The organism is Ekhidna lutea (assembly GCF_900188325.1).
GTDB classification, from domain to species: Bacteria; Bacteroidota; Bacteroidia; order Cytophagales; family Cyclobacteriaceae; genus Ekhidna; species Ekhidna lutea.
In genome coordinates this window covers 57672-173014 of the sequence record NZ_FZPD01000006.1, presented here as the reverse complement: position 1 = coordinate 173014, position 115343 = coordinate 57672, and the positions used below count along the sequence as shown (strand labels likewise).

The window sequence follows — 115343 nt, the reverse complement described above, 5'->3', positions numbered from 1 at the left end:
ATGCTTGCTGATCATTTTTTAATTCGGACTTCCCTCTGATGGTGTATTTGCTGTATTCCAGTGTAGTGGCAAGCCTTCCATAATTTGCCCCTACAGCAAGTATTGCCGCAAGGATCATCAAACCGGCATTGATGCCAAAAGGCTTAAAGTCTTTTTTTCTTATTGTATTGACAAGTACGTTGATGCCATAGGCGAGCACTATAATTGCCAGGTAATAAGTGATCTGAGGGTGATTCGTTCGGATTTGCAAACCCAGAGCAATAGCCGTGAGACCGAAACCGAGCCATCTTTTTCCGGTAAATGTGAGGTGAATTCCGGCAAGAACCAGAGGCATTAAAGCCACAGCAGCAATCTTTGCGTTGTGTCCCGCCATAATTCCAATGATGTTGAAGCCGTTTAATCCGAAGGCGATAGCACCAGCGGCAGCTATAATCGGTCGAACCTTAAAGCAAAGGAGTAGAATGTAAAAGCTCACGAATGAGGCAAACAGAATGCCTTCAGGATGGCCTAGTCCCAGTAAATAAACTTTATAAACATGTTTTAATATCTCTCCTGAGTATTGCACTCCGGTTAGATAGGCCGGCATTCCACTAAACATGTAAGGATTCCAAAGGGCTTCTTCGCCGGTTTCAGCTCTAAATTCTTTTAGCTGTTGATTACCCCCTTGTCCTTGCAAAATATCGTGTTGATTGATTTGCTTATCTCCTAATAGGGACGGGTAATGAACCAACATGGTGATAATAAGGAACCCAAGGATTATAAGTCCGTGAGTGAGAAGATTTCTTTTTAGATCAGCGTTCATTTCGGAAGGTTAATTTTTAAGAACCGCTCAAAGGTAGAATGAATGAGCGTATTGATGTCTGTAGATATTTTAAATCGATACACAAGCATGATTAAAATGCAGGATACAACCAATGATCGTATGATAATATTTATCAATGGGTGAAATCCGGGTTGAAAAAGTTCGCCAATGATAATTGTAATTGCTCCAATTACAAGCAGCACTAAATGAGCCGGTACCAACGGATGAATTTGGAATCTATAGTATACAAATAGCACTTTCATTGAAATATGAAGGGTTATGGCAATGAAGTAGCTAAAGACAGCCCCATTAAGTCCCCATATTGGAATTAGTGTAACGTTGAGAAGAATTAAGACAGCAGCTGCAACGATTTGGAAAAGAACATTGTATTTATAATGCACTGAAAAGTTGATTATTTCGCCGGGAAATCCGGAAACCATCAAAACGAGTTTGGCCAGGCATACACCTACCACTACCCAATATCCCTCAGCAAAAGCATTTCCTTTTGGAATGAAATTAAATAGGTCATTTGTGTTTGTGACAATCCCTATAAACAACAGCATACCTATTACAGACATGGTAATTGAGCTTCTCTTATAAAGTGCTCCAACTTCCTTTAGATTGTTTCTTTCAAATTCTGTAGACAAAATAGGCCCCATCACCTTTGCCATATTCCTTTTTGGCATTTCTACAATGAGGGCGATAAAAACACAGGTGGTAAATATACCATTCATCTCAGGGCCCAGCAATGCGGTGACCTGATCATAAGTCACGTTGTTGAGCACTGCGAAGCTCCCGGCAAGAAGCATACTGTAGCCTCCAAATCGAATGAACGGCTTTTTCCAAGCTTTGGCAACCTCCCGAAATTTCAAATCCAACTTGAATGAGGGATCTAAAGAACAGTGAATGAATAGAAGCAGGAATGTAGAAAAATATATTATCCCTAACCCGAAAACCGCCGACTCAAAGGACCACCACTGAAAGGCGAATCCGATCACCATAGTAAGCGAGCCGATCCTGATATAGATGTCACGAAGAAAAGAAGGGAAAATCACCTTCATAATCGATCGGCTGTAGCTGTAAAGTAGGTCGAATAGACTGTTGGCTACTATGATCATTCCTGTGACTGGAAGAAAATAAATGTAATTAGGAGCGGTTTCATTATACCTTTCAGCAATTACATCACTTAGCAGATAACCTGCACCAACAATCAATGCATTGCCAATTAGCGTTATAATAAGTAGGAGAGTGAAGAATTGATTTTTTTGATTGCCTGAGAGATGAGGGAAAAACTTGATGTATGCACTTCCTGTTCCAAATGAGGAAATGGGAGAGATAATCATTGCATTGGCAGTGATTAAGGTAAATAAACCAATTTGAGAAAGGTCAAAGTATTCTGCTCTGAAGTAGAGCGTATTAACATAACCAATAAGCACGCCTAGATAGGCAATCACCGTTCCCCAAAAACTTTGCTTAATGACTACTCCCACAAATGTGTTGTTAGAAAAACCACAATTTAATGGAAAGTGCTACTACCAAAACAAGTAAAATCATGCGGATCAGTTTATCACTTTTCTCCACAGACCAGCGGCTGGCGATCCACCCTCCGGTTGCATTTCCAACCGCCAGAACAAGCCCATACTCCCATCTAATCTTATCACTAATGTAAAAAACGATTAGAGCCGCTACCGTGTAGGTCAACGCAACAAATACTTTGATTGCGTTTGTTTTAGCCATTTTGAATCCATGGATGGCAGTGAGTGATGCGATAATCAGAAAGCCAACACCCGCCTGAATAAACCCACCATAAACTCCAAGGAAGAAAAATATTACTACGCTTGTCCAGACCTTTTTTCTTGACAACATTTCAGCTGCCTCTTTTTTTACGCTGGGCTTAAATACTGTGATACCCATAACCATCAGCATGATCACAGCTAATATTTTATTGAAGACATCCTCATTGATATCTACTGCGATTTTAGAACCTACGATTGCACCCAGAGTTGCAGGGATGGCAACCCAGGCTGCAAATGGAAAGATGTGAACGCCCTTGCTTTGAAAGCCTGCAACGGAGAAGATATTTTGAACAAAAATGGCAACTCGATTAGAGGCATTAGCTTCTGCGGATGGAAGTCCAAGAAAAATTAATAATGGCAGTGTGATCAAAGAACCACCACCGGCGATGGTGTTGATGAATCCGGCAAAAATCCCTGTAGCAATAAGAAATGCTCCTTCCAGTATGCTCATATCACAACTTGTAGTCGGTTAGTTTGCAATCTAATTCATCAGGGCATTCAGCTAGTAATTCCATCTGTGTACGACCCAAAGTCGGGTGTTTTTCAATTGGGCACATCTCTACAAGCGGAATTAGCGTGAACTTCCTTTCGGGTATGCCCGGATGAGGGATAGTCAGGTCTTTCGTTTCTACCACCTCTTCATGGAAATAGAGAATGTCAATGTCTATACACCGCTCACCCCATTTTTCTTTTCTAATGCGTCCAAGAGATTTCTCCACTTTTAGCAGGGTATTGAGTAACTCATTAGGTTCAAGCATTGTCCCTATTTGAAGTACCACGTTCAGAAACCAATCCTGATTTTTCTTACCCCAGGGCTCTGTTTCATAGATAGATGACTCATCTATGATCTGAATACCTTCTTGTATCAGAAGCTTTTCAGCTTCCCGAAGGTATTCCAGTCGATTGCCCATATTGCTTCCCAGCAGGATGTAAATTCCGTTCATCTAGTTTCTTGATCTATTGTTTGCAAACCTCGTCTTACTTTTGCTGGTTTCAAAGAGAAACTAAACGACCAAAAAAACATTACATGGCTTTTTTAAGAAATCTTCTTGCAACCCTCGTTGGACTATTTATTTTCTCACTTCTGGGATTTTTTATCCTCGTAGGGATTGTAGCTTCAGCCTCCTCTGACGAAGCACCCACGGTCAAAAGTAATTCCGTGCTCTATTTTCCCATGACAGGAATATTAGAGGAGAAAGCCGTTGACGATCCTTTTCTTACAGTATTTGGTGATGGACCACAAATTCAGAGTCTGTTGGATATTATCACTGCAATCAATAAAGCCAAAAATGACGATCGTATCAAAGGTATTTATATAGAACCCATGTACCTGGCTGGTAGCTATGCAGGCCTGCAAGAGATCAGAGATGCCATATTGGATTTTAAAGAGTCAGGAAAATTTGTGTACGCCTACGGAGAATATATAAGTGAGTCAGATTATTATGTTGTTTCTGTGGCCGACAGCTTGTTTTTGAATCCGACTGGAGCTATTGAGTTTAATGGATTAGACATCAACGTCACCTTCTTTAAGGGGATGTTTGACAAGCTTGATATCAAACCGGAAGTTTTCAGGGTTGGAGACTTTAAAAGTTATGTAGAGCCTTATATCCGCAAAGACCTGAGCGATGAGAACAGACTGCAGTATTCTGAGCTACTGTCCTCAATGTATAACATTTACTTGTCTAATGTTTCCAATTCCATTCAAATACCTACAGATAAGCTTGCGGAAATTTCTGATCAAATGAAGGTAAGTCTTCCACAGGATGCAGTCGATGTTGGCTTGATCCATAAAATAGGCTATGAAGATGAACTAAAAAGTGTCATGAAGCAAAAACTCGGAATGGAGGAAGACAAGGAGCTTCGCACCATGAAGATGAACAAGTATATCCAGGCCATTGCAGCAGAAGGAAAATATTCTACCAATCGGGTGGCTGTGATTGTTGCTGAAGGTGACATTGTGATGGGTGGCGATGAGGGAATTGTAGGGGCTACTTATGCTGAGGAGATACGTAAAGCACGAAACAATGATCGGGTTAAGGCAATTGTGATGCGAGTAAACTCCGGTGGAGGTAGCATGACAGCCTCAGATATGATCTGGAGGGAGCTGATGCTAACTAAAGGGAAGAAACCAATCATAGCTTCGATGGGAGGAGCGGCAGCTTCTGGAGGTTATTATATAGCTATGCCTGCGGATACCATTATCGCCCAGCCTAACACCATTACAGGTTCCATTGGCATCTTCGGGATGTGGTTCAATTTTGGTGAGTTTTTAGAAAATAAGATTGGCATCACACATGATGTGGTTAAGACGGGTGAATATTCAGATATCTACACTGTCACTCGTCAGCTCACAGATGCTGAGCGTGCAATTATCCAGCGTGGTGTAAATGAAGGCTATGAAGTCTTTACTCAAAAAGTTGCTGATGCGAGAGGCATGACACAGGATGATGTGAAAAAAATTGCCAGTGGACGTGTTTGGAGTGGCGAACAAGCAGTAGGTAATGGTCTGGTAGATCAGCTGGGTAGCTTCAATGACGCGATTAATCTAGCTGTTGAGGCAGCCGGAATAGGAGATGATTACAGTGTATCCTACTATCCGAAAGAAAAACCATTCATAGAAGAATTTCTGGAAAAGATGAATGCTAAAGTGCAGTTTACACTGTTTGGAATGGATGCCGATCCTGCCGTCAAAGCAGTAAAGGAACTCAACCAGCATAAAGGACTACAGGCAAGAGTACCTGGAAATATTGAGGTGAGGTAGGGTTGAGCGTAGAACAGGAATTTTGAAATTCAACTGGATTGGATTTTACTAAATTAGTGATTGTTGTTTTTTATAGCTTCAAATATTTTCTTCTCTCGATTGACCTCTGCGTATCTCACACCCCGTAATAGCTCCTTCAGTTTAGTGGGTGCGAGGGTGAATGACGTTATAATTAATCTTTTTTTGTTCTTAAAAATTAACTCTGAGTACGATAGGTGAGTAGTAGAAGATCTCCAGTTATTATAACCTTTTGAGTAAATAACTTTGTATAAATCCTTCGTCTCCAGAATTTCTTCAGTGTCATCTGTTTTTATTTTGATGATGGCATTGTCAATAGAAATTCTCCTCTTGCTATCAGCGTTTCTAAACTTCATCAAAATCCATATTTCGTAAGCGGTCCAAGCAATACCAATAAGTGAAACCAACATGATGAAATATCCTGTTGTGTCAATTAAAAGTTCACTTTCATAGTTGATGCCAACTGAAAGAAGCCAACTCAGAAAAATCATTGTGAGAACTTCTCTTAAAAATAACCCTAACCAATTAGTTGAATTGAATTCAATCATTTGGGTGCAATAAGGATGACCAATATTAATGGTAAAAAATGTAGGGCAGTATCCACCTCTCAAATATACCGGTATACAACAAAAATGACACCTAAATGCACGAATGGGATTAAGCATGCTGGCTTCAGTTAGATCATACTTCACGTTTTAACATCTAATTTTTGGGGGTCTGCTAAAATTATTTGCCTTTATAATGAATCTTAGTCACCATGAAACACCTCACTATCACTCTCGCCATCGTCTCACTGGTTTTATTGTCTTCGTGTTATCAGGACGACTTTACTCCCTGTGTGAATCGTAATGAAGTGTATTACAACGACACCCTAATCCTGGAAGCCAGTGAGTATGGGAAATACGAAGAAGTTTCGAACGAAATATCTCGTTATGATTTCCTCATCAATTACTGCATTTCCAATAAAGAAGTTTTGGAAAGGTGCGGGTATCCGGACTACACCCGGCTTGACCCGGTGGTGGATTTGAATATTTATACGATCGATAGTGAAACACAGGAGTCAATAAACGCTAATAGATTTTTTACCTATACATGGTTTTCCGTTTACGCTCGGGTAAGCGTTGACGCATTATTAGATTCCAATAATTATGTATTTGATTATTGTGATCAATTCCTCCTTTTTAGACCTGACTCAGTACCTCAGAGCTTTTACTTAAAAGGAGAAGTCGTCCTGGCCTCTGGAGATACATTGATCAGTCAATTACCACTTATAACGCTAGTAGAATAATCATGAAATCAGTATTGTTAACTTTTTTGATTTTCCTTTTAGGTGCCCTGATGTCATGCTTCCAAGGCTGGGACAAACAGGATGAAGAATGTGTTCAATTCGATTTGATCCACCGTTCATTCGATTATTCAGAACTGGATACCTACATGTACGATTCGGTGGGGATGAGGAATGAATTAAGCGGTGACAGTGCCCGAATGATAGACTTTGGGTTGTACCTGGATATTTCATTTCATGACGTCTATATTCGGGAGGTTGACAATTTGGGTTATTGTGAGGAAGTTAAACTTTTGGATTCCATTGTTGATGTAAACATCTATGTCAAATCGAAGAGCGTTCCTATGGATATTACAGATTCATTCAGAAATTTTGGTTCAGGGTCTCGATACCTGGACGATTTGGTTTGGAATAATGAATTCCTGTTTTATGATCACTTCTTGATCCTCGATCTGGTGGATTACGCCGACATCCCGGATACGGCTGTTTTTGTATCGGAGCTGGTATTTTCAACCGGTAAACTGGAAATTCAGGAGACCGACAGTATTTATTTTTATTAGGGTCATACCGACATAAAAAAAACCCATCCGAATCCTCGAATGGGGTTGATAATAACTTATTTATACCGTTAGAGCAGCTGTTGTATTAACTAGCTGCTTCCTATTAAGCTGTCGCCTTACGACCTAGCAGAACTCATCGTACACCTGCTCCAGGTGATCAGCGATCATCTCAGCAGATCGTCCTTCGATGTGGTGTCGCTCTACCATGTGTGCAAGCTCTCCATCTTTGAAAAGGGCAATTGCCGGTGAAGATGGAGGGAAGGGAAGCGTAAACTCACGCGCCTTCTGTGTTGCTTCGGTATCGAAACCGGCAAATACAGTTGTCAGGTGGTCTGGTTTCTTGCTAGACTTTTCAAGCGAAAGCAACACACCTGGTCGGCACGTGCCTGCAGCACATCCGCACACAGAGTTGATCACCAAAAGTGACGTTCCCTTATGGTCTTTTAAATGTTTTTCTACAGCCTCAGCAGAAGTCAATTCCTCGAATCCATTCTGTGTAAGCTGTGCTTTCATCGGAGCTACTAATTCCGGTGGGTACATATTCGTATTGTTTTAACTTGTTATTAATTCTATTCTTAAAACTTTAAAAAACTTGTCATTTCGACGATAGGAGAAATCTATACCCTCAAGAAGGTTTATGTTATCCCTATTCCTTTCGTTTTTAACAAGTGAGATATTTCACTGCGTTCAATATGAAAAGTTTTCTTACATAAAACCAAGTTCCAACTTCGCCGCTTCAGACATCATGTCCGTAGCAAAAGGTGGATCAAAGGTCAATTCTATACTCACGTCGTTAACACCCTTTACAGCTTTCACGTTCATCTCAACCTCAGTTGGAAGACTGTCTGCAACAGGGCAGTTAGGTGATGTCAGTGTCATTACAATCTCCACATTATTTACGGGGAGAATATTAATTTCATAGATCAGCCCCAGCTCATACACATCCACGGGAATCTCAGGATCATATACGTTTTTGATCGCCCGAATAATGTCCTCTTTCAGTGCCAGGGTGTCGTTTGTTGATTTTGTTTCGCTCATGACTCTTGTTTTGCAGTTAATGCCAGCGCATACATTTTCATTTGCTTGATCATCGCCGCAAATCCATTGGATCGCTGCGTTCCAATGAATCGATCCATCCCAATTTGTTTTGGAAAATAGATCTCTGCATTCATAACATCTTGTGGAGCTGATTGATTCAATACACGTACCAATAAACTTACCAGCCCTTTCGTGATAGCAGTATTAGAGTCTGCTTTGAATTGCACACGGTCATTGTCAAGTCCGGCCAGCATCCAAACTTTGGATTGGCACCCCTTCACAATGTTATCCTCGATGCGGGATTCATCCGGAAAGGGGCCAAGCTCCGCACCGAGCTCCATGATGTAATCCAGCGTCATCTCCATGTCGCCATCCAGCATGGAAAACTCCTCTATGATCTCTTCCTGACGTTGTTTGATTTGATCCATCAGCTAAATTTTTTCACGATGTTCTCCAGCGCATCGCAGAAAACATCAATTTCTTCTTTGGTGTTGTAAACCGCAAAAGAAGCTCGCACAGTTCCATCAATTTTCAGGAAGTCCATCAGGGGTTGAGTACAGTGATGTCCTGTGCGAACAGCAATTCCTTTTACATCCAAGAACTGCCCCAAGTCATATTGGTGCACGTTTTCTATCAAAAATGAAATAACACTCGCTTTCTTATCAGACGTGCCAATAGGCCTGAATCCGGGAATAGTTGCAAGTTTGCTGTTTGCATACTCCAGCAGTTCATGCTCATATGCCTGTATATTCTCATGCCCGAGTTCGTCTATGAAATCCATCGCGTATTTGAATGCGATCACTTCTCCAATATTAGGCGTGCCTGCTTCAAACTTGTAGGGAATGTCGTTATAAGTAGTCCCGCTAAATGAAACATCTTTAATCATTTCACCTCCACCCTGATAGGGGGGCATTGATTCAAGTACATCTCTTCGGCCATACAATACACCCACACCTGTTGGACCATACATTTTATGACTGGAAAGCGCCAGGAAATCGCAATTAAGCTCCTGCACGTCGATTTTGATGTGTGGAGCTGCCTGAGCAGCGTCTATGAGCGTAGTTGCATTCACCTCCTGGGCCGCTGCAATCATTTCTTTCACCGGGTTGATCGTGCCAAGCGAATTAGAAATATAATTGATAGCCACCAGCTTGGTTTTACTGTTCAGCAGTTTCTTATACTCATCCATAAGGATTTCGCCCTTATCATTGATAGGAATAACCCTAATGACAGCTCCTGTTCGTTCGGCTGCCATCTGCCAGGGGACAATGTTGGAGTGGTGTTCCAACTGTGAAATCAGAATTTCATCTCCTGCATTGAGGAATTTGGATCCCCAGGATTGTGCGACCAGATTAATGCTCTCTGTGGTGCCTTTTGTAAAGACTATCTCATCAGCCTCGGCGGAATTAATGAATTGGTGTACACGCTCTCTTGTTGCTTCAAATCCTTTTGTAGATCGCTCTGCCAGGGTATGGATGCCTCTGTGGATATTTGCATGATCTTTTTCGTAGAACTGGATCAGCGAATCAACCACTCGTTTGGCAGTCTGTGACGATGCAGCATTATCAAAGTAGACGAGCGGCTTGCCATTAACCTCCTGATTGAGGACGGGAAATTGCTCCCTGATCTTTTGAATATCGAGTGAAGAAACCGCTGTGCCCATTATCCCAGTTTTAAATCAACCAATTGCTGAACCTCTTCTTTCACAGATTCAACTTTGATGTGCTGCATGGTTTCAATAGCAAATGCTTTTAAAATCATGGCCTTTGCATTTTTCTCTTTGATGCCCCTGGCTCGCAGGTAGAAGATCGCATCTTCATCCAGTTGTCCGGAAGTACATCCGTGAGAACATTTTACATCATCCGCCCAAATCTCCAATTGAGGCTTGGTGTGAAGTGTTGCGTCTTCTGATAGCAGAATGTTGTTGTTAGACTGGAACGCATTGGTCTTCTGTGCATCCTGTCTCACATAGATCTTACCATTGAAAACACCTGTGGATTTTTCATCCAAAATGCCTTTGTAAAGCTCGTTGCTAAATGAGTTAGGTTTGGTATGATCAACTGATGTATTGTTGTCTACGTGTGACTTTTTGTCCAAAAGGAACAATCCATACATGTGACCTTCTGTGTTTTCGTCTTCCAGGTTGATGGTCAGATTGTTCCGAACCATTGCCCCCTCAAATGAGAAGGTGTTGTTGTAAAACTGACCGTCACGAGATACATGCGCTACTACCGTTTCATGGCTGAAGGTTTCAGCGTTGTAGTTCTGAACTTTCGTGTGGTATCCAAACGCATTTTTACCAACATTAAAATCAATATATGAATTGGTAAAGGTCTTTTGCTCTTCTGGGGTAATCAGCTTCTCAATGATTCTGAAGGTATGCCCATCCTTCACATTCACTTTGATTCGTGGATTTGTGAATCCATTGGAATTGAAGTGATAAACGAAAACGGGCTCTTCATATCCTGACTCGATTCGTATTTCCTCTTTCGCATAAGCTGCATTCAGCAAACTGAAAGGATCATGCTTGCCTTCTGAAACTTCTGCTACTTCAAACTTAAGCGCATCGGCAATCGTTGATTTCTCTATGTCTAATTCACCATTGATAAACACCAGGTGGCTTCCGGCTTCATCATAAAGCTTGTCAGCATCAAAAACGTCAGCCACAATAGATTGGAAATCAATGTTTTTTTCCAGCAACGAAGTGATGGGTGTAAACTTATATGCCTCAGACTTCCGATGGGGGAGCCCCACTTCATTGAGCATATCCAGCGCACTTTTCTGGGCTTTATTGCCTTTGAAAGTGCTTGCTATATTTTCTAATATGGCAGGTGCATCCTTGATCATATCGCAGCTACTTCTTCTTTGATCCAATCGTACCCTTTTTCCTCAAGTTCAAATGCCAGGCTCTTGTCGCCAGACTTTACAATTCGTCCCTGATACAATACGTGTACATAATCAGGCACAATGTACTCGAGTAAACGCTGGTAGTGAGTTACCACGATGGTAGCCGTGTCTTTTGTTTTGAGGGTGTTTACACCATCAGCTACAATCTTCAATGCATCGATATCCAAACCAGAGTCTGTCTCATCAAGCACAGCAAGCTTTGGCTCAAGCATAGCCATCTGGAAGATTTCATTTCTTTTCTTTTCACCACCGGAAAAACCTTCATTTAATGATCGGCTCAATAGCGCCTGATCAATATCTACCAGTTTCATTTTCTCCTTCATCAGCTTAAGGAAATGAACTGCATCCAGTGCTTTCTGTCCTCTTGCCTCACGTACCTGGTTGATGGCAGTTTTAAGGAAGTTGGTAGTAGAAACTCCAGGAATCTCAACTGGATATTGGAAGGCAAGAAAAATACCTTTTTGCGCTCGCTCTTCCGGGCTCAATTCCAATAAATCTTCGTTTTCGAACGTTACGGAACCTTCTGTGATTTCGTAATCCTCGCGACCTGCCAGAACAGATGCCAAAGTGCTTTTTCCGGAACCATTTGGTCCCATGATGGCGTGTACTTCACCAGCTTTCACTTCCAGGTCAATTCCCTTCAATATCTCCTTGTCCTCTATAGAGGCATGTAAATTTTTGATGCTTATCATACGTATGTTGAATTGTCTTTTTATCCTACGCTACCTTCAAGCGTAAGCGCTAATAGTTTTCGAGCTTCTACTGCAAATTCCATAGGAAGCTTATTCATCACTTCTTTTGCAAATCCACCAACAATGAGTGCCACGGCAGTTTCTTCATCAATTCCCCGTTGCTGACAGTAGAAGATTTGATCTTCACCAATCTTAGAGGTAGTAGCCTCATGCTCCACCTGGGCAGATTTGTTTTTGATGTCTATGTAAGGGAAGGTATGAGCACCACACTTGTCACCCATCAATAATGAATCACATTGTGAGAAGTTTCTGGCATTTTCAGCTCGCTTCATAATCTCAACTTGCCCTCTGTAGCTATTCTGAGACTTACCGGCAGAGATACCTTTGGAAACGATTCTTGATCGGGTGTTTTTCCCAAGGTGAATCATTTTTGTCCCAGTATCTGCTTGCTGGTGATTATTGGTAACTGCAACCGAGTAGAACTCTCCAATGGAATTGTCACCTTTTAGGATACACGAAGGATATTTCCAGGTCACTGCAGATCCGGTCTCTACTTGCGTCCATGAAATCTTGGAATGATCTCCAGCACAAATACCTCGTTTGGTTACGAAGTTGTAAATACCACCTTTTCCGTTCTTATCACCAGGATACCAGTTTTGAACAGTCGAATATTTTACTTCAGCATTTTTTGCCGCATAGATTTCTACGACTGCAGCATGCAATTGATTTTCATCTCGCTGAGGAGCGGTACACCCTTCCAGGTAGCTCACATAACTGTCGTCTTCTGCTACAATCAAGGTTCGCTCAAACTGACCCGTGTTAGCAGCATTGATTCTGAAATAGGTAGAAAGCTCCATTGGGCATCTCACCCCTTTTGGGATGTAGCAGAATGACCCATCAGAGAATACTGCAGAGTTAAGTGCTGCGAAGTAGTTGTCATTGGCAGGTACAACAGAGCCTAAATATTTCTTAATAAGCTCCGGATGTTCATGAACTGCTTCACTGAATGAACAGAAAATCACTCCAAGCTCAGATAATTTTTCTTTAAAAGTGGTAGCTACTGATACTGAGTCAATCACTGCGTCAACAGCCACCCCGGTAAGTCTTTTTTGCTCCTGGAGCGAAATGCCCAGGCGTTCGAAGGTTTTAAGTAACTCAGGATCTACCTCATCAAGGCTTTTAGGCTTCTTGTCCTGTTTAGGTGCAGAATAATATCGAATAGACTGATAGTCTACTTTTGGATACTTGACATTGGCCCAGTTTGGCTCAGTCATTTTCTGCCATTGCTTGAAGGCTTTCAAACGCCATTCCAATAGCCATTCCGGCTCTTCTTTCTTAGCCGAAATGAAACGAATGATATCGTCATTTATACCTAAAGGAGCCTCATCAGCCTCGAAATCAACCGACCAGCCATGCTCATATTCTTTGGAGGTAAATTCTTCTAATATTTGTTCGTCAGTACTCATTTAGTTCGCCTTCGTTTCAACATGCAAAGTTACATCTTATTTATAGTAATTCTAAATAAGAACACGGAAGATGTCAGAAGGTTCAGGAATATCTCTGACTTTTAAAAGACAAGGTGTTTATTGACGCTTTCCTCCAGGGAAATAAAGGTTTCTGTACTTTCAATGCCATCTACCTTTTGGATTTTATCATGAAGGACATCCTTTAGGTGCTGCGTGTCTTTGCAATAGATTTTGCAGAAAATATTGTAATTACCTGTTGTATACCGAATGGTAGCTATCTCGTGTATCTCTTTTAACTCTGCAACCACTCGATCATATAGGGAGCTTTTTTCAAGATAAATCCCCAAAAAGCAGGTAATGTCATAACCCAACTTACTGTAATCTATTCTGAGAGTTGTCCCTTTTACGATACCCATTTCTTCCATCTTCTTCATTCTCACATGAACAGTACCCCCCGAGACAAATACTTTTTTAGCTACTTCAGTATATGGCATCTTGGCATCCTCTGACAACATGTTCAGAATTTTAAGATCCACATTATCAATCTCATAATTTTTACTCATTTCGACTGTCTGTTTTTTAAAAATTTTAATTTAAAACGTTTTAAATTGAATGAACTGTATTTATTTATCTAAATTATTGAAAAAATTTCAATAAAACTATTGTTCTTTTAAATTTGAGTCATCAAGCACACTGTAGAGTGGTGAAACTGGCAGACATGCCCTCCTCTCTCGGGGGTGGAGGTAAGGGATAAATCCCGGTATGTTCTCTCACGATAATGATCCGTGAGAGAACGCTCGGGACTAACTGCTCCGTGGAGGTTCGAATCCTCCCTCTACAGCTTTGGGTTAATGTTGTTTATTTATAAGCGGTTGGTAGGGGTGCCAACCGCTTTTTTTGTGATCTTTTCTTTCTCAGTAAACCTCATCGCTTATCTTTAACCGCTTTAAAAAGAACTGAGCCCAACAATGAAGAAACAACCCTGGCATGACAGCTATCCTGAAGGAGTACGTGTAGAGATTAACCCCGATAATTATCGCTCATTACCAGATATGGTTGATGAGCGAATCGGCATATATAAGGATTTGGTGGCGTTTGAAAACATGGGAAAAGAAATGACCTTTTCCGAGTTGGGGGCAGCTATCGATCAGTTCGCTTCTTACCTCCAAAACCATACGAATCTAAAACAAGGAGATCGGGTTGCTATTCAGATGCCCAACTTACTTCAGTACCCGGTTGCACTTTACGGGGTATTAAAAGCAGGCATGGTGGTGGTAAATACCAATCCACTTTACACGCCTAGCGAAATGCTACATCAATTCAATGATTCCGGAGCGAAGGCTATCGTAATCGTAGAAAACTTTGCATGTAATCTGGAGGAAATTTTAAAAGAAACTCAAATTGAAACCGTCATCGTTACCAAGATTGGAGATATGATCGGAGGTCTCAAAGGGAGCATTATCAACTTCGTTGTTAAGAATATCAAAAAGATGGTGCCCTCTTACAGCTTACCAGACGCTGTTGGGTTTAAAGAGGTACTGAAGCTTGGTGCAGAAAAGCCACCTATGCCAGTAGCTATTGATAGCTCGGAGATTGCATTTCTCCAGTATACTGGTGGAACTACTGGTGTATCCAAGGGAGGAATGCTGACACACCGAAATGTAATTGCTAATATAGAGCAGGTATGTGAGTGGATGCTTCATGGAGGTCTTGTAGAACGAAAAGAAATTTTCATTACAGCTCTACCGATGTATCACATTTTTGCATTGACATGCAATGCACTAATGACTGTCAGGATTGGCGCTAGAAATGTATTGGTAACAAACCCAAGAGACATGAAGGCTTTCCTTAAAGATCTGGGTAGACATCAATGGACCATCCTTACGGGGGTTAATACCTTATTTAATGGCCTTCTCAATCAACCGAACTTTAAAAACCTTGATTTCTCTAATGTGAAGTTTTCATTCGCAGGAGGCATGGCACTTCAAAAATTTGTTGCTGATAAATGGTTTGAAGTAACAGGCACGCCCGTTTCTGAAGGTTATGGCCTTACAGAGACCTCACCAGTGCTGACGGCAAACCCATTGAGAAAGGATGCAGAAACAGGTTTTATTGGAATGCCAATCCCTAGTACTGATGTGGTAATATTGGATGATGATGGTAAAGAAGTGAAAACAGGGGAGCGTGGGGAATTATGTGCTCGGGGACCTCAGGTTTTTCAGGGTTACTGGAACAGACCGGAGGAAACAAAGAACTGTTTTCACGAAGATTGGTTTAAAACCGGAGATATTGCGGTGATGAACGAACAAGGTTTCTTCAAAATTGTTGATAGGAAGAAGGAAATGATTTTGGTTTCCGGATTTAATGTGTATCCTAATGAAATCGAGGATTGTATCGCATTGCATGACAAGGTGTTGGAGGTAGGTGCTATTGGTGTGCCAGACCCTAAATCAACCGAGGCAGTGAAGGTGTATATCGTAAAAGCGGATGAATCATTGACGGAAGAAGAAATCAAAGAGCATTGTGCAGAGCACCTTACTGGGTATAAGCGCCCAAAATATGTCGCTTTTATTGATGAGTTGCCAAAGTCCAATGTGGGAAAAATCCTTCGAAGGATATTGAAAGAAAACGATTTAAAAACGAATACATACGAATAGGAATGAAGATAAAATTTGCTGCTGTATTTACCTGTATTTCATTTTTCACCCTGGCACAAACTCAAACCCCCTCAGATACCACATACTGGCGGATTGGCGGATCAAGCTCGCTTACATTCTCTCAGGTTTCCTTGACTAATTGGGCAGCCGGAGGACAAAACTCTGTCGCTATAAATGGAAACATTAGTGCATTTGCCAATCGAGTAAAGGATAGAGGTAAGTGGGAGAACTCAATAGATTTGGCTTATGGTTTGATTAAACAAGGTGAATTTGATTTTAGCAAATCGGATGACTTAATAAACCTGGCAACAAAGTATAGTTATAAGGTTAATAAAGATAATGGTAAGTGGTTTTATACAGCCATACTGGATTTTAGAACACAATTTGCCAATGGGTATGAAACACCTCTTCAAATCAATCGAATATCGGATTTTATGGCTCCAGGTTATTTAACTATTGGTACAGGTATTGCCTTTGATCCTAATGAAAGGCTAAGCTTTTCAATGCAACCGATTACTGGAAAATTTACTTTTGTGCTGGATCAAGACCTTGCAGACGAAGGTCGTTATGGTGTGGACCCGATTGTTTACAATGCCGATAGTTCTCGTGTGATTTCAAAAGGGCAGAATATACGGTCTGAGTTTGGTACATTCTTCAGAGCAAAATATAAAAATGATTTCTTCGAAAGTAAACTTGAATTATTTACCGGGTATACTGAAAGCCAGGGAGAAATTGATGTGAACTGGCAAAATGCATTGGTGTTAAATGTGACAAAAGCACTCACAATGAATGCGTTTACTCACCTTATTTATGACAAAGATATTTTGATTGGGGTTGATGATGATGGGGATGGCGAAATTGACGAAGGTTCAGAAAAACCAAGAGTGCAGTTTAAGAACGTGATAGGTATTGGCCTTACCTATAAATTCGGAAAACAAAGAGCACAGTAGGGATTTAATCGAACAATTGTTCAAATCAATTGATTTTTAATGTATCCTTGTCACCCTAATTTATTTTTCCATTAAAAGTTTAGAAAATGCCTGAATTCAGTGCCGTAGAAGGTATGAAATTCATTTACCCGATCCTGATCGGATTTATGGTGGTAGAGTACCTTGTAGCTAGAGAAAATTACGAACTAAAAGACTCATTAGCAGGGTTTGGTATTGCGCTGGGAGCTTCAATAGTAGCTTCGTTTACTAAAGTTTTCACGGTAGTTGTGGTCTTTCAATGGTTTTTTGATGTGTTTGCTCCTATCAGAGAACAGTACCTTGGATATACATCTATTGGATTTGCATGGTGGGCATGGATCTTGGCAGTACTTGCTGATGATTTTAATTTCTACTGGCATCACAGGCTGAGTCATACGGTTCGTGTGTTATGGGCTGCCCATGTGCCTCATCATTCTTCTAAAAATTTCAACTTTGCAGTAAGTATCCGAAACGGGTGGTTCATCACTCTTTATAAGCCTGTATTCTGGCTTTGGATGGCTTGCATTGGTTTTGAGCCCGTGATGATTGGTACCGCACTTATTATAAATGCTACCTATCAATACTTTTTGCACACTAAGCTTCTCGGTTCGCTGGGGTTCTTTGGAAAGATTTTCAACAACCCTTATGTGCATGCGGTACATCACTCCAGTAATGTGGAGTACCTGGATAAAAATCATGGAGGTATTTTCCTTTTCTGGGATCATGTGTTTGGCACCTGGCAAAATATTATCCCAGGAGTGGAGCCTAAGTACGGAATATTAAAGGATCCTGAGACCTATAATCCCATTAAGCTAAACACCCATGAATTTGAAGCCATCTTCAAGGACGTGAAGAAAGCAAAAAATTTGAAGCAAGCATTGATGTACATATTTGGCCCTCCAGGCTGGAGTCCCGATAACAGCACCTTAACCGTAAAGCAGATACAAGCAGGTGCGATCCCGCAGGGAGCGCCTTCCAATTCTGCTTCTGAAGCGGCCTAGATTGCCGATAAATCTTCATTAATAGAATCTCTTTTTGAATTATCAAACAATCAGATGAAATTTGCAGTTTTATTCGAAAAAGCAATCCACCTCTATCACTGTCACTCTAGTTCAAAAAAATAAAACAATAAGAAAAGTAATATGCCTGAATTTAGTGCAGTAGAAGGAATGAAATACATCTATCCAATTTTGGTTGGGTTTATGGTATTGGAGTATTTGGTAGCGCGAAAGAATTACGAATTAAAGGACTCTCTAGCTGGTTTTGGCATTGCATTGGGTGCTTCTGTTGTGGCAGCCTTCACCAAAGTATTTACGGTATTAGTCGTATTTCAGTGGTTTTTTGATGTCTTGGCGCCATTGCGGGAACAATACCTTGGGTATACATCTATTGGCTTTGCCTGGTGGGCCTGGATTCTGGCAGTACTAGCTGATGATTTTAACTTTTATTGGCATCATCGTTTCAGTCATACTGTTCGATTACTTTGGGCAGCACACGTCCCCCATCATTCCTCTAAGAATTTCAACTTTGCAGTCAGCATTAGAAATGGGTGGTTTATAACACTCTATAAGCCAGTATTTTGGTTATGGATGGCCTGTATTGGATTTGATCCAATTATGATCGGAACAGCACTGATCATCAACTCAACCTATCAGTACTTTTTGCACACCAAGCTTTTAGGATCTCTAGGCTTCTTTGGAAAGATTTTCAACAACCCTTATGTGCATGCGGTACATCACTCCAGTAATGTGGAGTACCTGGATAAAAATCATGGAGGTATTTTTATGTTTTGGGATCATTTATTTGGCACCTGGCAAAACATTATCCCCGGAGTAGATCCAAAATATGGAATCCTGAAAGATCCCGGGACATACAATCCGATTAAACTAAACACCCATGAATTTGTAGACATCTATAAGGATGTGAAGAAGGCAAAAAACTTTAAACAAGGGTTTATGTACATTTTTGGCCCTCCGGGATGGAGTCCGGATAACTCTACCCTTACAGCAAAACAGATACAAGCTGGTGTTACACCAAAAGAAGAATCTACTACTTCTGCAGCGGCATAGGCTCAACGTTTGACTTGATATATACATCGCGTTGAGGGAAAGGAATTTCAATTCCCTTTTCTTTGAATTTATTGAAGATTTCGAAATAAAGCTCGGTCTTCAATCTTCGTGGTTTATCCGTGTGAGTTGAAGTCCAGATGGCCAGCGTAAAATTGAGCGAGCTGTCTGCAAATTCATCAAAAAACACATGAGGCGCAGGGTGCTTTAATACATGCTCATTTTCTTGTGCCACTTTGATTAATACCTCTCTTACTTCCTCTGGATCTTCCTTATAACTAACACCCACAGGAATATCAAATCGTATATTTCGGTCATTATGACTCCAGTTAATGACCCTGGAAGAAATGAATTCAGAGTTTGGAACAATGATGGAAACGTTCTCATTTGTCAAAATGGTTGTTGCTCTCACTGAAATGTTAATTACATCACCCTCTGTATCTCCTACGACAATACGATCTCCAACCTTAATGGGCTTTTCAAATAAGATGATGATGCCCGAGATGAAATTGTCGGTGATGTTTTGCAAGCCAAAACCAATACCTACACCCAATGCCCCGGCAAGCAGACTCAAAGAACTCATGTCTATGCCTGCGCTCTGAATAATGAAAATAGAGCCCACAAACATGATCATCACACGTGTGATCAGGCCAATGGAATTTCGAGCACCTCTCTCCATATTGGCTTTAACCAATATTTTGTTCACTAAGAGGTTTCTGAATCGCTTTGCAACGAAAGTCAGTATGACGAAGCTTAGTACAAAATAGATAATCGTACCAAGTGTGATATTACTCTCACCCAGTTCAAAAAGGTTGGTAGTGAATATCTCACCCACTTTGGTTAGAAACTCAATTATGCTAGTCCAGACTTCTCGTAGTGACTCCATTTAAAATTTGTTTAGTAGTAAACCTACTTCAGAACTACGAGAATTGAAATATGGTTAGATTTTGCTTAAAATTTTATGCGCAGCATTATCTTCATCTCAGACGAGGTGTTGCCAATAGACTCGTTTAAACCAGAACCAACCACTTCTCTATCTCTAAAAGAAAACTGCGCGTACCTGAGCCAAACAGAGACATTCCGAATAGGGTCGTATCGTACCATAGCATACGATCTAACTCCGGTTCCATTGTATGCTGGAATTGAAAATGCATACAACACATCATTTTCATAAACATACTGGGCGTTATCAAAATCATCCGTATCGAAGAGTGCCATCCGGGTATTGAATTTTAGTTTCCACACTTCAAAATTTACATCCTGGATGATAGCAAATCCTTTTGTGTGCTCATTGCCCTCCTGTTGAGTGCTGCTTTGTACTTTCGTTTTTAGCTTCAGCCAGGGTTTCAGTTCATAGTCTATGTTGAAAATATAATTGTACTTGATCTGATCTGTCAGGATGTTCAGGTTTTCGCTTGGCATGGTTACCTGTCTCTTCTGCTGTCTGGCTTGTGCATAGAGTGTGATTTGGCGGGATGGAAAATGTGAGTATCGGATCAACCACTCATTCCCTACGGATGGCGCTTCCGTTCGGAATTTCAGCCATGGAAATTTAAATCGGTCGTAGTAAAGATTGAGTTTGTGCCTTCTGTTTGGTTTGATTGACAAGCCCCAGTAGGTGCCTCGCTCGTTGATGTTTCTGGAGTTTTCTGAAAAAGCATTTCCATAAAATGAATGAAAGTCACGATCATAGTTTCTGAAGACCATCGCCATATCAACAGTTCGTGAAAGACTTGCGACTAATCCGGCAACAGCACCTATTCCACCACTTTTGGATCTGGCTCCTTCGCCAAAGAAGGTGAAGTTTTGCCAGGTATAGTTAGCATAGGCGGATGTGATGAAGTTGTGATCTCCCTTAAACTCAAACTGGTTGTAGTTATTCGGCTTTCGCTGCAAAGGCCGGCTGTAATTACTATTAAGGCCTGATACTCCAATGATTAATCGTCGGTGCGGTTGATACTGAATCACAGCACCAACTGATTGTTCATTGATGCGGTCTTTTGAATTAAGCTCATTAGGTGTACGATGGAAGCCACTGCTTTGAATGGAATTGATGAATTCATCAAAATCTGAAAAAGTGGTATCGGTTTGCACGTTTCCATCCTGCTTTAAATCCGAATAGAAAAGCGTCATTTCAAAATCACCACGTTTTTTTGTTAACCCAACCCCACGAAAAAAACCTGATTCCAGTACGGAAGTATAAGGCCGGATTCCCAGGCTGTTTCGCTTGGTGGTGTTTACAGTTTCCGCTCCTTTACCTGCATTAAATCCAGCTCCAAAAACGATCCCCTGACCCACCTGTAGCTGAAAGTCACCGAGCATGATTTTCTCAAAGCCAAACTTATTTTCCAACATCAAATGGTAGGAATAGAAATCAAACCCTTTTTGATTCTTATTAAATGCAAACTCCTCGCCATTATCTTTTTCAAATGTGAAACCGAGACTAAAGTCGTTACGGTGGCTTGTTCTGAACCGTCCATATATTTTGTTTGGAGAGCCGGCATATCTTGAAGGAGGTGTTGTCAGTGTATCAATGACCTCATTATTTTCGTTTCTCACAAAAAAGGTATCGAGAGGTAGGGGAGCTGTGTATCCTTTTTGTTCTTCTAGTCTTCTTGAATAGCGGAGCAGGAAGTAATTGTTTTCTTCTGTCAATATTCGTTTTATCAGTGGTCGACTATCAACTCGAGACTCCTCAACAGTAACAAAAGGGAGCATCATTCGAATGGTTTCAAGATCCAATTCAGGGACGGCTTGCAATTCATTGATGGAGAGAAAATTGCCAAATTGATCCCGATATGTAAAGAAGTTGGATAGCTGAGCTGGATTTAAAATATACAGGGAAGCAAGCTCTTCAGGCTCGACCAAGTTGAGATTTAGTTTATTGCTATAATAAAGTAGTAATGATTCGTATATGTCCTCATATGCAACATCTTCATCTTGCACCTGAAACAGCCGTTCGGCAAAAATCTCCAGATCTATTTCGTCATTTTGTGAGTACAGTGGCAGACTGATAGCTATCAGTAGTATGGTAATCCACTTTTTCATTTTTTTATCGCGTATGCAATAGAGAGTTCGTGAATATTTCCCAATCGCGAATCGTTGGAAAATGCGTAATCAAACTTTAAATCTTTTGGGTGAAAGCCCACACCAAAAGCTCCAATAAATGGTTGTGTGCTTATACCTGTCCTTACAAATACATGATCAATGATTTGGTATTCAAGGCCGACCTTAAAAACCTCATCGAACTCAAGGTCTTTTTCTACTTCAACACTAATAATCAATTCATCTGACGGCAAATAGCTAAAGCCACCCTTCATGACAGTGGGAACTCTTTCTCCAGTTTCCGAAGACAACTCAGCCTGATTTAAGTTGAATATGTGCGCACCAAAGCGCATTTGAGGGCTTATTTCAGCAATACCTCCAAACTGAATAGCTAAAACCTGATGTGATCCAACAGTAGAAACGTGGTATTGGAGCAAATCCACTCCAAGCGCCAGGCTTACCATTTGAATTTTATTACCTATGGCCAGATGTAGTCGTTGTTGACTAAAAATGTCGTCTCCAAATTTGTAGAATCCCACCCCGGCATTTCCAAATGCATGATTGTAAATGGCACCAGCGCCAATTACCTGAAACTCCTTAACTCCATATCTGTTTTGGTAGGCAGCAAAAGCTGCGTGATTTTCCACCCGACCAAGCCCACCAATATTATTAAAAAGGCTGTATTCGTCTCCAATAGTGAGGGAAGCACCGGCCATTCCACTGCTTCTTCCTCCAAGGTTAAATGATCCATCCTGGGAACTAGCAACCAAAGCTGATATGAGCATTAAATAGGTTAGGAGGGACTTCATATATGCAAAGTATGCATTTGGTTGCTTTATTTCAATAAGAGTAAATTAAGGTGCAATGAAACTACCGGGTTCGATAATTATTATGCTAATCATCTTTAAGTTGCAAGCTCAGCAAGCAGATACCTTGCGATATGCGGATAATAGCCTGAAAGCGATAGGGAAAACTGAAGATGCTGAAAAAGTAGGCATATGGAAATACTATTTCCCAAATGGAAATCTGAATGCCATTTTGACTTATGAAAATGGACATCTTGATGGAATCCAAAAATACTATTCGTTTGAAGGTAAACTTATTAGTAAGGAGTTTTATCAAAATGGGCTACCTCAGGATTCTGCGAAGTACTTCTATCCCTCCGGCAAACTAGAGAAAGAAGGCAAATACGAAAACGGATTTTATGAAGGAAAGTGGGTTTTCTATTATGAGAATGGAAACCTTAAGCGCATTGGAAACTATATCCTAGGGCTTCCAAATGGAGAATGGGAGTTTTTCTTTGAAAATGGAAAACTTAACCAAAAAGGCGAGTTGAAAGATGGTTTAGAGGAGGGTAGTTGGATCTATTATGATGACGCTGGCAGCCAGCTATACGAAGGAAGTTGGGACAATGGAGAAAAAATAGGGGAGTGGTATTATTTCAAAAATGGAAAAAAGAAAAGGTGGAAGGTATTCAAAAAGACATAAACAAATAGCAGTGGGCAAGTTTGCCCATTGCCAACTGTGCTCTACCTCTCAAGAGCTTTTACTCTTTCCTTCAAGGGAGGGTGTGAATAATGCACAAACACAAAAGCAGGATGCGGCGTAAGGTTTGATAAATGATCCGCACTCATTCTTTTCAACCCGGTAATTAAAGGTGTTCCGTCATAGGTTTCTTTGGCATAAGCGTCTGCTTCATATTCATTCTTTCGGGAGATCACATTGCCGATTATTCCCAAAAGCGTAGAAATAGGGGAGTATAGAATACCGAAGGCCAGCAGGTTTAAATGCAATGCGGATGTTTGACCTCCCATTGCCCAACTTACCTCAGCACTGTAGGCCATGCGAGAAAATAGAAATAGCATAAACCCCATCATTCCAATGCTGAAAATGGTGGTAAAAAGGATGTGCTTCTTTTTATAATGTCCCACCTCGTGAGCAAAAACGGCAGTGAGCTCTTGTACTGAGTGCTTTTCTACCAACGTATCAAAAAGCACTACTTTTTTCTTCTTGCCAAGTCCACTAAAAAAGGCATTTCCCTTGCTTGATCGCTTAGACCCATCCATGATAAAGATGTTTTTCAACGGGAAGTTTACTTTATCACAGTACGATTGAATGGATGATTTTAGCTCACCTTCATCCATCGGTGTGAGTTTATTGAAAAGAGGAAGGATGAGTGAGGTATAGAAGAGATTGGCAAACAGCACAAAAGCCGCCATAATCGCCCAGAAATAGTACCAAAAATCACTTCCAATTGCATTCACTAAATAGATAAGTACACCTAAGAGTAAACCACCTATAATGATGGTTAGAATATACCCCTTGATTTTATCTAGTATAAAGGTCTTTACGGTCATCTTGTTAAATCCGTACTTCGCTTCGATTACAAAATTTCGGTAGATGGAAAAGGGCGTATTAATTACGTCTGAAACAATGAACAGAATGCCAAAGAAGAAAAGTGGTGAAGTCAGGTTGTAAGGTGAAAAGGTTCTGATCCACTGATCAAGCATTCCAAACCAACCATTGTAAATGGCTAACACTAAAAGCACAAAACTGAAGGTTGCCGAGAACATGCTAAACTGAGAAACCTCAGCCTGATACGCCTGCGATTTGGCATATTTCTCTTTATCATATATGCCTTCCAGTTCTTTGGGGATTGGCTTTTTAGCACTTTTCCGATTAAGGAAGTTAAGCACTCGTTCCAGTGCAAAATCGAAAGTAATAATTGCCAGAAGGATGGTAAAGATGGTTTGTTCGGTCATGCTGGCAAATTTAGTGTGACTGTGTCACCTAAAAAATAAACGGAATTGGGCACTTCAGTCTTCGTACATCAGCGGCAGGTTTTAGCGGGTCACCAAGGCTAAAGGAATATGCGATGCTAATTTCGTGCGCTCCTCCTGTTCCTATTCCTAAATCTGAAAGCGTGTAATCAAAGCTGTATCCGAAAGTAGTGCGGTTAGTTTGCATGCCAAGCATGAAAATCAATGCTTCATTATTCACTACGCCATCGGTGTTTTTAATAGGTATGCCTCTATACCACAACCCAACTAAAATTGGGTCCAAAGTGAAGTAAGCGCCTATATCCAATTGATCAAAATCTCCCTGTGTCCGATAGTTGAAACTTGGAGTGATGGTTCTTTCTCCAAAGTCTGTCCTTGTTGTGCGAGGACTCAGCGGAATCCTATATCCGCCATGAATAGAGAATCTTCGTGGTAAAGGTGCATTCCCGCCTGCAATACTTTGATTGGGCTCTAATACATGATGGAGTGCTCCTCCTAGCCAAATCGAAGGGTTATAAAGAACGCCTCCAAAAGAAAGATCAAAAAACCGCGCATTTAATCCGGTATTGAAGTTTTCGCCAGTGGTTGGTCGTACCTGACCGGTATTATCAAATTGATCACCAAACGTGAGTTTATCAAAATTTAGGTCACGCAAATAGTAAGCAGCCTGCACTCCCGGACGAAACGTCCAATCATAATTCAGCTGAACCTGATAGGCATATTGCAAACCAATTGAGGTGGAGCTCAGGCCGGCGATTCCCTCTCGGTCCCTCGTGAAGATAATTCCTGCACTGCTGTAATAGTCCTCGAAGTGATAATCAAAATATGCTGAGAATGTCTCAAAATTTGCATCCAGGTTTGGCCACTGCGAGCGGTAATTTATCCCCATACGTCCTTTTTGGTTGATGCCAACCAATCCGGGATTTAGATATAGCGGAGCAGCATAGTACTGGGAAAACTGAGGGTCTTGCGCCTGCAAAGTGTTTTCCTGAGAGAGGATGCCGTAGATTGCTGTGAAGAGAATTACCTTCCTTATCATGGAAAATGTTGGATTAGAAATCGTTGAGCAAATTATAAAATAAATACAAATCGGCTTAAGTTTTGTTGACTAACATACGTAATGTAACGACAGCAGGAACGTTAGTATTTTGATGTAATTGATACTGTTTTACTTTTAAATCTTCATATCATGTCCAAGTGTCCTTACATTGTTATTGAATAAATCCCGATTTACTTGGGTTAACCGTATTTTTACAAAGTGTTGTGTATGAATAAGGACATTTCTATGATTCAATTCCCCTACAAATCTGCATTCAGCAGATTCTTATTTTTCGTCCTGCTATTTATTGGTTCTTCCACATTGTCTGCTCAAAATGTAACCGAGACACGGTGGTATTTTGGAAATTCGGTCGAAAACTTGGTCTTTGACCGAAATGGAAGAGATGTTTATCTTCAGACAGATCAGGCAATTCCGTTCGGAGCGGCAGGAGCTGCAACGATCACAGATCAATTCACTGGAAACTTACTTTTCTATACCGATGGGATTAATGTATATGATGCGTCTTATTCCATCGTTCCAAATGGGGCAGGGCTTTCTGGTGTATCTTCTGTGAACGTTCCTGTGGTTACCTGTCCAGTAACGGATAATCCCGGACAGTATTATTTGTTTACCAACTCTGGACCCGGAGGAGTCAATGAAATTCAATATACCATTGTGGATGCCACTATCCAGGGAAATGGCTCAGCTCAATTTCCATATGGTGATGTAATAGCAGGAATGAGCGATGTTTCAATCGGGTTATCAGATCCTTCCGAAGGAATGCTCATCATACCCGCTGGAGATGGAGAGTTATTTTGGTTGATTTCTCAAAATCGTAACACCTTTGAGATACAAGTGACTCAGGTTGATGCCGGAGGAGTTGGCGCAACAACCAATTATAATTTTACAAATGCAACCACACCGGGTTTTGAAGCGTCTCATTTTGCTTTCAATGCGGACTCTTCTAAATTGGCCATGGTTCCGAGACGTTCCAATCGCAATATTTGGATGATGAATTTTGACCCTGCTTCAGGTGTCTTAACATTTGATCAGACCTTAATAGGAACTGGTTTCAATGACGACCAGGGAGAGTCCATCTACGATGCTGAATGGTCGGGAGATGGATCAAAACTTTACTTTTCACGATTCGGAAGTAGTGGTACAACAGGGCAGCTCTACCAAATAGATTTTAACGACACCACTCAAACAGTTAATTCAATTCTACCAACTCCAATTTTTCGAAGCTATGGATTGAAACGAGCCCCGGATAATCGAATCTATCATTTGTATCAGGAAACGAATGCTTCAGCATTCAACCTTGGAAGAATTAATCAACCAGATAGCATCGCCGACTCAGTTCAATATCAACGACTGGTATTCCCTGATGATTTCAACGCAAGACAATTTTCAGAACACACCCCTGCATATAATTTCACATTTGATACACTTGGATTTTATTGGATAGATAGCTGTGAAACCAACATTACCAAATTCTTTCCGATAGTAGAACCTGTTCCGAACAATCTGTTTTGGAGTTTTGGTGATGGAGGAGGTAGTAATGCATGGATTCCAAACTATCAGTATCAGGCTGCCGGTGGTTACATGGTAAGTCTAACAGCAGAAGTCAATGGGATTACTCAAACAATCACTCAGCCGGTTGAAATTCTTACGAATGACCTGATGGTAGACCTTGGAAACGACACTACGATATGCGTCGACGAAATTTTAACGCTTGATGCCGGTACCGGAACTTCTTTTGTCTGGAGCACCGGAGAGACTACCCAAACTATCGAGGTGGATACTGCGGGCACCTATTGGGTAGAAGTAACTAATGCAGCTGGATGTACGGGCTTTGATGACAAAGAGGTAACTGAATATGGTATAGCAAATCAAACTTCCAATCAGTGGTACTTTGGTGAGCAGGCCGGGATTGAATTCACGAATGGCCCTATAGCGATACTGGATGGTAATCAGCAGGATGCATTGGAAGGATGTGCTACTATTTCTGATGTAAATGGTGATTTGCTGTTTTATACCAATGGATTTACAGTCTGGAACAAAGAACATGACGTCATGGTAAATGGAGACACCATAGGTGGTGAGCAACGTTCTGCCCAAAATTCATTGATAATGCCCTTCGCCGATGACCAGACAATGTTTTACATATTTACAACTGAGCGGGTTTACGGAGATGACGAATATGCTTTGCGTTATTCCATTGTGGACATGAAAGAAGATGCAGCCAGGGGTAAAGTCATTGTGAAGAATGTAAAACTTATGGAAAATAGCACCGAGCGAATCACAGGTTCCGGGTTTACAGGTAATGATCTTATCGTGGCGCATGAGTTTGGTAACAATACGTTTCGAGCTTACCAAACAGGAGCTCCGGGTTTAAGTGGGGCTATTTTTTCTCCCGCTGGTGAAATTCACGACTTTATGCAAGAGCTGAGTGCTACCGGGTATATGAAAATTTCTCCAACGCTCAATCAAATTGCAGTCAATATACCAGGTACCAATCAGGTAGAAATTCTTGACTTTGATCAGGGTGAAGTATCAAACCCTCGATTGATTGATACGGGTGAAAGCAATTTATATGGCATGGAGTTTTCACCGGGAGGATTGAAACTCTACCTCACCACATCTTCGGGTGCTTCCAAACTAATTCAATATGATCTTGACAGTTTAAATTCAATGGATCCGGTTGCTGATATTTCAGCCACCAAGTTTGATGGCTACACACAAGGCGCAGATTATGGGGCGCTGCAGCTTGGGCCAAATGGAACCATTTATATGGCTATTGATAATTCCGGGACGATTGGTACCATTGATGCTCCCGATGGCGATGATGCTGGAGCAGCATTTAATCAAAGTGGCTTTGATCTTGCAGGTAGGACCAGCCGACTGGGTCTTCCAAATTTTGCTCAAAATCAAACTCCTCCTTTACAACAGCCAAGTATGACTGTGACGGAAGGGTGCGCTGGTCAACCATCTACATTCTCAGCGGTAGGAAGAGATCCAAATAATCAAATAGAAAATTATCTATGGATCTTCGGTGACGGAACATCCGCTGCAGTTCAGGATACAACGCATATTTATGATAGTCCCGGTACTTATACTGTCCAGCTGATGCTCAGCAATAGGTGTGATACAGATACTACCATGACCCAAACAATCACGATCAATAACCTGCCGGAAAGCCCAACTGTGCCAACCGATACGGCTCTTTGTGATCAACCAATTGTACTTACAGCCTGGCCGATGAATAATCCGGATTTTTCTTACTACTGGAGTACCGGTGATACAAGCAGACAAATTACCGTCAACAGTGCCGCAATAATTGACGTGGCGATTATTAATAATGTGACAGGATGTACTTCTGATACCTTGCAGGTATTTCTGGCAGACGCCAGACCAGCGGTGGATTTGGGCCCTGATCGTTCGCTTTGCCAAAATGACCCAACGATCACATTTGATGCTCAGGTGACCAGAGCAACTTATGAGTGGGCCATCGATGGAGTGGTTATGGGGAATAACAGAACCTTCGATGTAGACACTACCACTGTAGGAGTTTTCGAGTATACGGTGGCGGTGACCAATTCTTTTGGTTGTATTGGAAGGGACACAGTTCAGGTGACTATCCAGCCTCAACCTGACGTTACAGTCAATCCTAATGCCACTACAGGCTGTGGCAATGACGATGGTACAGTTGATTTGACTTTTAATACAGCAGGAAGCTATTCCTATCAATTGAGTGGGCCGAGCAATTTTGGACCCGCCAATTTTGATGGGCCGGGCACAGCTCCTACTATCACAGGGTTATCACCTGGCAACTATAGCCTTGTAGCAACTAATCTGGTCACAAATTGCGACTATCTGGAAATCGTGCAAATAGAAGATCCCGGAAGTTTTAATATGTCGGTTTTTAGCACAGGTAATTGTGATAATCAGGTAGAACTGACTATTTCAGGTACAACACCGACTCTACCTGCTAGTTATGATTATGAAGTGCAGGATTCAAATGGAATTATAGTGTCCAGTGGGACAGGTTCAGTAGATCCGCTTGTTATCGCAGGATTAGATCCTGGCACTTTATCAATACAGGTGACTGATAACAATCCACCAAATTGTGTTGAAACCGAACAGATAACAATCATGCCAGGAAATGAACCAGCTTTCACTTTTGATGCCATTCAGGAAATATGCGGCACCTCAGGAAGAGTAGGTATTTCAGATGGTGGTACAGCCGGAGTATCGTATGCATGGACTACCGTAGATGGAAACATAACCAGTACAGCAACAGGTGACTCCATTGATGTTGATATGCCGGGAACCTATACAGTAACAGCCACTGCCCCTGGATTTTGTGACCGGTCAGAAGATATTAGAGTAGATTTCAATGCAACCCCAACTTTAGCCGTGAATGTGGAAGGAGATCCGTGTGAAGGGCAGGTTACCTTGGTGGCAGAGATCACAGGGGGTAGCGGGTCGTACATCTACAATTGGAATGATGGAAGTCAGGCTATGAGAAATACCGTGACAGCATCTGGAACTTACAATGTAACCGTATTGGATCAGTTTACCGGATGTGAGATCACTTCAGGAAATACGGATGTGGAAATTCAAACAGAGTTTACGGTGACGCTAAGTCTCAACCCGGACTGTGACAATAATCAGAATGTCCATGTGATTGCTACGACTAACTATTACAATCCATCAGTAACATATGAATGGCAAGATGGAAACGGCAATGTATTGGCTGATACAGATTCTATACTCACCGTTACACAATCGGATAGGTATACCATTACAGCAACAAATGAAAACGGTACTTGTATGGCTACAGATGCATTAGATGTAGCTGTTATACCAATCAATCCGGAAGATTTATTATTACCGGAAAGGGCTACTTTTTGCACTGGCAATGCGAATAACCCGACAGTGGATCTTGATCCCGGAATTTTTAATACCTATGAATGGAGACTCCTTCCGGATGATGCAATCATATCTACTGACCCTGTGCTTACAGTTTCAACAGCTGGAACCTATGAAGTTACCATCTATAATGGCTTTACCTGTGTCACAGATAGAGTAGAGGTAGTGGAAGATTGTCGTCCGGTAATTTTTGCTCCGAATGCATTTTCACCAAATGGAAATGGAGTGAATGAAGAGTTTTTTGTATTCCCGAATGACTACATTGACACGTTCGAAATTCTGATATATACAAGATGGGGTGAGCTCGTTTACACTTCGAATAATCAGGACTTTCGGTGGAATGGTATTTATAGAGGGGCGCTACTTCCGCCAGGTACGTATGCCTACATTTTGAAATTTTCAAGTTCTTTAGCGCCTGATTTAGGAACTATCGAACAATATGGTTCTGTTACGCTTATAAGATAGAAGATGAGCTATTTCGATGATATTTATACACGTTTGTTTGGGAAGGGTAAATCCCCAACCCAAATCCTTGTAAACGAGATGATCAAAAGAAGTCAGTCGTTTGTGAGACGGTTTCAGGCCTGGAAAACTTCTGACTATTGTGCAGAGTTTCTAAATGATCTCTGGCAATCTTATTTCTGGAGAAAGCAAGGGGTAGATAAAGACCCGCAAATACTTTTGCTGGAATCTACTTATAGCAATGGTTTTGCAATTAATTATGAAGCGAAATACGGTAAGAATAATTTTCATTATCTGTTTGATTATTTGGCGGATCAGGTGAAGAAGCTCGATTATAGGCTGGTGCTGAGCAGACACACCATGCGGGAGAAGGGCGATGTGGTGGAATCGAAAGAAATGCACTACTTAAAGCCAAGAAGAGGTCAAGTAGAGCCGATTGATCAGAAATATGGAAATGTTCAAATTGAGTACATTGAAGAAAATGATCAGCCAACACGTATCAAATTGATAGCAAATTCGTATCCTGACAGGAAATACAAACAAGCTGATAACTTTGAGGATCTAGCTCAGTATATTTTTTCAATAAAAAGTAAACAATAACAATAGCATGAGAGTAGTCACTTTAATCATGGTCCTGATCTTAGGAGCAGTATCAATTGAGTCAGCGGAAGCACAACTGCTTCCAACTAAATTAAGAGTTACCGTGATAGACGGACTGGGAAATTTCATTGAAGGAGCCACGGTAACCATATATGCAAATGAAGAAGATTATCTGGCCAGTGAAAATGCACTAGCTGTTCAAAAAACGGATAAAAAGGGCCGGGTAACATTTAAAGATGTAGAACCTAAGTCTTACTTCGTTGATGCACGGTTAGGCGATAAAAATAATGATGGTGAAGGGGTGAAGACAGGAGAATTGTCAGAGGGGCGCATAAACAAAGTAAATACTGTAATCGAATAGATTGAAGAAGCTTTTCTGGTCAGTCTGTATATGCCTGCTAGCAGGTACTCACGAATACTTCTCACCTGAATATACCATTGAAATTTCGGATGAACCCTCTGAAATTGGAGGTAGAGAAGATTTGATGGGTCGTAGTGAATATTTAAAAATGCTCACTGCTGATCCGATTACAGGTGAGGTACCTCCAAACATCAGAAATGCAGAGCTCCTTTTCGAGAAAAAGCTACAGTACAAAACTGCTCATTTACGCACGCAACAGCTGTCCATTGAATCCGTTGGTCCAAATAATGTTGGTGGGAGAACCCGTGCGGTTGCTTTTGATGTCCGAAATGAGGATATCATCCTGGCTGGTGGTGTTTCAGGAGGAGTATGGAAAAGTACAGATGGGGGGATTTCCTGGGTGAAAAAATCAAATCCGGAAAATAGAAATAGTGTAACATGTATTGTTCAGGATATTAGACCAGGTCATGAAGATACCTGGTATCATGGGACAGGAGAGATTGTTGGTAACTCGACCCGCGGAGGTGATGCGCCGTTCCGTGGGGATGGTATTTATAAATCTACAGACAATGGAGAAAGCTGGAATCCTATTGTTTCTACACAAGATTCTGATCCTAATGTTTTTAATAGTCAATTTCAGTACATCTGGAACATAGAAATAAATCCGGAAAACCAGCTGGAAGATGAGCTTATTGTTGCCGCATTCGGTGGAATATTGCGATCGGTTGATGGTGGTGATTCATGGGAGGTGGTACTTGGTCAACAGCTTTTCAATTTGGATGAATCTGTTGATCTGAATGAAGTAAATGCTTCTTTTTATACCTCACTTGAAAGATCAGAAAATAATGTGTTTTATGCTGGGTTGTCAACAGAAACTTCAACAGACGTTCGTTCCCCTGATGCCGGACTATATTATTCACTGGATGGACAGGAGTGGATAGATATTACACCATTGACTAAAGAATCGAGGTACCGAAGAGTGGCCATTGGATCAAGCCCATCCAATCCGGACATCACTTACTTCATGCTCGACTCAAATCCAATCTTTATTATCGAGCATAACCTTGCGCAGATGAACAGCTCAAGCAAAGTCAAGGGGTTTGATCCTAATCCAAGGGTTGTTCCTAATTTTGAAGCTGAACTTGGTGATTTAAATACACAGGGATCATATAATATGATGATTAAAGTGCATCCTGAAGATCAGAACACTGTATTTATTGGAGGCACTAACCTGTACAGATCCACGGATGGGTTTCGAACGAAAGGGAACATTAAATGGATCGGGGGATATGACCCTGGAGGCGGTAGTGGAATTTATCCAAATCATCATCCTGACCAGCATGATCTTCTTTTTCTACCATCCAATCCAAATACTGCTCTTTCGGCTAGTGACGGAGGGCTTATCCAATCGAATGATATTACTGCGGACTCTGTTTTCTGGCAAAGCAGGAATAATGGATTTATCACCTCACAGTTTTTCACAATTACACAATCCAGGCAGGCTAATGATCCTACCATAATTGGAGGCATGCAGGATAATGGTACAGACATCACCGGAGGAGGTAAAATTTGGCAAGGTGTGCTTGGTGGTGATGGAGCCTATGCTGCCACTACTAAAGACGATTTACTTTGGTTTACTTCATTTCAACGTGGACAAACACTACGATTAACTTTAAACGAAGATTTCAAAATCAGCTCTTTCGGTCGAGTAGACCCGGGGGGACTTGTTGCATCATCTGGGTCAATCTATTTATTCGTAAACCCTTTTGTTTTAGATCCAATTAATCAAAACAGGATGTTTTGCGCTGGAGGGAATCATTTATACTATCATCCAAACGTATCGCAAATTCCCGGTGGATCACAGATTCCAAATAGTACCGGGTGGATTAAAGTAAATGAAGACCCTTTAGAAGACGGATTGGTGAGTGCTATTGAAGTATCACTCGATGGAGAGAAGGTCTACTTTGGCACAAGCGCTGGTGAGCTTTTCAGATTAGATAATGCTGGTTCTGAAGTTGATTTTCAGGTCAGCGCCATCTCGGGACCTTCTTTGCCAGACAGTGCATACGTCTCAAGTATTGCTGTAAACCCTGAAGATCCCCAGCACATTCTTGTAATTTTTTCAAGCTATAATGTGCCGTCTATTTTTGAAAGCCTGGACGGAGGACAAACGTTTGCAGATGTGAGTGGAAATCTAGAAGAAAATTCGGATGGGTCAGGTAGTGGCCCAAGTATTCGATGGGCAGAGATCATTCCCAAAAACTCAGGAAACTTGTTTTTGGTTGGTACAAGCGTTGGGCTTTACAGCACAGAAAATCTGAATGGAGCATCGACTACCTGGATCAAAGAGTCAGCAAACTTTATCGGGAGTTCAATAATCCCTATGATGGATTATCGGGCAAGCGATGGACGTTTGGTGATTGCCACCCATGGAAATGGTGTTTTTACTGCTGAAATTACAGATTTCAAACCGATCACAGTGCCAACGACTGAACCCGAATCTTTTCAGATCCTGACAACCTATCCAAATCCATTTTTGGATGAGACGAGTATACAATTCACCATTCCCCAGGATGGAGAAGTACGTATCGATATACTGTCTGCCAATGGAGAACTAGTCAACACCATATTATGGGCACAACAGTATGCAGGTACTAATTCCGTAAGGTGGGACGGAACAACTCCTTCGGGTACTTCATTAGCTAATGGGATTTACTTCTACCGAATCCAGTATCAGGGGCAGTCCAAGAGCGGAAGGCTCCTTTTGAGACGTTAACGGATACTCAGCACAAGAAGGAAATACGCTATTACCATTACCCAGAAGTGATAATTAACCACATTTGGAATAATTCCTAAGTCCATTAAAATGACAAGAACGGCAAGAATAATGGATATGATTCTAAGTGTATTTTTTGATTTACTGGTCATAGTCTAGGTTTTAGACTAAAATAACTTGAAAATTAGAGAAGGTAAAAGAAAAACAGCCATTAATCCCCTCCTTGGAGGGGAAGGGGTGGGTTAACTATAAAATGGTTTTCTAAAAAGGATAGCCTTTTTAACAACCCGTCAAACTCCTCCAGCAGAGAAGATTATTTATATCCTTTTGAATCATTTCAAAAATCCTATTCAACATCAATCAATATTTCAATGCCACATGGCAAATTGAAATGTAAGGTTCATCTTTGCAGTCAATTTTATTTTCGGTGGCAGAAATAGGAAAAAATATTGAACGGGCTAAATCGCTTCTCCAAATGGGTGAAGTTATAGGCATTCCAACGGAGACTGTATATGGTTTGGCAGGGAATGCGCTCAGTGAAGATGCCATCTTAAAAATCTATCAGGTCAAGAATCGTCCCAAATTCGATCCACTTATCGCGCATGTCGATTCACTTGAAAAAGTGGAAGGCATGGTGAAGAAAATCCCGGACGAAGCGCGAATACTGGCGAATCAGTTTTGGCCAGGACCCCTCACTATTTTGCTTGATAAGAAGCCTGGTGTACCCGATATTCTTACATCCGGCCTTGACCGGGTAGCAGTGAGAATCCCTAATCACGCTACTACGCTTAAATTGCTGAGGGAGTTGGAGTTTCCCCTTGCAGCTCCAAGTGCAAATCCATTTGGGTATGTGTCACCCACAAGTGCAAAACATGTCCATGATCAGTTGCAGGAAAAAATACCTTATATATTGGATGGCGGCCCTTGTCACATTGGTTTAGAGTCTACCATTGTTGGATTTGAGGATGGAGAAACGGTGGTTTACAGACTCGGAGGAACAAAAGTAGAGGCTATCGAATCTGTGGTTGGTGAAGTAAAAATCAGCGTAAATATGAGCTCTAATCCTGCAGCACCTGGCATGCTGAAATCACACTATTCACCAGGGAGAAAATTGATACTGGGTGATATTTTAGAGAACTTAAAAGGGTTAAATCCTGACACAACTGGTATTATCTCTTTTAGTAAATGTTATGATATCCCGAAAGATAATCAGGTTGTTCTTACTTCGTCTGCAGATATAGAAGAGGCAGCACGAAACATCTTTGCTGCATTAAGGAAAATGGATCAACCACACATTGAGGTGATACTGGCAGAGTATGTTCCGAAAGAAGGATTAGGTATTGCAATCAACGATCGTTTGAGACGAGCGTCTGTTTAACGATTATTCTCCGTATTCTCGTTTATAAATTTTATCAAATGGTGTGAGTTCACCATTATCATTGATAAAAAGTGTGTAATCAAATCCTTTACTTGATTTCAGTGCAGCATTCTCATCCGTATGCTTAATTAAAGTAGCCGGGCTTGACCGGAGCAGTTTTGGATAGTTGTAATTGATTCGCTTGAGGTCACTGGAAATGATCATTTTGTTAAAAAGCGCAGAGACTTTAATCATAGCCACTTTTTTATACAATGGTGAAAATTCAAGGTTATCCAATTTATAGATGGACGACCCTTTTGTTGCATGCCGCATCCCAATGACGCACAGAATACCTTTGTCAGGATGCTCCTCAGTTAGCGAGATGAATTTCTTATAGATAAGCCGGTCTCTGAATTTGTAATTGTTATTGGGGTTGGTGTAGTCAAACGTTAATCCATCATCCATTTCCAGGATCATGGTGGCAAACTGAACAAAATCTTCTCCAAAGAAGCTTGTATAATCATCACTCTTACGTTCCATCTCATCGATGGTCATAAGGATCAAACTTTCCACAAGTTCACGGTCATAATAATACATGACGGATAGTCCCTCATAGTTTTCCCGATGTTCTCGGGTATTATTGAAAAGCTGTTTAAACATACCAACAGTCCCTTGCAACGATTCTGGAATCTCCTTTTCTCCAATTAACTCATTGATAACGAAAATTGCTGCAGCCATTTTGTATTCAATATCAATGCTTTTGACAATGATCCTGTCTTCATCCGGTATTGATTGATTAAATGCGTATAAATCCTCAAAAAACTTCCAGTTTTCTCTTCCCCAAAAGAGTGTGTTCCGAATGATTTGTCGCAGGTGTGTGGTATCACCAGAGCTTAGATAGGTATTAATCATATGAGCAGCACTCGCTCCTTGCTCTATTGCAAGTATTCGAACATTGGCGTTACTGTGAAGGTGTTGGAGCACCTTCATTGTTGCTCTGGGCACTTTCCTTATATTGTGCCAATGCTCTGCCAGCACAAATACCTGGTTGCTGTCTACATCAATCAATTCATACCCATCAAAATTGTCATCGTCTTCAATGCTTACAGGTTGAATATACGAAGGTATTTGAGCGCCAGAATGGATGCTGACAAAAAGCCAAACAATAAAAATGATGGATCTGGTAATCATTCAAGTGAGCAACGCCTTTATTAACTCGAAATTACACGGATCAATACTTTGCAGGTTTATTTCCAGGTAATGTTTTCTGAATAAACTCTCTTAAATGATCATTGCTGCTGATTAAATCCTCGTTTCTCAAGTACATCATATGACCACTTCGGTATCCTTTGAAGGAAAGCCGATCTTTCATTTTACCACTGGGGTCTATTTGCCACATGGTGTATTTTGCATCAAAATATTTAGTGGCTCCATCGTAATAGCCACTTTGGATCATGGTATGAAGGTATGGGTTTTGTGCCATTGCCTGCCTGAGGTTTTCACCGGTATTATTACCATCTCTATTCCATGGATGTACGGGCCCAAACATGTTGTATTTCATATCTGTCTCGTACTTCAAAACGTTTTTGTAGTAGTAGTTAATAGCAGGAGTAAAGGCATGAAGCCAGCTGGTAAGCTCTGAGTTAAAGTCCGGTCGGTCACCGCCTTCCGTGCGATCTATTCCTTTGTATCGTGAGTCTAGTCGACCGACGGTAAATCCTTCCTCTCGAAGTAGCTCTTTCCAGAAAAAGGAGGCAGGCACGTCCAGATTGTACTGTAAAATGGCCTTTTCAGAAATGCCAGAATACCTTGCCATCATACGAGCAGCTTCTTTCTTTTCCATTTCACTTACAAATCCACCCTTAACCAGTATGGGCATTAGCTCTTGTATGGAATAAGTCTCAACCTCTTCAAGGACTTCCAGTAAATCTTTGCTCTGCAAATCTTGAGGCAGCTTTTTATGATACCATGCTGCCGCTGTAAAATAAGGTACCCGCAAAGCTGCGCCAAGCGGGCCATCTCTTCGGCCTCTGCCACTGTGGATCCCCAGCTCAGTTGGGGAAACCAGAATCACCCCATTTAAATACATCCATTGTCTGTTTTGCAGTTCCAATGCAAGCCCGGAAACACGAGTGGTCCCATAACTTTCGCCTATCAGATACTTTGGAGATTCCCAACGATTCATTCGGGTAACGAATGTGTTGATCCATTCAGCCAGATAGGATATGTCTTCCTGAACCCCAAAGAAAAAATCCCGCTCTGTATTTTCAGTATCAAGGATTCTGGAATAACCTGTATTTACCGGATTCACAAATACAATATCTGCCATGTCAAGTATTGAGTTAGGATTGTCTTTTACACCATAGGGCTGAACTGGAAATCCTTCATCATCCACTTTCAAAATTTTTGGTCCAGTGTAGGCCAGATGCATCCAAACTGAAGCCGAGCCGGGTCCCCCATTGAAGGAAATGAGGAGTGGGCGAGAAGCTTTATTTTTTATATCAGTACGTTCATAGTAGGTAAAATGTACCGCAGCAATGGCTTTTTCCTCATCATTCCATACAGGTTGAGTACCTGTTGTTGCTTTGAAAGGGACAGACTTGCCTTTGACGGTAATTTCATGATTCGTACTTATAACTTCATCTGCAGGAATGGATCGATCCTGAGCATGGATGAAAAAGAAACAAGTCAGAAGGAATAAGGTGAGGGTGTTTCGCATGGTATCAATTATTAAGATTTGATTAGAAAATTACGCAATAGCATCCGATGCTGAAAATCAAAAGACATGCTCGGTCGATCTGCATGTTTTTCGGTAAAATAATGGCTAAAGAAGCGAAAGAAGATTGATAAAGAAATGTGTTTGATTCTCTGCGTTTTTTGAGAGCTCAAACCGGAAGGTGATATCATTGATAATAACCAGATCCAATCCTGTGCCTATGCTGTACAAGTATTTATCTGTTAGTAAGGCACTTCCTTCATAGTTAGGAAACCCAATTGCATATCCTTGATCAAAGAATATTTTGGCGTAAATAGTGATGGGTAACGTCTGGAACTGACGCAGAGGCATTGCTTTGCTAATATCATATTTTCTACCGAATAGCTGATGCTTAAATTCATTGCGCTGCATTACATAAGAGCTCGCTTCAATGATGTTAAGGTCGTAACCTCGTAATACTTCTCTGCCAAATCCCATTGAGGTGTAATTGAAATAGTTTCGATCTTTTGCTGGAAATGTACTTACACCACGGAGGTTACTCGCCAGGAAGAAGTTGTCCTTAAAAGACCAGTATTTTGTTAAGCTGATCCCAGCACGCCAGTAGTCTACATCATTGTATAAGCCAAGGCCAACCTTTGAGATTCCGGCTCGATAAAGCTCACCTTTAGTCGGATAGTTTGGGTTGTTGCGCCTATCCCATACATACGAATACGCGAGTGAAAAATATTGCTGCTGAGTTTTTCCATCTCCAAGATAATTGGGATTAAGGCTGGCGACAGTATCGGCAATGTCTACTCGCAAATGACCAATACTTGTCCGATGGTATGAATAGAACGAACTCCTGTAGGAATGAACAATTGAATTGGTAAAGGCTTTACGAAGGATATTTTCACGAGAAGAAGTAAATCTTCGGACATTATCAATGGTGGTTACGGGCACATTTTTCGCTTCAAAGTAGCTGGAGCTAATGAGTAAGCCGTTTTTTTGTTGTTTGTCGATATAAGGAATGCGATAGTGCAGATTAAGCACTGTTTCAAATCCTGTTTGCAGCCATAATCTTAGCAATTCACCGCGCCCGCGAAAATTAAATTGGGAAAGCTTTAAACCATAATTGACACGGCTCAAGTCACGATCCCTGTTGACCCACCAATCGTTGAAGTTCCGATCTGTTAGTCTGAAAATAGGGAATGGATAAAAGTACCATCGTTCATCTACAGTAATCTTAACGTCAGTATCTCCATTTTGCTTGTTTGCCAGCTCAATGTTAACTTCATTGAAAAGGTTTGTATTGTAAATGCGATTACGATCCCAAACAAACATGCTGTCCAGCTGGTAGCGCTGGTAGGTGCTATCTTCAGCAAAGCTGAGCTCTCGCGTGATCATCTGAGGTTTTGTCTTAAAGTTTCCCTCAATGATGATTTTGCCAATTGTTAATAGTTCAGTGGAATCATTTTGAGCAATTAGGCCATTGAACGAACCTAGCAGGAGGATAAGTAAAAATGTAAACTTGTGAATGTTCAATCGGTTCGCGTATTTATCGATGTACGTAACGTGCAAACAGAATGATTTTTTGCTGCGCTTGCAAATCTGAATGGTACTTTTGTAAAGTGCGCAACGTCTTGAAGCAAATCCTTATTTTTCCGGTGCTCGTGTATCAATATACGATCTCTCCATTATTTCCGAATTCCTGTCGGTTTACTCCCACATGCTCACAGTATACAAAGGAAGCGATCCAGAAACATGGGCTAAAAGGACTTTGGATGGGGCTGAAACGAATAGGAAAATGTCACCCATGGGGTGGGAGTGGGTATGATCCGGTTCCATAGTCATTGAGTTTGGTACGATAATTGAATTTTGGTGATCAAATCACTCACCATGATCCAAAGAAACCTAATTCTATCTGTTTTATTTTTTAGCTCATTTTTATCTGTATCTCAGGTACGTGAGGTGAGGTCCAGAGCCAACGCATTTAAAAACAGCAGTAGTTCATACTCCTCTAATAGTAATAGTTCTGATTATTCGTATTCTTCCGACGACAGTGAAGGAAGTCTGTTTTTAATTGACCTATTCATAGGTATGATGCGACCAATGGTGCAAGGTGTAAGTCTTGCACAGCAGGCCCAGCTGGAAAATATTCAGGAAGAAAGATGGCGGGCAGGGTTAGATTTGAAATTGAACGGTGGAATCAATTTTAAGGAAGCCGAATTCTTTGATACGCAAATGCTCAGAGCAAACTATGGCTTATTCTCAACCCAATTGAGGAGGTTTAATTTAAATGATGTTTCTGGCGACTTTACTACTATCGACTGGCAGATTCTTCAGCTTAACCTGATTAATACTGAAAATCTGAGATGGGTAGTAGGTGGCGGTGTTTCAAATGAATATCAGACCAGTCAATCTCACTTTGAATGGACGACAGACTTGTATGTAATGACCAATCGATTTATGCCTTACATAACCTACCGAAAATCGGGCGATGGATATCCCAGGGAGGAATTCTCAGTTCAGATGGAATACCGTCCTTTTAAAGAAAAGAATGAAGAATTTGCTTTCGGAGCGGGATACGTACATCAAATGAACTATGACGTACGGTTTGATTTTGTGACGGTAGGGGTGAGCTTTTATTTGAAGTGACTAAAGTATAGTTTCAGATGGTAGTTCAGTCTGGTACAGCAAGGTTAGTGAGTTGATCTTAGCAATTAGATCTTGCAGACTTAAATGAGTTGATGAGTTAAGGTCCTGGGCTTTCCACTAGCAATACAATCTTGTATTGCATTTTTGATAGCAATAGTTTCTATTTTTTTTCTTCACGCAAAATTTTCTCCATTTTGCGGCCTTTGGCCAATTCATCAATCAGTTTTTCCATCCGTCTGCAATCACGATACAATGCAAACTCTTCAGGTATTTCTTCAATACGATACCCGCAAACCACGCCTTTAATCATGTGTGCATTTTGATGGACTTTGGCTCCCTCAAAGAAATCTCCAAAAGTTCCATTGCCGGCAATAAAGGATTCTAATTTATTCTGATCATAACCAGTTAACCACAAGATAACCTGGTCGAGTTCTTCTTTAGTTCTACCGTGCTTTTCTATTCTATTCAGGTAATGCGGATAAATGGACCCGAAGTTCATTTTCGCGATTTGTTCATTTTTTTCTACTGTAACTTCTGCCATGACGTTGAATTTATTGGTCGTAATGCACAGATGTGAGATCTGGCATCCAAGCTTACTTAATTCCTATGAAATTAGCTAAATCTTAAGATTCTCGAGAGGTTGTGTGCATGAAATGCGTGTAAGAGTAATCTGTCGCGCCTGAGTGTGTATTCAAAGCCTGTCTGCTGGCAAGGACAGAGCGGCAGATAAGCGGCGAGATTAGCAGACACTTGGCAGATGGCTAAGTAAGGCTATGTGCCATTATAGTTTTTTAGGCTTGATCTCATACTTTACAGTTTGTCTCTTATCAAATTTACCATCTTGCACTTCCAAGTTGAAGTTAGGATATTTCAGCGGAGTAACTGATATTATTTTAGGATTTATAAAGGGGCCAATCTCAAATAAAGAACTATTAATATATTCTCCATCTGCAGTTATTGAGATAAGGTAACTGACCATAACTTCATGTCCGTCTTTAAAAGATTCAATCTTAGTTCTCTTAGTATCTGCGAAAGGTAAAATGGTTGCATTTAAACCATCATTATACAGCGAATGCTGACTACTCCTATCTAAATAAATATTGGCTAAATAATAATTTAATCTGTCTTCAGATGAGTGATCAATGATCTCAATTTTTTGAGACTGACAATTAAACAAAATGAGTTGATAGAATAGAATTAGAATGATTGTTCTCATAATTTTAACGTGTTGAGAAATGTATATGATCTTTGTGAGGACTAATTCCTTTCTTATCATAGTCCCAGGTGTTAGTCTCCTTCGAATACTTATGTTTAAAAAATGGTCCATAGTTCTCTCTGACCTTTTCATATTTATCCATCGCCTTTTGTAGTTCCTTAATTTGATTTGTTAGACCTGATAAAGCCATTCTATCACCATTAATGCTATTAATGTCAACTGCCGTACCCCGAGAATGATTACTGTCTGGGCCATGATTACCATTCGTTGTAGCATAAATATTGATACTTGTAATTTTCTCTGAATTGGAAAGATTCTGGTTTGCCTCCTCCAATGCAAACTTTAAACCATTTATAGTATGTTGAGAAATTTTTTGATTAGAACTTTTACCGTCAGATGTATATGTTTTAAAAGGCAATTCTATAGAGTGCTAGAATTGATTAGAATAATGCAGCATGAATTATGTTAGGTAGTATTTAATACTAAGAACTTCTCTGTCTTTTCAGTATTTTGACAATTCTACTATTTATGATCTCTGACAAGTTCCAATTGTAAAGTTTTGGGTCGGTTGTGCTATAGAATTGAATAATAACAGCATCAATATCTGCGTGATACTCGGCAAAACTTTGGTATCCAGGAACCCAGCCACCATGTTTGTATTCATAAATAGAAGAGTAGATTTCTTGCTCTCCTTCTTCAAACAAAGAGCCATCATTTAATGCCCTCAAGAAGTTGCCAACATCTTCTGCAGTTGCTAACATTCCATGCTCATCAGCTTTTAAATCATAAGGATGTCCAATATGATAACCACTCATTACATCGTCCATATTTACTTCACGAAGTGATCTAAAGGTATTGTTAAGATGTTGTGGTTTTAGAATTTCTTCACGAATAAATTGAAAGTTATCGTACCCCAAAACGTCATCCATTATCTTGTTGAGCAATAGGTAATTCGTATTGCAGTATTCATAATCTTCACCGGGTTCAAAGTTGGCCGGCTTGTCCAGAATCAATGCTAGACTTTCTTCATAAGTCTCTGTTGGAGCGGACCAAAAATTCGGAACGTCTGTAAAGTTGGGAATGCCACTTCTATGCTGTATCATCAACCTCAAAGTGATTTTTTCTGAGTTTTCTATTCTTCCAACAAGCTTCGGTAAATAATCGGCGATTGTTTTATCAAGAGAAAGCCGCCCATCGTTTACTAATTTGGTAATAGCCACCGCATCGTAAAGCTTGCTGATACTGGCAATCTTAAATAGGGCTTTAGGATTGGCTGGTATCTTGGAATCTCGATTGTGCCAGCCGGAAGCGTAAAGCTGTGGTGGTTCACCAGCTTGGTCCACATAAACAATCATTCCGTCAAACCCATGTCCAATGGCTTCATCTAACTGTTCTTGAACAGTTTCCGGTAACGGAAGTATCCATGCATTAACCAATAACCATGGTACGAAATAGAGTGAGCCAATACTTGAGGTAATTAACAGTAACCTGACTATTTTTTTTGTTTGCTTCCTTGTCATAGCATGGTGTTCAGTTCTTCCATATATCCACCACTTAAAATAGGGAAGCGATACCAGGAGCGTGGATCAATGTTGAAATCATCGAAATGGAAACTTGGAGCGTAGCGTTCACGCTTCCACTGGTTGCGGGTCCAGAGTTGGTAGAATTTCTTGATCCAATCCTTCAGTTGGTCACTGTTGAAATCAGCTTTCAATGCTTCATAGACTTGTTTAGGTGATCGTCCATGTAAAATGGCCTCTCGCTCAATGCGCATCAGCGCTTCATACGGCATCAAGTCTTCTTCATCTGTTTGATGTTGATCTTCCGGGCGTAATTCAGCAGTTGGTGTGAGCGCATTCACATCTTTCAGTCCAGTGAAGCCTAGTTCATGCTCGGCATACTTTAGCCATTGCAGAATGAAGTGTTTATCAACACCGGCAATGGGGGAGATACTTCCACTGGTGTCTCCATCCATGGTGGCATAGCCCACGTCTCCTTCGCTACGGTTGGAGGTTGCCATGAGTAACTTATTTTCAAGGTTGGCCAGCATCCAAATGATCGGTGCGCGCGTACGGGCCTGAATGTTCTGAAGAGTGATATCGTCCTGCTCCCAGGTCAGTTTTCTTTCTATTGCCTCTTCAATGGTAGATCGGTATTCATTTACTTCCGCATCAATTTGCCAGTTGTAAAAGGTAGCGCCGAGGCTTTCTGCCAGATTTTTTGCTGAATTGAAGGTGGCATCTGAAGAATTTTTGGTGGCCTGGTAAGCGGTGGTAAGTAGTTGTTTGGTGATTTCCTCAGGAGTATCACCAGTAAGTTGGAATCCTAGCACTTTTTCCAATCCAGGCTTGCCTCGCTGCTCCAATGCTGTTCGTACTGCAAACCCAATCAAGGTTGCAATGGTGCTGGAATCTGCACCGCCACTGAGTGACAACACAAAACCCTTACTTCTGCTTTTTCTACAATAGTCAAAAAGTGCCAGCCCGGCAGCATGCGAAAACTCTTCGTTACGGTTGCTATAATGCGGCTTGATGTTCTCCGTTGCGGTATTTTTTTCAAAATCTACCTCTACCGTTAGCAATCGATAATCGTGATACCACAGTCGGTGGTTTCTGCCAATTAGCTTCCCTTTTTGAGCGATCAGTACATCTCCATCATAGATCATCCGTCCGGCTTCATTGCCCAGTAAATTGCAATAGAGATATACACAGTCAAATTGATTTGAGCTCTTAATAACCAATTCTTCCCTAAACTCAGATTTACCAAAAGCGAAATGGGATGCGCTAGGGTTGAGGATAAGATCTATTTTGGTTTTAAGATGTTCGCATGGACGATCAGGTTGCCATGCATCCTCACATATTTCAAATGCTATGTTGAGTCCTTTATGTTCTATAGTGATATGCCCGAAAGGAATACTCTTACCTTCAAACTCAAACGAATCTACTTTGCCTGCAGACCAGGGGGTAAACCAGCGTGGTTCATAATGCACACCATCATTTGCCAGTTTTTGCTTAGCGTAAAAACCTTTTACCTGTTTGTCTGCAATAAATGCAGTCGTGTTGTAATTCTTCCCTTCAATCCTGATCGGTAGTCCCACACTTATGGCAATACCTGATGTATGAGGAATGATTTCATCAAGTTTTTCAAGTGCGGTTGTTGGCAACCACTGACTCAAGAATAGGTCTTCACACCCATAGCCGGTGATGCACAGCTCCGGGAGACAGAGGATATCTACTCCTTCCTTTTTAGCGTCATCAATAGCATTTTTGATGTTTCTTAGGTTGTTTGCCCAATCTATTGGTGTTTGATTGAGGCATGCTCCTGCGAGTTTTAGCTTCTGACTCATTCCTCTAAATTTAGCTGCTCACATGTTTTTTGAGCTGCATCCTGTTCTGCTTTTTTCTTACTAAAACCAAAGCCTTTTGCCATTGGTTTGTCATCAATAAATATTTGAGCAGTGAATTTTCGGTCTTCTTCGCTGATTATCTCAAACCTGAGCTCTTTATTTTCTTTTTGCGACCATTCAAGCAATCGACTTTTGAAATTTGTGGTCTTCGATACAAGCTCCTGCAGGTCATAATGAGGTTTAAGAAGTTTTTTTATGACAAACTGTTTGCAGTATTTGAATCCATGATCCAGGTAAACAGCTCCAATTAGTGCCTCCATGCAATCACCATAGACCGATCGATGGGCACGACTATTTTGATTGTACTGGACAAGCTCTCTTAGGCCAATTTTTTGACCGAGCCTATTGAGTGATTCTCTGTTAACGATTTTAGCTCTTATCTCAGTCAAAAAACCTTCTTCTTTGAATGGGTAGGTCAGATAGAGGTATTCCGCCACGATCATTCCCAGGATAGCATCACCTAGGTATTCCAGTCGTTCGTATGAATTTTTGATGCCACGCTCATTCACAGATGCCACGCTACTATGTCGCATAGCTTGTTGGTAGAGCGCCAGATTAATAGGAGCACGTCCGGTGATCAACCGAAACGATTGTCTAAGCTTTTTTTCAGATTTGAAAGAATTAAGAAGTCGGCCCGATAGTCTTTTCGGAAACGATGACACTTATCCAGTGTATTTGCCTATAATGATAGAGGTGTTATGACCTCCAAACCCGAAGGTATTACTCATCGCAATATTTACTTCTCTTTCCTGAGCTTCATTGAATGTCAGGTTTAGATTCGGATCAATCTCCGGATCATCAGTAAAGTGATTGATGGTAGGAGGGACAATACCTTTTTCTAAAGCCATCAAACAAGCAATAAACTCTACAGCTCCTGCCGCACCTAAGAGGTGACCGGTCATAGATTTTGTTGAACTGATGTTCATTTTTTCAGCGTTACCACCGAATACTCGTTGAGCTGCTTTGATCTCCCCCGCATCTCCCAAAGGAGTGGAAGTTCCGTGGGTGTTGAGATAATCAATTTTATCAGCTGTTAACCCAGCATCTTCAAGCGCATTTCTCATTACAAGTTCAATGCCTGTTCCTTCCGGATGTGGTTGTGTAATGTGGTATGCATCAGCCGACATGCCGCTTCCAAGCACCTCTGCATAAATTTTCGCTCCTCTAGCTTTTGCATGCTCCAATTCTTCAAGCATAATAGCACCGGCACCTTCACCCAAAACAAAACCGTCACGATCCTTGTCATAAGGTCTTGATGCGGTTTCAGGAGAATCATTTCTTTCGGAGAGTGCTTTCATTGCATTAAATCCGCCAATACCAGATTCTATAACACCTGCTTCAGAACCACCAGTCAGAATTGCATTGGCTTTACCAAGCTGGATATATGCATAAGCATCTGTAATAGCATTGTTAGAAGAAGCACAAGCAGATACGGTGGCAAAGTTTGGTCCCATAAATCCATACTTGATGGAAAGGAGACCCGGAGTGATGTCCGCAATCATCTTTGGTACAAAGAACGGATTGAACCTTGGTGTACCATCACCTTTGGCGAAATTGATCATTTCGTCCTGGAACGTACTGAATCCGCCGATCCCTGAACCCCAGATCACACCAATTCTGGATTTATCTACGCTATCGAGATCCATTCCGGAATCCTTGATCGCTTCTTCACCAGTAACCATTCCGTACTGGGTATTAGGGTCCATTTTTCTTGCCTCTTTTCGATCTAGAAAATCGGTTGGCTCGAATCCTTTTACCTCACAAGCGAATTTTGTGCGGAATTTTTCGGTATCAAAACGAGTAATAGGAGCCGCACCGCTTACTCCTTTGGCCAAAGAATCCCAATATTCATCTTTAGTATTTCCCAAAGGGGTAAGGGCACCAATTCCGGTTACAACGACTCGTTTTAATTCCATAAATATTAAGCTAAGTGGGTTGTTTACTTAACGTTTTCTTCCAGATAAGAGATAGCATGACCAACTGTGGCGATGTTCTCAGCCTGGTCATCAGGGATAGAAATATTGAACTCTTTCTCAAACTCCATGATCAGCTCTACCGTGTCAAGAGAGTCAGCTCCTAGATCGTTGGTGAAGCTTGCCTCTGGAGTAACCTCAGACTCTTCTACACCTAGTTTGTCAATTATGATTGACGTTACTTTTTGTGCTATTTCAGACATTTTTGTAATGTTTGGTTAAAAATGAGTTGCAAAGAAATATATTCTCGTACTAAAATCAAACTTAGTAGCCAGAGACATTTCTATTGCGAATTTAGGATTTAGCTTGCACAATATATGAAGAAAACCAAATTAGATGGGGGCTACTCTCTTGATTTCGATTTGATTGGTCTCGTATGCAATAAAAAAGAGTATAAGTTAGCCTGGCATTTGAACGAAGCGATGAAAATCTCTTTAAAAAAACAAGATGATATTCGAATTAGCTATGCAGACAATACATCAATATTAATTTCGAATTACTTGTTTGAAACAGACTATTTACAAATAGAACTCCTTCAAAACAAGCTGGTAGGAGGTGGGAGCATGAAAAATCAACTATTAATCCCCGAACTGAAGCAGTTTGATTTTCTTTTAAAGTTTAAAGATGAAACAGAAGAGCTGACTTCCGAAAACGTTAGCGCAATTATCAAGGGTATTCCTATCATTGAGTATGCGATGCGCCTTAATTTTGATACCTTGAAGTCGAAGGAAAATCTACTCTATTAAATGAACACACCATCCATAAATAAGCGGACCAAAATTGTAGCAACGATTGGACCGGCAAGCAATAACAAGGAAACCATAACCGAATTGGCAAAAGCCGGAGCAAATGTTCTTCGACTCAACTTCTCCCATGGTAGCCACGAAGATCATGTAAAGGTGATAAAGTATATCCATCAGGTAAATACTGAGACTGAACTAAATCTTGCTACTCTTCAGGATTTGCAAGGCCCTAAAATTCGGGTAGGAATGGTGAAGGATAATGGAGTAACAATCCAAGACGGACAAAAACTCGTGATTAGTACTGAAGACTTAGAGGGTACATCAGAGCGTGTGAGCACTGTTTATAAGGAAATTGTTAGTGATGTAAAGGCCGGGGATACCATACTCATAGATGATGGTAATTTGGAGTTGAAAACTATTTCAGTCTCTAAGAATGAAGTGGTAACGGAGGTGGTTCATGGAGGAGTGTTAAAGTCCAGGAAGGGAATAAACCTACCTGATACGGTGGTTTCTGCTCCTTGTTTGACTGAAAAGGATTTAGAGGATTTGCAATTCGGTCTTGAACAAAATGTAGATTGGGTTGCGCTTAGCTTTGTGCGTAAACCAGATGATATTCGCGAGTTGAGAAGCATCATCGAAAAGGCCGGGAAGAAGACCAAAATTGTTGCCAAAATTGAAAAACCTGAAGCACTTAAAAATATTGATGAAATCATAGATGAATCCGATGGCATCATGGTGGCCCGTGGAGACTTAGGAGTGGAAATAGCTATGCACGATGTTCCTCTATGGCAGAAAAAGATCGTTGAGAAATGTAATATGGCTGCTAAGCCGGTGATCATTGCTACTCAGATGATGGAGAGTATGATCGAAAATCCACGACCTACGCGAGCAGAAACAAATGATGTGGCAAACGCAGTGATGGATGGCGCTGATGCACTTATGCTTTCTGCAGAATCAGCAGCAGGGAAATTTCCAGTAGAAGCTGTGCTGGCTATGTCTGAAACCATCATGGCAGTGGAAGCGGAGGCCAATTCCATATATAATAAGTATTACGATAAGCAGTTTGAATCGAGTACTCGCATGAACGACTTATTGATTCGTGCCGCCTGTCGATTGGCTGAAAACACTTCTGCAAGGGCACTGGTATGCATGACAAAATCAGGCTATACGGGCTTCCGGACAGCTATGCACAGGTCTAAGTCTGAAGTATATCTGTTTACGAATAATGAAAAATTATTGAGGCAAATGAATCTGGTATGGGGAGTGAAGACTTTCTATTTCGATACAATGGACAATATTGATATTACACTTGAGCAGATTGAGCAGAAGCTAGTGGCAACTGGTCACCTCAAGAAAGATGACATCTTTATCAATACCGCTTCTATGCCACAACACTGGCAGGGACATACCAATATGATGAAGATTCAGGTAGTAGAGTGAAGTTTTGAACATCCATAATTTTGTTAACTTCAACGCTTTATAAAACCTGTCTACCATGAGATTACTAAGAGTACTTTTCCTATTTGTTTTTGTACAAGCACAGTCCCAGCAAGGAGGGATGTGGATACCTTCTCTATTGGAGGGTATGAATGAAGAAGAAATGAGTATTCTCGGAGCTGAACTGACAGCCAGTGATATCTATGATATAGAAAATTCGAGCTTTAAGGATGCCATTGCAAATTTCAATGGCGGATGTACTGGTGCAGTAATCTCTCCACAAGGACTATTGCTTACAAATCATCATTGTGGTTTTGGACAAATCCAATCGCACTCATCTATTGAAAATGATTATTTAAAGGATGGCTTTTGGGCACAAAATAGAGCAGATGAACTACCAAATGAAGGGTTGTACGCAGAGTTCATAGTACGAATTGATGAAGTGACTGATCGCGTTTTGGAAGGTGTTACAGAATCAATGTCAGAAGAAGAAGCCCAGGTTCAGATTAGGGATAATATCACAGCAGTTCAGGAAAGTGTCAGTAAAGAAGAATGGCAGGATTCGTATATACGTCCATTCTATCAGGGCAATCAATACTATCTTTTTGTAACTGAGCGGTATGAAGATATACGTTTGGTTGGTGCACCTCCTACCAGCATTGGGAAATTTGGAAGCGATACGGACAACTGGGTGTTTCCAAGGCACACTGGAGATTTTTCTTTCTTCAGGATCTATGCCGATGCAAATAACAGACCTGCAAAATACAGTGAAGATAATGTCCCTTATACGCCTAAGCACTTTTTTCCTGTTTCTGCAGCAGGTGTAAAAGAAGGTGACTTCACTCTGATTTTTGGTTTCCCTGGTCGCACAAGCGAGTACCTACCGGCGGTAGCCATGGAGCACATCACTAAATATTTTAATCCAAGCAATATCGCCATTCGTGAAGCTGCGCTTAAAGTGATAGATGCAGGGATGAAATCCAGCGATGAAATACGAATAAAATATGCATCTAAGCAAGCAAGAATAGCCAATGCATGGAAAAAATGGATTGGAGAAAATCTGGGTATTGAAAAAACCGATGCAATCGAAAGTCGAAGGATGCTGGAAGAAAAATTTAAGAAGTCTCTGAAAGAAAAGGACCTAGAGGATAAGTATGGCCACATCCTTCCACAGTTTGAAGAATTGTATAGCGACTTTGCATCTGTGGATATAAAGAGAAGAAATTTCATTGAAGTTTTTCTGGTGACCAATGAATTAATGCAAATGATGTTTAGAGCTTATCAGCTTGAACAAAAAGTGTTGCGAAATAATGAAGCGTTGGATGATGCAAGGGATGAATTTAAGGGTTTGCTAACCAGTATTTATAAGAATTATGATGCTGCAATTGATAAAGGGGTTTTTAAAAATGTGATGCCTTTTTATACTGAAAATGTAGATGCAACCATCTATGACGGAACAGCATTCACAAGTCAGTCAGAGGCGGAAAAATTGCTGCAGGGTAGTGCTAAGCAAATGCTAAAGAAACTGAATGCTGATCCTGCTTATGCCTATGCTAAGCCAATGATCGAGCGTTTTTATCAATCAATAAATCCCGAGTATATCGAAAAGATTGATGCTATTGATGCCCTTCAAAAGGAATATATGAAAGCACTGATGGAGGTTTTACCGGATGCTCGTTACTATCCGGATGCCAATGGTACGCTACGGGTTACGTACGGCCAGGTTCGGGGTTACTCTCCAAGAGATGCAGTCTATTACAATCCTGTGAGTTACCTGGATGGAGTCATCGAAAAGTATGTGCCCGGAGATTATGAGTTTGATGTTCCTGAAAAACTATTGTCACTGTACGAAGCAAAAGATTATGGTCCATATGCTGATAGCACCGGAAAAGTTCCCGTTTGTTTTTTAGGTACGAATCATACAACTGGAGGTAATTCTGGTAGTCCTGCCATTGATGCACAGGGAAACCTGATCGGATTAAACTTTGACCGTGTATGGGAAGGCACCATGAGTGATATCAATTATGATCCGGAAATATGTAGGAACATCATGGTGGATATGAGGTATATACTTTTCATCGTAGACAAGTTTGCCAATGCAGATCATCTCATTGAAGAAATGGCTGTAGTAAATCCTGACAAGGTATTAAAGGAGTAGTTTCAGATTGGTTTAATCACCTTCAGTCAAGACGCTATGTTTGTTAATTTCGGGATTTAGGTAGGTGTCTACCTGCCCCGAGGGCCATTCTACGATAAGAGAGTCTATTTTCACATCATCACCAAGGCCAAAATGTAGTTCATAGTCATTTTGACTTCCATAGCCCGTAATTGGATACATCCACCTATTCATCTCTTTGCCTGATAAACGCAGAATCAAGTGTGCACCAATTCCATATGTATTTGATTTTGTTCCCCTGAGTCTGAATGCTGCCCAGTTTTTACCAGTGGTTTTATTAATGTAAAAACGATTGATTTGATCCCCCGACCCCCAGTTGGCAACAAAAAGGTCCAGGTCTCCATCTCTATCAAAATCAGCATGTGCCACTCCGGCGGTAGTATCAGCATGATGAGGTATAAGACCATCAGTATAAGATTCAAAATCACCACTTCCATCATTCAGATAAAGGAAATTATACATATCAGGACCATAGGTGCCACTACCAATATATAAATCCAGGTCACCATCATTATCATAGTCACCCCATGAATGTCCTTTTGAAGCTCCTTTTTCATTGACCAGAATGCCCTCGTTCACCTGAGTCAATTGCCCTTTTCCGTCATTGTTGAAAAGCAGGTTCTCCTTGTCAAAATTTGCTACAAAAAGATCCAGGTCACCATCATCGTCATAGTCTGCCCAGGATGATCCATATGCATAGCCTAAATCTTCTATGATCGGCCCACTCGCAATCTTCTCAAAGTTGAGATTGCCCAGGTTTCGATAATACAAGTTTGGCTGCCGTGCATTGCCGACAAAGATTTCGGCTTGGCCATCGCCGTTTGCATCTCCACAGGCACATGTTCTGGCATTGCCCTGCCCTTCGGAAAGCACATGATTGGGCAATACCCTGAAATTACCGTCACCCAAATTTTCATAAAAGAGATTTCCGTTATATCGATAGCCTATCAAGAATACATCCAGGTCACCATCCAGATCATAATCAGCCCAGCAGGCCATGGAAGTACTGAGACTATCATCGACTAGGGCATGATTTTCTATTTGCTTGAATTTGTCCCCATCATTTTGAAAAAGTTGGTTTGGTTCAAGACCTCTGCTGCAGAGGTAGAGATCCAAATCTCCATCATTGTCATAATCTACCCAGCTGACACCTTCTGATGTACCACCTTTATTGATAAGCTCAGCGAAAGGCTTGCCAACGGTTATTTTATTAAGCCCTCCCTTGCCATTGTTTTTGTACATGGCGTTCCATTGACCTGAAGAATTTGAAGTATAAAGTTCCGGAGCGCCATCCTGGTCTACATCTCCCCACCCAACACCACGTGTAAATCCGCCATCAGTCGCGATACGACCTTTGTCATAGGTGACAAATAGGGGTGAAGTGTCTTTTTGAGCTATGGCTACATTGAGGCAGAGTAGCAATAAGATCAGCTGTAGGTGATTGGATTTAGTCAAGATACTGATTGTTTGATCTTAGCTTGTGCTAACGAACAAGTCAGAGATTGGGTTTTAATCAGGTTTTCTTAACGGATCGATAGCGTTTCTAAAAAACAACCAGATACAGAAGCATAATCACAGCTAGAATAATAGCGATCCATTTATAGCTTGTTTTCGTCTCTGCAAACTCGTATTGACAAATAGGACAAACTTGAGAGGAAGCATCAACTTCCATTGCGCACGAGGGACATTCTTTAGTTTTCAAAGTTTTGGTGTTCTAACTATTTAAATTGGATGGATTAATCCGTAATCCAAACATTTCCATTGCAGCTCAATCCTTTGCTCCCAGTCATGATGTCTTCATTAGGTAGTGTTTGGATTGCATAATCATCAATTATTAGTTCATCTAACCGTCCGAGATCACTATCAGGTAATTTGGTGATGATTCTAATCCATCCATAATAAATATTATTTCCTACTGTCAGTCTTACGGCAGCTGCTCTCCTGTTTTCGTAAGTTGAAGCCCATTGACCTTTGTGAAATGTGCGGTACGGAGTTGCATAATTAATACCTAAGTAACTAAGGTCGCCGCTCCATTCATACTGTTCGTGATCGAACTCCTCTAAAATAAAATCTTGAATGAAACTCACTGCAATGTTGGTTGTTTTAAAAACAATCAATTCGCTCTGGTTAAGTGGTTCAATTCCAAAAAATATTGAATCTCCTTCATCTCCAGCTTTTGCGGTAGCAAAAATTTTGAAGTCATCTATATTGTCACTATTGATATCTAAGATAATCTCCTTTGAAGATTCTGAAGAAGTGAATTGAGTTCCTTCCCTATAGTCGATGACATTGCAATCATCTATATTTTCTGCATCTTCATTACAAGATTGTAAAATGCAACATAGAACAAGGAGTAGTGATATTATTTTACGATTAAATATTGATTTTGGTATTAGCTTAATCATTGTGATACTCAACTATAATAAAAATGCAAATATAGACGTAAGGTGGTTTTAACCTCTTGCCGACAATAGCATGAATATCCACCCAAGAATAAACAGTAACCCACCGATAGGAGTGATTGCGCCAAGCCATTTTATCCCTGTAAAGCAGAGGATGTATAGTGATCCGGAGAAGATGAGGATGCCAAAAGTCATACTGTATCCGGCATACACCAGGTGTTGACTTTGAACTTTCATTAATAGAATAGCTATTCCAAGCAATGCAAGGGTGTGGTAGAATTGGTACTGGACTGCTGTCTGGTAGGTGTCATAGGTACCTTCAGATTGTAGTTTGTCTTTTAGTGCATGAGCACCAAAAGCGCCTAGCGCCACACTCAGTATACCTGAAATTGAGGCTATTGTGAGAAAAAGTTTAGGCATCAATTTTTCTTTTGGAAATATTCTGGAATGGTGAAAAGAATGGGGTTGGGTGAAATATCAATTGTTATTTTGGTTGCAGTAGTTTCGATGAGACGATCACCCAGTTTGGCTTTTCTTTTAAGTACCAGTCCATTCCAAACCCAAAGCTCTTGAATGGCTTTCCCTTCAAAAGTCCAAACCTGACAATTTTTTTCAAGATGTGTTTTATATGCTTGCTGCTTCCCACCCATTGAGAAAAGGATGGCTTCAGAAACTTGTTCGGGATTTTTGTATGAAGCTTGCTGACTCCATTTATAATCCTTTCGTATCGAATAGGTAGAATCGTCCGGATTGAGGCGATAAACAAAATCACCATCCGTAATTTCATAAACGGATTGAGTGCTTGTAATCCCGTAAAGCTCAAAAGTCATGGTTTGTTGCCTCAGACTCATCCATCCAAAATCGTTAAAGGCCATTAACTCTTCCCCATCTGCATCACCCGATATCTTGTAATTGATTTCAGCACTTTCTATTGAGTATTTTTTTAAATCTTCTTCGCGGAGTTCTTCTGCAGTTTTTGCTTGTGCTGATAGAAACGATGGGACAAGGAGGGAAATGAATAAAAGATAATGTCTCATGCTGATGTCTTTTATTCAAAGATAGTCAGCTATTAGGATTGGTTAGATTTCCTATGATAAATTTCATTTAGCTTATTCACCATTGCTTCTAGAGCTTCCTCAGAAATGTTCGAATTCTTCATCTTAGTAATAATTTCGGTCCCTTCTGGAGACTTTATTTCGTCACTGTAATTAGTGGTGTATTTATAGCTATTCGTTTGTTCACAAAACCAAATAGCATTCATTTTTGGATGAAGATTATTTAAATCGTTGATGGTATTTTCTACAATTGTATTTGGTATTGAAATCATTTCCTCAATTTTTACATATCTATGAAGGTTGGTTGTATCTTCGGTCATCTTCTCGTATTCCTCTTTAGAAGAAGCACCGTATTCATTGAGAGTCGAATTGTACCAGATAATTTTCACAATGTAAAGATTGAATACTTGGACTTATCAATATTGCACAATGGCTTCAAAATTTTGCAGCTGTTCTATCGTCCTTTATCATCTGATAGTAGTCTAAAAAAACGTTAAGGATGGTTTCGGATGGTGATTTTTTAGAAAATTTCTGATTAAGAACATTAAGAAATTGAAAAGTCAATCGTAGAAGGATTAATTGAGGCCGTGAAAATTGTTTAAGATATTCGCAGCGTGAATTTCATTAAGCTTTTCGACGATTGACCGGGCAACATCATCAGGCATGTCCAGGTTTTCTATCTTAACAAGAACGGTTTCACCTCTTTGGCATTTAATTCTCTCAAACTCATATTTTGTAGAAAATTTATAGACTCTGGAAAGCTTACAATACCAAATGACTTTCATTTTTTTATTTGTTATTTGGAGGGGTTATCCATGATGTTCACTCATATAAGGCTGTTGTGAATGAAGTTCATTCATCTCATCTGTGATTCTTTCAAGAATATAGCTCGGAACCCCAACTACATTTTCAATTTTTACGATCTTACTAGTTGAATTGGAATTGACCATTTGTATATATTCTTTATATGGCGAATTTCCATACCTATTCCTAATCGAATCGTACCAGATTACATACATACAGCAAATCTGATAACCTTGCCATTACGAATCTTGCACAATTACTTTCAATTCTTATTACACTATAACTGAGGGTAGTCGAATAATAAAAAATCCCGACGGAAAACCGTCGGGATGTCAACCAGCTATAGTCAATAATCCCCGTATTGGTGGGATTACTTTTTGTGAGAAGACCTACACTTATTCAGCTCTTTCACAATTTTATTCAATGTCGTTTCTGATGCATTGTTAAACTTTTCAAGTGGCAATATTTCATGATTCAATCCACCCGTAGCTATTTTTTTAAAATCATTCCAGCTTCCAGTCTGATATGAACTAAGTGTGTTATTGTACCAAAGCACTTTCATAAGGCGATAATTTTTAGTGGTTTGACAACTCTAAAGTGAGAAAGTTTAATTTTAGAATCCTGCCAAAATCATGTCAAATCCTGCCAATCGCGATTATTGATCTATAACCTCTTTAAATGGACTGCCAAATCGCTTTTCATACTGAGTTGCAAAAGAACTCACATTACTCATTCCTATAAGTTGTGCACCTTCTGTGGCGGTGCGTATTTTATTTGACTTAAGGTAATTTTGCAGATATTGCCATCTCACCTCTTTGATTAGCTCATATGGAGTAAGCCCCGATATTTTCTTTATCATCCGATATACCTTCCGTTCGCTGGCGGCCATTTCATCTGCAAGATCAAGAACAGATAGATGAGGATCGTCAATTCGCTTGATAATTAGTTTCTCAAGCCTGCTCATAATGTTTTTCTCAAATTCTTCAGCACTTGAACCATATAGTTTGGAAAGCACTTTGTTGCTATCCCAATCCCTTCCAAGAATGTTTTGGATCTTGAGGCTTAGTTCTTCTTTGTCAAATGGTTTACTTATCACATCTTCAGCTCCTTTGGAAATTAATTCCAAACGCTCTTTATGATCCGTTCTGGCACTTACTACTACCACAGGGATTTTCTTTAGTTCCTTATCCTTTTTCAAGTGATCTACCAACTCAAAGCCATCCATGTACGGCATCATAAGGTCCGTTATAATCAGATCAATTTTCTGACTTTGCAGTATATCCAGTGCGTTCGAACCATTTGTGGCCATGTAAACCCTAAAGTCAGATTCCAGTATACTTTTCAGATACGACCTGAGCTCTTTATGGTCTTCCACGACAAGTATGGTCGGTGCATCCTCTTTGCGTGTTGTTATTCCCGGGATCTGAAGTTGTTCCTTTTCGTCCTGCAGATCCATCCATAGTGAGTTACGTTGAATGACGTCAAGGGATCTCTCTGGTATGATAGCGGTGGATACCCAATCACTTTTCTTATATGGTAACGTGATGGTGAAGATTGCTCCGCTATCACTACTTGAGGCTTTAATAACTCCTCCATGCAGCTCAACCAATTCCTTTACTAATGCTAAACCAATCCCAATTCCTGCTTGCGATGAAACTGCGTTGGATGATTGATAGTATCGGTCGAATATAAACTCCAGACTATCTGATGGGATGCCCTGACCTGAATCAGAAATGGCTATTTCTACATTAGATTTATCTGTATTGAGTTGTACGTCTACAATCCCATTTTCCGGGGTGAATTTGATGGCATTTGAAAGAAGGTTATAAATGATTTTTTCAAATTGATGGGGATCGATTCTTAGCGTAGTTTCATCTTCTGCATGACTCATAAACCTTAATTCAATTGATTTGATGTCCGCTGCACTACTAAACATCTTAGTCAGTAAGCGCAGGTAAGGCACAACCTTCACATGCTGCAACTCAAGCTTAATTTTTCCTTCCTCCAGACGTGTTAGATCCATTATTTCATCTGCAAGATATAAGAGGCGTTTTCCGTTTTTTATTCCGGTCTCTAAAAGCTCCCTCGATTCATTATCTAAAACTTTATTATCCTTCTCTGCAATTCGATCCAATGACCCAAGGATTAAGCTTAATGGTGACCGAAGGTCATGAGATATATTAGCAAAAAAACGTGTTTTAGCCTGGTCCAGCTCCTTTAGTTTCGCTGACTGAGCTTCAATTTTCGTCAATAGCCTTTTCCTTTCCAGTAGTTGTTTTCGAAGGAGCAGTGCGATGACAATCACTAGCAAAGCAGTAGTGATAACGCCAATGATGATATATTTCTGCGATTGAATGGTTTGTGCCTGAATCTGCGAATCCTTCTTAAGAAGCTCGTTTTCCCAAACCTTGAATTCTGTGTCATACTTTATCTGTGCATCATTAACAGCCTCAATGGTTTTGGCTCCTGCTAATGAGTCTTGAAGTTCGTAGGCTTTTGTAAGTAAGTCGTAAGCTTGCTGGTATTCGCCTTTCTTGTAGTATGTTTCTTCCAAAATCACATATCCATCCTGCATATTCTCAAGATCTCCAGTAGAGATGGCATCCTGCAAAGCAATGTCTCCATACCGAATAGCTTCATCGAATTCGTTTAGTTCCCGATGGGTTTTAGCCAGGGTGAAGGCTGGGAAGGAGATGGTTCCAACACGCTTGGTTCTTTGCTTTATCTCTAGTGATTGCGAAGAATAAAGTATGGCCGAATCATATTTATTTAGCCTAAAGTAGCATTCTCCTAAGTTTCCGGCCACCAAAGCATATCTTGTTTCCTGATGTATTAATGCAGGATCTTTAAGAATTTTTTGAAACTGTCTTTTCGCTTTTTCATAGTCACCCATCCCGATATAGGTGATTCCCATGTTGTTGTAAAATCGGTTCTTTCCACTTTCATTCCCCTCATAATTGGATAGGGCTTCATTGAAAATTGCAATCGCTTTCTCAAAATCTCTAAGCTTCTCATAAACGAGTCCCAATCCGTTCAACGCATTGGCCAACCGCCGTTTATCTCCGAGCTTACGCTGTGTGTTCACCGCCTTCAGAAAATACTCGGAAGCCAGGGTTAGTTGCCCCTTCTTTTCATAAGCATTACCAATGTTGTGATAGTTTGATCCTAATCTGCCTTCGTTTCCAAGTTTAGCATTGATTTCGGTAGCCCTTAAAAGTTCGGATACACCAAGGTCATCTATTCGATTTTCTGTCTTCGTCACTCCAATCGTAGCAAGTATTACTGCCTTCATGCTTTCATCTAACTCTTCAGAAACCTCCAATGCTAATTGTCCATACATCAATGCTGTGTCAGCATCGATTCGTTTGTAAGTCCAGGTAAGTTCATCGAGCAATCGGAATCTGAGTGAATCATCAGTGATTGTTTTAAGATCGTTCTTTAGACTGTCAATAAACTGACGAGGCTGAGCTAAAGCAAGCAAAGAACTGCAATAGATGAAAATGGAGAGTAAATGGTTTTTTAACATGGTGGTAAAGCTTGCGACTAAAGATATAAAAAAAGCTCCCCTGAATAGATCAAAGGAGCTTTACTTCTACCCACGGTGCTATGCGTGATTAGGTGGATTTCGATAGTGAAGGTAGGAGGGACAGATTTTATTATTCTGCCAACCTGTTTTAAAATCCTGACAAATTTATTAACCCACTCCCGACCCCTCCGAGCCTGCCTGTCCGGTAGGCAGGGAGGGGAGTTCGCTGATTACCCGTTCCCTTCCCTGAAGAGGCTAGGGGTGGGTCTCCATCCAAATCAAAATTTGGTGACTCTTTCTAAACTTTAATCTTTATATCACTCATAAAACACAGCTACTTCTTCTAACGGCTTCCTTTCCAGATCGGGGACGTATACCTCATCTTTTGGATAACCGATGGGTAAAAGAAGATAAGGCCGCTCATTATCCGGGCGGTTCAAAATCTTGGTGAGAAAATTCATGGGTGATGGCGTGTGTGTTAATGTCACCAAGCCAGCTTTGTGAATGGCAGAGATGATCATTCCGCATGCAATACCCACAGACTCATTGACATAATAGTTGTTGTTTTTCTCACCGTCTACCATTTCAAACACACGTTTGAAAATGACTATCAGCCAGGGAGCCTCCTCTAAAAAAGGTTTGTTCCAGTCTGTACCAATGGGTTCCAGATCTTTGATCCAGCGCTCACTCATACGTCCATGGTAACTATCGTATTCTTCCTTTTCTGCGGCCTCCCGGATGGCTTTTTTCATTTCTGCATTCGAAATGGCACAAAAAGTCCAGGGCTGCTTGTGCGCTCCTGAGGGGGCCGTTGATCCTGCCATAATCAGGCTTTCGATTAGTTCTTTACTGACAGGTTTATCAGAGATATCTCTAACTGTTCGGCGTGTATCGAGCCACTCATAGTAGGCTTTTGCTCGTGCTTCTGCCTCTTTTAGATCATAGACATCCCGCACGTACGAGACGTGCGGATGCCCTTTGATTTCCTTTTTCTCCATTATAATCCTAAAACTTCTACGCCTTGCTCAAATACAATATCTACCGGAATGTTCTTCTCGGACAGACGATCCAACTCTGATTGAAGCACCTCTCCAATTTTACCTTTCTCTGCGACCAACTGTGCCACACCTTCGTAATCGCCATTGCCTTGAAGGGTTAGAATTTTCTCTGAAAGTGCATCCATCGCCTCACGCATCTTTTCAAAATCTACCCGGTATTTTCCGGTCGCTTCATCTTTAGCAAATGCGCCAAATTCATTGAAGAAATTAAACCGAATCATGTTAGCCTTGCCATGCGAGCTGGCCGCTCCAAAGCGTACAGAGCGGAAAATACCTGCCATGAAAGTGACATAGTAATCATTCAGTTCACCTTCAATTTCACCTTTCTCGTGCAGCTGTGTAATCATGTACAATCCCAGAATGTCTGCCTTACCTTCTTCAAGTGCTGAAGAATGCTCCTTTAGTGCATTTCTGACTGTTCCTTTTCCATTGATGGTGTTCTTGATACCTAAACCATGAGCCACTTCATGGAACATGGTGTTTCCGAAGAAGGCATCAAAAGTGATATGCTTTCTTTGATCCGGGTGGATTAGCTCATCGGCAATAGGAATGAGGATGTGATCAAACTTTGCCTGCATCGCATTTTTAAGCTGAAGCCTTCTGGATCCTTTTGCCAGTTGCACCTCTTCATCGTTTGGAAGGTTGATCGCGATGGTTTTTGATCCGGAATTGCAATCTCCGGCATAGTAGACAACATCGTATGCGTTCAAATCTGCATCTGTACCCGGTGTTTCCGCTTTGTACTCATCTGCCACCGGAAGCCCGGTTTGAAGCTCCGGTAAGAATGCGGCGTATTTCGCCAGACGGTCGCTCCAACTCTTATCTTTTACCAGAACATAAGCCTCATGCGCTGCTTTGTAATTATACAGTTTGTCTTCGTAGTTTTCAATTGGTCCAACTACAAAATCCAATCCATTGGTTTTCATATCCATCCATGCCATATCACTAGGCTGGTACTCATCATTTAGCAAGGCATCTGCTCGTAACGAGAGATAGTTTTTCAATCCTTCATCCTCAGCTAGTTCAGCACATTGGCGAAGGAGGTTCGAAGCACGTTGTACTTGCTCCGCAAACATTTCATTGTAGGGTACGGTGATCAGATTTCCTTCTTCATCTCTTCGGATAAACGTGTAAAGACTTGTTTTACCTTCCAGGTCAGCGGCTTCAAATTCTTCCTTGGTCATATCCACTGGATAGTAGTTGGCGCCTTCGGGTTTAGGACCTACGCCATCCAGAAATGGCTCATTATTAGCTAATCGATCCCACGGGCCGTAATTGATCTGAACATATTTTTTTGTCGCCGGATCTGTCAAAGAAGAAAGCAAAGAATCCTTTTTTCCATATGCTTCGTACCAAAACAGTTCATCCATGATCTTAGATATCTCAATCATCAATGGAATCATTTGCTTTTCATTTTCACTCAGCTGACTGATATCAGTGGTCAGCTTCACATTTTTATAGATCGCTACTTTCTCCTGCATGGGAGTAAGCTCCTCTGTTGTTTCCTCTTCCTTTTGAGGTGCAGTACATTGACTTAAAAGAAGGCCCATAAGGCCTATGCTTAATATCTTTTTCATTTTTATGTTATTTCAAGTTAGGAACTATCGAAGTTAAGAAGAATCTTGGATGCGAGTATTGATTGTGTGAACACTTCTTTATTTTCATTTAAATTGGCGGACAAGAAATCAATCTAACAATGAAGAAAATATTAGTATTACTGGCCGTTAGCGCCACCGTTTTTTCCTGTTCCGATACCGGAGAAAGTTCATCATCCAATATTTCGGAGGAATCATTAAGGACTCATATTGAGGTTCTATCATCTGATGATTTTCAGGGCAGGAAACCTTTCACTCAGGGAGAAATCAAAACCGTAAACTATCTGACCGATCAGTTTAAAGAATACGGACTGGAACCTGGAAATGGAGACTCTTACATTCAGGAAGTGCCATTGGTGGAACTTACCGCTGTTCCATCAGAGACCATGACCATTACAGGTGGAGGTGAAGATGTGGTATTGAATGTTCTGGATGATTTTGTTGCTTACACGGAACAAGTTGTTGAACAAACATCGCTTGACGCTTCAGAGCTGGTTTTTGCCGGTTATGGTGTAGTAGCTCCTGAGTATGGTTGGAATGATTATGAAGGTCTGGATGTAAAAGGCAAGACCGTTGTGGTGTTGGTAAATGATCCGGGCTTTGCATCCGGTGATTCCACCTTCTTCAAGGGTGAGACCATGACCTATTACGGCAGATGGACTTACAAATTTGAGGAAGCCGCAAGGCAAGGAGCTGCAGGTTGTTTGATTATTCACGAGACTGTGCCTGCGGGCTATCCATGGTTGGTGGTTCGAAATTCCTGGTCTGGAGCCAGTCTTTATCTGGATCAATCGGGTGATAATTATCAGCCGGATGTACTGGGATGGATTACCAGAGATGCCGCAATTAAAATCTTCGAAGCATCTGAGCAGGATATGAAAAACTATTCGGAGATGTCAAGAAGTCAGGATTTTAAGCCCTTTAGTCTTGGGCTAAATGCTTCTGTAAGTGTTCAGAACAAAATCAAACGAGATCAATCTCAAAATGTGATTGCTAAAATCACCGGGTCTGAACGGCCGGATGAATACATTATTTATTCTGCGCACTGGGATCACCTGGGAATTGGCCAGGAAATTGACGGTGACAGCATCTACAATGGAGCACATGATAACGCCTCCGGGACTGCCACCATGTTGGGTATTGCGGAAGCAATGTCGAAAATGAAAAAGAAGCCTAAAAGAACAGTGATATTCCTCGCAGTAACTGCTGAGGAGCAAGGTTTGTTAGGTTCAAAACACTACGCACAAAATCCAATTTATCCTCCGGCGCAGACAGTAGCAAATATCAATATGGATGGTATTACAGCCTGGGGGCCAATGAAAGATTTGACGGTTGTCGGATATGGCCAATCGGAGTTAGAAGATATCGCTGAAGAAGCGGCGAAAAAACAAGGACGATATATTCTTGCTGACCCTGATCCGGGAAAAGGATATTTCTTCCGGTCGGATCATTTCCAATTCGCTAAAGTCGGTATCCCGGCATTATATGCCTCTGGAGGATATGAGCACATGACCAAAGGAGTTGATTATGTGGATAGCCTGAATCAAATCTACCTTTCTTCAAAATATCATCGACCGCAAGATGAGTATGATGCAACATCATGGACCTTTGATGGAATGGCGTTGGATGGTGAGTTGTTAATGAAGGTCGGATTGAAGGTAGCAAACTCGAAGGACTGGCCTTCATGGAAGGAAGGGTCAGAATTTAAGGCGATTCGGGAAGAGAGTAAGAAGTAAACTGTCACACTGAGCCTGTCGAAGTGTGTTTATCTTTCGACAGGCTCAAGATGACACCTAAAATTGAAAAGCATAATGAAAAACCTAATCTTCACACTAGCAATCTTAGCTATTGTCTTTGGCTGTCAGCATAGTCATGAACATATACATGACGATCAACCGAAGGAAAAAGCAGAGTTTTATGATTATGACGTGGAAGCAAAAATTACCGAGATGGGGATAACTCTTTCCGAGCCACCTGCACCTGTAGCCAACTATGTAAATGCTGTTCGAACAGGAAATTTCGTTTTCATGGCGGGCAAAGGACCGAATCTTCCTGAAGGCGGATACGTGACCGGCAAAGTAGGAGAGAGCCTGACTGTCGAAGAAGGATACGAAGCTGCTAAACTGGTAGCACAAGCACAGCTATCAGCCTTGAAAGCAGAGATAGGTGATTTGAATAAAGTGGTGCGAATAGTTAAGGTTCTAGGAATGGTAAACTGTGCACCGGATTTTGCCAATCAACCGGAAGTGATCAATGGATTTTCAGACACCATGGTAGAGGTATTTGGGGATCGAGGAAAGCATGCCCGTGCAGCGGTAGGCATGGCCTCACTGCCAAGAAATATCGCCGTGGAGATTGAGATGATTGTGGAGGTTAGATAGTCAATGAAATTGTCCTAATCCAGGTTAGTTGCCTACCTTTTTTGGAGTAGAGGTTTTTGGAGATGGTGGTTTGCTTGATCCTGTGCTTCTACCTACAGTACTGTATATTGGATGATCTCTATGAATATATATTTCTTTGTTGACATCCTGCCTTTTTTCATGAACAAAACTAGCACTCTCTCTCTCTATCAATTTTTCAGCTACCCTTTTAAACGGTATTGGATAATGTTTTCCCTTATAATTTTCTTGAACGAATATTGCCATATTTAAGCTGTCAGAAGTGGCGTAATAATACTCATATACTTCAATCGGTTTGATGAATAGATTATTATACCTTTTGATAAACCAGTAATAATAATCTGCCAAACTTCCTATGGCGAAGTACTCACCACTAGACTCATAAAATGGTATTCCGTACTTGGTGAAAAGGCTATCACTCAAATTTCCATATCCAGTAACAATTGGTTGTGGAATTTTAGAAAGTATTTCTTTATCTGTCCAATCCTCCCATGAAGGGATCGAATATTTTTCTTGAGAATGCCCGAATGCTGACACAGCTAAAAAGAGAAGGATTGATAGAATTTTCATTATGGTTACGCTTGGTGTAATAGGATACTCACAACAACTATGCCATAGGTCATACATGAGCGTTATAGGAAATTTAGGAAACTGTTCCTGAGTTGGAGAAAAGTGATTCAGAATAATTAACTAATTTCAAATCTTAATCACCATAAGCCATGAAATTCAAATACTTGTTTTCTATTTGTTTATTCCTTGTTAGTGCCACCCTTATTTCAGCTCAAAGCCGCGAGGAAAAGAATAAGCACTTCTCTCACAAGATGGGTACATATACTGATACACGCGATGGTAAGACCTATAAAACAATCACCTTCATTAGGGAGCATCATGGAGATGAAATAACGCGTACGTGGTTTGCTGAAAATAACCAATTTGACGTTCCAGGATCAAAGGCATATAAAAATACACCTGAGTATGGAAAGACCTATGGAAGGTTGTACAACTATGAGCAGGCAAATTTGGCCTGTCCTGAAGGCTGGCATGTACCAACCATTCATGAGTGGAAGCACCTCTTTCATTTCTTTGGGGGTTGGCATCATTCCGGTCAGTACCTAATCGAGGGGAAATCGAGTGATATGGATATGCTTTTCGGAGGATTTGGTCAACCCGATGGCTCTTTTCAGGGTATAGGTGTGCATGGCAACTGGTGGGATAATGAGATGAAAGACAGCAATTCTGCTGGTATTATCACGTTAAAAAAAGGAGACGAAAATATCTATCACTCCAAAGTAGGAGACAGCCACTACCTCAGCTGTAGATGTGTGAAGTTTCATAATTAAAAGAGATCAGCTTAGTGCGGAAAATAATTGTGATTGTGGCACTCTTGCCACTGATGGGATTTGGACAAGATCAGGATACAACAATAAACAAAAGCTCATTCGTAATATTTCCGGCTATCAGCTATGCTCCGGAAACAGATTTGCAGCTTGGTGTTGTGGGTATTTGGGCACTAAAGAATTCAGACAACTCTCAGTCTGATTTTAGGAGGCAGTCTACAATGACTCCCTACTTTGTGTACACGCTAAAGAACCAAACCATTGCGGTGGTGAATCTGGATTACTACTTCCCTGACGGTCAGAATCTGAATACTTCAATGCGCTATTACAACTTCCCTGATTCCTATTTCGGGGTTGGAAATGATAATGACCCGGATGTTTCAGAGCAATATACCAATCGTTTTTTTCAAGTGGATGGACAGTACCTTATCCCCATAAGTGACAAGGTGTTTCTGGGTGGTGCCTATGATATTCACTTTACAAGTATCAGAAAAGTAGTATCTGGAGGATTGCTCGAAACACAGAATCCAAAAGGTTCCAATGGTGGTAATCTAATTGGAGCAGGACCTGTTTTTCGGTATGATACCAGGGATTACACCGTTTATCCCTCAAGTGGAAATTTCATTTCCAGTCGTATCCTTTTTAACGCAATAGGGGATTTTCAATACACCACATACATTGCAGATGCTCGTAAATTCATTGACCTGAAGGACAAGAAACATATCCTTGCATTTCAATTCAGATCCCAATTTACTATTGGATCTAATGCGCCATTCTACAAACTACCCCAGCTGGGAGGAGACGAACGCTTGCGAGGCATTGCCAATGCGAGTCTATACCGTGACCGACAGATGATGTACACGCAGGTAGAATATCGGAGACCGCTTTTCTGGCGGTTTGGAATGACCGTTTTTGCCGGGGTTGGTGACGTGAGTAATCAATTGAATGATTTCAGCTTCTCCGCCCTGAAGTATGTAGCAGGAGTGGGGGGAAGACTTGCCCTTATCCCAAAAAAGCAGCTGAATGCACGATTGGATATCGGTGTAGCCAAAGGTGGACAAACCGGTATTTATATCGGAGTAAGCGAGGCTTTTTAAACAGCAATCAGTCCATTTGCTCTCAGCACATTGACCGGCTTACTAAACCAAAATGGTTCAAAATCACCAAATTGTTTTTCGAAGGATTCTTTTAACGACTTAAAGGAAGTAGCGGGATGATTTAGGCCAAGTACCTCAAGTTTATTGAGCAACCATTGGCCTTCTTCTTTTGGCAGGGACAGTTGAATGATGTCTGTGTTTGAATGCAACTCAACTTTCATTTTACCTTTCTTAGTTGATTGAACCACCGGCTTACTCCCAAGCCAAATAACCCGGGCATTTGTTTTGTTTTGGTATCCTTCAGGCTGGCTTAAAGCATCTTCAATAAACGTTGGAGAAATGGAGGTTTCAGGCATTTTCTCCTCAAACCATTCATGAACAGGCCAGTCAAAACCTACGCCATACATGTAGTTGTATAGCGACTTTTTCAATCCAAAACTAAAGATGCTATGATCGATCCCTGTTTTGTCTTCAAAGGCAATATCATTATTGGCAAACTGGATGTCATTTTGCTTCGGAATCACACCAAAAGCTTCGGGATTCAATCCCACCGGACTATGGGCAGTCATGGCAAACTGATGCCAGAATCCGGATTGAATGATTCCCAGTTCGAACATCTGTTTCACCATCTCCAAGCTATCAATGGTTTCCTGAATGGTCTGGGTTGGATAGCCATACATCAGGTACGAATGAACCATGATGCCGGCCTGCGTAAAATGATCGGTTACTCGCGCTACTTGTTCCACCGTCACCCCTTTGTCAATGAGTTTGAGGAGGCGATCAGATGCCACCTCCAACCCACCTGACACAGCAATGCACCCGCTTGCTTTTAGTAGTAAGCAAAGGTCTCGGGTAAAACTCTTTTCAAACCGGATGTTTGTCCACCACGTCACGGAGAGTTTCCGTCTTAATATCTCTAATGCCAACTCCTTCATCAACGCTGGCGGTGCTGCTTCGTCTACAAAATGAAAGCCTGAAAATTCAGTCTTCATGATGAGTTCTTCCATGCGATCCACCAATGTTTTTGCGGCAATCGGCTCATAGATTTTGATGTAATCCAACGAGATATCACAAAACGTACACTTGCCCCAGTAGCATCCATGCGCCATGGTCAGTTTGTTCCAGCGGCCATCGCTCCACAAACTGTGCATGGGGTTGGCTACTTCAATTACGGAGATGTAATCTTCCAACGGAAGCCCGGAGTAATCAGGCGTCCCCACTTCGCTTTGTTTGATATCCGATTCAGAAGCATTGTTAACATATCTCACTTCTCCTTCGATCCGACAGAAGGTACGCTTCAGGTAAGTTGGTTCTTGCGGTCTTCGAATATGATCAAGCAAAAGCTGCATTGGTCGTTCCCCGTCATCCAAAGTGATGAAATCGAAATAGTCAAAGACACGAGGGTCTTTCAGATCCCGCAACTCGGTATTCGGGAAGCCACCACCCATGGTGACTTTAATGCTCGGATGATTTGTTTTTAGATACTGTGCACACCTGAATGCACTGTACAGGTTACCGGGAAACGGAACAGAAAACCCAACAACTTTCGGCTGGGATTCTTGAATTTTCTTTTCAAGGAGCTTTAGTGTTATTTCATCAATAAAGGTTGATGGGGACTGTAATTCAGCTGCCAATTCATCAAACGAATTAGCACTTCGACCTAGTCTTTCAGCATACCGGCTAAACCCAAAATGTGGATCGACACATTCCACGATAAAATCGGAAAGGTCTTCCAGGTACAGGGTAGCTAGGTGCTTCGCTTTATCCTGCATGCCCATACTTCCGAATGCCCAGTCCATTTCTTCCAGTTGTTCAAAGCGTGAGGCTTGTGGTAGGTAGGGATCCGCACAAATCTGTCGCGCCAGTGCTGGATTTCTGCCCTGCAAAAATGAAATGACCGAATCGATTGTTGTGAGGTAACGCTCTTTCAGTGCGAGAATTCTTTCTGTATTTTCAGAAGGAGTGTCGAAAGCTTTAGCTTTTGTGAAAAGAGCATTTAATCCATCTTTCGAGAACAATTCCAGGATCACCTCAATCCCCAAATCCTGCTGATGTACTGGTATATTTTGGGTAATGAAAAAACCTTTCAGATACGCTGTGGCAGGGTAGGGTGTGTTTAGCTGGGTAAACGGTGGTGTGATGAGAAGCAGTTCTGCCAAAACAATTTTTTAGCAAAGATAGAGGCCAGATGTTAGCCCTTATTTAATTCTTTCACTTTTTCCTGAACAATCTCCAGCAACAAATCAACTTTTGATTTGTGGGTACGAAAAACCACTATTGCTACCCGAATCCAAAATTTTTCATGGATGGTTGTAGATGAAAGAAAGATTCGTCCATCATCCTGAATCGCTTTAATAAGCTTTTCATTATAGGCATTAGCATCACCTGCTGGCGGTACATATCGGAAGACCGTAATCGACAGATCAGGCTCAGGTCCTACCTCAAATCCATCAATCTGCATTAACTGCTGACGGCAATATTGTGCTAGAAGCATTTTCTCTTCCACAGCAGCTCGAAAGGGTTTGATTCCGAATAGCTTTAATGGTAACCACATGCGCAAAGCTCTGAAATGCTTGGTAAGCTCCGGGGAGACATCTGCTGCATTTATTTCACTATCAGAATCAACCAAATCCTGCAGGTAATCTGCTGTATACCGGTGCGCCTTGTAAAGGGCGGTTAGATTTTTGATAAGAACCGCGCCTGTACCAAAAGGAAGAAACAAGCTTTTGTGTGGGTCCAGCGTAATGGAATCTGCAAGCTCAATTCCACTCGTCTTTTTTTGAACCTCCGGAAGCAGACGGAAAAACCCTCCATATGCAGCATCTACATGAAACCAAACCTTTTGATGTTGCGCTATGGTAGCCATTTCTTTGATTGGGTCTATTGTGCCCGTGTTAGTTGTGCCGAGGGAGGCATTGATAAAGAATGGAAGCAAGCCTTTCTTCCGATCGTTTTCAATTAGCTCATCGAGACTAGAAATGTCCAGTCGAAAATGATTATCTACTGGCAGGTATCGTAGCTGGGCTTCACCCAAACCGGCAATTCGCAATGCCTTTTGGAGTGAGTGGTGGGTTTGATCAGAGAGGTAAACCACAAGCCGGTGAAAGTCTTTGGCTTTCACATCCATTGCTTCCCTGGCTGTCACCACTGCGATAAGGTTAGAAATAGAACCCCCGGAAGTAAGATTTCCAGCCGCATCCGAGGGGAAGCCCATCAGTTCGTTCATCCACCGAATGAGCATGTTTTCCATGCGTGCAGCTCCTGGTGCCGGGAAATAAATTCCTGCATACTTGTTACTTACAGCCGCCAAGAAGTCACCTAGTGCCGAGGGATAGAGCCCACCGCCGGGCACATAACCCATGTGTCCGCCTGATGCAGCATTGATGCCATCCAGCTCAACGTTGGATCGAAGAAACTGGAGGATATCATCTATCCCTTCAGGACCATCTGATAGCTGATCAATCGAAGAGGGCTCAGGATTTTGAAAAAAAGCCTTTTCATCATCCAAATGAGTAAGAAAGTCATTTGCATGGGAGAGTACTTTTTCAGCCAACGATTTTTGGATTTGCTCATCGGGTTCCAGCTGACGTGCGACTTGCTCAAGGGTCTCAATTCTGTTCATCATGGTTACCAAAAGTAATAACCATTGTTAGCTAGCTAAAACAAGAATGGGATGATCGGTTTAAAGCTGATTGGAAGGAACCGATGCAAAAGACAGACTTTTAATTTGTCTGAACGGAACTTAAATGGATTCCCGGATGATACCGGCAGCAATCTCTTTGACCGTTGGTCGGACTTTAGTGATGAAGACCTTTTTCTCCTCTTCATCAGCAAACTTGATTCCTCGCTCATCAAGTATTTCATAAAGAACCTCGGTGATCTTTTCACCTAAATCCGGAAGCTCATTTCCAATGTCTTCCAAATGATCTTTTAGCTTATCTACTGACACAGAAGGATCGTTTGTCTTCTTGTGACTTGTGTGTGAAATTTTAATTGTTTTACATCTCGTTTGCAATTCGAAAACAAGATCTTCTAATTGATTCATAATACTTAAAGATACAAAAAAATTAGCAAATCGCTTTTTAAACGTGTTTTTGAGGCTTTTTCAGTTCCTAAAAAAAGTGAATAGACGTGTGTTGAACAGTTGCAGGCATATAGCTAGTGATGAACTCTCGCTATACACAAATGTGTTCTATAGAGCGATGAATAATGGAATCTATCAGAAAAACAATGCCCTTTGATAGCCTGAGGGATAGTGAGATGAATTAGGAGCTGATATCTAACATTAATCATGTATTTGAATGAAATCTACATCAAATATAATTTGATCTATGGAAGGGCTAGCTATCAGCATTCCACCAGCGGTATGTCTCTTCCTGCAACAATTCGTTTTATTTGTGCATCATCTTATTCAAAAACTAATTCACTTATGAAAAAAGTATTTTCACTAATCACATTAATATTAAGTGTAACTCTAGTGGCGCAAGAGAAGCGATTCTTTATGCCAAAGGAGATGCAACAAGCGTACGATAAAGGCACTCGATCGTATGACGGTAAGCCGGGAGAAAACTACTGGCACAATACAGTAGACTATGATATCGAAGCTTCCATTGATCCGGAGACTCGGGGAATCACCGGCATGTCTACGATCACCTATCAAAACAATAGCCCGGATGACCTCTCAGCAATTGTGGTTCGCTTGTACAATGATGTATACAAAAAGGGTAACACACGTCTTACGACGATCGATGATCGTGACGTAAATGACGGTATTACTTTGAATATGGTACAGGTTCGAGGCGATTCGATTGACCTGGAAAGCAGGTCAGTAACCAGAAATGGCACGAATCTTTTTATCAGACTTGATGAGGCCGTAAAAAGCGGAGAAAGCATTGATCTGGCGATCAACTGGGAAACGGTGATTCCATATACCAATAGGAGAACAGGTGTCGCTGATAGCACCTCCTTTTTTGTAGCTTACTGGTACCCTCAAGTCGCCGTATATGATGATGTGTTCGGATGGGATACGCAGAACTATACGTTCCGAACAGAGTTTTATAATAACCTCGCAAACTTCAATGTTTCGTTCACTGCGCCAAAGTCATTCACGATCTGGGCGACAGGAGTGCTTCAAAACCCTGAAGAAGTTTTTAATGATGGAACACTTGAGCGCTACAACACCGCTTTTACAGCTATTGAACCATTAGATATCATTGGTGGTGATGATCTGAATGATGGATTTACTCATAAATCCGGTACCTGGAAGTTTAAAGCAGATGAAGTCCCTGATTTTGCATTTGCTATGAGTGATCACTATGAATGGAATGCGGCCTCTCAAAAAGTAGATGGAGAAGATGTTTTAATCAGCTCAGTATATCCAATGGGTAATCCTCAGGCTTTTGCGGCTATGACGCCTAATCAGCAGAAAACTATGAAGCACTTTTCGGAAGATATTCCTGGTGTACCTTACCCATACCCACGTTTTACTACATTCATTGGCCTAGGAGGAGGTGGTATGGAATTCCCCATGATGGCCTACAATGGCGGCCCTGGCTTGGGAGTCACCGTTCATGAAATGTTCCACATGTATTTCCCTATGTACGTGCGTGTGAACGAAAGACGTTTTGCGTGGATGGATGAAGGTTGGGCTGATTACATTACTTCATTGGTAACGAATCGCTTCTTCGAGGATGATGATTCTGATCTTTTCACGACATTCAAAGGAAGTGTAGGAGGGATGCAGGGACAGTATGAGGACTTGCCATTGTTTGCATCTTCTCAGTTTATGGATGGCACAAACTACGGCTATTCAGCCTATCCACTCCCAGCTTTTATCTATTCGATGCTGCATCAGCACCTCGGAGATGAAGTATTCTTCAAAGCATACAAGGAGTATATAAATCGATGGGCTAAGAAATCTCCAATACCATACGATTTCTTCTACACTTTTGAGGATGTGAGTGGTGAAGATCTTAGCTGGTTGTGGAAGCCGTGGTTTTTTGAGTTTGGTGCTCCGGATTTGAAAATCGGTGGAGTTAAGAAAGATAAGCTCACCATCATCAATGCCGGTAGTAGACCTGTTCCAGTCAAAGTGGAAGTTAAATACAACGACGGAACAGACTATTCAACAACCCTTTCCGGCAAGGATGTATATGGTAAAAAAGAATTTGAAGTGATGATCCCGGAATACAAAAAGATTGAGACGATCTCTGTCAATGCCAGTGTTCCTGACCTGAATGATACGGATAATTTCTTTCCTTCACTTCAAGAGCGTATGGCAGATGTGGAAGTTCCGGAATCCATTCTTGGGACATATTCCATTGCCAACTTCAATATCAAAACAATGATTGAAAAAGAAGAGGGTTTATTAAAAGTGAAAGTGCCTGCCGCTGGAATGAACATGGTGTTATTGCCAAATGAAGATACATGGCAGTCACTAGATGGGCAGGTGGTGATCACCTTCGATGACAGTGGTGACCAAACAAGTATGTCGATGGAGCTGAAGCAGTTTGGAGTAACCGCTCAGGGTACAAAAGACTAGCCGGAATTTTAGCTAATATATGAGCCTCATCGAAAGATGGGGCTTTTTATTATTTGCTCACATAGTTGAATTTCAAATCAGAGCGGCTCTCCAGATCTTCACCCAACTCTCTGTGATCTTCATCTCCAGCCTCGCTGAACCAGCGAACCATGATCATGGCACCCATGGCCTGTTTTTCTTTCAATTCTTTCATTAGTAGAAAAAGGCATTTCATTGTTCCAGTATCAAAATGCTCCAACTTTATTTCCACAATAAAAGTCGGGACAGTCGTGTTTTTGACCTGCTCTATAATAGGTAAATAAAAATCCTGGACATCTCTCATTGCGGATCTTCCTTCAATCTTCAATAAGCCTGTGCTAGGATTAAATCTTACACTGGGTATAACATCTTCGTTTTCAGACATGGTGGTTGTTTCTTAAAGCGATCCTCAAACTTATCGACTCTGGATTCTTTTTAAAAACCATCCATAAAACTTACACTCACATTCGTCTGCATGCCAATCAATTAGAATGATTTTTCAATATAAATTAACTAAAAAACCTTTTTTAACTATCCTAAACAATACATTTATAATGTATGTACACGTAGTTTCAAAATTTAATTTTATTAAGCGAAATAAATAGGATATATTCGGGACTTTATTGAACTATTAACCTAATCGTTATGAGAAGAAAACTACCTATTCTAGGTCTGATGGGGACCTTATGTTTAATGGCGTTAACCTCCTTTGGACAGGAGAGTCCTAAAAAGCCAATCAAAAAACTCATTTTACTAAATGAACAGGAGCAAGTTGAATTTCAAAAGCAATCTTTAACAGATAAGCTGGAATTACCTGCTTCAAATAACTTTACCAAAGTTTCTGAACGAGTTGATGAACTGGGACATCTTCATGAGAAGTTTCAGCAGTATTATCAAGGCATCAAGGTAGAATTTGGTACTGCAGTAATAAATTCTGCAAATGATCGAAAGCTATCTGTCACCAATGGTGTTTTTAAAGTAGATGAATTATCTATCGTTCCAAATTTGGATATGACCTCTGCTTTAACCAGCGCGATGAATCATGTAGGAGCTACAAACTATTTGTGGGAGCAGCCAGAAGAAGCACAGCTTGTCGAATCCTACAGTAAGCCTGAGGGCGAGCTTGTTGTATTTCCTGAGCTTAAGCAAGTGTCTTCAAAGCCAAGACTGGCATACAAGTTTGATATCTATGCTACTGATCCTGTTTACAGAGCAGATGTATATGTAGATGCACACACTGGCGAAGTGATTTTTGAAAATAACAGAATTCACCATGCAAATGTGTCTGCAAGTGGAAACAGCTTGTATAATGGTAATGTAAGTTTTACTGCAGATAATGCTTCAGGTCCTTACAGGTTACGACAAACTGCAGATGGCGGTGGTATTCAGACCTATGACATGAACAATGGTACGAACTACAACAATGCGTCGGACATCACCAGCAACAGCACTACATTCAATCATGAAACGGGTGTACAAGCGCACTGGGGTGCTGAGCAAACGCATAAATACTTCATGCAGCAGCACTCACGTAACTCTTACAATGGTTCGGGTGCGGTAATCAGGTCATATGTTAGTTATTCATCTAATTATGTAAACGCTTTCTGGGACGGATCCAGAATGACATATGGTGATGGTGACGGAGTGAATTATGGTCCACTCGTTTCATTGGATATTGTAGGTCACGAAATTACCCACGGGGTTACTGAATATTCTGCAAATCTTGTTTACAGCTATGAGTCAGGTGCATTGAATGAGTCTTTCTCGGATATTTTCGGAGAGTCTATTGAAAATTTTGCCCAAGGAACCAATGACTGGTTGATGGGTGATCACATAGGAGCAGGTGGAAGCGGTGGAGCACTTCGCTCTATGAGCAATCCTAACGCTTATGGTGATCCGGATACGTATCAGGGAACCAATTGGCATACTTCATCAAGTGACAATGGTGGAGTGCATGTGAACTCCGGGGTTCAAAACTTCTGGTTTTACTTATTAACAGTAGGTGGAAATGGTACAAATGATCATGGAGACAGCTATACTGTTACAGCGATTGGAATGGAGAAAGCAGCAGCTATTGCCTACAGAAACCTTTCTGTATATCTATCTACAAACTCTCAATACTCAGATGCACGTACTGGAGCTATTCAGGCAGCTGTAGACCTTTATGGAGCAGGAAGCCCTGAAGAAATTGCAGTAACCAATGCATGGCATGCTGTAGGAGTTGGTGATCCATACGGAGGTACTCCTCCACCAGCAACGTGCGAGACTGGAGACATTACACTTTCAATTACATTTGATAATTATCCTGAAGAGACCGCATGGACACTGAAAAATTCGTCTGGAACTACCATTGCATCTGACAGCTATTCTACTGCAAATCCAGATGGTTCAACTGTATCTGAAACATTCACAGGGTTAGCAGCTGATAATTATACATTCACAATCACTGATGCCTATGGCGATGGAATTTGCTGTTCATATGGATCAGGATCTTACTCACTATCAAGCGTGGATGGTACCTTCAAGACTGGTGGAAGCTTCGGAAGCTCTGAAGCTACGGTATTCTGTATCGAAGAAGCCGGCGGAGACACAGAAGCACCGACAGCACCTACCAACCTTGCAGCATCTAATGTAACAGAGACCACCCTTACACTAAACTGGACTGCATCTACAGATAATGTAGGAGTAACCGGTTATGATGTGTATCAAGGGTCTACCAATATTGGAACAGTGACTAACACAACTGCGAATGTGACAGGACTTACTTCTGGTACATCTTATACCTTCACTGTGACTGCAAAAGATGCAGCTGGCAATGAGTCAGCAGCAAGCAACGCGGTGAATGTCACTACTCAGAGTCCTGGCATGTCTTGTTCATCTACTGAGACCCTTCCTTACAGCGAAGGTTTCGAAAGCAATGATGGATGGACTCAGATTACAGGAGATGATGGCAACTGGGTTAGAGATGCCAACGGAACCCCTTCATCAAACACAGGACCAAGCTCAGCAGCACAAGGATCATACTATATGTTCCTGGAGGCTTCAACAAACGGAAGCACCGGACAGATTGGTAGCAATGCAACAGCAATCCTTGAAAGCCCATGTTTTGATCTTTCAGGAGAAAGCGCTGCAACGTTCTCATTCCAGTACCACATGTATGGTAACAACATTGGGTCTTTAACTGCACAAGCTTCTACTGATGGCAATAACTGGACGAACATCTGGACGCTTTCAGGCAACCAGGGCAACTCATGGCAGACAGCCAGCATCGATATGGCTTCTTACCTTGGAGGTGATGTAAAGCTTCGAATCGTAGGAACAACCGGAAACGGATGGTCCAGTGATATCGCTGTTGATGATCTGCAACTAAGCGCTGGTGGATCCGGAGGAAACACAACTGTGACTTTAAGCATCACATTGGATAACTATCCTGAGGAGACCAGCTGGCAGATCAGAGATGGTGGAACAGTGGTAGCTTCTGGTGGAACGTATGGCTCTCAGCCTGACGGATCTACAGTGACAGAGAACATTTCTCTGGCTGCAGGATGCTATGACTTTGTGATTAGTGATTCATACGGAGACGGTATCTGCTGCTCTTATGGTAATGGCTCTTACAGCCTGACAGATGGAGGCACTACGCTAGCATCAGGAGGGTCGTTTGGCTCAAGTGAGACAACCAACTTCTGTGTGGGTGGAGCTGTATCTTATGCCGTTCAATCTACTTTCGGAACAGGAGCGGCTGTTAGTGTAAGCATGTATCCAAACTTCCAGGTGGAAGATCGATTAACAATCGCTTCAACAAGAGAAGAAGTGGCTTACAAAATCACAAACCTCAATGGTCAGACAGTGAGCGCTGGCCAATTGGTGAATGGCAAAGTGCATGTAGGCAATTTGAACTCAGGCATGTACATGATCCACCTTGTAGATGAAGGTGGTAAGTCCATCATGAAAAAGTTTGTAAAAGAATAGTCTGAAGTTTAGTCTAAATAAAAAGCCGATCAGATATGATCGGCTTTTTTATTTACTGGTCAGACTTGTTAGACTCTTAAACAAGTTTTCAATTTTTGGTGGGGCTTCATCATTTACTCCCCATCGAAACCTAATTGTATCTTTTCCGGATGTAATAATTTCAATGAACTTGTACATATTGGCAGGCTCATCATAGGACATATCAATAACATCTTCGATTTGCTGAGCTAGTAGCTCTACTTCATTCTCCGACAGGTTTTCTAAACTTCTTTCTCCTTCTATAGGCCTGACACTCCCGTCAATTAAAAGTATTTGATGCCCGGTTGCTTTTCCCGTAAAACCTCCAGCGGTTCCAAATTTGATAGCTTCAAAAGCTTGTGTTTGTTTTTGACTCATGCAACTGCATAATAATAGACTTGTCGCAAGACTAGCGAGTATTTTATTCATTGATTGCTGATTTGACAGGATTGAACTTTGACAAAGTTATTCATTCAAGAGTTAGTGTGAACTCAATCGAGATTCGATAAGAACCTAATGAAGCAATCAAACAAAAAAAGGATAGCACATGCCACCCTTTTTATTCATTTCTCAATACTTTATCAAAGTGAACTTGCTTGTGTTGACTCCTCGCTGGTAGCTTCTCCCTTCAGGTATTTATCCAGAAATACTTTGATCTTTCCATACCCCTCAATGGCATTTTCATTCTTACGGAAACCGTGACCTTCGTCATCGAAGATGACATATTCTACAGGTACACCGTTGGCGCGTACTCCTTCTACAATTTCATCTGACTCCACCTGCAATACGCGCACGTCATTGGCACCCTGAAGCACCATGAGGGGCTTGGTCACATTTTGCGTATGAAAGAGTGGAGAGATTTCATACAGCCTGACAGAGTCTTCTGTTGTAGGATCACCAAGCTCATCGTAGAGTGCCTTACGGAAGCTTTCCCAATATGGAGGAATTGATTTCAATGTTCTCAGCCAGTTGGTTACTCCAAAAATATTAACCCCTACATCGAAAGCTTCAGGTTCAAAGGCAAGAGCTGCCATGGTCATATATCCTCCATACGATCCGCCAATGATGCCGATTTTCTCCATGTCAACCACACCAGTGGAAGCAAAGAAGTCTTTACCTGCGACACAATCTTTTAGGTCTTTATCGCCATGGTTTTTGTCATCCAGATGATTGAATTCCTTCCCGTAACCACTACTTCCGCGGTTATTTACGGCTAGAATCGCATATCCATGATTGGTTAAATACTGGATCAATGCGAAATAGCTAAGTCTGGACTGGCCTCCGGGTCCACCATGTACCCATACAAGTGCTGGTACTTTATTGTCAGCCGTGGCTTGTTTGGGTTGGTAGTAGATCGCCGGGATTTCCAATCCGTCAAAAGATTTGTAGCGAACCACCTGGCCTTCAACCAGATCATTTGCATCAATCTCAGGATTGAGTGTATTCGTCATTTTTTTCAATTCCTCTGTTTCGAAGTTGTAGACATAAATGTTGCTTGGAGATGCGGACGTGCTCACTGTTAGTCGAGCTAGTGTTTCACTTTTTGAGATATTGACAGAAGAAATGCTGCCTCCTTCTATTTCGGGCATATTCACTTCTTCGCCGGTTTCCTGATTGATGACTTTCACCACGGTCTTTGCATCTTGATTAATGCCAATCACACGGTACTTTTCATTCCAGGAGTCGTAAGCATACCATACGTCCCAGTTTGTTTCAAATACTGTAGACACCTCCCCAGATTCTAAATCTCTTTTGGCCAGGTAGACAAAATCAGATCCTTCGTCGGTGGTGTAATACAGGCTCGAATTGTCTAAACTGAAAAACTGAGGGTTATAAGTAGCGTCACCTTCATGCAAGGAGATATCTGTTTTCTCACCTGATTCTCTGTCATATAAATACATTTTTCCGTCGGCACTTGTAATCGCCTCTGTCAGTGCATAGAATCGTTCATTAGGAGAAATAGCTCCAACATCCAGACCATCATTGTTTTGATAAATGATTTCGCTAACCGGCATTTCATCATCTACAGATGATATCTGCATTTCATAGATATCCATGTAGCGAGGGTCTCTTTTATTAGATGTTAAATACATGCTTTGTTCATCGCGGCTCCAGCCCCAAAAGCCGTTTCTTATACTGTCTCCAGGCGTTAAGTCTTTGGGTTGGCCTTCCTGACTCATCATAAACACCTTGTAGTTTTCATTTCCACCTTCGTCAAATGAAAAGATGAATCGATCATCATTTGGAAAGTAGGTCTGACCGAAATAGGACTCTTCGGTAGAGTTTGTTAGTTGTGTTTTTTCTCCTGTCGCAATGTCTATTTCATACGCATTGAAAATGCCTGTCTCATTGCTGTTGATCAACAGTTTTGATTCGTCAGGGGAGAAACTTCCTCCACCAATGCTTACATTTTCATAGAATTGAGCAATGGTGTACTTCGGCACTTCAGGAGCTTCCTCTTTGGGTGCCGAACATGCCGCCAATACAATGACCGCAAAGATTTTGTTGAGTGATTTCATGGTGTTTGGTTGGTTTGTTTAAGTACAATTTAATAATCCTCATGTGAATAGAAGAGAAAGGCAAGCCATTATGAGGTTTGCTTTTCTAAATATTTGCTATGATGCTTCCTCCAGCGAAACACGTTTCGTATTATCATCCGGATTGCGATCAATCAATTTATTCAATGGGTCTATTCCTGCCGAAGAAGGTTTTTTGTCAACGCTGATTTCCAACGAAGTTTCCTCATTAGTGAATCGATGTTTCCGCATATAAATGAGCTTTTCATCACCGTTCTCATCTTCAGAGTAAATCCCTACATCTATCCAATCATCGATTGCGACTTGCTCGGATCTTCCCAGGCTATCTGACTGCATCTTTTTCGTACTTAAATCAATGCTTACCAGATAATCACTCTCAGAATTTTCAGTAAATGAAGCAGTATTCACTTTGTTTTCATAAAGAATGATCTTATCGAAAAAGTCAGTGATTACATTTTGCAAACTGTCATGCGTAACTTCTCTCAGGTATCCAATCAGATCAATGGTTGTTGCGTAGCGGCCATTTCGTTCGATGGTGCCAGGCCCCCATTTTTCCACTAGTCGACGAAGGGCTACATTGATGCTATCCTCACCTATATAATCCTGAAGTGCGTACATAATATTGGCACCCTTACCGTAGTGAATGTATGATTGATTTTCAGCCAGAGCTAAAGGCATTTCCTTTTTCTGCTCTGTGGTTCTTCCGCGCAAATATCGATTCAGTTCTTCCTTCAGGAATTCCTTCAAATGCTCCTGTGGGTAAGCTTGCTTCATCACCATCAGGGCAGAATACTGAGAAAGTGTCTCTGACAACACGGCACTTCCCTGCACATTGCCAGGGGTTAGCTGGTGTCCCCACCACTGATGTGCCAATTCATGAGCCGTCACAAAATAGGTGACGTCTACATCATCTTCTTCCTCTATTTTCACCATAAACCCGATGGCTTCTGAGAAAGGAACAGTGTTAGCAAATGACTGAGCGAAGGAAGCATACCTTGGAAATTCCAGAATGCGCATCTGACGATACTGATAGGGGCTGAAGTTCTCCGAAAAGTATTTGAAAGAATCTTTCATTCCTTTCATCATACTTTCAAGGTTGTATTCGTGACCTTCATGATAGTATATTTCAAGGTTGATGTCCCGAGTTGTAGAATCTGTCAGATTGATTGTGGTCATATCCCTCACAACTTCGTATCGCGCTGAAACGATATTGAAAAACGGCATCATTGGTTGATCCATTTTGTAATGGAAGTAGCGACGACCATTTTCTTCCCACTCTCTTTGCAGATAACCGGGCGCAACAGCGATCTGGTCCGGCACAGTGCCAACAATGATTTCGAAATCAACACCATGCGAATCATCACTAATGAAGCCTTGTCTTAAACCAATTGGATTATCTCGTTTCATCATTCGATCCTTTGGCTCCAGGTCATTATCTTTTCGATCATCGTCTGTTCCTAATTCATTCCCGGCATTATAGCCAAGACTTGGAAAGCTGCCATTATTCAAGAATGTACCATTAAACACAATGCTCGTATTCGAACCTGATTCTTTGAAACCTTTGGTGTCAAAAACATATTTGAAATCCATGGTAATCGAATCTCCCGGCATCAGCGGATTATCAAGTTTATGGATGTAGTAGCGATATTCATCATAGCTCTCCACAATTGTAGTAGGCCTGCTAAAAGTCACCGTTTCATACGTCAGGTCTTCATCCAGACCAAGCTGCAAATGGATACTATCAATTGGTTGCTCTTCAAAATTTTTGAGTGTGTATGTGCCTTCCATACTGTAATCGCGATCAGACGGATACAACTCAGATTTCACCTTAATTGATGTGATTTTTGGCTGTTTTACAAACTCATATTTTTTAAGCGTACGTTCATAATCAGCTTGTAGTGCTTCTTGATCATCTGAATTTCGATACGTATTTTCAATATTGGTATTGTAGAAAATGTAGCATCCTGACATGACGAATGTTAGGAACGTCGTAATGATGAGCGTTAGAATAGGCCTTGATAATCTCATTTTGCCTATGTGCCATCTCCACTTCATGGCAGCCTCTGATCCTCTTACGGCAAAGACAACAGCCACTCCAAAAAGGAAGATGCTGAATGCAAGCCAGTACAGATCAAACCAGGAGAAGCTTTTTACGAAGTGACCATAGCCGTTCATCTCTGAGTAAGTGCCTAAGCTGGCGCTACCAAATTGGAACAGACTGTGTTCCAGTCCCAGGAGGTCTAGCACTCCTGTGGCAATGAAAAACACAATGACAACCGCATGTCCAAGAAACTTATTGTTGACCATCACCTGGACGAAGAATGCCAGCAGAGAGAATAAAATCACAAAAGAAAAAGTCTCCGTGAATAGCGTATAGAAGTACACGGGCAGGTCAAACTTATAATATCCCTTGGCTGCTTGTATGAGTACTCCTGACCCAATCAGAATTAGATTGAGTATCACAAAGACCAATATCAATCCGATGAACTTACTAACGAGGCTTATAAAGTCAGGCATGGGCAAGGCATCCTGTATCAGGTTGATTTTGACATCACGTTCCCTCCAAACCAGTTCTCCGGAATAGAAAACAAGGATAATAAGGAAGAACAGGCTAAATGAATTGGTTATTAATTCGATCATCAAATAGGTGGTAGGGTAGGTGTAGGTGCCGAATACCCGACCAACGAAAAAGGAATTCACCACCATCAGGAACATACCAAAGACGATGATGGCCTGGAAAGGCACACTTTTAATCACTGACTTGAAGTAAAACCAGGTTTGCTTTCTTAGCTGAAGTAGGTAAGTGCTGAATCCAAAATTGAAGCTTACCGATGGTATAGAAACGCTTGTTTTGGAAGCACTTTCCGCCTTAGCGGCCTTTTTCTTGAACCAAGACTTTCGGACCACATTGAAGCTGAAGGAGAAATACCCAATTATGAGTGTAAGTAATCCTATCCCCATCCACATGAGTCTGTTCCACATCACCACTCCATCAAATGGGACGACCATGCTATTCTGCTCTGCTACCGTCCAATACTGAATTTTGTTTGCAATTGTTCGGATTGCAAATGGATCGATAAGTGCTGCTAAATCCCTGTTGTCAACTTCTCTGGTTAGAATCAGAGCAATTTGATAGACAGCAAAAAGCAAGATCCACTGTACATAAACCGTTACCATTTTTCTGGAAAGTGCACCTGTCACAAAGAATAGCGCACTGGTGAAAAACAGGTTGGCAAGTACGATGGTAATAAAAGGATGGACGTAGTGATAAAAGTTGAATGGGAGCATTTTATCCTTATCCGGATTGAAAAGCTCACCCAACATAAACCCTAGCATCATTCCCCCAAAGACAAACAATACGACGATGAAAGATCCCAGAAACCTGCCCAGCAGATAATCGAATTTTGAAATGGGGGTGGTAAAGAGCATGGACTCTGTATTGTGCTCAAAGTCCCTTAAAACAGCCACTCCCATAATGGCGGAGGTGATCATCATCATGATACCTGAAAGAATCGCCATCATGTTTGCAATTGTAGTAGGAGAGTTTTCTTTAACTAGTCCTGATCCACCACCTACTTGTATGATATCCGTACTCATGGTCAAAACGGCCATGAGGAAGAGAATGGCAAAGTAGATATAGGTCGCCGGTCTCTTTTTACGATACTGAAGTTCGAATTTTAATATTTTAAACCACATGATTTTAAAATTTAGGGTTGTGAATTAGGCCGGTACCGCTTCTTGTTGAGTAGACGATAAAATGTGTGAGAAATACACATCTTCCAGATCTGCTTCCACAGGATCGAACGAACCGTCAGGGTTAGCATCTGAAAGTACATGTATCTCAGGCTTCCCTGCAATCAAACGATCAGAGATGACCGTAAAATCATTTTGGTATTGCTCCAGCTCTGCTTTTTCAATCTTTTTCTTCCAAACCCGACCCTCAACTTCTTCAAGTGCTTTGGCTGGGCTTCCCTGATAGAGCACGGTTCCCAAATTGATGATGGCCATGCTCGTACATAGTTCCTTCACATCATCCACGATGTGGGTGCTCAATATCACAACGGTGTTTTCTCCAAGCTCACTAAGCAGGTTTAAGAATCGATTTCTTTCTGCCGGATCGAGACCAGCTGTAGGCTCATCTACAATAATCAGTTTTGGATTTGAGAGTAAGGCCTGAGCGATCCCGAATCGTTGTTTCATTCCGCCGGAATAGCCACCTAAATTTTTCTTTCTGGACTGCCACAGGTTGGTTTTGTGTAGAAGGCTCTCTACCAGCTCTTTGCGTTCTTTGTTGTTAGACACTCCCTTTAGCACAGCTAAATGATCCAGTAGGACTTCTGCTGATACTTTCGGGTAGACCCCAAACTCCTGAGGTAGGTATCCAAGGATCTTTCGTACTTCATCTTTCTCACGCAATACATCCAGGTCACCAAGCATAATACTGCCAGAGTCCGGTTCTTGTAAGGTGGCGATGGTCCGCATGAGGCTGGATTTGCCTGCACCATTTGGGCCAAGCAGTCCGAACATGCCAGTTGGAATGTCGAGTGATACATCATTAAGTGCCTTTACCCCGTTGGAGTAGGTCTTGGATAGGTTTTTAATCAATAAATTCATTTGGTTGGATTGTTTTTTAATAGATGCACATGGAGGTCAATAGGTATCAATTTATTTCATTTTAGTGTTCCGGGGTTACATGAAATGATAAGTGGTTAATCAGGAGGGTTGTGTGATCAGGGGAACAGATAATTAGCGATTCACTTTCTTCCGCCTTACAGCAATATTCATTTCGTTTCGTGAAGACACGAACCGAGGTGTGGGCGATTCACTTTCTTAATAAATTAAAAAAGCCTTCTGAAATGAATACAGAAGGCTTAATTACTTAGGTTAAGCTTTTCATCAATCTTCAAGGATAATGGCCGGCAAATCGAGTTTCTTATACAAATCGTTGAATGCTCTTAACTCAACATTGATTAGTTCATTCCTGCGATCAGCATACGATTTCCATTCCTGTTTCAGGTCGTCAAAGCGTTCTTTAGCTCCCTGCGTCAACCGTGGATCAGCTACATCAATGAACGATTTCAAGCTCATCAGCTGACTGTTGAGCTTATTCTGGAAGTTGATCACATCCTGAAAAGTCTCTTGCTTTGGTTGGATGAGTTCATTTTTCCAATCTTCTATTTTCTGAACCAGCGCTTTCGCGGTATCCAGCAAGTCCTTGGCTTCCTCCATGTCTTTCAGCCTTTTCTGATAGGCCTGAAGTTGTGACTTTCCTGAACGCATGGTATTCACACTTTCGTGCATGTCACGAACCATGTCCTCAATAGCTGTGAGCATATTTTGCTGAGCATCCCAATCGGTTTTAGCATATTCCTGACCGGGTACTTGCAGGGTATTCACCTGAGTAGTTATGGTGTCTTCAATTGTCAAAAGTCTGATGCTGTAGGTTCCCGGAGCGACTCTTGATCCGGTGTAATCACCAAAAGAGAACACCCCATCCACTGCCGGAAGCGTCTCCCGTTTGAAGTCCCAGGTAAATCGATTGATGCCTTTTTTGACGGGCAATACTTGTGGAGCAGGTGGGCCACCCTGAAACGTCTTATATGATTCATCTTTTTGACTGGAATAGCTTCTGATCACCTGATCACCTTCCAGAATTTCAACTTTCAGCTCAACGCTATCCGGTAATTCCTCACTTAGGAAATAATCAAAAGTCACTCCCGAAGGAGGGTTTTTTCCGGCTTCAAGCGGCGCACTGCCACCCAGGATTCTGTAATGATTTTCTTTGGTGAACACCGCACCGTTTTTCTTTTCTTTTCCTAAGGTTCCCTGAATAGCACTCAAGTCATCCAATATCCAGAATGATCGTCCTGCCGTGGCTGCCACCAGGTCATTTTGACGGATGGTAAGGTCATTGATTGGCACGATGGGTAGGTTTAATTGAAGTTTTGACCAGTTTGCTCCATCGTCCGGTGATACATAAAGTCCGGTTTCAGAGCCTGCATAAAGTAGGCCTTTCACTTTTGGGTCTTCGCGCACCACACGTGGAAAGCCATTCGGATCATCGAATCCGTCCGTGATCTTCGTCCATGATGCACCATAATCCTTGGTTTTGAAAACCAGTGGCGTGAGGTCATTGAATTTATATCGCATCACAGTGATATACGCTGTTGCCGGATCATGCGGTGACACTTCAATTGAGTTGATGATGCCTTCCTGAAGTCCTTTTGGAGTCACGTTGGTCCAGTTTGCTCCTTCATCCTTTGTGATATGCACCAGACCATCATCAGACCCAACCCAAATCACTCCCTTTTCATGTGGAGAGGCGGCTAAGTACATGATCGTGTTGTAATTCTCTCCACCGGCCGCTTCGTTGGTAAATGGTATGCCGCCCGGCCCTTGTTTGGTGGTGTCATTTCTTGTCAGATCAGGAGAAATGGTGTTCCAGGTGAGGCCACCATCCGTAGTTTTGAAAACCACATTACCCGCATGGTAAATGGTATTTGGATCATGCGGAGAGGCCACAATCGGTGCATTCCAGTTAAAGCGATGGCTAAAGTCTTTTGGCATGCCACTCAATCGTTGTTCGAGATACTGCATAATGGGCTTTCCTTCTCCAGTCGATTTTTCCCATCGTTCGATGATTCCCTGATAGCAGCCACCATAGATAACCTCAGGGTTTTTGGGATCAAATGCTAGGTAAGCACTTTCACACCCTGCCACAGAATACCAGTCTTTCCAGCCAATGCCCCAACCATTCGTACGACTTGGAATGGAAATAGCAGAATTGTCCTGCTGACCACCATACACATTGTAGGGAACCAGATCATCGGTGATAACCCGGTAAAACTGAGCGGTTGGTTGATTTTCTTGTGTCGACCAGCTATTGCCTCCATTAAACGAGACATTCGCTCCACCGTCATTGGAGTTGATCATCAGTTGGTTGTTGGTTGGGTTGATCCACAGGTGATGATTGTCCCCATGAGGAACAGAAACATTGGAAAAACTTCTACCACCATCGATGGATTTCATGACAGGCGCATTGAGCACAAAGACCTTATTCTCATCCTGTGGATCGGCAAATACTTCCATGTAATACCACGAACGAGTAATAAGGACACGGTCTTTATTTATCTGCGTCCACTTTTTCCCAGCATCATCGGATCGATATAATCCACTTTTACTTCCTTCAGCTTCGATGATGGCAAAGACTTTTTCCGGGTTCGCTCGTGAAACGGAAATGCCCGCTTTCCCAAACTCTTCAGGCAATCCTTCCTCCATTTTCTCCCAGTTTTCTCCACTATCTACTGACTTGTAAAGTCCCGATCCCGGGCCACCCGATCTTACAGTCCATGGGTACCGCTGATGATCCCACATGGCTGCATAGAGGATACGAGGGTTGGTCATGTCCATGGATAGGGAAGAAGCTCCCGTACGGTTGTCCACGAACAAAACTTTACTCCAATTGCCACCACCATCGATGGATTTGTAAATACCTCGTTCACTCGAAGGACCATACAATGCACCCTGAACAGAAACATAAATGATATCCGGATTGCTAGGGTGGATGACTACATCAGAAATATGCATGGACTTATCCAGCCCCATGTGTTTCCAGGTTTTTCCCGCATCGGTACTTTTGTATACACCATCCCCGCTGGAGGTCATGACTCCTCGTACGGCATGTTCGCCCATTCCTGCATAGATGACATTCGGATCAGATTCTGAAACGGAGATTGCACCAACGGTTCCTGTTTTCAGCTGGCCATCTGAGATGTTTTTCCAGTTGATACCACCATCGGTTGTTTTCCAGATACCACCTCCGGTTGTCCCCATGTAGTAGGTCATGGGATCATTTACCACACCGCATGATGCGACACTTCGTCCCCCCCGGGTCGGTCCAATATTTCGCCATTTGAGCCCCTCATACAGCGAAGCGTCTATTTTATTGGTGTCGTTTGATTTGGTTTTTTTCTTTTGGGCATCTAAGGCCAGGACGGAAAGTACCAGAATGGTTAAAGTCAGGAGTTTCTTCATAATCTAATTAGGTTAGAATTATGAAGATACAAAGAGCTGATCACTTTGCTTTCGGCAAAGTGATCAGCTTCGTTTATGCTTATTTAAACGGTCATTCCTCTTTCAATGCATTGGCAGGATTAGCTACTGCGGCCCTATAGGATTTAGCACTCACAACTGCCCATGTAAGTAATAGAATCAGGATAATGGGTACTATCAATAGATACCATGAAAGCTCTATTCGGTAACTATATCCTTCCAGCCAGGAGCTGAGCCAATAAAATGCGCCCGAGATTCCTATAGCTCCACCAATAATCACCAGACGGGTAAAGTCTTTGATCATCATCCGAAGAAGTGAAGGTACTGTAGCCCCCAGTACTTTTCTTACAGCTATTTCTTTGAATCGTTTTTGCAGAACGAAAGTCGTAAGTGCGAACAGACCTAAGAGTGCAATGATGATCGCCAAAAAGGAAAATGTAGTGAATACCTGACCAAACTTCAATTCGCTCTCGTACTGCTTTTGATAGGAATCATCCAGAAAATGGCCATCAAAAGGATAACCTGGAACATGCTCATTCCATTTTTTCTCTACTTGATTGAGCGTGTTCAGAATATCTGAAGTGTTCACCTTCGCTAAAACATACGCCTGATGAAACATGCCAACCTCTGAATTAATCGGACCGTATCTGTATATCAATGGATCGATCTCACTTTTCAAAGAGGCATAGTTGAAATCTTTCATTACACCAATCACCTGATAGGTGTGACCACCCGGTCTTTGCAATTCTTTGCCTAGCGGATCTTCCCAGCCCAGCTCTTCCACAAGTGATTCATTGATAACGACAGTTGCACTGTCAGAAACTCTGTTATGCTCAAAAAAGCGTCCATTTACAATTTCCAGTCCAAGGACTTTTTCCATGTCCGGAGATGCAAACCCATTATTAGGTGCAATGCGTCTGTTATCTTCATTTGGAACCTGGTACGTCCAGTCACTCGATCCATGGAAAGGAATATGGCTCGATTTGGAAACTACTTCAATGTCTGCAAGTCCTTCCAATTCATTCTTGAAAACATCGTACTTTTCTCCAAGCTGTCTTCCATTGTTTATCACGAGTGTCTGTTCTGTATTGATACCGAGATCCTGAGACTGCATAAACATCACCTGCTTAAAAATGACAGATGTTGCAGCTACAAGGAAGATCGAGATGGCAAATTGAAAAGCTACTAACCCGCTCCGCAAGCCTTTTTTCCCTGCTTGCTGCATTTGACCTCTAAGCGCTTTCAAAGGCGTGAAGTTGGAAATGATATAGGCTGGGTATCCTCCAGCCAATAAACCAACGATAAATAGAATAACGAGTATGGAAATGATATTGGTTAGTGAGAAGAGGTCGGATATTTCAAAAGCCCTGCCAGTAAGCTGATTGAAATAGGGGAGTGAAAAGACGGATATAATCACCGCTAATATGATTGCGAGAAAAGTGATCAGGATCGATTCTATTAAGAACTGTGAAATGATATTTTTTCGATAAGAGCCAAGCGCTTTTCTAATTCCTACTTCTTTGGATCTCACTGCAGATCTGGCTGTAGCCATATTAATGTAATTAACACATGCGATTAGCAGAATGAATAAAGCGACCATTGAAAAGACGACTACATTTTTTTTGTCTCCTCTGGCACCCATTGAAAAATGCGGATTCTCCAGATGGATTTCTCTTAATGGGTGGAGCGTAAATCCGTAGATCCGATCCGGATATTCTTCCACCAGATCTTCGAATGTAGCATGCCCGGAATACGCAATTAATTGTGGACCTACATATTTTTCGTAAAGACTTACCAGCTTATTATTCATTTCCTGACTTGTGATGCCAGGCTGAATTTTAGCATACGTCCAGAAATTGTTTCCTGTCCAGTTTTGATTGGCTGATACATTGTCCCAAACTCGCCCAATAAATTTGAATGGAAAGTGAGTGTTTTTAGGCGGATCCTTCACCACAGCAGTCACCTTCATATTGTTTCCATCAACAACAATGGTTTTTCCTATGGCCGATTCGCCCGGAAAAAATTTCTTAGCTAAGGATTCCGTGAGTACCAAATCCTCGGGCCCATTGATTGCGCTTTCTGGATTTCCACTTACAAACTCCATTTGAAAAACCTTGAAGATGTTTTCATCAGCCCAAGCAGATCCGCCTTGAAAAAAACTTTGGTTACCTATTTGAAAATGAGACTCCCAAAGCCCACTAATTCGAGTTGTAGCTTCCACCTGTGGATATTCCTCCATCATTGTTTTAGCCAGCAGCTCCGGTGTGTATCTTCCACGCTCACCATTTGCTACCCTGTATACACGCTCACCTTCAGGATAAAAGGTATCATAGCTCTGCTCATGAAATACATACATCATAATAAGGAGACATGAGGCAAGGCCTATGGCTAGTCCTGCAATATTTATCCCCGCATAAGACTTCTGTCTGATCAGGGTTCTAATAGCAACTTTTAAATAATTCTTGATCATGGCAAGAGTGGTTAATTGTTCAAAATCTTCTAGTCCTTTTAAATATCTTAATCTGAAAAAGCGAACGGTATTCCATCCAAATCTTCTCCTGGCTTTTCTGGTGGCTCCATCTCGTTCAAAGAGCTCATACAAGTCCCCCTCGATCTGCTCCAGGTATTTTTCTTTGTAGAAAAACTGAAGAAACTTTAGGGCCCATTTTGGTGGAGTATGCTTTTTCATCCGTATCCTAAAATCGTTTTGGGAATTTGGTTGTAAAGCTCATTTCTTGTTTGATGCACATAGGTGATCGCTTTCGAGCCTTCGGCTGTTACTTTAAATAATCGCTTTCTTCTACCACCTCGTTCAGCACTTGCACCTCCCATATAGGAGGAAACAAAATCCTTTTTTTCAAGGCGATCCAGTACTGTGTGGACAGCACTTATGTTAACCTTCCGGCCAATCTGGTTTTGGATTTCATCCATCACCTTGACTCCATATGCTTCTTCATTAAGGATAGCAACGATCATTAGTACTAGTTCCTCTAGTTCCCCCAATTGATATGATTTAATCTTCATCGCACATTTTCGCTTTTCGCGATACTTGTTTCATTCATAAATGTAAATCAAATACAATTGAAAAAAAGAAAGGTTGCATTTTGAAAACATTTTTGTCTCAGTATTCCCTTGCGAACGACAAAGGAATGGGACTTTGGAATTAATTAGAAGATTCCCATGACTCGGCTTCCTGCTAGAAGCCTCCCAAGGGAATAGGGATTGGGATGAATGGATTTTAAGCTTTCGCCCTTGGTCCCAATTCTACCACCTCCAGATTTTTAATTTCTCCCGCTTCCAAATCGAATCTTAGCAAGGTTTTTACTTTATGAAATCCATGCTTACCAGCAGCACCCGGATTCATGAATAGCAGATTATTTTGTTTATCAGGCATTACCTTCAAAATGTGGGAGTGCCCACAAACCAGTAGCTTAGGTTGATATTGTTTCACATAGGATAGCACCTTTTTATTATATTTTGGCGGTTTGCCCGCTATATGTGTGATGAGTACTCTGACACCTTCTCTTTCAAAAATTTCTCCTTCTTTGCATTCCTGTCTTAGTTTGCCACCATCAATATTTCCCCAAACAGCTATCGTAGGTTTGAATTTTTGAAGTTCTTCCAACACTTCCATAGTGCCAATGTCTCCGGCATGCCAGATTTCATCAACCTGTTCAAAGTATTTGAAAATTTTGGGATCAATGTAGCCGTGCGTATCTGAAAGGAGTCCTATTTTCATTTTAAAGATTAGGCGTTAACAAATTTTAACAGCTTCAAAGCTGTTCACTATTGAACTTTTTTTCTTCAGTTTTTAAACTTGCCAGCGATTTTTGAAAGCTAGCAAATATGGCAATAGTAGTAGAGAATCTCACCAAGAAATATGGTGTTCAGAAAGCTGTAAATGATATCTCATTTGAAATAAATACAGGTGAGGTCGTCGGTTTCCTCGGACCGAATGGGGCGGGTAAGAGTACGACAATGAAAATGATCACCTGCTTTATGGCGCCAACCATTGGAGATGTAACCGTTGAAGGTGCCTCTATCTTATCTGAACCGGAAGAGGTAAAACGAAAGATCGGCTATTTACCTGAAAACAATCCCCTGTACCTGGATATGCCAATTGTGGATTACCTGCGATTTAGCGCGGAGATTCAGGGAGTGGAAAAATCGGAAATACCTGCTCGCATAGGTGAGATGATCGAAAAATGTGGTCTGAATGCTGAGAAGCACAAGAATATCCAGGAGCTTTCCAAAGGATACCGACAAAGGGTTGGGTTGGCACAGGCGATGATTCACGATCCGGAGGTGCTCATTTTGGATGAGCCAACTACTGGACTTGACCCTAACCAGATCGTTGAGATAAGGAAATTGATTAAGGAACTTGGCAAGGAAAAAACGGTCATCCTTAGCTCGCATATCCTTTCAGAAGTAGAAGCGACATGTGACCGTATTCTAATCATTAATAAAGGAAGAATTGTTGCAGATGGTACTGCCGAAACTTTACGCCGACAGGCACAGGGACAGGAGTTACTCACTGTACATATTGAAGCTTCCAAAGGAGATATTCAGAAAGAACTGCTGGGATTAAAAACAGTAGAGACCGTATCTGCCATTGAAGGAAAAGAGCATTGGTTTACGGTGCAAAGCAGGCCGGATGCTTCTTCAAGAAAAGAAGTGTTTGATCTCTGTGTGAGCAAGCAATGGTATTTGCTTGAAATGACAGGCATTGAAACTCGCCTGGAGGATGTGTTTAGAAACCTAACCAACTAAAGTGATGAGCAAAGTTTGGATTATAACGAAACGAGAATTGTCGGCCTTTTTTGATTCACTCATAGCCTATGTGATGATTATCCTCTTTCTGGGGCTCAGCGGATCATTTACCTGGTTATTTGGAACAAACATCTTTATGTTGGGGCAGGCCAATCTGGATGTGTTTTACGATGTGGCATACTGGTCTTTGTTCTTTTTTATTCCTGCAATTACGATGCGTATGATAGCAGAGGAAAATAAATCAGGAACCATAGAGTTACTGATCACAAAGGCAATTTCCGATAATCAAATCGTAATAGGTAAGTTTTTAGCTTGCCTGATTCTTGTAGGAATCGCATTGATGTGCACCATTCCTTATTACTTCACCATCAGGCAGCTAGGTAATGTAGATGATGGGGCCGTGCTTGGAGGATATCTGGCCATGATATTTCTTTCAGCCAGTTACATTGGTATCGGTCTTTTTGCCAGCAGCCTCACACAAAATCAAATTGTGGCGTTCCTTTTAGCGCTATTCATAGGCATATTTTTTCACATGCTTTTTGACGTGATCGGATCCGGGTCCACGGGATTTATTGGAGAGGTATTTAGCTATTTAAGCATTCGCACGCATGTTGATTCATTGAGTAGGGGAGTGATCGATAGCAGAGATATCATTTATTTTCTTTCACTCATCCTAATTGGCTTATTGGGAACACAAATCATGTTGTCTAAAAGAAATTGGAAGTAAGATGAAAAAGCAGACGATAATCATACAACTGCTGGTCATAATTGCGATCGTCGTTGTTGGGAATATCTTGTCCAACCAATTATACCTTCGACTGGATTTTACTGAAGATAAGCGATATACATTGAGTGATGCGACTCGGGAGGTTTTAGAAGATTTAGAGGATGTAATTACCGTTACCGCATATTTTTCTGAAGATCTTCCTCCGCAGCTTTTGAGTAATCGCAAAGACTTTGAGGACATGCTCATCGAATACGAGCAGCGATCAGGCGGCAATGTGGTGTATGAGTTTGTAAATCCAAATAAAGACCAGACCAAGGAGCAGGAAGTTCAGCAGAAAGGTATTGGACCTATTATGATCAATGTTAGAGAAAATGACAGGGTAGAGCAGATGCGGGCTTATATGGGTGCGGTGTTGCAAATGGGTGATAAAAAAGAAATCATTCCTTTGATCCAGCCGGGTGCTGCCATGGAATATGAACTGACTACTTCGGTTAAGAAATTGTCAATCTCAGATAAGCCAAAGATAGCCTTACTTCAGGGCCATGGAGAGGTTGGTCTTTCGACTATACCTCAGCTTCGGCAGCAATTGAATGTCCTTTATAATGTCGAGAACTATACCATTTCGGAAGGAGAAATTATCCCATCATATTATCGTGCAGTCATCATTGCAGCGCCAAATGACACCATTCCACAAAGTCATTTTAATAAGTTGGATAACTACTTAAGTAGTGGCGGAAACATTTTTGTGGCATATTCTAATGTTCAGGGTGACCTTCAGCAAGGGATGCTCACAACCTCTCCGGATATTGGCCTAGTGAAATGGCTTGAGGATAAAGGCATAAAGCTTGGTAGCGATTTTGTGATTGATGCAGAGTGCGCTACAATCACCGTAACTCAACGGCAAGGTTACTTTACCATCAATAGCCAAAAAGAATTCCCATTCTTTCCACGAGTGACCAACTTTGCGGATCATCCGATGACCAAAGGCTTGGATGAATTAACATTCACATTTACCTCAAGCGTCGTTCCGATAGCTAATGATTCAACCGTTAGTATTTCATCCATTGCTTCTACATCAGCCAATTCAGGGGTGGAGCGTGCGCCATCATATATTGATATACAAAGACGATGGACTCAAAATGATTTTGGGATGGGTGTGCAGTCTTTGGCAGTTGCTGCCGAAGGAGTCAGTCAGGGGTTTGGAAAAATGGTGGTGGTTGGAAACGGGGATTTCTTCGTAAATGGTGAGGGGCAGCAAGCCAGGCAGGTACAATCGGACCATGTGAATTTTGCTTCCAATGCGATTGACTGGCTGGCAGATGATACCGGGTTAATCGATTTGAGAACCAAAGGAATCACCTCCAGGCCACTGGAAAGCATTGAAGACAGTACCAAAAATGTGCTTAAGTACAGCAATGTGTTTGCTCCGATTTTATTGCTACTTATTTACGCATTCATAAGAAAGCTTCGCAATCAGCGAAAGAAACAAAAATGGATGCAAGGAAATTTCGAATAAATCTATGAGTCGATGAAAACTAAAAATCTGTTAATCATTTTAGGTGTTTTGGTTGTCGGTTTGGCAGTAGTTCAGTTGACAAAACGATCCGGCAAGAGTGATGCATTAGCTGATGAACTGGTTTCCATAGACACGGCTAAAGTATCCAAGGTGGAAGTTGTAACACTTGATGGAACAGTGTCACTAAAAAAATCTGAAAATGGTTGGGAGGTTTCCTTACCGAGTGGAGGGTTTAAGCAAGCTAAATCAAGTGCTATTACTTCATTGCTAACCAACCTGAATACCATAAAGCCTGGTCGACTTGCAGCCAGAAAACAGGATAAGTGGAACGATTATGCAGTTGATTCAACAGGAACCAGAATTCGTATTTTCGAAGGAGATGATTTATCCTCTGATCTGGTGATTGGCCGCTTTGGGATGGAGGGGCAGAGAAGTTACTACACATTTGTTCGGTTGTTTGATGATGAAAATGTATATGTCGCCGATAATTTCATGGGAATATCCGTAGGTAAAGAAGCTGTGGATTATCGAGATGGATTGTTAATGCGTTTGCAAAAAGATTCATTGACGCAAATCAAATTTGATTATCCTGATAGTGCATTCGTCCTTACGAAAGATGAGCATTGGTACCTCAATGATTCAAGGGCTGACAGTGCATCTGTTGAGCAATATTTAAGAGGCTTAAGCTATGTGAATAGTAAAAATTTTTATGACGCAGAATTGCAATCAGATCCTTCACATACGATTACTTATTCTTTTACAAATGCTCCAGAGATCATGGTTAGCGGGAATCTGCAAGATGACACCCATATCATCCAAACCACAGAGAATAGACACGAGGTATTTAATGACAGCACCATTGCTGCGAAGCTATTCAAGGGAAAAAATGCTTTCCTGCCGACATCTGATTAATTTCTTAAATCATTAAATTCGTGAAATGAACCAAGAGAAGGTGTTGTCTCGTTAAAGGTTACAATGAAGATTTTACGAATTTTTTTAAGTACTGTACTTATACTCTTACTAGGTAGCTGGAAGCAGCCAGAAGTTGCTGAAGTTAATTGGCTTACTTTTGAAGAAGCCATTGCCCTGCATGAGCAAAAACCTAAAAAACTCCTTATTGATCTGTATACCGATTGGTGTGGCTGGTGCAAAGTGATGGATCAGAAAACCTACAGCAAGTCAGAGATTGCGAATTACATCAATGAAAATTTTTATCCGGTAAAGTTCAATGCTGAGCAAAAGGAATCGGTAGAGTTTCGTGGACACACATTTAATTTTGTAGCGCAGGGTAGAAGAGGAGTTCACGAACTGGCGGCTGCTCTTACCAGAAACCAGCTAAGCTACCCTACAACTGTTTTCATGGATGAAGAATTGAGAATAATTCAACCAATTGCCGGATACCTTAAGCCGGAACAAATGGAGCCCATTTTGCTATTCATTGGCGGTGATCATTTCAAGACGACATCCTTTGAGGATTTTAAGAAAAATCACAAATCTTCACTCTAATCTGCAACCTTTGATTTTTTTCTGAATCTTTATCTTAAATGGTGCTGAAAAATCAGCAACCCTAATCTCAAACCAAAATAAGATCATGAAGAAATCATTACTAATAACTATGCTTGGAGTCCTTGTAGCAGGGATGACCTTTGCACAATCAGAAGAAACAAGAAGCTTGTCTTCATTTACAGAAATTTCGGCTCATGAGGGAATCGATGTTTACATTAAGCAAGGGAATAAAGAAGAAGCCCGAGTTGTATCAGATAATATTGATCTGGAAGATGTACTCACTGAAGTAAGCGGCGATAGACTTAAAATTCACCTTGAAGGCAATAATCATCGCAATGTAGATGTAAAGGTGTATGTAACTTATAAATCACTAAATGCAATCTCAGCATCTTCTGCAGCATCTCTGGAAAGTGAAGGATCAATTGATGCAGGAGGGAACGACTTTGATGTTGATGTGAGTAGTGCAGGAGATATAAGAGCAGAAATAGAAAATGCAGATGAGGTGACAATAGATGCTTCGAGTGCAGGTGATGCTGAATTGCGTATCGAAGCAAATGAAATTGAAGCTGATGTTTCCAGCGCAGGTGACATAGAAGTTGAAGGCATTGTAAAAAAGCAGGATGTAGAAGTTAGCAGTTCTGGTAATTATGATGGTTATGAACTGGATAGTGATGAAGCTGAAGTAAGTGCTAGCAGTGGCGGCTCAATCAAAGTAAATGTAAGTACCAAACTAGACGCCAGAGCCAGTAGTGGTGGCACCATTAGATACAAAGGATCACCAACTTATTTAGACGCTAATTCAAGCAGTGGTGGATCAGTAAGGAAATCCTAAAATCACTAACAAAACACTTGAAAGCCTGCATACCTTTGTGCAGGCTTTTTTGTTTTCTACCCTATGAATAAATCCATTTTCTTTTTCGCTCTGTGTGTTATTTTTTTTGGTTGTGAAACATCACAGGAGCGAAGAGATCGTTTTTTTAATCTTGGCAATACCGCACTGAATCAAGAAAACTATGATCAGGCTATTCAATACTATGATCAGGCACTAAAGGAAGATCCACAGTATGCTTCAGCGTTGAACAATCGAGGGGTAGCTAAGATTGAATCAGATCACCCGTATGAAGCAATATTGGATTACAATCAAGCCATTCAAATAGAAAAAGATCATTTGGATGCGCGCTTCAATCGTGCATATGCCTATGAAGAAATAGGTCAATTTAAGAACGCCTTGAAGGATGTTCAACACATCCTAACCCTAACTCCGGATTCGGCCTTTGTCTATTTCTATGAAGGGTTGGTTCAAACAAATATGCGTGAATACGAAGATGCATTGTTGAGTTTTCAAATAGCTGACAGTTTGAATCCTTTAAACCCTGAAACGATCATCAATATGGCTACTATTTATCATTTTCTTGAGCAGAATGAAAAGGCAACTGAGCTGGTAAGTCAAGCCTTAAGTTTAGAAGGTGATGATGCTAACGCGTTTAGTCTATTAAGCATGATTGAAGTAGAAAAAGAGAATTATCAATCAGCACTGGCTGAGATTAATCGAGCCTTGGACTTAGCTCCTGGTGAACCCTATTTTTTAAACAATCGCGGGTATATCTATTTGCAAATGGATAGTCTCAATCTCGCCATAACCGATATTAACCGCAGCATTGTACTTTATCCCAAAAATGGATGGGCCTATCGCAACAAAGGTATTTACCTGATGGAGAAAGGAGAAATTTCACAATCCATTGAAATGTTTAATAGAGCCATTAAAAGCGGAGAGTTTATTGATGAGCTATATTATTATTTAGGGAAAGCATACCGTCAACAAGGTAATATGAGTAGCGCATGTAAAGCATGGAGTGATGGTGCCAAGCTCAATGAAAAACCGAGCTTGCAAATGCTAAATCAGTACTGTGACTGATCGGTCTTAAAAAATAGCTGAAGCAGCGATACCAGATGACTAAAAATCAGCACCGGGATAATGAATGTTGGCAATAAGATATATGGAAAAAAGAATACGGCCAGATTTGCCACATTTGATAAAGATGGCGTATAGAAATAGGGCGTGTACCCGATTGCCATTCTCACAAAAATTATCAGCAGCGCCAATGACATTACATTCCAGAAAATTGCACCAATTCGATTTTTAGTTCTGGACCCTACCAAAAATACTGCAGCGAATGGGGCCGAAATTCCAGAAATAATATCAAGGTTTGAACCTTCAAAAGTGACATCCATTGGCATAGCTTTCGAAATAGCCAGCCACCAAAGCACCATTTGAAGTGGAATTCTTACAATATGTATATAATGAAGTGTCGTGATCGGCATTTGGGCTATCAATGCTCTGGATCGTGGTATGATGAAGATAAAGAGGATAGAAGAGAATGCTATGCCTGCAGTGATTGGTATTCTCGGAATTCCTGAGAGGTTTGTGTAAAATCCTTCAAAAACCAACACACACACAATAAAAATCCAACCGACAAGCAGCGTAATGACCAATGCTGATGTTATATTCTTCTTTCCAGGAGTTGCATAACTCACAGCATAATAAATAAAGCCTAGTAGGGCGATAACGATGGCAATAAACGTTCCCGCTACATATCCAGGGACATCTTCCATAAGTTTGATTAGGGTGTATTAGCAATATAATTAAAAAATGAAATCAAACTGTCATGCTTAATTTGCAACGAAATGAATTTCGATGAACTAACCAGATTCTTGGAGAAGCGTGTTCAAAAATCCATGCCGGGAGCGGATGCGCAGTTAAAAATGAAGCCTCGAATGGCAAATGGTGCGCCATTGCGGATGAAACATGCCACTCCACCTCGTAAGGGAGGTGTGCTTATCTTATTATTTCCTGATAATGATGTTGTTAGGTTCGCATTAATCCAACGACCGGATTATGAGGGTATACATGGTGGTCAGATGGCCCTGCCGGGAGGAAGATATGAGGAGGAAGATAAAGATCAAATTCAAACAGCTTTGCGAGAATCTGAAGAAGAAATTGGTGTGGATAAAAGCAAGATTGAAATTATTGGAAGTTTATCTGAATTTTTTGTTGCTGCCAGTAATTACATGGTTTTACCTGTTATCGGTAAGATGAATTTCAAACCTACTTTTGTGCCTGAGCCACGAGAGGTGGATGATATTGTGACACCACCACTAAAAGACCTGATTAATCCATCACGGCTAAAAGAGAAAGAAATAGTGGTAAGAAGCGGATACAAACTAATATGTCCATATTTTGATTTGCAGGGTAGGACTGTCTGGGGAGCTACCGCAATGATGCTTGGTGAGCTAGTGGAGATTCTGAAAGAATTTGAGCAAAGTAGGTAACAAACATTTCATTCATGGATAACCTGATTGTTTGAGTAGAATACCGATCGCTCAGATACTTTTGATGCATGAATATTTTTGAGTATTTGCATGACGATCAATCATCCGATTTTGATGATAGAATAGACGATTTAATGCCGCCCGAAGTGGATGATAATTCAGATAAATTTCTGGGTGAATCTGAGGATTTATTTTACCGACACCTCGACGAATACTAATCCGGAAATTTTCTTAATTCCTACTAATCTATTTACTAGCTTTGCAGTGGCAAACGGGTACGACCAGCTCCTGCTGAATCCCCCAGGACCTGACGGTAGCAAGGGTAGGCGGTCGTAGCGGTGCGATGCTTCGTTTGCCATTTTTTCTTTCCTTCACAATAACCCCTACCAAATGAAGTTTTTCATTGACACAGCAAACCTTGATGAGATCAGAGAGGCGCAAGATTTAGGCGTGCTCGACGGTGTAACCACCAACCCATCCCTAATGGCCAAGGAGGGCATTACAGGCCAAGCAAATGTACTAAAGCATTATAAAGACATTTGCGATATTGTAGATGACAATGTGAGTGCTGAAGTAATCGCTACCGAATATGAAAAGATGGTTGCTGAAGGAAAGGAGTTAGCTAAAATTGACGACAAGATCGTGGTAAAAATACCTATGATCAAAGATGGTGTGAAAGCGATCTCAGCATTAACAGCAGAAGGAATCAGAACCAATTGTACACTGATCTTTAACGCTGGTCAGGCGATACTTGCTGCGAAAGCTGGTGCCAGTTATGTATCCCCTTTTATTGGAAGGTTGGATGATATTTCAATGGATGGTTTAGCCTTAATTGAGCAAATCGTTGGGATATATGATAATTATGGTTTTGAAACCGAAGTGCTGGCTGCATCCATCAGACACAATATGCACCTGATCCAGTGTGCAGAGATTGGAGCTGATGTGGCTACATGCCCACTTGGTGTTATTACCGGATTGCTCAAACATCCTTTGACTGATTCTGGACTTGAGAAATTTTTAGCGGATCATAAAAAATCAAACAAATAAGATAATTCGTAGTTGGTGATGGAAGCTTTAGATTTACTTAATTTAGAAGAAATGTACATCATCAAGGTCAAGGGAAAGGCCAAGATTCCCGATTATATCCAGATTCGTGATCAAAACTTTGTGTTGGTTGCTTATTTCAGAACGGATCGTCCATTGAAAAGAATGGATAAATTTGGCCTTGAGGGCAAGGATGAAGAGTTGAAAAGTCTCATAGCGGAGCTGCCTTATGGTAAGCTCCAAAAGCTTGAATTATAAGTAAGTCAATGTCATTCTCCGAAGAACCAGTTGTACGTGTTTCCAATGCATCTATTTTTCAGGAGGACCATACGGTCTTAAGTGAAATAGATTTCACCATAGATAAAGGCGAGTTTGTTTACCTGATAGGGCGGACTGGTAGTGGTAAGTCTTCACTTCTGAAAACACTTTACGCAGATTTACCATTGAGACTGGGACATGCAGAGGTGGTCGGTTATAATGTCAGCAATATCAAATCAAAAGAAGTACCCTTTCTGAGAAGAAAAATCGGGATCATCTTTCAGGATTTTGAACTTTTTTATGATCGTTCGGTTGCTGAAAATCTCACATTTGTAATGAAAGCTACCGGGTGGAAAGACCCGGCAAAAATGAAAAATAGAATTGCTGAGGTATTAATGCGAGTTGGGCTAGGAGCCATCTCAGCAAAAATGCCACATCAGCTTTCGGGTGGCGAGCAACAAAGAGTAGTGATAGCTCGTGCTATGATCAATGAGCCACAGATTCTTTTTGCAGATGAGCCTACCGGTAACCTTGATCCGGATGTAAGCGATGGAATTCTAAAACTGTTCGAAGAAATCAACAATAGTGGCACTTCTGTTTTGATGGCTACACACAATCATAAGTTCATCGAGAAATTCCCTCACAGGGTGCTCAAATGCGAAAAGGGAAGAGTGTTGGATTCATCTAAAGAAAAATTTGAATTGAGCGGCTGGTACTGAAGATCATTTTAGTCCTTATAAACTCCATTTTTTAAGACGTACCTTTACACTTCACTTGAGATGGAATGTAGAAGTATCCATTTCATCAAAAATTATTTATGTCATTTAATTCATTGGGTCTGTCGGATCCGTTACTGAAAGCAATCAGCAAAAAAGGATACACAGAACCTTCACCCATCCAATCCAAAGTCATACCCGTTATTTTGGAAAAAAAGGATGTCATCGCCTCAGCACAAACAGGAACAGGCAAGACTGCTGGATTTACATTACCCATTCTTCAGTTACTCTCTGATGGGCAGCAATTTCGTAAACGGCCGGTTCGTTCACTTATACTGACTCCCACACGCGAGCTTGCTGCTCAGATTTATGACAATGTAAGGGCATATTCTGCCTATATGGATATCCGATCAGCGGTCATTTTTGGCGGAGTAAAAGCTAACCCTCAGATTGCTGCACTTCGGAATGGTGTAGAGGTCCTGATAGCTACACCGGGCCGACTCCTAGACCTTTATAATCAACAAGCACTCTCTTTGCATAAGGTTGAGATATTGGTACTCGATGAAGCGGACCGGATGCTGGATATGGGTTTTCAACGAGACATTAATCGCATTCTAGATTTACTTCCTCCTCGAAGACAAAACCTTTTATTCTCTGCTACTTTTTCCAAGGAGATAAAACGACTTGCAAACAAATTCATGCATAGTCCGCAGTATGTGGAGGCTACACCTGAGAACACCACGGTTGAAAAAATCAACCAGCAGGTTTATCGCGTAGATAAAAAGCGCAAGACTGATCTGATTCTAGACTTGATTGCAGGAGGAAGATGGCAGCAGGTGCTGGTATTTACCAGAACGAAGCATGGAGCAAATCGTTTGGCGGAAAAAATGGTAAAGGCGGACATCAGCGCGGCGGCCATTCATGGTAATAAAAGCCAGGCAGCAAGAACCAAAGCATTAGATGGTTTTAAGAAGGGCAATGTAAGAGTTTTGGTAGCCACAGACATTGCGGCACGGGGTTTGGATATACCGCTACTTCCACATGTGGTAAACTTCGAGTTACCAAATATTCCTGAGGATTATGTACACCGAATAGGTAGGACTGGTAGGGCAGGAGCAAGCGGAGTTGCTTTATCACTCGTAAGTTTGGATGAAATGGATTACTTAAGAGATATTGAGAAATTAATTGAAATAAAAATACCAAAAGAGGAAGTCCCAGGTTTTGAACCAACTGAAAAGCAAAGTGATTTGCCACCATCCCCAAAAAAGAAGAACTTTAAAAGCTCACAACACAAACCTAAAAACAAGAACTTCAGAAGGAAGCCTAAACCTAACCGAAACAAATGAATAAAAACCTTCTAATATATGGCGCCTACGGGTATACAGGTCGGTTAATTGTAGAGGAATGCCTCAAAAATGGAATTAAGCCCATTATAGCAGGAAGGGACGCAGAAAAGACGATGACTTATGCGAAAAAGCATGAGTTGGAATACGATGTGTTTGAAGTTTCCGACAGAAAGAAGCTTGAAAACTGGTTGAAAAGAGGTGAAGTTGTGGTTCATTGTGCAGGTCCATTCATCCACACTGCAAAAAGCATGGTACAGGGGTGTTTGGCCACTAATACGCACTACCTGGATATAACCGGCGAATTTCAGGTTTTCGACTTGATAAAAGAGTATGGTGAGAAGGCTAAGGAAAAAGGAATCATGCTTCTTCCGGGCACTGGTTTTGATGTAGTCCCTTCGGATTGCCTAGCCAAACATCTGCATAATAAGATGCCCAATGCAACAGATTTGAAGTTAGCATTCGTGAGTAAAGGCGGGAAGCTCTCCAGAGGTACGGCAAAAACGATGATAGAAAATCTGGGTGAGCCACAGACTCTGAGAAGAGGAGGGGATTATGAAGGTATTCCGATGGGCAAATCGGCAATTGAGATTGATTATGGACCTTTTAAACAGATTTCGATGGGTATCTCATGGGGAGATGTTTCAACAGCTTATTTCAGCACCGGAATTCCAAACATTGAAGTGTTTTCTGGCACAACCGAACAACAGTTGTCTAAAGTTAAGCGGGCATTAAGGCTTTCCTTCATGCTTCGATCCCGAACGATTAAGAATTTCTTAATGCGGCAAATGGATAAACGCTCAGATGGACCTGAAGAAGAGCGTCGTAAAGAGTCAGTTATGTATTTGTGGGGAAAAATAAGTAACGGAGTAACGTCTGAGGAGGCTAGATTAAAAACTCCCAATGGTTATACACTAACTGCTGCTTCCACAGTATTGATCGCACAAAAGATCTTAAATGGAAACTTTACAATTGGTTTTCAAACACCATCTATTGCTTACGGCGAAAAATTGATTTTAGAAATCGAAGGGTGTGAGTATTTGTAGACCTATAGCTTTGAAAAAGGGTAGAATCATCCTTAAAGTGACCAAACCTTCAATGACCTGAACACCGTTATTTCATTGCCTATCGCAGGCAGGCTTGCGATAGAAGTCTGAATGAGTAGTCTCATCAAAACTCTAGTGTTAGCTGAGTAACAGGTTCCGGCTCTTCATCTTTCCTGAAATTTGAAATTCCAACCCCAATCAAACGAATGCCTTTTTCATTTAAGAGCTGTTCAGTAAAAAGTGATTTGGCGATCTGCACATAAGTTCCCTCATCATTGATGGAGGGATCATCCGTTTTACTGCGTGTAATTTGCTGGAAATCACCATACTTGATCTTGATGGTAATGGTGTGTCCATCTTCTGCTTTGCTACGCTTGTATCGCTCAAATGAAATACGAGCAATTCGATCGATCTCTTCAATTACATCATCCAATTCATAGATATTATCCTCAAAGGTGCGCTCTGCACTTACGGATTTGGTATCCCTTGTGGGTTGCACTACCCGATGATCAATCGCGCGACAGATATTGTAATAATATTGTCCTGATTTACCGTAACGAAGAGTTAAGTCTTCCAGGCTTTTTTTGCGTAAATCCTTTCCGGTAAACATGCCTGCTTTCACCATCTTTTCGGCCGTTACTTTGCCAATCCCATGAAACCGCTGGACGGGCAATTTGGCTACAAAGGCTTCTGCTTCCTCTGGTAGGATTACACACAAGCCATCCGGTTTATCCATATCAGAAGCAGTTTTCGCCAGAAACTTGTTGTAAGAAATTCCAGCGGATGCAATTAGCCCGGTTCGTTCCTTGATTTTGGTTTTTATCTCCTTTGCAATGAGTGTGGCAGAGTTTAATCCAATCTTGTTTTCGGTTACATCCAGATAGGCCTCATCCAGGGAGAGCGGCTCCACCAAATCCGTATATTCATAAAATACGTCTCTTATTTGATGCGAAAGCTCTTTGTATCGGGGAAATCTGGGCTGTACGAAAATCAGGTTTGGACACTGCTTGGCTGCCTTAGCAGAGGGCATAGCTGATTTCACTCCGAACTTTCTGGCCTCATAGCTGGCCGCAGCTACCACACCTCGTTGTGAGTTTCCACCGACAGCAACGGGCTTCCCTCTCAGCTCAGGGTTGTCCAACTGCTCTACAGATGCATAAAAGGCATCCATGTCTATATGGATGATCTTGCGATGGTTCACATATGCAAAGTAAATCAGTAGAGTGACAAGGGCGTGTCACTGGGATTTAGGTAGTAATAAAAAAAAGTTTAGGGGATGACTTGGATTTAATTCCTAACTAGGAGGTGTTTCACGGATGCTTTTCCTCAGTCGATTAAATCATTCATTCCTGCTTTTCTACCGATTGTAATTCTTTATAATAGTCTGCAATTCGGGCATGTGCAGTGCCGTCTACTAATAAAATGACGATCATCATCGCCATTGTGGTGATGCCAATGGCTCGCCAAGTGGGGGTGTTGAGGAATATGACAAGCAGAGCTGCCACAACGATAATCATTGGGACTACTTTAAAAACCACGGTGTATTCCTTTAAGGTACTTTCGACACGTGCCATTTCAGATGCAGCAAAAGCTGATGCATCTTCGTTGTAGGCCTTTTCAAATTGCGTGATACGGGCCTTGTTGGTGAAAAATAAGCCTAGCCCGATGGTCATCAGTAAAATACCAGCTACGAGTAATGGGATGATGTACGCTTTGGCTAATTCTGTTTTTCCCATTTGCCAAAACCCAGCGCTAGCTGCCAAAAATAGAGTGGCGAATATGATGAAGAATCGGGTGGAGAAAACCTCCGCTTTTGCCCACTCAGTGGCTACTTTTAATATTTCCATGTCTGTGTAAAGTCTGACTTTGTTTAAAGGTCGGGAAATAAATGAATTAGTCAAGCGGCATTACTTACAAAAAAAAAGCCGAACCATCAGGCTCGGCTTTAAAACATCGCATTTTAACTATTAAATATTTGGTGACCACACACTGTAGCTGTTTGGTGGGCATTGGATCTGCACCCATCCGCCGCTTTGTGTTGTAGGGTACCACCCGGAGTGACCGGTAAAATCTTTGATCTGTGTGCTGTACCAGTTGGTAGGCACCCATCGGGTTTTCCATGAGCTGGAATTGTTAATGTACACGATCAGTCCCGGATTACCGTTGTATCCATTTCTTCTGGCTACATACTCGTCATTGTCTACGTGCAAAATGCTTGTAGTACCTGTCGCTTTATTGTTATGAATCCAGATGAGGTTATTCAATCGTTCTTTGTCTAACCATTCCTCATAGTCTCTGTAAAAGATCGTTGGATATCCTTCGTGAGTTAAGATGTAAGCATAGGCTAGCATTTTATTCCATATTTCGTCCGTATCGTGGTTGGTTACAAATGTCACCGCTTTATGTGGGTTGCGCTTCCACATCATATCATCGTTGAGGATGTTGAGATTGTTACCATCAAAAGCGTCATTCATTTTGTAGTAGCAGGCAAAATCAAACACACTGCTATTTGCAGAGTTGGCCCATGATTCCAGCCAGTTTACATCCGAATCCCAAAGCTCTCCGACTGAAAAACCACCTACTGCATTGTTCCATGCGGCAACTACCCAAGGATCAAATCCTTTTACATAGTCGAACCTCCAACCATCAAACCCCATCGTGTTCTTGTAATATTTTGCAACTCCATCAGATCGGTTCCATAGCCAATCCTGCACGTATGGTACATCATGGCACAGATCCGGAAATCCGCCAAAATAGCCTGCATCACCGCCATGCACCCAGTTGGGGTGGAAGTCGTGTTGCGACCGTAAGAATTTTCCTGAAGCAACTCCGGTAAAATCCGTCCAGGTATTTGTTCCGGTATACTGATTAGCTTCCAACTGGCCACCGCTGTTGTGGTTAAGCACGATATCAGCATAGACTTCCATGTTTTCTGCATGAGCCTTATTAATCAGTGATTGTAACTCAGTTTTGGACCCAAAGCGGGTTTCTACTGTTCCATTCTGATTATAATTTCCAAAATCAAAGTAGTCGGTTGGATCATATCCCATGGAATATGCCCCATTTTGTGCCTTGGATACAGGTGGCAGCCACACGGACTGAATGCCTGAATTGGACCAGGCACTTAATTTTCCCTTCACAGTGTTCCACCAGGTGCCACCCGCAGGCACATCCCAATAGAACCCCTGCATCATTACTCCACCGCCCGGACCGGCAGTAAATCTACCTTTGGTGCCTTTTGGCTGAGTGCTGAATGGCTTTCCATCATGGTTTGTTACATGATTAATTTCGGAGGATTCCTGAGCTTTGTCAAGCTCGGTGGATGGGGTGTCATCACTACATCCCCAAAGGAACATTATTAAGCCCGTTCCCAGAAAGGCTTTGGTGAGTCTTCTCATAATAAATCTTGGTTGTTTACTCTATTAATTTACAAACAGGAAGGATTGATTCTAATAAAATGATAATGTAAATACCTGTGAATCAGTGATTTTTACATTTCATCTAATGCGAAAACGTTTGCGTATTATGAAATTTTCAATGATTTTCTGCCGTGAAATACTAAAAATCGTCGAGATACTCCACCAGATTGGTTTCTCGTGTAATGCCCAGCTTCTTTCTCAGTCTGTACCTGGCTAACTCTACACCTCTAATGGTGATGTTCATCAGGTTAGCAATGTCTTTCGTACTCATGTTCATTTTCAGGTAAGCGCAGAGTTTTGTTTCCTGAGGAGTCAAATGAACCTCTTGTTTGATTTTCTGTAGGAAATTGCCATGAACCTGATCGAAATATTGGGCGAATGTATCCCAGGTCTCATCGTCATCAATATTCTTGTCGATGGATTTCACAATGCGATTGAGGGAGTCTGTATTGTCCTTATTGCTTAGCGCCTCATTTAGCTTTTTTCGGAGCGACATTACAAATTCATTTTTACTAAGCAAATGCATGGTTACTGATGCCAGCTGACTGTTCTTGTGGGTTATTTCTTGCTTCAGTCTCTCATTCTTTAGCTCTTGTATCTGCTGATTGGTTTTCTCAGAAAACTCATGAATTTCACGGTCCTTGGAACGGATCTCCTCCTCTTTTGTTTGACTTAGAATTTGTTTTTCCGTCTTATGCTTTTTCTCTCTTGAATAAAGTACGCTAAAAAAGGCGAAGACGATGAAAGCGAAATACAAAGTATATGCAATGTTTGACTCATACCATTGGGGATTGATCGTAAAGGGATAAACGCCAACTCTGCTTTCATTTTCATAAATATTCAAGGATTTAATTTCAAATTGATATTCTCCGGCGGGCAAGTTGGTATACTCTTTCCAATTGGTTTCTGTCCATTCAGACCATTCCTTCTCATATGGCACTAACCTGTATGCGAATTTAATATTACTCAAACCATCGAAATAGGGTGTTGAGTATTCAAACCGGATTACTTTGGGACTATCCATGGTTGTGGATTGAAAGAATGTGCCAGTGACGGTATTCGTTTCATTTTCCTGATTGGTTATCTCAACACGTTTCAAATACGTTTCAAATGAGTCCTTGATTGATCTATCTAGCTCGGGGTTATACCTTATGAAACCCTCCTTTGCACCAACAAGTATGTCCTTGTTTATTACACTTATGTTTTCCAGATCATCACTAATATATTCATTGATCTTTCTGAATTGTTGTTCTTCAGATTTATATACGCCAATTGATTCCTTTTTCAGTAATCCAAGTTGTCCTCCTGCGATGTAGAATATCTGGTTTTTATTTATTTGTTTTATTTTACTTACATGTCGCTTTTCAAACCATTTATTTAAAAAAGGATGTGGTTCAAAGCGATCACTTTCCGGATTATAACTATAAATTCCAGTCTCTGCTGTAAAAATGAGTTCATCATCAATCCGATAAACACTTATTAGTAAATCTGAAGGAAATCCATCTTCAGCACCATAGTGTTCCATAGAGTAAATGGAATCTGCCTGTAGTTTTATTTTGTAAGCTCCTTTGTATCCATGTGTCATCCATAGAGTGCTGTCATTGTCAAACTCAAAAACACGTGATGATTCACCCAAACCATGCAGGTTTCCTTTCAAAGCTGGTATGGTTCCTTTTTTATCAAATATGGTGAAGCCCTCATAAGTACCTCCAAGGAGTTGAGTATCTGTCAGTTTAGAAAATCCCCAAACGCCTGTTTCATTGTAAAATTGATTGATTTCGCGATTGTTGAGAATAAATGCACCCTCGTGATGACTTAACAGGATAGCATTTTCAATAACCTCAACATTATTAACTAGCCCTTCACTTCCCTTGATAAGTTCATAACGGTTGGTTTCTTTCATTTCTGTGATGTTACCTCTTGGTTCAAAAAGACCACTGCTTGTACCTAGATAAATGTCTTCGTTCAGAGATGCTGCTGCATACCCGGTACCCTCCAGACCAACATTTTCATTGATTAGCGAAAAAGGTGAACTAAGCTCCACAACGCAGATTCCGTTATTTAGTCCTACCCAGAGGTTATTGAAATTATCTTCGTAAAGGGCAATGACGGTTCGATGATTCAGTCCTTTATTTTTTGTAAGGTGAAGAATAGGTTGTAGATCTTCATTTATAATTAGTAAGCCATTATTCTGCGTGCCGAGAACAATATTTCCATTTTTCAACATTAGGACCTTATTGATTTTCGATTCACTTAGAAATGCATCAAATTGTGTTTTTACTGACGTTATCCTTTCGTTTGTATAGCTAAGAATTTCTCCTTCATATGTAAAAAGAAGAAATCGATCTTTATACACACTTACGCCACGAAAATTATAACCGACACTATTATTTAAGTATTTAAATGTGTCACCCTCTAATTTGAATAGACCGTTTATTGACCCAGCAAATAAGCTTGAATCTACTTCAGTAAGGAATTCAGCAGAGGTAACTCCAATAAGCGGTTGAATTGAATTCTCATTCACTTTGGAAATGACTCCATAAATATTAGCGTAGATTGACTGATTGAATTCAATGATATCCCATATTTCATCCTTAATGATTGAATCAGGTATTAATGGTACAAGGTTTTTGTACGTTATTCCAGATTCAGTCCTTTCAAATAGACCTAGTTGTTTTTGCCCACCAACATAAATCTTGTTACTGGATCTTTCTATCAAGACTGATCTTGTCTTTGTAGCTCCCGCAATAGGGTAGTTGTTCCATGAAGAACCGTCAAACTCTAAAAGCCCGTAATTATTCGCAACATACATATATCCGGAAGTGTCCTGATCTATGTCCCAGTTTTGAATGCCACCATTGTACTCCGAAGGGCTGAAGGAAGTGATAAGGGGTAGTGAAATTAATTTTTGATCACTATTGTCGTTGGTCTGTGATATTGCAAAAAAGCATGGAATTACAAGAAAAATCAATAAATGAATTGATCGATTCGTATAGTTGTGATTTTTTTTATGAGAAAACATTGAGAAAGTAAAATATTCCAATATGTATTCAAATTAACATTTTTTATTGAATTTGATGTATAGGTTTAAAAGGAATGATGAGTTTTTGATGTAGTGTATTTTTGTTGATATTAGGTTTTACCCCCTTAACATTGAATTCAGGAATCGAAACAAAACGACACGGTTCTGACTTTAAAACAAAAATTAGCCGAAATGAAAAAATTCAATTTTTTAAATGTGTCAAGGGCGGTAATGGCATTTGCCCTTTTAATTGTCTTCACTTCATGTAGTGATGATGACGGGGGATCTACTATTGAAGATCCAATCGCGAGTTTCCAATTTGCTGTAAGCTCAGAAAACTTCTTAGAAGTTTCATTTACCAATTTTTCTCAGAATGCAACTGCATATGCGTGGGATTTTGGTGATCAAGCGGGTGTAAGCACCGATGCTGAACCAACGTACACATACAGTGCTGCAGGTACTTACACTGTTACTTTAGTTGCTGCCAATGAAGCAGGAGCTACTTCTACCTTTTCTGAAGAAGTATCCATAACTGATCCAAATTCAGCTTTAGCACTTTTAGCAGGTACTGATTCTAAAACATGGAAACTATTCCGAGAAGGAACTTCAATGTCTTTAGGACCAAATGCTGATGATCCGGCTGCCTGGTGGCCTGGTTTAACCAACGATGGATCAAGACCATGTCTTTACAGACAGACATTTACTTTCACTAGAGATGGATCATACATTTTTGATGACATGGGCGAATTCTGGGCTGAATTTGGTGTTTTCAATAACGTTGAAGGATGTGATTCAAACGTACGAGCGGAATCTTGCTTTGAAGCAACAGCTGCTAATATGGTTAATGCTTGTGGTGATGATGTTAGCGCATGGTTGTCAGGGACTCATTCATATTCTTATGAACCAACTGCAAATACTATTACACTTTCAGGTGAAGGTGCATGGATGGGAATTCCTAAGTTAGGAAATGATGGAGCTGGGAATATTGTGCCTGTTAGTGAGGTTACTTTCAAAGCCACAATCATCCAGGAGACTGGTTATGATGTGTTGAAATTAGAATTTGATTACGGTGATGCAGGATACTGGCCTGTGTATTACGTGAATTATTCTGATGCTTCTCTTGAGCCTGAGTTAGTAACTGAAGCTACTGAATTCGGGGAAGATTTAGATAACATTACTCCAACTTCAATGTCTCATACTTTTGAGTCTGAAACTTCATTTGAGCACTTAGGAACTATTGCTGGAGCCTCTACAATCGAAGTAGGTGCTGATGATCCAACTGATGCTTCTGCTGCTAAGGTTGGTCAGTTCAACAGAACAGATGCTCAATTCCAGGAAGCACAATTTACTGGCAACCCTGATCCAAAAGATATTACGTTCACTAACCTGACTACAATATCTCTGGAGGTATACCTACCGAGTACTAATGATTACACTGGTTCTTTGACTAAAAAGGTGGTTGTAGGGTTTGCTGATCAGAGTGCAACCGAGCAGTGGTGGACTGATTTATATCAGTACGAGTCGGCTGAGCTAGCAACTGATGAGTGGGTAACAGTATCATTCCAGATTGATGCCCCAAGCTTCGTAAGTGCAGGCGATGGATCTACTCCATTCGATAGAGAAGACCTTGATATGTTCTATGTTCAAATCGGTGGTGGAGATCACACGACTACTGGAACATTCTATGTAAGAAATCTCATAATAGATTAATAGTTAATTTTTAAGCTGTGCAGAATTTCTGCACAGCTTTTTTTCTATTCTAATAATAAAATTCCAGTGAAGAATAACTTGACCATTTGCTTTTTAATTCTTCTATGTATTTCTACCTCGTGTTCAAATACGGATGAAGCTCCTGTATTGGAGCCGGCAAATCTCACAATAGAGATTGCTGTTTCATCGGATGGTTCAGGTTTGGTTGAAATTACTTGTCAGGCAGATAATGTAATAGAGTATACAATGGATACTGGAGAGGACGGAGTGGAGCTATTATCCAATAGCGATGGATTTTTTTCCTACACTTATTCGAGTACCGGAACATATGCCATTGAAATAAAAGCAATAGGCTCAAGTGGTAGATTTCTCCGAGAATCCCGCACAATTGTTATTCAGGTTGGAGAAGATACACCTCCCGCTGATGAAGGATATTCCACCCCACTTTCTTATGAAGGAATGAAGCTCATATGGCAAGATGAATTTAATGGCTTTAGCCTAAATGAAACATTCTGGAATTATGAAATTGGTACAGGCTCTAATGGCTGGGGCAATAACGAACTCCAATACTACAGAGAGGATAATACCTCGGTTTCAGATGGATATTTAACCATCGAAGCACGAAAAGAATCATTTAACGGAAGATCTTATACTTCGTCAAGGTTGACAACCGAAGATAAATTTGATTTTAGTTATGGCCGGGTAGATATCCGGGCAAGGTTACCGGAAGGACAAGGCATCTGGCCTGCCCTTTGGATGCTGGGATCAAATTTTAGAAGTGTCGGCTGGCCTTACTGCGGTGAAATAGATATCATGGAATTGATAGGTGGAGGAGAAGGACGTGATAATGTGGTCTACGGAACTGCCCATTGGGATAACAATGGCACAAAAGCAGATTTTGGAGGTAATACTAAGCTTTCATCTGGAAAGTTTAGTGATCAATTTTATGTGTTTACAATTGAGTGGGACGCTAATACTATCACCTGGTATATGAATGACCAACAGTTTCATACGATGGATATTACCCCATCAGAACTTTCAGAATTCAGAAGTAATTTCTTCTTCATTTTTAATGTTGCTGTTGGTGGCAACTGGCCGGGATCACCGAATGCGACCACTTCTTTTCCTCAACGGATGTATGTTGATTATATAAGAGTTTTTCAAGATGAGTAATCTAGGTGCTATACTCATTTTTGTTATGATAACCTGCTCAGGTAGTGTCTTTAGGACTTGTTCGCACATTCAATTATTAGAAAACTGAATCATTCTACTATATGACTAATATGTATAAAATTTTTCTAGTGTCCCTTTTTATACTCATGGTTTCATGGGTATATGGACAGGAGAGAACGGTTTCAGGAACCGTAACAGATCAAAATGGAGAGTCACTTCCGGGTGTAACTATTCGTGAAGTAACTACCACAAATGGTGTAATTACCGATATTGATGGTAAATACATTTTGACCGTTTCATCTGCTGATGCAGTATTGGGCTTTTCATTTATAGGATTTGCATCGCAGGAAATCGTGGTAGGCGATCGAACAACTATAGACGTAAGTTTATCTGAGGCAGTGGGAGAGCTTGAGGAAGTAGTTGTAATTGGGTACGGAACTCAGAAAAAGAAAGTGGTGACTGGTGCAATAGAAAGTGTTTCATCTGATGAAATTTCCAGCACACCAATTGTAAGAGTTGATCAGGCATTGCAAGGACGAGCCGCAGGCGTAAACCTTACCAATTCGTCCGGTCAGCCGGGCGAGCAGCCGAATATAATTATCAGAGGAATCGGCACCAATGGCAATGCCCAACCCTTGTTTTTGGTTGATGGTATCGCTGTGCAGAGCATTGACAATCTTAATCCT

Annotated in this window: 100 protein-coding genes (2 of these 100 cut by a window edge); 41 read left to right on the top strand and 59 right to left on the bottom strand. The window is 41.2% G+C overall.

Annotated elements, in window-relative coordinates:
• The 4 genes in view from CHB71_RS17250 to folK are tightly spaced (at most 10 nt apart) and all read right to left on the bottom strand, a layout consistent with a single transcriptional unit that may run on beyond the window.
• Positions 1-802, bottom strand: partial view of a YfhO family protein gene (locus CHB71_RS17250; RefSeq protein WP_089358204.1) — the 5' portion only. It extends 1628 nt beyond the left edge of the window; only the first 802 of its 2430 coding nucleotides appear in the window; it begins with the start codon at positions 800-802; its stop codon lies off the left edge, out of view.
• On the bottom strand, positions 799-2292 hold the full coding sequence (locus CHB71_RS17245) for a lipopolysaccharide biosynthesis protein (RefSeq protein ID WP_089358203.1): 1494 nt from the start codon (positions 2290-2292) through the stop codon (positions 799-801). Before CHB71_RS17245 ends, CHB71_RS17250 begins: the two co-directional genes overlap by 4 nt.
• Before the next feature lie 10 nt (positions 2293-2302).
• On the bottom strand, positions 2303-3049 hold the full coding sequence (locus tag CHB71_RS17240; RefSeq protein ID WP_089358202.1) for a sulfite exporter TauE/SafE family protein: 747 nt from the start codon (positions 3047-3049) through the stop codon (positions 2303-2305).
• Between the two features lies 1 nt (position 3050).
• Positions 3051-3542 carry a 2-amino-4-hydroxy-6-hydroxymethyldihydropteridine diphosphokinase gene (gene folK, locus CHB71_RS17235; protein WP_089358201.1) on the bottom strand — a complete coding sequence of 164 codons (492 nt, stop codon included), beginning with the start codon at positions 3540-3542 and terminating at the stop codon, positions 3051-3053.
• A gap of 83 nt (positions 3543-3625) precedes the next feature.
• Here folK and sppA point away from each other — a divergent pair, with 83 nt between their 5' ends.
• Complete coding sequence (gene sppA, locus CHB71_RS17230; protein ID WP_089358200.1) at positions 3626-5359, top strand: signal peptide peptidase SppA; 1734 nt, start codon at positions 3626-3628, stop codon at positions 5357-5359.
• A 53-nt stretch (positions 5360-5412) separates the two neighbouring features.
• Here sppA and CHB71_RS17225 read toward each other — a convergent pair whose 3' ends face one another.
• Positions 5413-5925: a hypothetical protein gene (locus CHB71_RS17225; protein WP_089358199.1), complete on the bottom strand. Its 513-nt coding sequence runs from the start codon at positions 5923-5925 to the stop codon at positions 5413-5415.
• 209 nt (positions 5926-6134) lie between these two features.
• Between CHB71_RS17225 and CHB71_RS17220 the strand changes: the two genes are divergently transcribed.
• Positions 6135-6665 (top strand): hypothetical protein, encoded by a 531-nt coding sequence (locus CHB71_RS17220; RefSeq protein ID WP_144017477.1) that lies wholly within the window; start codon positions 6135-6137, stop codon positions 6663-6665.
• Positions 6666-6667: 2 nt separating this feature from the next.
• A complete protein-coding gene (locus CHB71_RS17215) occupies positions 6668-7222 on the top strand; it encodes a hypothetical protein (RefSeq protein WP_089358197.1) in 555 nt (184 codons plus the stop codon).
• A 123-nt stretch (positions 7223-7345) separates the two neighbouring features.
• Here CHB71_RS17215 and CHB71_RS17210 read toward each other — a convergent pair whose 3' ends face one another.
• The 8 genes from CHB71_RS17210 to CHB71_RS17175 all read right to left on the bottom strand — a co-directional run bounded on the left by CHB71_RS17210 (position 7346) and on the right by CHB71_RS17175 (position 13888).
• Positions 7346-7762 (bottom strand): BrxA/BrxB family bacilliredoxin, encoded by a 417-nt coding sequence (locus tag CHB71_RS17210; protein ID WP_089358196.1) that lies wholly within the window; start codon positions 7760-7762, stop codon positions 7346-7348.
• 165 nt (positions 7763-7927) lie between these two features.
• The gene (locus CHB71_RS17205) at positions 7928-8260 is read right to left on the bottom strand and encodes an SUF system Fe-S cluster assembly protein (RefSeq protein ID WP_089358195.1); all 333 of its coding nucleotides are present in this window, start codon (positions 8258-8260) and stop codon (positions 7928-7930) included.
• A complete protein-coding gene (locus CHB71_RS17200; RefSeq protein ID WP_089358194.1) occupies positions 8257-8688 on the bottom strand; it encodes a SufE family protein in 432 nt (143 codons plus the stop codon). Before CHB71_RS17200 ends, CHB71_RS17205 begins: the two co-directional genes overlap by 4 nt.
• Positions 8688-9923, bottom strand: a complete 1236-nt coding sequence (locus tag CHB71_RS17195; protein ID WP_089358193.1) for an aminotransferase class V-fold PLP-dependent enzyme — start codon at positions 9921-9923, stop codon at positions 8688-8690. Before CHB71_RS17195 ends, CHB71_RS17200 begins: the two co-directional genes overlap by 1 nt.
• On the bottom strand, positions 9923-11107 hold the full coding sequence (gene sufD, locus CHB71_RS17190) for a Fe-S cluster assembly protein SufD (RefSeq protein ID WP_089358192.1): 1185 nt from the start codon (positions 11105-11107) through the stop codon (positions 9923-9925). Before sufD ends, CHB71_RS17195 begins: the two co-directional genes overlap by 1 nt.
• On the bottom strand, positions 11104-11859 hold the full coding sequence (gene sufC, locus CHB71_RS17185) for a Fe-S cluster assembly ATPase SufC (RefSeq protein WP_089358191.1): 756 nt from the start codon (positions 11857-11859) through the stop codon (positions 11104-11106). Before sufC ends, sufD begins: the two co-directional genes overlap by 4 nt.
• 20 nt (positions 11860-11879) lie before the next feature.
• Positions 11880-13325 (bottom strand): Fe-S cluster assembly protein SufB, encoded by a 1446-nt coding sequence (gene sufB, locus CHB71_RS17180; protein ID WP_089358190.1) that lies wholly within the window; start codon positions 13323-13325, stop codon positions 11880-11882.
• Positions 13326-13426: 101 nt separating this feature from the next.
• A complete protein-coding gene (locus CHB71_RS17175) occupies positions 13427-13888 on the bottom strand; it encodes an Lrp/AsnC ligand binding domain-containing protein (protein ID WP_089358189.1) in 462 nt (153 codons plus the stop codon).
• A gap of 405 nt (positions 13889-14293) precedes the next feature.
• On the opposite strand from CHB71_RS17175, the gene CHB71_RS17170 reads away from it, so the two are divergent.
• The 4 genes from CHB71_RS17170 to CHB71_RS17155 all read left to right on the top strand — a co-directional run bounded on the left by CHB71_RS17170 (position 14294) and on the right by CHB71_RS17155 (position 19019).
• Positions 14294-15982, top strand: a complete 1689-nt coding sequence (locus CHB71_RS17170) for an AMP-binding protein (RefSeq protein WP_089358188.1) — start codon at positions 14294-14296, stop codon at positions 15980-15982.
• 2 nt (positions 15983-15984) lie between these two features.
• Positions 15985-16932 carry a DUF3078 domain-containing protein gene (locus CHB71_RS17165; RefSeq protein ID WP_089358187.1) on the top strand — a complete coding sequence of 316 codons (948 nt, stop codon included), beginning with the start codon at positions 15985-15987 and terminating at the stop codon, positions 16930-16932.
• 86 nt (positions 16933-17018) lie between these two features.
• A complete protein-coding gene (locus CHB71_RS17160) occupies positions 17019-17951 on the top strand; it encodes a sterol desaturase family protein (RefSeq protein WP_089358186.1) in 933 nt (310 codons plus the stop codon).
• A gap of 141 nt (positions 17952-18092) precedes the next feature.
• The gene (locus CHB71_RS17155) at positions 18093-19019 is read left to right on the top strand and encodes a sterol desaturase family protein (protein ID WP_089358185.1); all 927 of its coding nucleotides are present in this window, start codon (positions 18093-18095) and stop codon (positions 19017-19019) included.
• Here CHB71_RS17155 and CHB71_RS17150 read toward each other — a convergent pair.
• The 3 genes from CHB71_RS17150 to CHB71_RS17140 all read right to left on the bottom strand — a co-directional run bounded on the left by CHB71_RS17150 (position 19000) and on the right by CHB71_RS17140 (position 22870).
• Complete coding sequence (locus tag CHB71_RS17150) at positions 19000-19902, bottom strand: mechanosensitive ion channel family protein (RefSeq protein WP_089358184.1); 903 nt, start codon at positions 19900-19902, stop codon at positions 19000-19002. The two genes, CHB71_RS17155 and CHB71_RS17150, sit on opposite strands and share 20 nt — an antisense overlap.
• A gap of 65 nt (positions 19903-19967) precedes the next feature.
• Positions 19968-22064, bottom strand: coding sequence for a ComEA family DNA-binding protein (locus CHB71_RS17145; RefSeq protein WP_089358183.1), 2097 nt, complete (start codon positions 22062-22064; stop codon positions 19968-19970).
• Positions 22061-22870: a PorV/PorQ family protein gene (locus CHB71_RS17140; RefSeq protein ID WP_144017475.1), complete on the bottom strand. Its 810-nt coding sequence runs from the start codon at positions 22868-22870 to the stop codon at positions 22061-22063. Before CHB71_RS17140 ends, CHB71_RS17145 begins: the two co-directional genes overlap by 4 nt.
• A gap of 82 nt (positions 22871-22952) precedes the next feature.
• On the opposite strand from CHB71_RS17140, the gene CHB71_RS17135 reads away from it, so the two are divergent.
• A complete protein-coding gene (locus tag CHB71_RS17135; protein ID WP_221406757.1) occupies positions 22953-23549 on the top strand; it encodes a toxin-antitoxin system YwqK family antitoxin in 597 nt (198 codons plus the stop codon).
• A gap of 41 nt (positions 23550-23590) precedes the next feature.
• On the opposite strand, the gene CHB71_RS17130 is transcribed toward CHB71_RS17135, so the two are convergent.
• Together CHB71_RS17130 and CHB71_RS17125 are read right to left on the bottom strand one after the other, a co-directional pair.
• Positions 23591-24823 (bottom strand): M48 family metallopeptidase, encoded by a 1233-nt coding sequence (locus CHB71_RS17130; protein ID WP_089358180.1) that lies wholly within the window; start codon positions 24821-24823, stop codon positions 23591-23593.
• A gap of 28 nt (positions 24824-24851) precedes the next feature.
• Positions 24852-25880, bottom strand: a complete 1029-nt coding sequence (locus CHB71_RS17125) for a PorP/SprF family type IX secretion system membrane protein (RefSeq protein ID WP_089358179.1) — start codon at positions 25878-25880, stop codon at positions 24852-24854.
• A gap of 228 nt (positions 25881-26108) precedes the next feature.
• Between CHB71_RS17125 and CHB71_RS17120 the strand changes: the two genes are divergently transcribed.
• Genes CHB71_RS17120 through CHB71_RS17105 form a run of 4 tightly spaced genes read left to right on the top strand, consistent with a single transcriptional unit; the run spans position 26109 to position 35011 of the window.
• Positions 26109-31277 (top strand): PKD domain-containing protein, encoded by a 5169-nt coding sequence (locus CHB71_RS17120; protein WP_089358178.1) that lies wholly within the window; start codon positions 26109-26111, stop codon positions 31275-31277.
• A 3-nt stretch (positions 31278-31280) separates the two neighbouring features.
• Positions 31281-31874: a hypothetical protein gene (locus CHB71_RS17115; RefSeq protein WP_089358177.1), complete on the top strand. Its 594-nt coding sequence runs from the start codon at positions 31281-31283 to the stop codon at positions 31872-31874.
• Between the two features lie 7 nt (positions 31875-31881).
• A complete protein-coding gene (locus tag CHB71_RS17110) occupies positions 31882-32235 on the top strand; it encodes an Ig-like domain-containing protein (protein WP_245811344.1) in 354 nt (117 codons plus the stop codon).
• A gap of 1 nt (position 32236) precedes the next feature.
• Positions 32237-35011: a FlgD immunoglobulin-like domain containing protein gene (locus CHB71_RS17105; protein ID WP_089358176.1), complete on the top strand. Its 2775-nt coding sequence runs from the start codon at positions 32237-32239 to the stop codon at positions 35009-35011.
• On the opposite strand, the gene CHB71_RS18890 is transcribed toward CHB71_RS17105, so the two are convergent.
• On the bottom strand, positions 35008-35163 hold the full coding sequence (locus CHB71_RS18890; RefSeq protein ID WP_179213461.1) for a hypothetical protein: 156 nt from the start codon (positions 35161-35163) through the stop codon (positions 35008-35010). The two genes, CHB71_RS17105 and CHB71_RS18890, sit on opposite strands and share 4 nt — an antisense overlap.
• A 275-nt stretch (positions 35164-35438) precedes the next feature.
• On the opposite strand from CHB71_RS18890, the gene CHB71_RS17100 reads away from it, so the two are divergent.
• Positions 35439-36389, top strand: a complete 951-nt coding sequence (locus CHB71_RS17100; protein ID WP_089358175.1) for an L-threonylcarbamoyladenylate synthase — start codon at positions 35439-35441, stop codon at positions 36387-36389.
• 3 nt (positions 36390-36392) lie between these two features.
• On the opposite strand, the gene CHB71_RS17095 is transcribed toward CHB71_RS17100, so the two are convergent.
• The 3 genes from CHB71_RS17095 to CHB71_RS17085 form a co-directional block, all read right to left on the bottom strand.
• Positions 36393-37559, bottom strand: coding sequence for a TraB/GumN family protein (locus CHB71_RS17095; RefSeq protein ID WP_089358174.1), 1167 nt, complete (start codon positions 37557-37559; stop codon positions 36393-36395).
• Between the two features lie 40 nt (positions 37560-37599).
• Complete coding sequence (locus CHB71_RS17090) at positions 37600-39087, bottom strand: S10 family peptidase (protein WP_089358173.1); 1488 nt, start codon at positions 39085-39087, stop codon at positions 37600-37602.
• Between the two features lie 105 nt (positions 39088-39192).
• Entirely contained in the window at positions 39193-40605 is a 1413-nt protein-coding gene (locus CHB71_RS17085) for a BamA/TamA family outer membrane protein (protein WP_144017474.1), read from the bottom strand.
• 98 nt (positions 40606-40703) lie between these two features.
• On the opposite strand from CHB71_RS17085, the gene yidD reads away from it, so the two are divergent.
• Together yidD and CHB71_RS17075 are read left to right on the top strand one after the other, a co-directional pair.
• The gene (gene yidD, locus CHB71_RS17080; protein WP_407918765.1) at positions 40704-40910 is read left to right on the top strand and encodes a membrane protein insertion efficiency factor YidD; all 207 of its coding nucleotides are present in this window, start codon (positions 40704-40706) and stop codon (positions 40908-40910) included.
• A gap of 49 nt (positions 40911-40959) precedes the next feature.
• Entirely contained in the window at positions 40960-41718 is a 759-nt protein-coding gene (locus CHB71_RS17075) for a hypothetical protein (RefSeq protein ID WP_089358170.1), read from the top strand.
• A gap of 160 nt (positions 41719-41878) precedes the next feature.
• On the opposite strand, the gene CHB71_RS17070 is transcribed toward CHB71_RS17075, so the two are convergent.
• The 8 genes from CHB71_RS17070 to CHB71_RS17035 all read right to left on the bottom strand — a co-directional run bounded on the left by CHB71_RS17070 (position 41879) and on the right by CHB71_RS17035 (position 48516).
• On the bottom strand, positions 41879-42259 hold the full coding sequence (locus CHB71_RS17070; protein ID WP_089358169.1) for a DUF2200 domain-containing protein: 381 nt from the start codon (positions 42257-42259) through the stop codon (positions 41879-41881).
• A gap of 240 nt (positions 42260-42499) precedes the next feature.
• The gene (locus tag CHB71_RS17065) at positions 42500-42934 is read right to left on the bottom strand and encodes a hypothetical protein (protein WP_089358168.1); all 435 of its coding nucleotides are present in this window, start codon (positions 42932-42934) and stop codon (positions 42500-42502) included.
• Between the two features lie 4 nt (positions 42935-42938).
• Complete coding sequence (locus tag CHB71_RS17060; RefSeq protein WP_089358167.1) at positions 42939-43352, bottom strand: hypothetical protein; 414 nt, start codon at positions 43350-43352, stop codon at positions 42939-42941.
• Between the two features lie 64 nt (positions 43353-43416).
• A complete protein-coding gene (locus CHB71_RS17055) occupies positions 43417-44454 on the bottom strand; it encodes a serine hydrolase domain-containing protein (RefSeq protein ID WP_089358166.1) in 1038 nt (345 codons plus the stop codon).
• Complete coding sequence (gene nadE, locus CHB71_RS17050; RefSeq protein WP_089358165.1) at positions 44451-46280, bottom strand: NAD(+) synthase; 1830 nt, start codon at positions 46278-46280, stop codon at positions 44451-44453. Before nadE ends, CHB71_RS17055 begins: the two co-directional genes overlap by 4 nt.
• Positions 46277-47002, bottom strand: a complete 726-nt coding sequence (gene rnc / locus CHB71_RS17045) for a ribonuclease III (RefSeq protein WP_262485932.1) — start codon at positions 47000-47002, stop codon at positions 46277-46279. The genes nadE and rnc overlap by 4 nt, the downstream gene beginning before the upstream one ends.
• Positions 47003-48256, bottom strand: a complete 1254-nt coding sequence (gene fabF / locus CHB71_RS17040) for a beta-ketoacyl-ACP synthase II (RefSeq protein ID WP_089358164.1) — start codon at positions 48254-48256, stop codon at positions 47003-47005.
• A 23-nt stretch (positions 48257-48279) separates the two neighbouring features.
• Positions 48280-48516, bottom strand: a complete 237-nt coding sequence (locus CHB71_RS17035) for an acyl carrier protein (protein WP_089358163.1) — start codon at positions 48514-48516, stop codon at positions 48280-48282.
• Positions 48517-48630: 114 nt separating this feature from the next.
• Between CHB71_RS17035 and CHB71_RS17030 the strand changes: the two genes are divergently transcribed.
• The 3 genes from CHB71_RS17030 to CHB71_RS17020 are packed head-to-tail and all read left to right on the top strand — an operon-like array spanning position 48631 to position 52651.
• Entirely contained in the window at positions 48631-49059 is a 429-nt protein-coding gene (locus CHB71_RS17030; RefSeq protein WP_089358162.1) for an IPExxxVDY family protein, read from the top strand.
• The gene (pyk, locus tag CHB71_RS17025) at positions 49060-50496 is read left to right on the top strand and encodes a pyruvate kinase (protein ID WP_089358161.1); all 1437 of its coding nucleotides are present in this window, start codon (positions 49060-49062) and stop codon (positions 50494-50496) included.
• 55 nt (positions 50497-50551) lie between these two features.
• Positions 50552-52651, top strand: a complete 2100-nt coding sequence (locus tag CHB71_RS17020) for a S46 family peptidase (RefSeq protein ID WP_089358160.1) — start codon at positions 50552-50554, stop codon at positions 52649-52651.
• A gap of 12 nt (positions 52652-52663) precedes the next feature.
• On the opposite strand, the gene CHB71_RS17015 is transcribed toward CHB71_RS17020, so the two are convergent.
• The 11 genes from CHB71_RS17015 to CHB71_RS16965 all read right to left on the bottom strand — a co-directional run bounded on the left by CHB71_RS17015 (position 52664) and on the right by CHB71_RS16965 (position 63091).
• Entirely contained in the window at positions 52664-54124 is a 1461-nt protein-coding gene (locus CHB71_RS17015) for a CRTAC1 family protein (protein WP_089358159.1), read from the bottom strand.
• 88 nt (positions 54125-54212) lie between these two features.
• Complete coding sequence (locus CHB71_RS18745) at positions 54213-54371, bottom strand: zinc ribbon domain-containing protein (RefSeq protein WP_144017472.1); 159 nt, start codon at positions 54369-54371, stop codon at positions 54213-54215.
• A gap of 34 nt (positions 54372-54405) precedes the next feature.
• Positions 54406-55074: a hypothetical protein gene (locus tag CHB71_RS17010; protein ID WP_089358158.1), complete on the bottom strand. Its 669-nt coding sequence runs from the start codon at positions 55072-55074 to the stop codon at positions 54406-54408.
• A gap of 48 nt (positions 55075-55122) precedes the next feature.
• Positions 55123-55491, bottom strand: coding sequence for a DUF423 domain-containing protein (locus tag CHB71_RS17005; protein WP_089358157.1), 369 nt, complete (start codon positions 55489-55491; stop codon positions 55123-55125).
• A complete protein-coding gene (locus CHB71_RS17000) occupies positions 55491-56108 on the bottom strand; it encodes a hypothetical protein (RefSeq protein ID WP_089358156.1) in 618 nt (205 codons plus the stop codon). The genes CHB71_RS17005 and CHB71_RS17000 overlap by 1 nt, the downstream gene beginning before the upstream one ends.
• 32 nt (positions 56109-56140) lie before the next feature.
• Positions 56141-56515, bottom strand: coding sequence for a hypothetical protein (locus CHB71_RS16995; protein ID WP_089358155.1), 375 nt, complete (start codon positions 56513-56515; stop codon positions 56141-56143).
• A gap of 420 nt (positions 56516-56935) precedes the next feature.
• Positions 56936-57145, bottom strand: coding sequence for a hypothetical protein (locus CHB71_RS16985; RefSeq protein WP_089358153.1), 210 nt, complete (start codon positions 57143-57145; stop codon positions 56936-56938).
• Between the two features lie 155 nt (positions 57146-57300).
• A complete protein-coding gene (locus CHB71_RS16980) occupies positions 57301-57492 on the bottom strand; it encodes a hypothetical protein (protein ID WP_089358152.1) in 192 nt (63 codons plus the stop codon).
• 93 nt (positions 57493-57585) lie between these two features.
• Positions 57586-60456 (bottom strand): response regulator, encoded by a 2871-nt coding sequence (locus CHB71_RS16975; protein WP_089358151.1) that lies wholly within the window; start codon positions 60454-60456, stop codon positions 57586-57588.
• Between the two features lie 317 nt (positions 60457-60773).
• Positions 60774-61454: a nitroreductase family protein gene (locus tag CHB71_RS16970; RefSeq protein WP_089358150.1), complete on the bottom strand. Its 681-nt coding sequence runs from the start codon at positions 61452-61454 to the stop codon at positions 60774-60776.
• On the bottom strand, positions 61454-63091 hold the full coding sequence (locus CHB71_RS16965) for a dipeptidyl-peptidase 3 family protein (RefSeq protein ID WP_089358149.1): 1638 nt from the start codon (positions 63089-63091) through the stop codon (positions 61454-61456). Before CHB71_RS16965 ends, CHB71_RS16970 begins: the two co-directional genes overlap by 1 nt.
• A 119-nt stretch (positions 63092-63210) precedes the next feature.
• On the opposite strand from CHB71_RS16965, the gene CHB71_RS16960 reads away from it, so the two are divergent.
• Together CHB71_RS16960 and CHB71_RS16955 are read left to right on the top strand one after the other, a co-directional pair.
• The gene (locus CHB71_RS16960) at positions 63211-64845 is read left to right on the top strand and encodes a M28 family metallopeptidase (RefSeq protein ID WP_089358148.1); all 1635 of its coding nucleotides are present in this window, start codon (positions 63211-63213) and stop codon (positions 64843-64845) included.
• A 75-nt stretch (positions 64846-64920) separates the two neighbouring features.
• Positions 64921-65490, top strand: a complete 570-nt coding sequence (locus CHB71_RS16955; protein ID WP_089358147.1) for a RidA family protein — start codon at positions 64921-64923, stop codon at positions 65488-65490.
• A 24-nt stretch (positions 65491-65514) separates the two neighbouring features.
• Here CHB71_RS16955 and CHB71_RS16950 read toward each other — a convergent pair whose 3' ends face one another.
• Positions 65515-66078, bottom strand: a complete 564-nt coding sequence (locus CHB71_RS16950) for a hypothetical protein (RefSeq protein ID WP_089358146.1) — start codon at positions 66076-66078, stop codon at positions 65515-65517.
• A gap of 149 nt (positions 66079-66227) precedes the next feature.
• Between CHB71_RS16950 and CHB71_RS16945 the strand changes: the two genes are divergently transcribed.
• Together CHB71_RS16945 and CHB71_RS16940 are read left to right on the top strand one after the other, a co-directional pair.
• Positions 66228-66848 (top strand): FISUMP domain-containing protein, encoded by a 621-nt coding sequence (locus CHB71_RS16945; protein ID WP_089358145.1) that lies wholly within the window; start codon positions 66228-66230, stop codon positions 66846-66848.
• Positions 66849-66862: 14 nt separating this feature from the next.
• On the top strand, positions 66863-67942 hold the full coding sequence (locus CHB71_RS16940) for a BamA/TamA family outer membrane protein (protein WP_144017471.1): 1080 nt from the start codon (positions 66863-66865) through the stop codon (positions 67940-67942).
• On the opposite strand, the gene CHB71_RS16935 is transcribed toward CHB71_RS16940, so the two are convergent.
• The 3 genes from CHB71_RS16935 to CHB71_RS16925 all read right to left on the bottom strand — a co-directional run bounded on the left by CHB71_RS16935 (position 67939) and on the right by CHB71_RS16925 (position 71987).
• Positions 67939-70101 carry a B12-binding domain-containing radical SAM protein gene (locus CHB71_RS16935; protein ID WP_089358143.1) on the bottom strand — a complete coding sequence of 721 codons (2163 nt, stop codon included), beginning with the start codon at positions 70099-70101 and terminating at the stop codon, positions 67939-67941. The genes CHB71_RS16940 and CHB71_RS16935 overlap by 4 nt on opposite strands.
• 32 nt (positions 70102-70133) lie before the next feature.
• Complete coding sequence (locus CHB71_RS16930; protein WP_089358142.1) at positions 70134-71567, bottom strand: pyridoxal phosphate-dependent decarboxylase family protein; 1434 nt, start codon at positions 71565-71567, stop codon at positions 70134-70136.
• Positions 71568-71684: 117 nt separating this feature from the next.
• Positions 71685-71987: a hypothetical protein gene (locus CHB71_RS16925; protein ID WP_089358141.1), complete on the bottom strand. Its 303-nt coding sequence runs from the start codon at positions 71985-71987 to the stop codon at positions 71685-71687.
• Between the two features lie 384 nt (positions 71988-72371).
• Between CHB71_RS16925 and CHB71_RS16920 the strand changes: the two genes are divergently transcribed.
• A complete protein-coding gene (locus tag CHB71_RS16920; protein WP_144017470.1) occupies positions 72372-74483 on the top strand; it encodes a M1 family metallopeptidase in 2112 nt (703 codons plus the stop codon).
• Positions 74484-74532: 49 nt separating this feature from the next.
• Here the strand turns inward: CHB71_RS16920 and CHB71_RS16915 are convergent, their stop codons facing one another.
• The gene (locus CHB71_RS16915; RefSeq protein WP_089358139.1) at positions 74533-74886 is read right to left on the bottom strand and encodes a SiaC family regulatory phosphoprotein; all 354 of its coding nucleotides are present in this window, start codon (positions 74884-74886) and stop codon (positions 74533-74535) included.
• Between the two features lie 260 nt (positions 74887-75146).
• Between CHB71_RS16915 and CHB71_RS19150 the strand changes: the two genes are divergently transcribed.
• Positions 75147-78470, top strand: coding sequence for a M4 family metallopeptidase (locus tag CHB71_RS19150; RefSeq protein ID WP_089358138.1), 3324 nt, complete (start codon positions 75147-75149; stop codon positions 78468-78470).
• Positions 78471-78518: 48 nt separating this feature from the next.
• On the opposite strand, the gene CHB71_RS16905 is transcribed toward CHB71_RS19150, so the two are convergent.
• The 8 genes from CHB71_RS16905 to CHB71_RS16870 all read right to left on the bottom strand — a co-directional run bounded on the left by CHB71_RS16905 (position 78519) and on the right by CHB71_RS16870 (position 92816).
• Positions 78519-78917, bottom strand: coding sequence for a hypothetical protein (locus CHB71_RS16905; protein WP_144017469.1), 399 nt, complete (start codon positions 78915-78917; stop codon positions 78519-78521).
• A 152-nt stretch (positions 78918-79069) separates the two neighbouring features.
• Positions 79070-81007: an alpha/beta fold hydrolase gene (locus CHB71_RS16900; protein ID WP_089358136.1), complete on the bottom strand. Its 1938-nt coding sequence runs from the start codon at positions 81005-81007 to the stop codon at positions 79070-79072.
• Between the two features lie 96 nt (positions 81008-81103).
• The gene (locus tag CHB71_RS16895) at positions 81104-84721 is read right to left on the bottom strand and encodes a M1 family aminopeptidase (protein ID WP_089358135.1); all 3618 of its coding nucleotides are present in this window, start codon (positions 84719-84721) and stop codon (positions 81104-81106) included.
• Between the two features lie 24 nt (positions 84722-84745).
• Positions 84746-85639 carry an ABC transporter ATP-binding protein gene (locus CHB71_RS16890; protein ID WP_089358134.1) on the bottom strand — a complete coding sequence of 298 codons (894 nt, stop codon included), beginning with the start codon at positions 85637-85639 and terminating at the stop codon, positions 84746-84748.
• A 282-nt stretch (positions 85640-85921) separates the two neighbouring features.
• Positions 85922-89059, bottom strand: a complete 3138-nt coding sequence (locus CHB71_RS16885; RefSeq protein WP_089358133.1) for a WD40/YVTN/BNR-like repeat-containing protein — start codon at positions 89057-89059, stop codon at positions 85922-85924.
• 91 nt (positions 89060-89150) lie between these two features.
• Positions 89151-91766, bottom strand: coding sequence for an ABC transporter permease (locus CHB71_RS16880; RefSeq protein WP_089358132.1), 2616 nt, complete (start codon positions 91764-91766; stop codon positions 89151-89153).
• Entirely contained in the window at positions 91763-92095 is a 333-nt protein-coding gene (locus CHB71_RS16875; RefSeq protein ID WP_089358282.1) for a PadR family transcriptional regulator, read from the bottom strand. The genes CHB71_RS16880 and CHB71_RS16875 overlap by 4 nt, the downstream gene beginning before the upstream one ends.
• 220 nt (positions 92096-92315) lie before the next feature.
• Positions 92316-92816 carry a metallophosphoesterase family protein gene (locus tag CHB71_RS16870; protein ID WP_089358131.1) on the bottom strand — a complete coding sequence of 167 codons (501 nt, stop codon included), beginning with the start codon at positions 92814-92816 and terminating at the stop codon, positions 92316-92318.
• Between the two features lie 107 nt (positions 92817-92923).
• Here CHB71_RS16870 and CHB71_RS16865 point away from each other — a divergent pair, with 107 nt between their 5' ends.
• The 7 genes from CHB71_RS16865 (at position 92924) to CHB71_RS16835 (ending at position 99511) form a co-directional block, all read left to right on the top strand.
• Complete coding sequence (locus tag CHB71_RS16865; RefSeq protein ID WP_089358130.1) at positions 92924-93847, top strand: ATP-binding cassette domain-containing protein; 924 nt, start codon at positions 92924-92926, stop codon at positions 93845-93847.
• A gap of 4 nt (positions 93848-93851) precedes the next feature.
• Positions 93852-94574, top strand: coding sequence for an ABC transporter permease subunit (locus CHB71_RS16860; RefSeq protein WP_089358129.1), 723 nt, complete (start codon positions 93852-93854; stop codon positions 94572-94574).
• Between the two features lies 1 nt (position 94575).
• The gene (locus tag CHB71_RS16855) at positions 94576-96090 is read left to right on the top strand and encodes a GldG family protein (RefSeq protein ID WP_089358128.1); all 1515 of its coding nucleotides are present in this window, start codon (positions 94576-94578) and stop codon (positions 96088-96090) included.
• Positions 96091-96102: 12 nt separating this feature from the next.
• Positions 96103-97002, top strand: a complete 900-nt coding sequence (locus tag CHB71_RS16850) for a DUF4340 domain-containing protein (protein WP_089358127.1) — start codon at positions 96103-96105, stop codon at positions 97000-97002.
• A gap of 63 nt (positions 97003-97065) precedes the next feature.
• On the top strand, positions 97066-97596 hold the full coding sequence (locus CHB71_RS16845) for a thioredoxin family protein (protein ID WP_089358126.1): 531 nt from the start codon (positions 97066-97068) through the stop codon (positions 97594-97596).
• Positions 97597-97681: 85 nt separating this feature from the next.
• Positions 97682-98428, top strand: a complete 747-nt coding sequence (locus CHB71_RS16840) for a head GIN domain-containing protein (protein ID WP_089358125.1) — start codon at positions 97682-97684, stop codon at positions 98426-98428.
• Positions 98429-98491: 63 nt separating this feature from the next.
• A complete protein-coding gene (locus CHB71_RS16835) occupies positions 98492-99511 on the top strand; it encodes a tetratricopeptide repeat protein (RefSeq protein WP_089358124.1) in 1020 nt (339 codons plus the stop codon).
• On the opposite strand, the gene CHB71_RS16830 is transcribed toward CHB71_RS16835, so the two are convergent.
• Positions 99496-100209 (bottom strand): hypothetical protein, encoded by a 714-nt coding sequence (locus CHB71_RS16830; protein WP_089358123.1) that lies wholly within the window; start codon positions 100207-100209, stop codon positions 99496-99498. The two genes, CHB71_RS16835 and CHB71_RS16830, sit on opposite strands and share 16 nt — an antisense overlap.
• Before the next feature lie 72 nt (positions 100210-100281).
• Between CHB71_RS16830 and CHB71_RS16825 the strand changes: the two genes are divergently transcribed.
• From CHB71_RS16825 to CHB71_RS16800, 7 genes are all read left to right on the top strand, one after another.
• Positions 100282-100926 (top strand): NUDIX hydrolase, encoded by a 645-nt coding sequence (locus CHB71_RS16825; protein ID WP_089358122.1) that lies wholly within the window; start codon positions 100282-100284, stop codon positions 100924-100926.
• Between the two features lie 68 nt (positions 100927-100994).
• Positions 100995-101144 carry a hypothetical protein gene (locus CHB71_RS18885; RefSeq protein WP_179213460.1) on the top strand — a complete coding sequence of 50 codons (150 nt, stop codon included), beginning with the start codon at positions 100995-100997 and terminating at the stop codon, positions 101142-101144.
• Positions 101145-101316: 172 nt separating this feature from the next.
• Positions 101317-101973 (top strand): fructose-6-phosphate aldolase, encoded by a 657-nt coding sequence (gene fsa, locus CHB71_RS16820; protein WP_089358121.1) that lies wholly within the window; start codon positions 101317-101319, stop codon positions 101971-101973.
• Between the two features lie 51 nt (positions 101974-102024).
• Positions 102025-102228 carry a fructose-6-phosphate aldolase gene (locus CHB71_RS16815; RefSeq protein WP_089358281.1) on the top strand — a complete coding sequence of 68 codons (204 nt, stop codon included), beginning with the start codon at positions 102025-102027 and terminating at the stop codon, positions 102226-102228.
• An 8-nt stretch (positions 102229-102236) separates the two neighbouring features.
• Entirely contained in the window at positions 102237-102947 is a 711-nt protein-coding gene (locus tag CHB71_RS16810; protein ID WP_089358120.1) for a cell division ATP-binding protein FtsE, read from the top strand.
• A gap of 98 nt (positions 102948-103045) precedes the next feature.
• On the top strand, positions 103046-104290 hold the full coding sequence (locus CHB71_RS16805; protein WP_089358119.1) for a DEAD/DEAH box helicase: 1245 nt from the start codon (positions 103046-103048) through the stop codon (positions 104288-104290).
• A complete protein-coding gene (locus CHB71_RS16800; RefSeq protein ID WP_089358118.1) occupies positions 104287-105333 on the top strand; it encodes a saccharopine dehydrogenase family protein in 1047 nt (348 codons plus the stop codon). Before CHB71_RS16805 ends, CHB71_RS16800 begins: the two co-directional genes overlap by 4 nt.
• A 124-nt stretch (positions 105334-105457) precedes the next feature.
• Here the strand turns inward: CHB71_RS16800 and dinB are convergent, their stop codons facing one another.
• From dinB to CHB71_RS16780, 4 genes are all read right to left on the bottom strand, one after another.
• Positions 105458-106534 (bottom strand): DNA polymerase IV, encoded by a 1077-nt coding sequence (dinB, locus tag CHB71_RS16795; protein WP_262485931.1) that lies wholly within the window; start codon positions 106532-106534, stop codon positions 105458-105460.
• 142 nt (positions 106535-106676) lie between these two features.
• On the bottom strand, positions 106677-107180 hold the full coding sequence (locus tag CHB71_RS16790) for a hypothetical protein (RefSeq protein WP_089358116.1): 504 nt from the start codon (positions 107178-107180) through the stop codon (positions 106677-106679).
• 120 nt (positions 107181-107300) lie between these two features.
• On the bottom strand, positions 107301-108731 hold the full coding sequence (locus CHB71_RS16785) for an alpha-amylase (protein ID WP_089358115.1): 1431 nt from the start codon (positions 108729-108731) through the stop codon (positions 107301-107303).
• A 160-nt stretch (positions 108732-108891) separates the two neighbouring features.
• Positions 108892-111723, bottom strand: a complete 2832-nt coding sequence (locus CHB71_RS16780; protein WP_179213459.1) for a triple tyrosine motif-containing protein — start codon at positions 111721-111723, stop codon at positions 108892-108894.
• A gap of 243 nt (positions 111724-111966) precedes the next feature.
• On the opposite strand from CHB71_RS16780, the gene CHB71_RS16775 reads away from it, so the two are divergent.
• The 3 genes from CHB71_RS16775 to CHB71_RS16765 all read left to right on the top strand — a co-directional run.
• Complete coding sequence (locus tag CHB71_RS16775; protein ID WP_089358113.1) at positions 111967-113484, top strand: PKD domain-containing protein; 1518 nt, start codon at positions 111967-111969, stop codon at positions 113482-113484.
• A 66-nt stretch (positions 113485-113550) separates the two neighbouring features.
• A complete protein-coding gene (locus CHB71_RS16770; protein WP_245811339.1) occupies positions 113551-114657 on the top strand; it encodes a glycoside hydrolase family 16 protein in 1107 nt (368 codons plus the stop codon).
• Between the two features lie 110 nt (positions 114658-114767).
• Positions 114768-115343 carry the 5' portion of a SusC/RagA family TonB-linked outer membrane protein gene (locus CHB71_RS16765; protein ID WP_179213458.1) on the top strand. 2535 nt of this gene lie beyond the right edge of the window, so only the first 576 of its 3111 coding nucleotides appear in the window; the start codon lies at positions 114768-114770; its stop codon lies off the right edge, out of view.

Excerpts from the sequence above, each read along its gene's own strand:
- CHB71_RS17240 (WP_089358202.1), bottom strand. The coding sequence starts at position 3,049 with ATGAGCATACTGGAAGGAGCATTTCTTATTGCTACAGGGATTTTTGCC.
- folK (WP_089358201.1), bottom strand. The coding sequence starts at position 3,542 with ATGAACGGAATTTACATCCTGCTGGGAAGCAATATGGGCAATCGACTG.
- sppA (WP_089358200.1), top strand. The coding sequence starts at position 3,626 with ATGGCTTTTTTAAGAAATCTTCTTGCAACCCTCGTTGGACTATTTATT.
- CHB71_RS17225 (WP_089358199.1), bottom strand. The coding sequence starts at position 5,925 with ATGATTGAATTCAATTCAACTAATTGGTTAGGGTTATTTTTAAGAGAA.
- CHB71_RS17220 (WP_144017477.1), top strand. The coding sequence starts at position 6,135 with ATGAAACACCTCACTATCACTCTCGCCATCGTCTCACTGGTTTTATTG.
- CHB71_RS17215 (WP_089358197.1), top strand. The coding sequence starts at position 6,668 with ATGAAATCAGTATTGTTAACTTTTTTGATTTTCCTTTTAGGTGCCCTG.
- CHB71_RS17210 (WP_089358196.1), bottom strand. The coding sequence starts at position 7,762 with ATGTACCCACCGGAATTAGTAGCTCCGATGAAAGCACAGCTTACACAG.
- CHB71_RS17205 (WP_089358195.1), bottom strand. The coding sequence starts at position 8,260 with ATGAGCGAAACAAAATCAACAAACGACACCCTGGCACTGAAAGAGGAC.
- CHB71_RS17200 (WP_089358194.1), bottom strand. The coding sequence starts at position 8,688 with ATGGATCAAATCAAACAACGTCAGGAAGAGATCATAGAGGAGTTTTCC.
- CHB71_RS17195 (WP_089358193.1), bottom strand. The coding sequence starts at position 9,923 with ATGGGCACAGCGGTTTCTTCACTCGATATTCAAAAGATCAGGGAGCAA.
- sufD (WP_089358192.1), bottom strand. The coding sequence starts at position 11,107 with ATGATCAAGGATGCACCTGCCATATTAGAAAATATAGCAAGCACTTTC.
- sufC (WP_089358191.1), bottom strand. The coding sequence starts at position 11,859 with ATGATAAGCATCAAAAATTTACATGCCTCTATAGAGGACAAGGAGATA.
- sufB (WP_089358190.1), bottom strand. The coding sequence starts at position 13,325 with ATGAGTACTGACGAACAAATATTAGAAGAATTTACCTCCAAAGAATAT.
- CHB71_RS17175 (WP_089358189.1), bottom strand. The coding sequence starts at position 13,888 with ATGAGTAAAAATTATGAGATTGATAATGTGGATCTTAAAATTCTGAAC.
- CHB71_RS17170 (WP_089358188.1), top strand. The coding sequence starts at position 14,294 with ATGAAGAAACAACCCTGGCATGACAGCTATCCTGAAGGAGTACGTGTA.
- CHB71_RS17165 (WP_089358187.1), top strand. The coding sequence starts at position 15,985 with ATGAAGATAAAATTTGCTGCTGTATTTACCTGTATTTCATTTTTCACC.
- CHB71_RS17160 (WP_089358186.1), top strand. The coding sequence starts at position 17,019 with ATGCCTGAATTCAGTGCCGTAGAAGGTATGAAATTCATTTACCCGATC.
- CHB71_RS17155 (WP_089358185.1), top strand. The coding sequence starts at position 18,093 with ATGCCTGAATTTAGTGCAGTAGAAGGAATGAAATACATCTATCCAATT.
- CHB71_RS17150 (WP_089358184.1), bottom strand. The coding sequence starts at position 19,902 with ATGGAGTCACTACGAGAAGTCTGGACTAGCATAATTGAGTTTCTAACC.
- CHB71_RS17145 (WP_089358183.1), bottom strand. The coding sequence starts at position 22,064 with ATGAAAAAGTGGATTACCATACTACTGATAGCTATCAGTCTGCCACTG.
- CHB71_RS17140 (WP_144017475.1), bottom strand. The coding sequence starts at position 22,870 with ATGAAGTCCCTCCTAACCTATTTAATGCTCATATCAGCTTTGGTTGCT.
- CHB71_RS17135 (WP_221406757.1), top strand. The coding sequence starts at position 22,953 with ATGCTAATCATCTTTAAGTTGCAAGCTCAGCAAGCAGATACCTTGCGA.
- CHB71_RS17130 (WP_089358180.1), bottom strand. The coding sequence starts at position 24,823 with ATGACCGAACAAACCATCTTTACCATCCTTCTGGCAATTATTACTTTC.
- CHB71_RS17125 (WP_089358179.1), bottom strand. The coding sequence starts at position 25,880 with ATGATAAGGAAGGTAATTCTCTTCACAGCAATCTACGGCATCCTCTCT.
- CHB71_RS17120 (WP_089358178.1), top strand. The coding sequence starts at position 26,109 with ATGAATAAGGACATTTCTATGATTCAATTCCCCTACAAATCTGCATTC.
- CHB71_RS17115 (WP_089358177.1), top strand. The coding sequence starts at position 31,281 with ATGAGCTATTTCGATGATATTTATACACGTTTGTTTGGGAAGGGTAAA.
- CHB71_RS17110 (WP_245811344.1), top strand. The coding sequence starts at position 31,882 with ATGAGAGTAGTCACTTTAATCATGGTCCTGATCTTAGGAGCAGTATCA.
- CHB71_RS18890 (WP_179213461.1), bottom strand. The coding sequence starts at position 35,163 with ATGACCAGTAAATCAAAAAATACACTTAGAATCATATCCATTATTCTT.
- CHB71_RS17095 (WP_089358174.1), bottom strand. The coding sequence starts at position 37,559 with ATGATTACCAGATCCATCATTTTTATTGTTTGGCTTTTTGTCAGCATC.
- CHB71_RS17090 (WP_089358173.1), bottom strand. The coding sequence starts at position 39,087 with ATGCGAAACACCCTCACCTTATTCCTTCTGACTTGTTTCTTTTTCATC.
- CHB71_RS17075 (WP_089358170.1), top strand. The coding sequence starts at position 40,960 with ATGATCCAAAGAAACCTAATTCTATCTGTTTTATTTTTTAGCTCATTT.
- CHB71_RS17070 (WP_089358169.1), bottom strand. The coding sequence starts at position 42,259 with ATGGCAGAAGTTACAGTAGAAAAAAATGAACAAATCGCGAAAATGAAC.
- CHB71_RS17065 (WP_089358168.1), bottom strand. The coding sequence starts at position 42,934 with ATGAGAACAATCATTCTAATTCTATTCTATCAACTCATTTTGTTTAAT.
- CHB71_RS17055 (WP_089358166.1), bottom strand. The coding sequence starts at position 44,454 with ATGACAAGGAAGCAAACAAAAAAAATAGTCAGGTTACTGTTAATTACC.
- nadE (WP_089358165.1), bottom strand. The coding sequence starts at position 46,280 with ATGAGTCAGAAGCTAAAACTCGCAGGAGCATGCCTCAATCAAACACCA.
- fabF (WP_089358164.1), bottom strand. The coding sequence starts at position 48,256 with ATGGAATTAAAACGAGTCGTTGTAACCGGAATTGGTGCCCTTACCCCT.
- CHB71_RS17035 (WP_089358163.1), bottom strand. The coding sequence starts at position 48,516 with ATGTCTGAAATAGCACAAAAAGTAACGTCAATCATAATTGACAAACTA.
- CHB71_RS17030 (WP_089358162.1), top strand. The coding sequence starts at position 48,631 with ATGAAGAAAACCAAATTAGATGGGGGCTACTCTCTTGATTTCGATTTG.
- pyk (WP_089358161.1), top strand. The coding sequence starts at position 49,060 with ATGAACACACCATCCATAAATAAGCGGACCAAAATTGTAGCAACGATT.
- CHB71_RS17020 (WP_089358160.1), top strand. The coding sequence starts at position 50,552 with ATGAGATTACTAAGAGTACTTTTCCTATTTGTTTTTGTACAAGCACAG.
- CHB71_RS17010 (WP_089358158.1), bottom strand. The coding sequence starts at position 55,074 with ATGATTAAGCTAATACCAAAATCAATATTTAATCGTAAAATAATATCA.
- CHB71_RS17005 (WP_089358157.1), bottom strand. The coding sequence starts at position 55,491 with ATGCCTAAACTTTTTCTCACAATAGCCTCAATTTCAGGTATACTGAGT.
- CHB71_RS17000 (WP_089358156.1), bottom strand. The coding sequence starts at position 56,108 with ATGAGACATTATCTTTTATTCATTTCCCTCCTTGTCCCATCGTTTCTA.
- CHB71_RS16985 (WP_089358153.1), bottom strand. The coding sequence starts at position 57,145 with ATGTATGTAATCTGGTACGATTCGATTAGGAATAGGTATGGAAATTCG.
- CHB71_RS16980 (WP_089358152.1), bottom strand. The coding sequence starts at position 57,492 with ATGAAAGTGCTTTGGTACAATAACACACTTAGTTCATATCAGACTGGA.
- CHB71_RS16975 (WP_089358151.1), bottom strand. The coding sequence starts at position 60,456 with ATGTTAAAAAACCATTTACTCTCCATTTTCATCTATTGCAGTTCTTTG.
- CHB71_RS16970 (WP_089358150.1), bottom strand. The coding sequence starts at position 61,454 with ATGGAGAAAAAGGAAATCAAAGGGCATCCGCACGTCTCGTACGTGCGG.
- CHB71_RS16965 (WP_089358149.1), bottom strand. The coding sequence starts at position 63,091 with ATGAAAAAGATATTAAGCATAGGCCTTATGGGCCTTCTTTTAAGTCAA.
- CHB71_RS16960 (WP_089358148.1), top strand. The coding sequence starts at position 63,211 with ATGAAGAAAATATTAGTATTACTGGCCGTTAGCGCCACCGTTTTTTCC.
- CHB71_RS16955 (WP_089358147.1), top strand. The coding sequence starts at position 64,921 with ATGAAAAACCTAATCTTCACACTAGCAATCTTAGCTATTGTCTTTGGC.
- CHB71_RS16950 (WP_089358146.1), bottom strand. The coding sequence starts at position 66,078 with ATGAAAATTCTATCAATCCTTCTCTTTTTAGCTGTGTCAGCATTCGGG.
- CHB71_RS16945 (WP_089358145.1), top strand. The coding sequence starts at position 66,228 with ATGAAATTCAAATACTTGTTTTCTATTTGTTTATTCCTTGTTAGTGCC.
- CHB71_RS16930 (WP_089358142.1), bottom strand. The coding sequence starts at position 71,567 with ATGATGAACAGAATTGAGACCCTTGAGCAAGTCGCACGTCAGCTGGAA.
- CHB71_RS16925 (WP_089358141.1), bottom strand. The coding sequence starts at position 71,987 with ATGAATCAATTAGAAGATCTTGTTTTCGAATTGCAAACGAGATGTAAA.
- CHB71_RS16920 (WP_144017470.1), top strand. The coding sequence starts at position 72,372 with ATGAAAAAAGTATTTTCACTAATCACATTAATATTAAGTGTAACTCTA.
- CHB71_RS16915 (WP_089358139.1), bottom strand. The coding sequence starts at position 74,886 with ATGTCTGAAAACGAAGATGTTATACCCAGTGTAAGATTTAATCCTAGC.
- CHB71_RS19150 (WP_089358138.1), top strand. The coding sequence starts at position 75,147 with ATGAGAAGAAAACTACCTATTCTAGGTCTGATGGGGACCTTATGTTTA.
- CHB71_RS16905 (WP_144017469.1), bottom strand. The coding sequence starts at position 78,917 with ATGAATAAAATACTCGCTAGTCTTGCGACAAGTCTATTATTATGCAGT.
- CHB71_RS16900 (WP_089358136.1), bottom strand. The coding sequence starts at position 81,007 with ATGAAATCACTCAACAAAATCTTTGCGGTCATTGTATTGGCGGCATGT.
- CHB71_RS16895 (WP_089358135.1), bottom strand. The coding sequence starts at position 84,721 with ATGTGGTTTAAAATATTAAAATTCGAACTTCAGTATCGTAAAAAGAGA.
- CHB71_RS16890 (WP_089358134.1), bottom strand. The coding sequence starts at position 85,639 with ATGAATTTATTGATTAAAAACCTATCCAAGACCTACTCCAACGGGGTA.
- CHB71_RS16885 (WP_089358133.1), bottom strand. The coding sequence starts at position 89,059 with ATGAAGAAACTCCTGACTTTAACCATTCTGGTACTTTCCGTCCTGGCC.
- CHB71_RS16880 (WP_089358132.1), bottom strand. The coding sequence starts at position 91,766 with ATGAAAAAGCATACTCCACCAAAATGGGCCCTAAAGTTTCTTCAGTTT.
- CHB71_RS16870 (WP_089358131.1), bottom strand. The coding sequence starts at position 92,816 with ATGAAAATAGGACTCCTTTCAGATACGCACGGCTACATTGATCCCAAA.
- CHB71_RS16865 (WP_089358130.1), top strand. The coding sequence starts at position 92,924 with ATGGCAATAGTAGTAGAGAATCTCACCAAGAAATATGGTGTTCAGAAA.
- CHB71_RS16860 (WP_089358129.1), top strand. The coding sequence starts at position 93,852 with ATGAGCAAAGTTTGGATTATAACGAAACGAGAATTGTCGGCCTTTTTT.
- CHB71_RS16855 (WP_089358128.1), top strand. The coding sequence starts at position 94,576 with ATGAAAAAGCAGACGATAATCATACAACTGCTGGTCATAATTGCGATC.
- CHB71_RS16850 (WP_089358127.1), top strand. The coding sequence starts at position 96,103 with ATGAAAACTAAAAATCTGTTAATCATTTTAGGTGTTTTGGTTGTCGGT.
- CHB71_RS16845 (WP_089358126.1), top strand. The coding sequence starts at position 97,066 with ATGAAGATTTTACGAATTTTTTTAAGTACTGTACTTATACTCTTACTA.
- CHB71_RS16840 (WP_089358125.1), top strand. The coding sequence starts at position 97,682 with ATGAAGAAATCATTACTAATAACTATGCTTGGAGTCCTTGTAGCAGGG.
- CHB71_RS16835 (WP_089358124.1), top strand. The coding sequence starts at position 98,492 with ATGAATAAATCCATTTTCTTTTTCGCTCTGTGTGTTATTTTTTTTGGT.
- CHB71_RS16830 (WP_089358123.1), bottom strand. The coding sequence starts at position 100,209 with ATGGAAGATGTCCCTGGATATGTAGCGGGAACGTTTATTGCCATCGTT.
- CHB71_RS16825 (WP_089358122.1), top strand. The coding sequence starts at position 100,282 with ATGAATTTCGATGAACTAACCAGATTCTTGGAGAAGCGTGTTCAAAAA.
- CHB71_RS18885 (WP_179213460.1), top strand. The coding sequence starts at position 100,995 with ATGAATATTTTTGAGTATTTGCATGACGATCAATCATCCGATTTTGAT.
- fsa (WP_089358121.1), top strand. The coding sequence starts at position 101,317 with ATGAAGTTTTTCATTGACACAGCAAACCTTGATGAGATCAGAGAGGCG.
- CHB71_RS16815 (WP_089358281.1), top strand. The coding sequence starts at position 102,025 with ATGTACATCATCAAGGTCAAGGGAAAGGCCAAGATTCCCGATTATATC.
- CHB71_RS16810 (WP_089358120.1), top strand. The coding sequence starts at position 102,237 with ATGTCATTCTCCGAAGAACCAGTTGTACGTGTTTCCAATGCATCTATT.
- CHB71_RS16805 (WP_089358119.1), top strand. The coding sequence starts at position 103,046 with ATGTCATTTAATTCATTGGGTCTGTCGGATCCGTTACTGAAAGCAATC.
- CHB71_RS16800 (WP_089358118.1), top strand. The coding sequence starts at position 104,287 with ATGAATAAAAACCTTCTAATATATGGCGCCTACGGGTATACAGGTCGG.
- CHB71_RS16790 (WP_089358116.1), bottom strand. The coding sequence starts at position 107,180 with ATGGAAATATTAAAAGTAGCCACTGAGTGGGCAAAAGCGGAGGTTTTC.
- CHB71_RS16785 (WP_089358115.1), bottom strand. The coding sequence starts at position 108,731 with ATGAGAAGACTCACCAAAGCCTTTCTGGGAACGGGCTTAATAATGTTC.
- CHB71_RS16775 (WP_089358113.1), top strand. The coding sequence starts at position 111,967 with ATGAAAAAATTCAATTTTTTAAATGTGTCAAGGGCGGTAATGGCATTT.